Origin of the sequence: Nitrosomonas communis, from assembly GCF_001007935.1 — a bacterium.
In the GTDB taxonomy this organism is placed as follows: domain Bacteria; phylum Pseudomonadota; class Gammaproteobacteria; order Burkholderiales; family Nitrosomonadaceae; genus Nitrosomonas; species Nitrosomonas communis.
Genome location: NZ_CP011451.1, coordinates 634387 through 749729 on the forward strand (window position 1 = coordinate 634387; position 115343 = coordinate 749729).

General features: G+C 45.7%; 94 protein-coding genes, 1 tRNA gene and 1 pseudogene (1 of these 96 running past the window's edge). 36 read left to right on the plus strand and 60 right to left on the minus strand.

The window, feature by feature from the left end:
* Position 1 precedes the first annotated feature (1 nt).
* On the plus strand, positions 2–358 hold the full coding sequence (locus AAW31_RS02850) for a BON domain-containing protein (RefSeq protein ID WP_046849073.1): 357 nt from the start codon (positions 2–4) through the stop codon (positions 356–358).
* Positions 359–469: 111 nt separating this feature from the next.
* Here the strand turns inward: AAW31_RS02850 and dapD are convergent, their stop codons facing one another.
* Positions 470–1291: a 2,3,4,5-tetrahydropyridine-2,6-dicarboxylate N-succinyltransferase gene (dapD, locus tag AAW31_RS02855; protein WP_046849074.1), complete on the minus strand. Its 822-nt coding sequence runs from the start codon at positions 1289–1291 to the stop codon at positions 470–472.
* 24 nt (positions 1292–1315) lie between these two features.
* Positions 1316–2506, minus strand: coding sequence for a succinyldiaminopimelate transaminase (dapC, locus tag AAW31_RS02860; protein WP_046849075.1), 1191 nt, complete (start codon positions 2504–2506; stop codon positions 1316–1318).
* Positions 2507–2666: 160 nt separating this feature from the next.
* On the opposite strand from dapC, the gene AAW31_RS02865 reads away from it, so the two are divergent.
* Both AAW31_RS02865 and AAW31_RS21110 read left to right on the plus strand, forming a co-directional pair.
* Positions 2667–3566 (plus strand): DMT family transporter, encoded by a 900-nt coding sequence (locus AAW31_RS02865; protein ID WP_046849076.1) that lies wholly within the window; start codon positions 2667–2669, stop codon positions 3564–3566.
* Positions 3544–3753: a hypothetical protein gene (locus AAW31_RS21110; protein ID WP_158441359.1), complete on the plus strand. Its 210-nt coding sequence runs from the start codon at positions 3544–3546 to the stop codon at positions 3751–3753. Before AAW31_RS02865 ends, AAW31_RS21110 begins: the two co-directional genes overlap by 23 nt.
* A 342-nt stretch (positions 3754–4095) precedes the next feature.
* Here AAW31_RS21110 and corA read toward each other — a convergent pair whose 3' ends face one another.
* On the minus strand, positions 4096–5061 hold the full coding sequence (gene corA / locus AAW31_RS02870; protein ID WP_046849077.1) for a magnesium/cobalt transporter CorA: 966 nt from the start codon (positions 5059–5061) through the stop codon (positions 4096–4098).
* Between the two features lie 21 nt (positions 5062–5082).
* Positions 5083–7662: a magnesium-translocating P-type ATPase gene (mgtA, locus tag AAW31_RS02875; RefSeq protein WP_082110532.1), complete on the minus strand. Its 2580-nt coding sequence runs from the start codon at positions 7660–7662 to the stop codon at positions 5083–5085.
* Between the two features lie 263 nt (positions 7663–7925).
* Here mgtA and AAW31_RS02880 point away from each other — a divergent pair, with 263 nt between their 5' ends.
* On the plus strand, positions 7926–8441 hold the full coding sequence (locus AAW31_RS02880; protein ID WP_046849078.1) for a CNP1-like family protein: 516 nt from the start codon (positions 7926–7928) through the stop codon (positions 8439–8441).
* Positions 8442–8456: 15 nt separating this feature from the next.
* On the opposite strand, the gene AAW31_RS02885 is transcribed toward AAW31_RS02880, so the two are convergent.
* From AAW31_RS02885 to rplU, 7 genes are all read right to left on the minus strand, one after another.
* Complete coding sequence (locus tag AAW31_RS02885) at positions 8457–9239, minus strand: slipin family protein (RefSeq protein WP_046849079.1); 783 nt, start codon at positions 9237–9239, stop codon at positions 8457–8459.
* 1 nt (position 9240) lies between these two features.
* Complete coding sequence (locus tag AAW31_RS02890; protein WP_052752042.1) at positions 9241–10641, minus strand: NfeD family protein; 1401 nt, start codon at positions 10639–10641, stop codon at positions 9241–9243.
* Positions 10642–10648: 7 nt separating this feature from the next.
* Positions 10649–11254 carry an NUDIX domain-containing protein gene (locus tag AAW31_RS02895; protein WP_046849080.1) on the minus strand — a complete coding sequence of 202 codons (606 nt, stop codon included), beginning with the start codon at positions 11252–11254 and terminating at the stop codon, positions 10649–10651.
* Positions 11255–11312: 58 nt separating this feature from the next.
* Positions 11313–12434 (minus strand): glutamate 5-kinase, encoded by a 1122-nt coding sequence (proB, locus tag AAW31_RS02900; RefSeq protein WP_046849081.1) that lies wholly within the window; start codon positions 12432–12434, stop codon positions 11313–11315.
* Positions 12431–13462 (minus strand): Obg family GTPase CgtA, encoded by a 1032-nt coding sequence (gene cgtA / locus AAW31_RS02905; protein WP_046849082.1) that lies wholly within the window; start codon positions 13460–13462, stop codon positions 12431–12433. Before cgtA ends, proB begins: the two co-directional genes overlap by 4 nt.
* A gap of 124 nt (positions 13463–13586) precedes the next feature.
* Positions 13587–13844, minus strand: coding sequence for a 50S ribosomal protein L27 (gene rpmA, locus AAW31_RS02910; protein ID WP_046849083.1), 258 nt, complete (start codon positions 13842–13844; stop codon positions 13587–13589).
* Positions 13845–13864: 20 nt separating this feature from the next.
* On the minus strand, positions 13865–14176 hold the full coding sequence (gene rplU, locus AAW31_RS02915; protein ID WP_046849084.1) for a 50S ribosomal protein L21: 312 nt from the start codon (positions 14174–14176) through the stop codon (positions 13865–13867).
* Between the two features lie 147 nt (positions 14177–14323).
* Here rplU and ispB point away from each other — a divergent pair, with 147 nt between their 5' ends.
* From ispB to AAW31_RS02930, 3 genes are all read left to right on the plus strand, one after another.
* Positions 14324–15292, plus strand: coding sequence for an octaprenyl diphosphate synthase (gene ispB / locus AAW31_RS02920; protein ID WP_046849085.1), 969 nt, complete (start codon positions 14324–14326; stop codon positions 15290–15292).
* Positions 15293–15389: 97 nt separating this feature from the next.
* Positions 15390–15466: transfer RNA gene (locus tag AAW31_RS02925), tRNA-Pro, on the plus strand.
* 304 nt (positions 15467–15770) lie between these two features.
* Entirely contained in the window at positions 15771–16022 is a 252-nt protein-coding gene (locus AAW31_RS02930) for an acyl carrier protein (RefSeq protein ID WP_046849086.1), read from the plus strand.
* Between the two features lie 234 nt (positions 16023–16256).
* Here AAW31_RS02930 and AAW31_RS02935 read toward each other — a convergent pair whose 3' ends face one another.
* Complete coding sequence (locus tag AAW31_RS02935; protein ID WP_200899694.1) at positions 16257–17387, minus strand: PQQ-dependent sugar dehydrogenase; 1131 nt, start codon at positions 17385–17387, stop codon at positions 16257–16259.
* A gap of 40 nt (positions 17388–17427) precedes the next feature.
* On the minus strand, positions 17428–19515 hold the full coding sequence (locus AAW31_RS02940) for a TonB-dependent receptor family protein (RefSeq protein WP_046849088.1): 2088 nt from the start codon (positions 19513–19515) through the stop codon (positions 17428–17430).
* A 188-nt stretch (positions 19516–19703) separates the two neighbouring features.
* Here AAW31_RS02940 and AAW31_RS02945 point away from each other — a divergent pair, with 188 nt between their 5' ends.
* Positions 19704–20084 carry a diacylglycerol kinase family protein gene (locus AAW31_RS02945; RefSeq protein ID WP_046849089.1) on the plus strand — a complete coding sequence of 127 codons (381 nt, stop codon included), beginning with the start codon at positions 19704–19706 and terminating at the stop codon, positions 20082–20084.
* 230 nt (positions 20085–20314) lie between these two features.
* On the opposite strand, the gene AAW31_RS02950 is transcribed toward AAW31_RS02945, so the two are convergent.
* On the minus strand, positions 20315–20734 hold the full coding sequence (locus tag AAW31_RS02950; RefSeq protein ID WP_046849090.1) for a secondary thiamine-phosphate synthase enzyme YjbQ: 420 nt from the start codon (positions 20732–20734) through the stop codon (positions 20315–20317).
* 299 nt (positions 20735–21033) lie between these two features.
* On the opposite strand from AAW31_RS02950, the gene AAW31_RS02955 reads away from it, so the two are divergent.
* Entirely contained in the window at positions 21034–21627 is a 594-nt protein-coding gene (locus AAW31_RS02955; protein WP_046849091.1) for a histidine phosphatase family protein, read from the plus strand.
* A 76-nt stretch (positions 21628–21703) separates the two neighbouring features.
* Here the strand turns inward: AAW31_RS02955 and AAW31_RS02960 are convergent, their stop codons facing one another.
* A complete protein-coding gene (locus AAW31_RS02960) occupies positions 21704–22411 on the minus strand; it encodes a DUF4410 domain-containing protein (protein WP_158441361.1) in 708 nt (235 codons plus the stop codon).
* A 327-nt stretch (positions 22412–22738) separates the two neighbouring features.
* Between AAW31_RS02960 and AAW31_RS02965 the strand changes: the two genes are divergently transcribed.
* Positions 22739–23917 carry an NAD(P)/FAD-dependent oxidoreductase gene (locus AAW31_RS02965; RefSeq protein WP_046849093.1) on the plus strand — a complete coding sequence of 393 codons (1179 nt, stop codon included), beginning with the start codon at positions 22739–22741 and terminating at the stop codon, positions 23915–23917.
* Positions 23918–23978: 61 nt separating this feature from the next.
* Here AAW31_RS02965 and AAW31_RS02970 read toward each other — a convergent pair whose 3' ends face one another.
* The 5 genes from AAW31_RS02970 to AAW31_RS02990 all read right to left on the minus strand — a co-directional run bounded on the left by AAW31_RS02970 (position 23979) and on the right by AAW31_RS02990 (position 28429).
* Complete coding sequence (locus tag AAW31_RS02970) at positions 23979–24197, minus strand: hypothetical protein (RefSeq protein WP_144412822.1); 219 nt, start codon at positions 24195–24197, stop codon at positions 23979–23981.
* Positions 24198–24291: 94 nt separating this feature from the next.
* Positions 24292–25455 (minus strand): ABC transporter ATP-binding protein, encoded by a 1164-nt coding sequence (locus AAW31_RS02975; RefSeq protein WP_046849095.1) that lies wholly within the window; start codon positions 25453–25455, stop codon positions 24292–24294.
* Between the two features lie 18 nt (positions 25456–25473).
* On the minus strand, positions 25474–26310 hold the full coding sequence (locus AAW31_RS02980; protein ID WP_046849096.1) for a carbohydrate ABC transporter permease: 837 nt from the start codon (positions 26308–26310) through the stop codon (positions 25474–25476).
* Entirely contained in the window at positions 26307–27185 is an 879-nt protein-coding gene (locus tag AAW31_RS02985) for a carbohydrate ABC transporter permease (RefSeq protein WP_046849097.1), read from the minus strand. Before AAW31_RS02985 ends, AAW31_RS02980 begins: the two co-directional genes overlap by 4 nt.
* Positions 27182–28429 (minus strand): ABC transporter substrate-binding protein, encoded by a 1248-nt coding sequence (locus tag AAW31_RS02990; RefSeq protein ID WP_052752043.1) that lies wholly within the window; start codon positions 28427–28429, stop codon positions 27182–27184. The genes AAW31_RS02985 and AAW31_RS02990 overlap by 4 nt, the downstream gene beginning before the upstream one ends.
* 561 nt (positions 28430–28990) lie before the next feature.
* Here AAW31_RS02990 and AAW31_RS02995 point away from each other — a divergent pair.
* Positions 28991–29701 (plus strand): dienelactone hydrolase family protein, encoded by a 711-nt coding sequence (locus tag AAW31_RS02995; RefSeq protein ID WP_046849098.1) that lies wholly within the window; start codon positions 28991–28993, stop codon positions 29699–29701.
* Between the two features lie 57 nt (positions 29702–29758).
* On the opposite strand, the gene AAW31_RS03000 is transcribed toward AAW31_RS02995, so the two are convergent.
* From AAW31_RS03000 to AAW31_RS03025, 6 genes are all read right to left on the minus strand, one after another.
* The gene (locus AAW31_RS03000) at positions 29759–30133 is read right to left on the minus strand and encodes a thiol-disulfide oxidoreductase DCC family protein (RefSeq protein WP_235264478.1); all 375 of its coding nucleotides are present in this window, start codon (positions 30131–30133) and stop codon (positions 29759–29761) included.
* Between the two features lie 126 nt (positions 30134–30259).
* On the minus strand, positions 30260–31723 hold the full coding sequence (gene ubiD, locus AAW31_RS03005) for a 4-hydroxy-3-polyprenylbenzoate decarboxylase (protein WP_046849100.1): 1464 nt from the start codon (positions 31721–31723) through the stop codon (positions 30260–30262).
* A gap of 13 nt (positions 31724–31736) precedes the next feature.
* The gene (gene ubiA / locus AAW31_RS03010; RefSeq protein ID WP_046849101.1) at positions 31737–32609 is read right to left on the minus strand and encodes a 4-hydroxybenzoate octaprenyltransferase; all 873 of its coding nucleotides are present in this window, start codon (positions 32607–32609) and stop codon (positions 31737–31739) included.
* Positions 32606–33148: a chorismate--pyruvate lyase family protein gene (locus AAW31_RS03015; protein WP_046849102.1), complete on the minus strand. Its 543-nt coding sequence runs from the start codon at positions 33146–33148 to the stop codon at positions 32606–32608. The genes ubiA and AAW31_RS03015 overlap by 4 nt, the downstream gene beginning before the upstream one ends.
* A 265-nt stretch (positions 33149–33413) precedes the next feature.
* Positions 33414–34151 carry a metallophosphoesterase family protein gene (locus AAW31_RS03020; RefSeq protein WP_046849103.1) on the minus strand — a complete coding sequence of 246 codons (738 nt, stop codon included), beginning with the start codon at positions 34149–34151 and terminating at the stop codon, positions 33414–33416.
* A gap of 172 nt (positions 34152–34323) precedes the next feature.
* Positions 34324–35214, minus strand: a complete 891-nt coding sequence (locus tag AAW31_RS03025; protein WP_046851462.1) for a Tim44 domain-containing protein — start codon at positions 35212–35214, stop codon at positions 34324–34326.
* Positions 35215–35531: 317 nt separating this feature from the next.
* Here AAW31_RS03025 and AAW31_RS03030 point away from each other — a divergent pair, with 317 nt between their 5' ends.
* A complete protein-coding gene (locus tag AAW31_RS03030; RefSeq protein ID WP_046849104.1) occupies positions 35532–36230 on the plus strand; it encodes an SDR family oxidoreductase in 699 nt (232 codons plus the stop codon).
* Positions 36231–36461: 231 nt separating this feature from the next.
* On the opposite strand, the gene gatB is transcribed toward AAW31_RS03030, so the two are convergent.
* From gatB to gatC, 3 genes are all read right to left on the minus strand, one after another.
* Positions 36462–37901: an Asp-tRNA(Asn)/Glu-tRNA(Gln) amidotransferase subunit GatB gene (gene gatB, locus AAW31_RS03035; protein ID WP_046849105.1), complete on the minus strand. Its 1440-nt coding sequence runs from the start codon at positions 37899–37901 to the stop codon at positions 36462–36464.
* 63 nt (positions 37902–37964) lie between these two features.
* On the minus strand, positions 37965–39428 hold the full coding sequence (gene gatA, locus AAW31_RS03040; protein WP_046849106.1) for an Asp-tRNA(Asn)/Glu-tRNA(Gln) amidotransferase subunit GatA: 1464 nt from the start codon (positions 39426–39428) through the stop codon (positions 37965–37967).
* 70 nt (positions 39429–39498) lie between these two features.
* Entirely contained in the window at positions 39499–39786 is a 288-nt protein-coding gene (gatC, locus tag AAW31_RS03045) for an Asp-tRNA(Asn)/Glu-tRNA(Gln) amidotransferase subunit GatC (RefSeq protein ID WP_046849107.1), read from the minus strand.
* A gap of 137 nt (positions 39787–39923) precedes the next feature.
* Between gatC and AAW31_RS03050 the strand changes: the two genes are divergently transcribed.
* The 7 genes from AAW31_RS03050 to AAW31_RS03075 all read left to right on the plus strand — a co-directional run bounded on the left by AAW31_RS03050 (position 39924) and on the right by AAW31_RS03075 (position 46807).
* Entirely contained in the window at positions 39924–40982 is a 1059-nt protein-coding gene (locus AAW31_RS03050; protein WP_046849108.1) for a rod shape-determining protein, read from the plus strand.
* Between the two features lie 73 nt (positions 40983–41055).
* Positions 41056–41967 (plus strand): rod shape-determining protein MreC, encoded by a 912-nt coding sequence (gene mreC / locus AAW31_RS03055; protein WP_046849109.1) that lies wholly within the window; start codon positions 41056–41058, stop codon positions 41965–41967.
* A complete protein-coding gene (gene mreD, locus AAW31_RS03060; RefSeq protein WP_046849110.1) occupies positions 41957–42475 on the plus strand; it encodes a rod shape-determining protein MreD in 519 nt (172 codons plus the stop codon). Before mreC ends, mreD begins: the two co-directional genes overlap by 11 nt.
* Complete coding sequence (gene mrdA, locus AAW31_RS03065; protein ID WP_046849111.1) at positions 42472–44367, plus strand: penicillin-binding protein 2; 1896 nt, start codon at positions 42472–42474, stop codon at positions 44365–44367. The genes mreD and mrdA overlap by 4 nt, the downstream gene beginning before the upstream one ends.
* Positions 44368–44539: 172 nt before the next feature.
* On the plus strand, positions 44540–44770 hold the full coding sequence (locus tag AAW31_RS20370; protein WP_144412823.1) for a hypothetical protein: 231 nt from the start codon (positions 44540–44542) through the stop codon (positions 44768–44770).
* On the plus strand, positions 44767–45870 hold the full coding sequence (gene rodA / locus AAW31_RS03070; RefSeq protein ID WP_046849112.1) for a rod shape-determining protein RodA: 1104 nt from the start codon (positions 44767–44769) through the stop codon (positions 45868–45870). Before AAW31_RS20370 ends, rodA begins: the two co-directional genes overlap by 4 nt.
* Positions 45871–45883: 13 nt before the next feature.
* Positions 45884–46807 (plus strand): septal ring lytic transglycosylase RlpA family protein, encoded by a 924-nt coding sequence (locus AAW31_RS03075; RefSeq protein ID WP_046849113.1) that lies wholly within the window; start codon positions 45884–45886, stop codon positions 46805–46807.
* Positions 46808–46962: 155 nt separating this feature from the next.
* Here AAW31_RS03075 and AAW31_RS03080 read toward each other — a convergent pair whose 3' ends face one another.
* Positions 46963–49359 (minus strand): DNA internalization-related competence protein ComEC/Rec2, encoded by a 2397-nt coding sequence (locus AAW31_RS03080; protein ID WP_046849114.1) that lies wholly within the window; start codon positions 49357–49359, stop codon positions 46963–46965.
* 312 nt (positions 49360–49671) lie between these two features.
* Between AAW31_RS03080 and rpe the strand changes: the two genes are divergently transcribed.
* From rpe to AAW31_RS03120, 8 genes are all read left to right on the plus strand, one after another.
* Complete coding sequence (rpe, locus tag AAW31_RS03085; RefSeq protein WP_046849115.1) at positions 49672–50349, plus strand: ribulose-phosphate 3-epimerase; 678 nt, start codon at positions 49672–49674, stop codon at positions 50347–50349.
* 62 nt (positions 50350–50411) lie between these two features.
* Entirely contained in the window at positions 50412–51134 is a 723-nt protein-coding gene (locus AAW31_RS03090) for a phosphoglycolate phosphatase (protein WP_046849116.1), read from the plus strand.
* 360 nt (positions 51135–51494) lie between these two features.
* On the plus strand, positions 51495–52979 hold the full coding sequence (gene trpE, locus AAW31_RS03095; protein ID WP_046849117.1) for an anthranilate synthase component I: 1485 nt from the start codon (positions 51495–51497) through the stop codon (positions 52977–52979).
* Between the two features lie 764 nt (positions 52980–53743).
* Positions 53744–54796 carry a hypothetical protein gene (locus tag AAW31_RS03100; protein WP_046849118.1) on the plus strand — a complete coding sequence of 351 codons (1053 nt, stop codon included), beginning with the start codon at positions 53744–53746 and terminating at the stop codon, positions 54794–54796.
* A 50-nt stretch (positions 54797–54846) separates the two neighbouring features.
* The gene (locus AAW31_RS03105) at positions 54847–57489 is read left to right on the plus strand and encodes a glycosyltransferase family 2 protein (RefSeq protein ID WP_046849119.1); all 2643 of its coding nucleotides are present in this window, start codon (positions 54847–54849) and stop codon (positions 57487–57489) included.
* Positions 57464–58693, plus strand: coding sequence for a glycosyltransferase family 4 protein (locus AAW31_RS03110; protein WP_046849120.1), 1230 nt, complete (start codon positions 57464–57466; stop codon positions 58691–58693). The genes AAW31_RS03105 and AAW31_RS03110 overlap by 26 nt, the downstream gene beginning before the upstream one ends.
* 9 nt (positions 58694–58702) lie before the next feature.
* Positions 58703–59713 (plus strand): tetratricopeptide repeat protein, encoded by a 1011-nt coding sequence (locus AAW31_RS03115; protein WP_046849121.1) that lies wholly within the window; start codon positions 58703–58705, stop codon positions 59711–59713.
* 555 nt (positions 59714–60268) lie between these two features.
* Complete coding sequence (locus AAW31_RS03120; protein WP_046849122.1) at positions 60269–61861, plus strand: DUF5010 domain-containing protein; 1593 nt, start codon at positions 60269–60271, stop codon at positions 61859–61861.
* Positions 61862–62629: 768 nt separating this feature from the next.
* Here the strand turns inward: AAW31_RS03120 and AAW31_RS03125 are convergent.
* Both AAW31_RS03125 and cysC read right to left on the minus strand, forming a co-directional pair.
* Positions 62630–63304, minus strand: a complete 675-nt coding sequence (locus tag AAW31_RS03125; protein ID WP_046849123.1) for a hypothetical protein — start codon at positions 63302–63304, stop codon at positions 62630–62632.
* Between the two features lie 188 nt (positions 63305–63492).
* Positions 63493–64140: an adenylyl-sulfate kinase gene (gene cysC / locus AAW31_RS03130; RefSeq protein WP_046849124.1), complete on the minus strand. Its 648-nt coding sequence runs from the start codon at positions 64138–64140 to the stop codon at positions 63493–63495.
* A gap of 798 nt (positions 64141–64938) precedes the next feature.
* Here cysC and AAW31_RS03135 point away from each other — a divergent pair.
* Positions 64939–66879, plus strand: coding sequence for a glycosyltransferase (locus AAW31_RS03135; RefSeq protein WP_082110325.1), 1941 nt, complete (start codon positions 64939–64941; stop codon positions 66877–66879).
* 51 nt (positions 66880–66930) lie between these two features.
* On the opposite strand, the gene AAW31_RS03140 is transcribed toward AAW31_RS03135, so the two are convergent.
* The 16 genes from AAW31_RS03140 to AAW31_RS03210 form a co-directional block, all read right to left on the minus strand.
* On the minus strand, positions 66931–68001 hold the full coding sequence (locus AAW31_RS03140; protein ID WP_046849125.1) for a GSCFA domain-containing protein: 1071 nt from the start codon (positions 67999–68001) through the stop codon (positions 66931–66933).
* Positions 67998–69539: a WcbI family polysaccharide biosynthesis putative acetyltransferase gene (locus AAW31_RS03145; protein WP_046849126.1), complete on the minus strand. Its 1542-nt coding sequence runs from the start codon at positions 69537–69539 to the stop codon at positions 67998–68000. Before AAW31_RS03145 ends, AAW31_RS03140 begins: the two co-directional genes overlap by 4 nt.
* A 141-nt stretch (positions 69540–69680) precedes the next feature.
* Positions 69681–71123 carry a phosphomannomutase gene (locus AAW31_RS03150; protein WP_046849127.1) on the minus strand — a complete coding sequence of 481 codons (1443 nt, stop codon included), beginning with the start codon at positions 71121–71123 and terminating at the stop codon, positions 69681–69683.
* 85 nt (positions 71124–71208) lie between these two features.
* Complete coding sequence (fcl, locus tag AAW31_RS03155; RefSeq protein ID WP_046849128.1) at positions 71209–72171, minus strand: GDP-L-fucose synthase; 963 nt, start codon at positions 72169–72171, stop codon at positions 71209–71211.
* Positions 72172–72252: 81 nt separating this feature from the next.
* Positions 72253–73365, minus strand: coding sequence for a GDP-mannose 4,6-dehydratase (gene gmd, locus AAW31_RS03160; protein WP_046849129.1), 1113 nt, complete (start codon positions 73363–73365; stop codon positions 72253–72255).
* A 752-nt stretch (positions 73366–74117) separates the two neighbouring features.
* Complete coding sequence (locus tag AAW31_RS03165; protein WP_144412824.1) at positions 74118–75125, minus strand: hypothetical protein; 1008 nt, start codon at positions 75123–75125, stop codon at positions 74118–74120.
* A gap of 227 nt (positions 75126–75352) precedes the next feature.
* A complete protein-coding gene (locus AAW31_RS03170) occupies positions 75353–76078 on the minus strand; it encodes a sulfotransferase domain-containing protein (RefSeq protein ID WP_046849131.1) in 726 nt (241 codons plus the stop codon).
* A 944-nt stretch (positions 76079–77022) separates the two neighbouring features.
* Positions 77023–78180, minus strand: a complete 1158-nt coding sequence (locus AAW31_RS03175) for a glycosyltransferase family 4 protein (RefSeq protein ID WP_046851464.1) — start codon at positions 78178–78180, stop codon at positions 77023–77025.
* On the minus strand, positions 78161–79930 hold the full coding sequence (locus tag AAW31_RS03180) for a glycosyltransferase (protein WP_046849132.1): 1770 nt from the start codon (positions 79928–79930) through the stop codon (positions 78161–78163). The genes AAW31_RS03175 and AAW31_RS03180 overlap by 20 nt, the downstream gene beginning before the upstream one ends.
* Positions 79931–80368: 438 nt before the next feature.
* On the minus strand, positions 80369–81736 hold the full coding sequence (locus tag AAW31_RS03185) for an FkbM family methyltransferase (protein WP_144412825.1): 1368 nt from the start codon (positions 81734–81736) through the stop codon (positions 80369–80371).
* Between the two features lie 20 nt (positions 81737–81756).
* Positions 81757–84609, minus strand: a complete 2853-nt coding sequence (locus AAW31_RS03190; protein ID WP_158441363.1) for a glycosyltransferase family 4 protein — start codon at positions 84607–84609, stop codon at positions 81757–81759.
* Between the two features lie 27 nt (positions 84610–84636).
* A complete protein-coding gene (locus AAW31_RS21115; protein ID WP_158441365.1) occupies positions 84637–84789 on the minus strand; it encodes a hypothetical protein in 153 nt (50 codons plus the stop codon).
* Positions 84790–84791: 2 nt separating this feature from the next.
* Complete coding sequence (locus AAW31_RS03195; RefSeq protein ID WP_046849133.1) at positions 84792–87284, minus strand: coiled-coil domain-containing protein; 2493 nt, start codon at positions 87282–87284, stop codon at positions 84792–84794.
* Positions 87281–90334: a coiled-coil domain-containing protein gene (locus AAW31_RS03200; RefSeq protein WP_046849134.1), complete on the minus strand. Its 3054-nt coding sequence runs from the start codon at positions 90332–90334 to the stop codon at positions 87281–87283. The genes AAW31_RS03195 and AAW31_RS03200 overlap by 4 nt, the downstream gene beginning before the upstream one ends.
* Positions 90335–90472: 138 nt before the next feature.
* On the minus strand, positions 90473–91912 hold the full coding sequence (locus tag AAW31_RS03205; protein WP_046849135.1) for a mannose-1-phosphate guanylyltransferase/mannose-6-phosphate isomerase: 1440 nt from the start codon (positions 91910–91912) through the stop codon (positions 90473–90475).
* 931 nt (positions 91913–92843) lie between these two features.
* Complete coding sequence (locus tag AAW31_RS03210) at positions 92844–93863, minus strand: ribonuclease T2 family protein (RefSeq protein WP_046849136.1); 1020 nt, start codon at positions 93861–93863, stop codon at positions 92844–92846.
* Between the two features lie 569 nt (positions 93864–94432).
* On the opposite strand from AAW31_RS03210, the gene AAW31_RS03215 reads away from it, so the two are divergent.
* Positions 94433–96565, plus strand: coding sequence for an Agd3-related carbohydrate deacetylase (locus AAW31_RS03215; RefSeq protein WP_046849137.1), 2133 nt, complete (start codon positions 94433–94435; stop codon positions 96563–96565).
* A gap of 57 nt (positions 96566–96622) precedes the next feature.
* The gene (locus AAW31_RS03220; protein ID WP_046849138.1) at positions 96623–97018 is read left to right on the plus strand and encodes a hypothetical protein; all 396 of its coding nucleotides are present in this window, start codon (positions 96623–96625) and stop codon (positions 97016–97018) included.
* A gap of 313 nt (positions 97019–97331) precedes the next feature.
* On the opposite strand, the gene AAW31_RS21695 is transcribed toward AAW31_RS03220, so the two are convergent.
* Positions 97332–98117, minus strand: a complete 786-nt coding sequence (locus AAW31_RS21695) for a D-alanyl-D-alanine carboxypeptidase (RefSeq protein ID WP_200899697.1) — start codon at positions 98115–98117, stop codon at positions 97332–97334.
* A 466-nt stretch (positions 98118–98583) separates the two neighbouring features.
* Between AAW31_RS21695 and AAW31_RS03230 the strand changes: the two genes are divergently transcribed.
* The 4 genes and pseudogenes from AAW31_RS03230 to AAW31_RS03240 all read left to right on the plus strand — a co-directional run bounded on the left by AAW31_RS03230 (position 98584) and on the right by AAW31_RS03240 (position 100485).
* A complete protein-coding gene (locus tag AAW31_RS03230; RefSeq protein WP_046851467.1) occupies positions 98584–98778 on the plus strand; it encodes a type II toxin-antitoxin system VapB family antitoxin in 195 nt (64 codons plus the stop codon).
* On the plus strand, positions 98775–99176 hold the full coding sequence (vapC, locus tag AAW31_RS03235) for a type II toxin-antitoxin system VapC family toxin (RefSeq protein ID WP_046849139.1): 402 nt from the start codon (positions 98775–98777) through the stop codon (positions 99174–99176). The genes AAW31_RS03230 and vapC overlap by 4 nt, the downstream gene beginning before the upstream one ends.
* A 682-nt stretch (positions 99177–99858) precedes the next feature.
* Positions 99859–100137, plus strand: a pseudogene (locus tag AAW31_RS19495) (type II toxin-antitoxin system RelE/ParE family toxin).
* A gap of 12 nt (positions 100138–100149) precedes the next feature.
* Positions 100150–100485, plus strand: a complete 336-nt coding sequence (locus tag AAW31_RS03240) for a HigA family addiction module antitoxin (protein ID WP_046849140.1) — start codon at positions 100150–100152, stop codon at positions 100483–100485.
* A 39-nt stretch (positions 100486–100524) separates the two neighbouring features.
* Here AAW31_RS03240 and AAW31_RS03245 read toward each other — a convergent pair whose 3' ends face one another.
* A complete protein-coding gene (locus AAW31_RS03245; protein ID WP_046849141.1) occupies positions 100525–101244 on the minus strand; it encodes a transposase in 720 nt (239 codons plus the stop codon).
* A 71-nt stretch (positions 101245–101315) separates the two neighbouring features.
* Positions 101316–101546 (minus strand): CCDC90 family protein, encoded by a 231-nt coding sequence (locus AAW31_RS03250; RefSeq protein ID WP_046849142.1) that lies wholly within the window; start codon positions 101544–101546, stop codon positions 101316–101318.
* A 132-nt stretch (positions 101547–101678) separates the two neighbouring features.
* On the opposite strand from AAW31_RS03250, the gene AAW31_RS21120 reads away from it, so the two are divergent.
* A complete protein-coding gene (locus AAW31_RS21120) occupies positions 101679–101831 on the plus strand; it encodes a hypothetical protein (RefSeq protein WP_158441367.1) in 153 nt (50 codons plus the stop codon).
* A gap of 55 nt (positions 101832–101886) precedes the next feature.
* On the opposite strand, the gene dacB is transcribed toward AAW31_RS21120, so the two are convergent.
* From dacB to AAW31_RS03280, 6 genes are all read right to left on the minus strand, one after another.
* Positions 101887–103344 carry a D-alanyl-D-alanine carboxypeptidase/D-alanyl-D-alanine endopeptidase gene (gene dacB, locus AAW31_RS03255; protein ID WP_235264479.1) on the minus strand — a complete coding sequence of 486 codons (1458 nt, stop codon included), beginning with the start codon at positions 103342–103344 and terminating at the stop codon, positions 101887–101889.
* Positions 103345–103611: 267 nt separating this feature from the next.
* Entirely contained in the window at positions 103612–103962 is a 351-nt protein-coding gene (locus AAW31_RS03260; protein ID WP_046849144.1) for a hypothetical protein, read from the minus strand.
* A gap of 182 nt (positions 103963–104144) precedes the next feature.
* A complete protein-coding gene (sucD, locus tag AAW31_RS03265) occupies positions 104145–105020 on the minus strand; it encodes a succinate--CoA ligase subunit alpha (RefSeq protein ID WP_046849145.1) in 876 nt (291 codons plus the stop codon).
* Positions 105021–105040: 20 nt separating this feature from the next.
* Complete coding sequence (gene sucC / locus AAW31_RS03270) at positions 105041–106201, minus strand: ADP-forming succinate--CoA ligase subunit beta (RefSeq protein WP_046849146.1); 1161 nt, start codon at positions 106199–106201, stop codon at positions 105041–105043.
* Between the two features lie 11 nt (positions 106202–106212).
* Positions 106213–109908, minus strand: coding sequence for an ATP-binding protein (locus tag AAW31_RS03275; protein WP_046849147.1), 3696 nt, complete (start codon positions 109906–109908; stop codon positions 106213–106215).
* 2 nt (positions 109909–109910) lie between these two features.
* Positions 109911–110780, minus strand: coding sequence for an aldolase (locus tag AAW31_RS03280; protein ID WP_235264480.1), 870 nt, complete (start codon positions 110778–110780; stop codon positions 109911–109913).
* A gap of 360 nt (positions 110781–111140) precedes the next feature.
* On the opposite strand from AAW31_RS03280, the gene AAW31_RS19500 reads away from it, so the two are divergent.
* On the plus strand, positions 111141–111968 hold the full coding sequence (locus AAW31_RS19500) for an IS630 family transposase (protein ID WP_082110326.1): 828 nt from the start codon (positions 111141–111143) through the stop codon (positions 111966–111968).
* A gap of 223 nt (positions 111969–112191) precedes the next feature.
* Here AAW31_RS19500 and AAW31_RS18690 read toward each other — a convergent pair whose 3' ends face one another.
* The 3 genes from AAW31_RS18690 to AAW31_RS03300 all read right to left on the minus strand — a co-directional run.
* A complete protein-coding gene (locus AAW31_RS18690) occupies positions 112192–113790 on the minus strand; it encodes a hypothetical protein (protein WP_052752047.1) in 1599 nt (532 codons plus the stop codon).
* A 606-nt stretch (positions 113791–114396) separates the two neighbouring features.
* Entirely contained in the window at positions 114397–114942 is a 546-nt protein-coding gene (locus AAW31_RS03295) for a RipA family octameric membrane protein (RefSeq protein WP_046849148.1), read from the minus strand.
* A gap of 59 nt (positions 114943–115001) precedes the next feature.
* Positions 115002–115343: the end of a pirin family protein gene (locus tag AAW31_RS03300; RefSeq protein WP_046849149.1), read on the minus strand. It continues 381 nt past the right edge of the window; only the last 342 of its 723 coding nucleotides appear in the window; the start codon falls outside the window, past its right edge — the gene reads right to left on this strand; it ends in the stop codon at positions 115002–115004.

Consider the following 115343-nt stretch of genomic DNA (forward strand, 5'->3'; position numbering starts at 1 on the left):
TATGGAAATACGCCATAAGTTATGGATGCTAATTGCAATACTTGTTAGCATGGTCACGCTATCAGGTTGTGGTAACTCAGAAAGAGTGCATGAATCCTGGGTAGTGCCCCCTGAAGGACAGCAATACGATGATAATGCTATTCTTAACAATATTAAAGCAAGTCTATCCGATCATGCCGATATAAAAAATCTGCCTCTCAATATTGATGTCAAAAACGGCGAAGTCTCTTTAAATGGTCTGGTTGATAATCAGGCCCAAGCTGATAAGGTCGTTATGCAAACATGGTTAGTGGAAGGAGTTAAAAAGGTGAATAACCAATTGCGCACGAAGGACAGTCCATCAACGGCAAACCAATAAACTGCCCAATAAACGCTAGCTATTCTAGCTATATGAGAGATAACAAAAATGATATTGGTTACCCCGGGAAGGTCCGGGGTTTATTTCATACAGCATAGATTACGCTGGTTGTTAAATTCCGCGTAACAATTCGTTAATGCCTGTTTTGGAGCGGGTTTTAGCATCAACCTGTTTTACAATCACCGCGCAATAAAGGCTATATTGCTTGTTCTCTGCAGGCAGGCTTCCTGATACGACAACTGAACCCGGCGGTATGCGGCCATAGCTGATCTCCCCCGTTTCACGGTTGTATATCTTGGTACTCTGGCCAATATAAACCCCCATTGAAATGACCGAATTTTCCCCGACGGTCACCCCTTCGACAATTTCAGAGCGTGCACCGATAAAACAATTACCTTCTATGATCGTGGGATTGGCCTGCACCGGTTCCAGTACACCCCCAATTCCCACTCCCCCCGATAAATGCACATTCTTACCAATCTGAGCACAAGAACCCACCGTCGCCCAGGTATCCACCATGGTACCCTCATCCACATAAGCGCCAATATTCACATACGAAGGCATCAGCACCACATTATTGGCGATAAATGAACCTCGACGAACTGCCGCAGGTGGTACTACCCGAAAGCCACCATCACGAAAATCTCTAGAACTATAATCTGCAAATTTCGATGGAATTTTGTCAAAGTAATTGGAGAAACCTCCTTTTATGAAACTGTTATCTTCTATCCGGAAAGATAACAATACTGCTTTTTTGATCCACTGGTGCGTTACCCACTCAGCACCAATTTTTTCAGCCACACGCAACTTACCAGTGTCCAGCAGATTAATGACTTGTGCAATTGACTCTTTCAGGTTGGCTTCGACATTACGTGGGGTAATCTCGGCACGCCGCTCAAAAGCTTCTTCAATTATGGCTTGCAATTGTTCCATGCTATTCCTTAACGTTTAATCAATTCAGATACAACAATCTTTTATTCTTTCCATTGCTTCCATACAATCAGCGAGTGGTGCGACCAAGGCGATGCGTACGAAACTTTCGCCTGGATTCACACCATGAGCCTCACGTGCAAGGTAGCTGCCCGGCAAAACATTGACATTATAATCGCGATATAACTTTTGCGTGAATTCAACATCGCTGATGGGTGTTTTTAGCCATAAATAGAAAGCCGCATCGGGCATAACAACCGGCAGATGTTCTGCCAGGATAGTCATGGCCTGATTGAATTTTTCCCGATACATGCGGCGGTTTTCGATCACATGCTGCTCATCAGCCCATGCCACTTTACTGGCCGCCTGTACCGCTGGATTCATGGCGCTGCCATGATAAGTGCGATATAGCAAAAATTTTTTCAGAATAGCCGCATCGCCTGCCACAAAACCGGAGCGCATTCCAGGCACATTCGAGCGCTTGGATAAACTACTGAACACCACTAATCGGGGAAAGCCATCTCGACCCAACTGACGGGCAGCTTCCAACGCACCTAACGGGGGATCATCCTCATCAAAATAAATCTCCGAATAACATTCATCCGAGGCAATGATGAAGCCATAACGATCCGATAGCGCAAATAACTGTTGCCATTCCTCCATGGTCATGACCCTGCCGGTCGGATTGCTGGGCGAACAGACATAGACAAGCTGCGTACGTGACCAGATATCCGTCGTTAGTTGCGCAAAATCCAAGACAAAATTATTCTTAGCCAACGTATTGAGAAAATAAGGCGTTGCTCCCGCTAATAAGGCCGCTCCCTCGTAAATCTGATAAAAAGGATTGGAACACACTACTACCGGAGGTTGTGCGCTATGGACATCAATCACAGCCTGGGCAAATGAAAACAAAGCTTCACGACTGCCATTGACCGGAATCACTTCAGTATCCGGATCAAGCGCGGTCAATCGATAACGTCGCATCAGCCAGGTAGCAATGCTCGCGCGTAGCCACTTGGCACCCAGGGTCGTGGGATAATGCGCCAATCCGTCCAGATTATGAATGAGCTCCTGGCAAATGAAATCAGGGGTAGGATGTTTAGGCTCACCAATATGCAAATGAATGGGCTTAAGCAATGGATTAGGCGTGATTCCATCCAATAATTTGGAAAGTTTCTGGAAAGGATAAGGCTGCAGATTGTTCAGCGTTGGATTCATTTTGCTCTGTTAATGGTAAAGCTAAAAGTAGTCAGTATAAGCGAGCACAAGTTTCTCTCATACTCCCTACGCTTAAACTCTGGTAAATTTTTAGCAAACTCAGGCTTCTTACAAGCCTTAGTTGTTTGATGAAAATCGTTTATTATAAAAGGCAATCCTAATGTTGACCAAGCAAAAAAATATTGTACCCATCACGGCTTTACTCATTGGTGCGGCTTTCTGGGGCGTAGCGTGGTACCCCTTTCGTTTGCTGGAACTGTCTGGAATCAGGGGAGAAGCTTCTACTACTTTCACTTACTTTATTGCGTTATTAATTGGGCTTGTATTATTTCACAAACAAATTCGAACATTCAATTTCTGGGATAAAGCAGTTTATTTACTCGTCTGGATTGGTGTATGTTCGGGCTTGGCGAATATGGCCTACATTCTGGGAATCATTCATGGTGAGGTCATGCGAGTTTTACTTCTGTTTTATCTGGCGCCACTATGGACAATTTTATTTGCACGGGTTCTACTTAGTGAAAAATTGGGTCTACCTGGGTACTGGGTTGCTCTGCTGTCCTTAACCGGCGCAATGACCATGCTATGGCAACCGGAAAATGATTTTCCTTTTCCCACATCATTTGGTGACTGGATGGGATTGTCAGGTGGCATTATGTTTGCCCTGGCCAACGTACTGGTTCGTAAAAATCAAGCGCACAATATTCAATTAAAATCAATGGCGATTTGGCTGGGTGTCACGTTAATTGGATTTTTTGCATCCTGGAAAATGGAATCTCTCCCGTTCATCTCTGACATCTCTACAGATATCTGGTTACTTTTGCTGGCGCTCGGGTTAACGATCTTCTTGCTGAGTATAATATTGCAATATGGTTTAACCCATATTCCAGCAAATCAGGCTATTGTCATTATGTTATTCGAGCTGATTGTTGCTGCCATCGCATCATATTTTCTTGCAAATGAGACTATGACGCCTAAAGAGTGGATAGGTGGTTTAATGATTATCTCGGCAACTCTTTTTTCCGCACATATTAGTTATGAAGACCCTATATCTCAGTAGTCATGCTATCAGCCAGCATGCTGGTACACAGGAAAGCGCCCGCCAGCCTTCAAAGTACACAAACCCAGGATTAGGTTGCGAATCAAGAAAAATAAGCAGAAAAGAATTGGGGAAGAAAAAGGGTGCAATTATGGTTGCTTGCAAAACAAGCGCATACAATCAGCAAGAAATCGGAGAGTTTTATTAATTGCATCCAACGGTGATTGGGGCTATAGCCTAACCAGTTAAGAGTGATTCAAAAAGAATTCTCATCTAAACCAAGCATGACGCGAAGGCATGCTGTAGAGAGTATCAATAATACGGCAAGAAGAGCCGGCAAAGTCATGTTTGATTAGCTGGCAGGGTGCAATAAGTGTAACGCATTGCACCAGATGGTAAGGTAGCACATACGGCGCAATGCCCGATGGTTATTGTGCCTTACGCGGGTTACAGTCTATTACAGCAGAGTGATAACAATAAGAAGCGCAATATTTAAAATAATAGCTACTTATTTTGATTTTTCATCATGAAAATAGTAGATAACAACCATTTACAGCCATCCAGCTTTCTTGAACCGAATATAAAGGACGACACAGGCCGAGCAGATAGTTAGCAGCGCGACGAGATAGCCATATTCCCATTCCAATTCGGGCATGTGCTCGAAATTCATTCCCCAAATTCCGGCTAAGGCTGTAGCCGCGGCAAAAATTCCACCCCATGCCGCCAGCCGCTTGCTCACATCATTGTATTCAATAGCCACGATAGAAAGATTGACCTGGATAGCCGTGCTGATGGTATCTCGAATAGTGTCGATCGAAGCATCAATCCGAAGCAAGTGATCATAGACATCCCGGAAGTAATCCCGGCTATTGTGGCACACTGCCGGGCCACGGCTGCCAGACAACTTGCCAGCCACCTCCATGAGCGGAGCTACAGCGTGTTTCAGTACCATGACCTTGCGCTTGAGTCCATAGAGACGCTCAATATTCGCACGAGCAGCTCCTTTGGAAAAAATCCGCCCTTCGATTTCTTCCAGCTCTGATTCAAGATGGTCGATTATGGGGAAATAGCGATCCACCACTGCATCCATCAGGGCATACAGCACAAAGGCAGGCCCTTGCTTTAGCAGATGGGGTTCTTGTTCACAGCGTTTACGTACACCCAGAAAATGGCGCTGACTTCGATTCCTGACCGAAAGAACATAGTTATGTCCAACAAAGATGTGCATTTCCCCAAGGCAGCTTTCCCCGTTATCAAGCTCAAGCAGATGCATTACCACGAAAAGGGATTCGCCATATTCTTCCAGCTTGGGGCGCTGATGACCGTGACGCGCATCTTCTACCGCAAGTTCATGGAGATTGAATTCTTCCTTCATCCTGCTCAGTTCTTCAGGCGTTGCATCCTGCAGCGCAACCCAGACAAAACATTCCGGCCTTTTCAGGTAGTCACTGATTTCCTCTACATCGAGATCAGCCACCCGCTTACCGTTTTCATAAGCTACACAATTAATGAGCACAATTGAATCCTTAACATTCAGTCAGTTTTGATTTAGAAATGGGTACTTATTTGATCTAGCAAATGAATGATATCGCCGGTAAAAACTTCTCTTGGCCACTTCGACCACTATCAGATAGGTTATCACCATCACTGCCAGAATAAAATAGAACCGGGCAGGCGGGGGAACAAAGCCAAAGTATGTCCCCACAGGAGTAAATGGAATGGTCACAGCTAACACCACAACCGTAAGGGAAGTCGCAACCAGGATGGGGTGGGCACGGCTTTTGAGCGGATTGCCACGCGTGCGAATAATGAAAATTACCAGCACTTGAGTACAGAGGGATTCGATAAACCAGCCAGTTTGAAATAATGCTTCATCTGCCTCGAGTAATGTGAGCATGATATAAAAGGTCAGGAAATCAAACACTGAGCTGATAGGCCCGATCACCAGCATGTAATTTCGTATAAAGTTTATATCCAGCTCCCTCGGTTTTTGGAGTTCTTCAGCATCTACTTTATCCAGGGGAATCGGCACTTCAGACAAATCATACAAAATATTGTTGAGCAATATTTGAGTCGGAAGCATCGGTAGGAAAGGCAGGAATAGGGCTGCACCGGCCATGCTAAACATGTTACCGAAGTTGGAGCTGGTGCCCATCATGATGTACTTCATTATATTGCCAAAGGTACGTCGGCCTTCCAATACGCCAGCATGGATGACATTCAGGTCATGATTCAGCAGAATCATATCGGCTGCTTCCTTGGCGACATCGACCGCCGAATCAACCGATAGGCCTACGTCCGCTGAGTGAAGTGGTGGCGCATCATTAATGCCGTCTCCCAGATAACCTACTACATGACCACGGGCTTTAAGCGCCAGGATCACCCGCTCTTTTTGAGAGGGATTAACCCGACAAAACAAGTTGGTACTTTCTACTTTAACACGTAAAACTGAATCATCCATTTGTGCAATCTCCCTACCCGTCAATATTCCTGTGATTGGAATGTTTAACTGAGTACAGATATGCTGTGTCACAAGCTCACTATCACCCGTAACTATCTTCACCGTGACCTCACTTTTCTGCAGAGCAGATAGAGCGACACTCGCGCTTGCTTTAGGGGGATCAAGAAAGCAAGCAAAACCTGCAAATACAAGCCCCGTTTCATCGCTGAGCACAGCATGGGGATGATTCAACGGAACTTCGCGCCAGGCAATACCTAATACACGAAAACCCTCTTTCTCAAAAGAAGCAAGCTTTCCGTGTATCTGTTCGCGTGATGGCTGATCTAGGGGTGTCTGGGTTTTATTACCCTGTGTTTCATAACAAGTACAAAGACCCATGATTTCTTCAGGCGCACCTTTGACTACCAGCAACCGGCTTTCACCGTTGTCCACCAGGACTGAAACACGCCGTCTTTCAAAATCGAATGGGATTTCATCGATTTTCTTCCAGACGTCCACATCAATATTCTTGTGGTCAAGAATCGCCTCATCAAGCGGACTTTTTAAGCCTGTTTCAAAGAAACTATTGAGATAGGCGAGTTCCAGTACCCGTTCACTGCTATTACCTTGTGGGTCGACATGCTGCTGGAGTACGATTCTTGCTTCAGTCAGCGTGCCCGTCTTATCCGTACAAAGGGTATCCATTGATCCCAGATTCTGAATGGAAGCAAGCCGCTTGACGATGACTTGCTTCCTGGCCATGGAAACTGCCCCTCGTGCCAAAGTTACCGACACGACCATGGGCAAAAGTTCCGGGGTCAGCCCCACAGCAAGCGCCACTGCAAATAGAAAGGATTCCAGCAGTGGCTTATGCATGAGCGCATTCACCAGCAAGACAAATAGAACCAGCAAAATAGTCAGACGCAGAATAAGTAGGCCAAACCGGTGTGCACTAATCTCGAAAGAGGTGGCTGGCAGGTGGCGAGTAATACTATGAGCGATGGCCCCGATCTCGGTACTGGCGCCTGTTTTGACCGCCAGTATTTTGGCACTGCCACTGACTACAAACGTGCCCATAAACACAGCGTGAGTGGCACTTTGTAGATCAGTGCTATCGGACGCAAGCGGACCGGGTCTTTTTTCTATTGGATAGGATTCACCTGTCAGTAATGCTTGCTTGACGAAAAAATCGTTCGCCTCCAACACAAAACCATCCGCTGGAACGATATCTCCCGCTGAAAGCAAAACAATGTCGCCAGGAACAACGTTAACCAGTGGCACTTCCAATGTCTTGTTGTCACGCATAACTATGGCACGCACCGATATGGAACGGCGCAAGCTTTCTGCTGCTTTGCCAGCTCGATGCTCCTGAACGAAATCAAGGGTTACGCTTGATATCACCATCACCATGATAATGACAAAGTCGGTCATTTCCCCGGTAAATGCTGAGATTGCACTGGCGACAAGAAGGAGAATGACCAGTGGATTTTTAAAACGGGAAAGAAACTGTATGAATAAGGGCAGCTCATGGTGATCGCGGAAGACATTAGGACCATATTTGCTCAGTCGGGAGAGAGCCTCAGCATCAGATAATCCGTTAGAATCAGCGTTCAATTCTCTCTGACATTCTGAAAGAGGCTTGAGCCACCAGGCTTGATTGTCGGAAGCTGCTGCCATCATATCACCTCATTGTTAACTGGTAACTTAGGTAATATTCATAGTACTCCATTTACTGTATGTCATTCCATTTCCAATTCATATGACGTGGAGGTAAACCGCAGACAGTACAAAAATGTGGCAAGGTGAAGCCGACAAAGCCAGTTTTGATTTAGAATAGGAGATATGCAAGGAAACGTTTTTTGCCAGCAATAAAATACTTTGACGGAACAGAAATTTTTAGCGAGACTCTTTACTCAAGGATATGACCACAAAATAGCTCAATGAAAAATATTCTTCTTCCTATACTCTGCACCTTGTTCTTCACAGCCTGTATCACTAAAGAGAAATTTGTAGATACATTTGATCGCGGAAAAGACTGGGCGGAGCTGCAAACTCAATTACCCCCCTATCCCCAAGCTGACAATCTACTGGAATTCAACGTGGGTCCTACCAGTACTCATCGTTACTTCGTAGATGCCTCCTCTATCAAGGTTGAAAATGATGGGGTCATTCGATACAGCCTGGTCGTTAAATCAGCCCAAGGCGCAGAAAATGCTTCTTTTGAAGGAATACGCTGTGAGACAAGAGAAAAGAAGCGCTATGCTCTGGGCCGCAATGACAGAACCTGGGTGCAACCGCGTGTCTCTGAATGGGAATTACTCGAAAATGTATCGCAAGATTATGCTCAACGTGAACTTGCTAAATATTACTTCTGTCCACGCGGCCTGATTGTTGGATCGTCAGAGGAAGCTATTCGAGCGCTAAAAGCAGGCGCGCACCCAAATGCGCTTCGATAAAAGCCAGCATAGAATTTACTGACTTTTTTCCCTTTGCTTTTCCATCACTTTGTGAAGAGTTGCCATCATTTCCATGGGTAATGGAAAGACGATCGTGGAACTCTTCTCACCAGCAATTTCGGTAAGTGTTTGCAGATAACGCAGCAGTAGTGCCTCAGGTTGTTGCGCAAGGACCTGTGCAGCTTCCAATAGACGTTGTGATGCTTGTAATTCACCTTCAGCATGGATAATTTTTGCGCGCCGCTCACGTTCTGCTTCTGCTTGCCTGGCAATTGCCCGAATCATGCTTTCATCGAGATCAACGTGCTTTAATTCAACATTGGCTACCTTAATGCCCCAGGCCACGGTTTGTTCATCCAGAATTTTCTGGATATCATTGTTGAGTTTTTCTCGACTTGCCAGCATCTCATCCAATTCATGCTGACCCAGTACAGAACGCAAAGTAGTCTGGGCTAACTGACTGGTGGCAGCATTGTAATCCTCCACCTGAATGATTGTTCGTTGTGGATCAACCACTCGAAAATATAACACTGCGTTCACTTTTACCGAGACATTGTCGCGCGAGATAACGTCCTGGGTAGGCACATCCATGACAACGGTACGTAAATCCACGCGCACCATCGTCTGAATGACCGGAATAACAATGATCAGGCCTGGTCCTTTAACCCTCCAGAATCGCCCCAATAGAAACACGACACCTCGTTCATATTCACGCAGCACCTTGAAAACACTAGCAAGAAAGAAAACGACAAATGCCAGGATCAATATACCTGTTGATGCCACCATATCTATATCCATGCTAATCCTCCCTTGATTTATGCTGATGATAAGGTTCCACTTCCAGCGTCAAACCTTCCATTGCAATCACATTGACTTTCTGTCCATGACGTAATGGCATACTGGTCTTTGCTCGCCACAATTCCCCATGCACCCTGATCCACCCTTCATGCTCGAAATCATCGACCACTTCCCCGATATCCCCTATCAGCTCTTCCCTGCCACTCACGACAGGGCGCTTTCTGGCTTTTATCGCCATGCCTACCACCAAAAGAAAAAATCCTGCTGTCATTAAAGCCACCGTAGCAATCAGCGCAAGGGAAATACCATAACCAGGTATATCCGTCTCTAGCAGCATGATAGAGCCCATGATAAAAGCAATCATACCGCCAATTCCAAGCGCGCCGAAACTGGGTACCAGCATTTCCGTCAGCATAAACACGATCCCAAGAAGAATGAGCGCGAGCCCGGCATAATTGATCGGCAATACCTGAAATGCAAACAAGGCGAGTAATAAACAAACTGCACCCACCACGCCGGATATAATGGTACCCGGATGGGCAAACTCTAATATTAATCCATAAAGACCAATCAGCAGCAAAATATAAGCAATATTGGGATCGGTGATGATGGCCAGCAAGCGTGTGCGCCAATCCTGTTCAAGATGCTGGAGATGGATTCCTTGAGTTGATAACGTGATTTCTTGCCCTTGTATGGTGAGGGTATGTCCATCCATCTTACTCAGTAAATCAGGAATATCCACCGCGATCAAATCAATGACCCCTTCGGCCAGTGCTTCATTAGCGGTTAAGCTGGCAGCCTCACGTACCGCTTTTTCTGCCCATTCAGCATTCCGTCCGCGCATCTGAGCAAGTCCACGAATATAGGCCACGGCATCATTCATGATTTTTTTCGTCATGGCATCTTCTGCACCGGCCTGTTCATGCTGATTATTTTCCGGTTTTTTATCAGATCGGTCAGGATCGCTGGGAAAGCCCCCTATTTTCACAGGTGTGGCCGCTCCCAGGGTAGTAGCAGGGGCCATAGCGGCGATATGGCTTGCATAAAGAATATAGGTACCTGCACTGGCTGCACGCGCCCCACTTGGAGCTACATAACTGACAACAGGAACTGGAGAGGCAATGATTTCCTGGATGATCTCGCGCATGGAGGTATCGAGACCACCAGGCGTATTGAGTCGGATGATGACAAGGTGGGCATTCTGTGCTGCCGCCTTAGCAAGGCTGCGTTTGATATAGTCATGACCGGCTGGACCGATGGCACCCTCCATGTCCAACCATAAGGCTGTGTTAACAGCATGTGCTGGTAGCGGACACAACCCGAACGAGAAAAGCAGCAGGATAATACTGAGTTTGATTTTCAACCGGAAAAAGACCTGCTCAACTTTTCTCTCAGCGCACATGGGATGATTACCCACTTGACCAGAGGTTACGAAGAGACTCTCGATTGAGAGCCAGCCATTGCAATGCTATGATCGCGCTGGCTGCAATAATTTTTCCTGAAGCTAATAAGGCTAGGGCTTCATCTACCGTCATTACATGAACTTTGATATCTTCCCCCTCTTCCATTTTGCCATAAATCCCACCGATATGCGTTGAGTCGACCTTACCACAAAATAAGGCAATACGCTCAGTTGTTCCGCCCGGACTGACCAGATAATCATACAGTGGAATAAGTTCACAGACATCGCAAGCAGCTTCTTCTACTGCTTCCCTTATCACCACTTCTTCTGCAGGCTCATTCGCTTCGATAATGCCGGCTACAATTTCCATCAACCATGGTCCACTGGAGATTGACATGGCACCCACGCGGAATTGTTCAATCAACACAACTTGATCCCTTGCTGGGTCATAGGGAAGAACCGCGGCAGCATGGCCGCGCTCCAACAATTCACGCGTAATAGGTTCACTCCAGCCACCACTGAACAGACGATGGCGCAAGGTATATCGCTCCATACGGAAGAAACCTTGAAAGCACAGCTCTTTTCGTATTATTTCCACTCCCGCTTCTGTCATTTACCTTCTTCTTCGATAGAATTATTGGATTTAGAGGCGCCTTGAATTAAATCTTTATTCACAGCAGAACTAAATTATTTCGATGAATGAGCTCAGATTCATCCACATAACCAAGAATAGACTGAATTTCATGGCTCGGTCGTCGCATAATTTTTTGCGTTTCCCTGGCGCTGTAATTGATGAGGCCACGCGCAATCTCATTGCCTTCCTGATCCAGACAAGCCACCGCTTCTCCACGCTCGAAATCGCCTCTGACCTCTACCACACCGATCGGTAACAAGCTTTTTCCTTCCGTGGCAAGTGCTTTCATGGCGCCTGAATCAATGGTGATAGTGCCTCGAATCTGTAAGTGGTCAGCCAACCATTGCTTACGCGCGATGAGTACCGGCAGGGTAGCTAACAAAAGCGTACCAATTGCCTCACCTTGCGCCAGACGAACCAGTACGTTCGTCTCTCTCCCCGAAGCGATCAGGGTATGCGCACCGCTTCTCGCTGCACGCTTGGCTGCAAGCACTTTGCTTTGCATGCCACCCCGTCCAATTTCGCTGCCGGCTCCTCCCGCCATAGCGACTATGTCAGAATCCCCCGCATTTGCTTTCTGGATTAGTTTGGCATCGCTATTTTTACGCGGATCACTGGTAAATAAGCCGGGTTGATCCGTCAATATAACAAGCGCATCGGCTTCAGTAAGATTAGTTACCAGGGCAGCCAGAGTATCGTTGTCACCAAAACGTATCTCATCAATTGCAACCGTATCATTTTCATTGATGATGGGTATGATATTGAGTTTCAATAAAGTAGTCAGTGTCGAGCGGGCATTCAGGTAGCGTCTGCGGTTGGATAAATCATCATGTGTAAGCAATACCTGAGCTGTAAGCAATTGATAACGATCAAAACAAGCTGCATACGCTTGTGCCAGCCCCATCTGCCCAATCGCTGCGGCAGCTTGCAATTCATATAAGGCGGTGGGTCGTTTTTTCCAGCCCAACCGTTGCATGCCTTCCGCTATGGCGCCTGAAGAAACCAATATGATTTCTTTCCCCATCTCTTTGAGGTAAGAAATCTGAGCAGCCCAGCAGGCCAGCGCATCATGATCAAGCCCCTGACCCTGATTGGTGACCAGACTGCTCCCAACCTTGATAACGATGCGACGAGCTTGTTTCAATATTGATTGGCTCATTCTTCAACAGTCACCGCTAATTCTTGTTCCAGATAATCCATAATGGCATAGACCAAGGCACTACAACCTTCTCCTGTTAATGCTGAAATCCCAAACCACTTATCTTTCCACCCATAATCATGGATAAATTTATGACACAACGCATCACGCTCCGGATCAGGCAACATATCAATTTTATTAAGTACTAACCAACGCGGTTTCTGATAAAGTGTTTCATTATATTTTTTGAGCTCTTTGACCAGCGCTTCAGCTTCATGAACCGGGTTGATCTGCTCATCGAAAGGAGCAATGTCAATAACATGGAGTAACAAACGCGTTCTTGCCAAGTGTTTCAGAAAACGATGACCCAGACCCACCCCTTCTGCAGCGCCTTCTACCAAGCCAGGAATATCAGCCATAACAAAACTTCGGTCCTGATCTACCCGGACCACTCCTAGATTGGGATGGAGCGTAGTAAAGGGATAATCCGCTACTTTAGGACGCGCTGCTGATACCGCCCGAATCAGGGTGGATTTTCCTGCATTCGGCATGCCGAGCAGGCCAACATCTGCCAACACCTTGAGTTCTAACTTTAGCTCAAAATCCTCTCCAGGCTCACCATAGGTAAATTGCCGTGGGGCACGATTGGTACTGGACTTGAAATGAATATTGCCTAACCCCCCTGCTCCACCTTTGGCCAACAGCACTTTCTGGTCATGATGCTGCAAATCGGCCATGATTTCGCCAGTCACCATATTCGTAATCACCGTTCCTACCGGCATACGTAAAATAATATCGTCTGCACTTTTCCCATAACAGTCTGATCCACGCCCATTTTCGCCTTTTTTAGCACGAAATAGCGGGGTGAAGCGATATTCAACCAGAGTATTAATGTTATGATCGGCAATCGCATAAATACTGCCGCCACGACCGCCATCACCTCCATCTGGCCCACCCCTGGGAATGAATTTTTCGCGACGAAAACTGGCTACACCGTTGCCCCCATCCCCTGCAAATACTTGAATCTTTGCTTCATCAATAAATTTCATAAACTTGTCTCAACCTGAAATCAGTCCAAAGCACAAAATAAGCAAGCGTTATATTCAGAAAGTGGCATCCAAAATAAAAAAAAGCCCCATTATATTGAATGGGGCTTTTGAGAATTTGACGAGTTTAAACAGGTATAATCGATACTGTTTTACGATTAAAGGCACTTTTTATACCAAATATAACCTTTCCCTCAACTTTTGCATATAAGGTATGATCCTTACCCATGCCAACATTTTCTCCAGGATGAAACTGAGTGCCACGTTGACGAACAATAATGTTTCCAGCCTTAATGAGCTCTCCTCCAAAACGTTTTATCCCTAATCGTTTGGAGTGTGAATCGCGCCCATTGCGTGAACTACCACCCGCTTTTTTATGTGCCATTTAATTCCTCACTTCTTTATTTACGCTGAAATATCCGTTATCTGGATTTCGGTATAATTTTGTCGATGTCCTTGATGTCTCTGATAGTGTTTGCGGCGACGCATCTTGAAGATACGTACTTTATCATGCCGCCCGTGCCCTACCACAGTAGCGCTGACCTTTGCACTATCTAGAAATGGTTTACCTATGGATGTATTCTCACCTTCAGAAACCATCAAAACCTGGTCAATGACGAGATCACTGCCGGCTTCCGCTACAATCTGTTCTATTTTTAGTTTATTACCGACTTCAACACGATATTGTTTTCCGCCAGTTTTTATTACAGCATACATATCCTATTCATCCTCTTTCATATATTCTAAAATTATACAATTGTCCGAACATCTTGTGTGACAAATATTTAATATCTAATTATATCAATCCAGCTTGACACTTAAGCTGTGACATTTCTACTATAGTTATTTCTTCAAGGGGTTGTTGTGCCAATCGAACGTATTAGGAGCTTTATTGCTCAGGACATGAGCGCTGTTGATGCTGTGATACGACAAAAGCTTCATTCTCAGGTCGCACTTATTCATCAAATAGGTGAATACATCATTCATAATGGAGGCAAACGACTGCGCCCGGCACTGGTAATTTTATCTGCCGGTGTATTTAATTATTCCGGGCAGCATCATCACAGTCTCGCTGCCGTCGTTGAATTCATTCATACCGCTACACTATTACATGATGATGTCGTAGACGAATCACAGTTACGGCGTAATAAAGCAACTGCCAATGCTTTATTTGGTAATGCATCCAGTGTATTAGTGGGAGATTTTCTTTATTCGCGCTCCTTCCAAATGATGGTGGAGGTCGATAATATGCGTATTATGAAAGTTCTCTCTGATGCCACGAATATCATAGCCGAAGGTGAGGTATTACAATTACTAAATTGTAGAGATCCTGATGTAGAAGAAGAAAATTATCTACGTGTTATTCGCTTTAAGACCGCCAAACTTTTTGAGGCCGCTGCACGTATTGGGGCCATTCTTGGCAACGCCACTCAATTTGAAGAAGAAGCTTTAGCAATCTATGGAATGCACCTAGGCACGGCATTCCAATTGATCGATGATCTGCTGGATTATTCAGGCGATTACCAGGATACGGGCAAAAATCTTGGGGATGATCTTGCTGAGGGCAAACCCACCTTACCTTTAATTTATGCCATGCGCACAGGTTCAGACAAGCAGGCAAGTGTCATACGTGAAGCCATCAAATCAGGTGGAGCAAGCGGATTCCAAACGGTTCTAGAAATTATTCAGCAAACAGGCGCCCTTGACTATGCACAACAACGCGCGCAAAAGGAAGCTGAAATAGCGGCAGAAGCTATCGCGAAATTGTCTGATTCTAGCTATAAGGAATGTTTGTTACAATTAGCTCATTTCGCTGTAACAAGAAATCATTAATGCTATATCAATTCGCTCCCTTTATTGCCATCACAATCAGTTGGAATAAAACTCAGCGTACGGCTGCACGTATGAATACAAATTTATAAGATGTTCACGGGGTGTAGCTCAGCCTGGTAGAGTACTGCGTTCGGGACGCAGGCGTCGGAGGTTCAAATCCTCTCACCCCGACCAATCTTTATATACACAAGCGCTGGCAAAAGATTTGCATCCTCTTTCTACCAAGTAAAAAAGTTGATCTGCGTCCATTTTATTACCACTGCTTGTGTTTCTTATCGATAAAGACAGGAAAATAAATTAAACTTGCAGGTTGGGCAAGTCATACATTTTCATGTCGGCAAGTGACAAATAATCATTATTTCCCTGTTTTCTTTTATTCGCCTATTTTTATTTAATTTTTTTTCAAAATTCCATCTCGAAATACATTAACTAAATAGCCTTTTTTTATTTGCGAAAAAGCATCAACTTTGGAGTCATCATGCAACATCTAGAAGAAGTCAAAAATATCTTGGCTAATGTCCTCAATTTAGGCGAGCGTAAACACTCACTTAGAGAAGATACTATTTTACTTGGAAATCTCCCTGAGCTGGATTCAATGGCAGTCGTCAATGTCATCACAGCACTGGAAGAATATTATGATATTTCAATAGATGATGATGAAATAAGCGCTAATACCTTTGAAACACTTGGCAGCCTGACCCGCTTTGTTGAGCAGAAATTATCATATTGAAATCGCTAGAAAATCCTCCCTTTGCTTTTTATCTGCAAACCGAGCAGGAAAAGCGTGCTTATCTTCATTATTAATCCGCTCTATCATTTAACTATTGTGGTTAAGTAGCCAAGATAATTGATCAATTTTTGTAATGAAATAGATGTCTGCTCCTCTAATGGTGAGTAGACCGAGGGAATCTCGCTTCACTTTCTCAAGACTCCGATAAACCCTTTCTATGTGCCGGGTTCAAACTTATGGCGCCGTTGCTCGCGTCAACCTGAGCAATTTTCCATTCTCCTCATCAGTTAACAGATAAATCGCACCATCCGGCCCTGCTGCAACATCGCGAATCCGTGCGCTATCTTTCAATAATTTTTCATCACCCAGAACATTCTTCCCATTGACTATCAACCGGGCCAGATGCTTGCCGGCCAATGCCCCAACAAATAAATTACCCTTCCATTCCGGGAACATATTGCCTTGATAAAACATCATGCCAGAAGGAGCGATAGAAGGTGTCCAGTAATAAATCGGCTCTTCAAATCCTCGCTCGGCATGCTCCTTTTTGATGGGTACCATCCAGTAGTGAATGCCATAACTGGCTAGTGGCCAGCCATAATTCTTGCCGGGTTTGGGAATATTGATTTCATCTCCTCCACGGGGACCATGTTCATGAATCCATAATTCTCCGGTACCAGGATGAATGGCAGCTCCTTGAATATGCCGATGACCGTAGGACCAGATTTCAGGTTTGGCCCGGGGGTCCCTGACAAAGGGATTGTCAGAGGGCACAGAGCCATCACTACGTATTCTGACCAGTTTACCGAGATGATTATCGAGTTGCTGAGCTTGGTCCATATATTTGAAACGTTCACCAAGCGTCACAAAAAGATTGCCATCCGGCGCAAATACCAGCCGAGACCCAAAATGCTTATTACCGTCTGTTTTGGGCTGTTGACGGAAGATCACTTGTAGATTTTCCAGTGCCATATCGACCAGTTTTGCTCTGGCAACAACAGTGCCGGCCTTATCGGCTTGTGATTCCGCATAGGAAAAATAAATGAGATGGTTTTTGGAAAAATCGGGATCCAGCGCCAAACCCAGCAACCCGCCTTGATCCTCAGCAAACACGGCGGGCACACCCTTGATAGGCGCGGATAATTTGCCATCGGTCGATACGATACGAAGCTGTCCTATACGCTCAGTTAACAGTATTTGCCCATCAGGCAGAAATACCATACTCCAGGGATGATTTAATCCATTAACCAAGACATGCACATCGAATTTCACCTGGGAAGATTGAGCATATGCCGTGGAAAAGAAATAGGGACTGCTTGAAGCAAATAAAGCGAACAGCTTGATTATCAGCATAATACGAGTCATTTTCATTCCTTCCTTATTGATGGTAAGAGTGAATAAAGCATCAAAACGGCGTCATCCGGATGCGCAGCCCACCAAACACATTGAGGGGTGGACCTGGTTCAAAGAAACGACCAGCTGCAGCATTGATGCGCGTATTCGCATTGTAGCGCTCATCGAACAAATTATTAATGCCAACAAATACCGAACCCTCGAGCCAGCGATGTTTCTTTTCCCACCCCAACAATAATTGCCCCAGGTTATAGGCAGAGTTGGTGACAGTATTGATATCATTCACAAAAAATTCCCCTACCCGATGGACATGCAGTTGCCCAAATAGGCCAGAGGGATGGGTGTAACGTACTCTCCCCTCCCATCTATGTTTTGGTAATCCCGGAAATTCATTGCCTTTCAGATCGATATTATCGACGACATAATGCTCAAACTGGAAATCCGAATAAGTGTAGGCGACTTCACCTTGCAGCCCATGCCATACTGGCGTTGCCAGACGGGTTTCCACCCCTAGTCTACGCGATTTTCCTGCATTACGAAAAAAAGCGCGGCCTGGAGATTCGGCTAATTCAAAGGGAGTGATTTCATTACGGGTATGGATATGGAAAAAGGTGGCTTCATACGCAAAGCCAGCAGGATTGCCACGTAATCCAATTTCCTTGCTCAAGGAAGTCTGGGCTTCAAGGTTATTATTGAATCCTCCCATCCCTGCCGGGTTGTTGATCAATTCTGTAGTGGTAGGGGCTTCGAATACGGAGGCGATATTGCTATAAATCTGATGGGTATCCAGCAAGCGATACACAAGCCCCGCTGTACCACTCGCTTGAGAAAGTGTTCTAGTGCCTGATTGATCGCTATCCGAAAGAAATACATCTTTTACCCGATATTGCAGCCAATCCCAGCGTCCACCCGTCACGAAATCCAATTTATCGCTAATACTCCATTCATTCCGCAAAAACGGCCCGACATTCTGTACGCGTTCAATTTGATCCAGATTCAACGCGCCCCGAACGCCAAAAAGGTTATTAAAGCGTCGCCGATCATCATTCTGGATGGCATAGTCAACACCAGCCAGCAAGCGATTGGCGCGCTTCAGCAAAGTATGATTGCTCACAAACTGGGCTGTCAATCCTCCAGTCCAGCGATCGAATTCGACCTGACCACCGTTGTTAAAGGGTAATAAATTCTGGAAATCGCGGTGTAACACATGAGCAACAATGGTTAACATCTGATTAGCAGATGGGCTTTTCCGGTAGCGCACGGCGAATTGTTCCTGACGGATAGCTTCACTGGCGTTATATAACTGATTATTGATTGCCGCCTGTTTCGGATTGGCATTCACTTCAGCGAGCGTTAAGGCCCCTGGATCTTTCGAATCGGGGGAATAAAACTCATGCATTAAAATCATCCAGTCGGAATCAGGTGAAGGTTGGAAATTCAATTTGACTTGGGAAAATAAATTTTCCATGCTGCTGTGATCGCGCCAGCCCTTCTGCTGAAGATATGATCCAAACAATCCATAGTCAAAATTTGACATCCGTCCCCCTGCGTACAATTCCGATTTCAAATAACCGAACTGACCCAAAACCAGACGTGGCATCACTTCAAACTTTTCGCGGGGTGAGCGTGTGGTAATGCTGATCATACCACCGGAAGCATTGCCATATAGCGAAGCTGATGGGCCTCGTAAAATTTCCATACGTTCGATTAAGGCTGGATCGATGGCATCGAGCTGTGTCTGACCATCAGGTAAAGTCTGCGGAATATCATCGACACGCAACTGGATACCCCGCACGCCAAACGGTGAACGCGCACCAAAGCCACGGATGGCTATCCGTAAATCTTGTGTAAAATTATATTGATTCTGAAAAAAAACACCGGGCGTGCCATGCGCAAATTCATCCAACGTGGCGCCAGGTTGAAGATCAGTATATTTACTCCGCTCAATATGGGAAATTGCCTCGGGTAGTTGCTCAGGTTTTTTTTCTGTGCGCGTGGTAGTCACAGTAATAGGCGCAAAAGGGGTAAGTTCGGGTATTTTGGATTGTTGTGCCTGGGCTAGAACAGGCGTGATGAAGGAACCAATGAGGATGGAATGGATCACTAAGCTGCTGTTCGAGCGTATGCCACAAGCTAACATAGCTAATTTGCTTTTTCCTCACGTTATGAATCGGGTTATCTTATTAATCGACAGTAAGATTTTTTGTTCAGTTTTTGACGATTACTTCCATTTTACGCCGATGTCTCTATTCAACAATAAAATCGCAGGGTTCATTCTTTGGTGGATAAACCAACAATGTCACGCAACAGCTGGGTAGTACGAAAAATTTGAACAAGCTATCTACCTTCTCCTTTGCAGCCAGAATCAGAAGTTTTAGCTACGCATTATCAGGCATAGCTGTATTGATAAAGAGTCAGCATAATTTTTGGATTCACCTTCTTGCTACCACTCTGGTCATCAGCTGTGGGCTGTTTTTTCAGATTGATCCTATTGAGTGGTGTCTCGTCATTTTAGCTATCTTAGCGGTGTTTGTTGCAGAAGCTTTAAATACTGCCATCGAATTTTTATGCGATGCTGTTTCACCCGCTCCGCATCCCCTCATTCAAAAATCCAAAGATGTGGCTGCAGGTGCTGTGCTGATCAGCGCCATTGGTGCCATCATCATTGGTTTAATTATATTTCTGCCTTATTTTAAAGCTTACTTATGACTATTTTTTAATTAAGAGCGCGCCTCTAAAAATTCAAAATTCTAAACAAGACAAGGCAAGAACAAAAAATGTTGACGCAGCCTATACCGGATAGGTCATTCCATTTCCCAATCAAACATGACGCGAAAGTGAGCCGCAGACCGCATCAATAATATGGGCAAGATGGATTCGGCAAGGATCTTGTTAAAATTTAATGATTCTAGAGGTAGTTTTTAACATTATCGATGGCATTATTCACCATGAATGGTAATAATCAGGCTTCTGCTTCCTCCATGATTACGGTGCTCGCCCAGGTAAATTCCCTGCCATGTGCCTAAATTGAGTCGGCCATTGCTGACAGGAATCAACAAGCTGCAACCTAACAAACTGGATTTTAGATGGGCTGGAAGATCATCGCTTCCTTCATCCCTATGCCGGTAATAAGGTGCTTTCTCAGGTACGGTATGATTGAAGTAATCTTCAAAATCCTGGCGCACGGCCGGATCTGCATTTTCATTAAGGGTTAACGAAGCAGAAGTATGCTGAAGCAAAATATTCATGATCCCTATCCTGATCTGCCTTAATTCCGGTAGCTGTTGCAATATTTCATCAGTCACCAGGTGAAAGCCGCGTATGCGGGCTCTAAGATAAAGTTGTTTTTGTATCCACATAAAATAGTTATCCTATTTCTTGAAATTATGCAGTTTCTTTCAATCTCGGGCAGCAGTATTTTTGAGCTGACAATATTCCCTATGGTAGCGATACTCAATCCAGCTCTGTAAAAATTTTGCTCTTGTATCATTCCATATCTGAATCAAAACTAACTTTGTCGGCTAACCTTGCTTGCGGCCTTGCCGCATTATTAACACTGTCTGCGGCTCGCCATCGCGTTATGTTTGATTAAGAAATGGAATAGGACCAATTCAGGTAAACTACCCCATCAAAAAATACTACCATTAAAGTTTTTCTTATGACAGAAACTGTTATTGATTTGATTCGTCATGGCGAGCCTGTTGGCGGACAGCGTTATCGAGGTCACAACATTGATGATCCGCTCAGTGAAAAAGGCTGGTCTCAAATGTGGAATGCAGTGGGTGAATATAACGCATGGGAGCAGATTATCACCTCTCCGTTACAACGCTGCCAGGCGTTTGCACGCGCACTCGGAGAGCGTCACGGCATAGACGTTACTGTTGAGCATCGATTTAAAGAGGTGGGATTAGGTGCGTGGGAAGGGCTTAGCCACCAAGAAATTAAAACAAGCAAACCTGATGAGTTTCAGTCCTTCCTGAGAAATCCGGTAACACATCGACCTCAAGGTGCAGAAGCACTGGATGATTTCATCAATCGAGTCAGCTCAGCCTATGACGAAATTGTAGAGCACTCTCAAAGTAAGCATTATCTCATCGTTGCACATGCAGGGGTGATTCGTGCAGTCATTGCACGAACCATCCTTGCACCACCGGCTGGCTTCTATCGAATTAAAGTGAGTTACGGCGGAATTACCCGCATTCGGCGCACAGAAACAGGTGAAATGCTGGAGTTTCTGAATGGAGCTCTCTAACTGAAATAAACAATCCTGAAAGTCCAGCTGGACGAAATAGTACGAGTGGTGCTCCAGGTACAAGACCAGGCACTTTTTATTTTGCCAAGGAGGAATCGATCCAGCCGTGTCTGGCGAAGTATTTTTCTAGCTCTATCGCTATCTTATCAGCCATACTCCTGGCTTGCTGTGCCGAAGCCGACTTGTAAGCTTTACCAGCTCCCAGTGCTACATTGGTGGAAACTACTGCCGTTGTACCTGCTCCTGCCGCGACACCAGCCGGACCCAAGACAGCCGCCCCAGGCATGTTGCCGCTTTCCGAATGGGCGTCAAAAGCAATCAGCTCTTCAATACCAGACTCTTTCTGTGCTAAGACCCGTACATGGCTATCAAGCGAAGACTTACCCGCACCTAAACCAATCACGGTACGACGCAAGCGATTACCTTCGTTTATGTCAATAAATTCTCCGGTAATGATAATTGCATCTTTGCTGATCGGTGTATGGGCCGTAGCGCGTACAGGGTTCAAACCCATAGCCGCTATTTTTATCATCAGCTCTGCAGCCAAAGCATCGGCCACTTCCCGCCCTATCTGAACTTGTTCCGCTGTTTGATTACTGCCTGCCAGGCTCCTGCCAATCCTTGCAAACAGAGCAGAATTTTGTTTAATATCTTCGGGGTGCACTGCAAACTCATAAATTAATACTGTTTCTGGTTTGGATAGATTGAAAAAGGGAGGCTCGTTCGCAATCCGTGTGGTATGTTGAGCGCAGCCAGTGACTAGCAAAGCAATGATTATGGTCATGAGACCTTTACCAAACATTATCTTCATCAAAGCACCCCGCTTGTTTGATTGGAGAACAAAAAGATCCTTCACTCCCACTGCCTAGTTTTGAGTACTATGCCAACAGTAAGCCATATCGTCAAGCTATGTCCTTGCTTTTTTTGAGTAAATGGAAATCAGTGAGAACGCACTTACCTTCTATTGATACGGAACCATTACAGGAGATTGACCTATCCCAAGCTAATAAAGGCTAATAAAGATGAGATTTTCGAGGTAATATATTTCAAGTTGCTTGAATAAACACGGGTGATAAGTTTTTAGCGTGCATCTTTCTTATCAGGAGCTCCCATGAAACATCACAAATACCTTATTGTCGGTGGCGGAATGACTGCCGATTCAGCTCTTCACGGCATACGCCAGGTTGACCCAAACGGTACCATCGCCATGATCTGTGAAGAATTACATTCACCCTATGATCGCCCCCCACTCACCAAATCATTATGGAAAGGCGCGGCATTTGAATCCATCTGGCGTAGCCAACATGATATGAATGTGGCTGTCCACATAGGCAAAAAAATTGTCACGCTTGATCCAACCAAGAAGATCGCCATCGATAATGTTGGAAATATTTATACCTATGAAAAGCTGTTACTCGCCACTGGCGGATCAGTTCGACGATTACCCTATTTAGATGAGAATGTCATCTACTTTAGAACGGTAGATGATTACCAGAAGTTACGCGAACTATGCGAGCAGGGCTCCGATTTTGTGGTCATCGGTGGGGGGTTCATCGGTTCAGAAATTGCTGCTGCCCTTGCCATGAATAATAAACACGTCACCATGATTTTTCCTGCAAAGAGTATTGGCGCACGTATTTATCCTCAAGCCCTCTCAGAATATTTGAATAGCTATTATCGAGAAAAAGGCGTCACCCTCCATGCAGGCGACACGGTCAAAACCATTCGTAAAGAAGGCAGCAAAATAAGTGTGATGACAGAGAATGGTATGGAAATCACGGCGGATGGCATTATAGCTGGACTTGGAATTCAACCTAACATTGATCTTGCCAGGCAAGCTGGACTCGCCATCGATAATGGAATTGTCGTCGACGAATGCCTGCGCACGAGTCATCCTGATATTTATGCTGCAGGTGACGTAGCCAATTTCTATAGCCCTTTGCTGGAAAAACGAATACGGGTAGAGCATGAAGACAACGCAAATGTCATGGGAAAAATCGCTGGCGAAAACATGGCTGGTCAATCAAATCCTTACCATTACCAACCTTATTTCTACTCTGATCTATTTGATTTGGGATATGAAGCGATAGGCGAGCTTGATGCTAGCCTCGATATCGTTGCAGACTGGAAAGAACCCTTTCACAAAGGTGTAATCTACTATTTGCAAAATAAACAGGTACGCGGTGTACTGCTATGGAATACATGGGGTCAGATTGAGGCAGCCACTCAATTGATTGCCGAAAAAGCTGAACACACCCAGGAAACTCTGTCAGGACGAATAAGCGATTAGTTATTACGCTTTTGTCAGTATTGACCTGATTAATTCCATTTCTAAATCAAAACTGATTTTATCAGCCAAATTTTGCTTGTTGCCTTGCCGTATGATTGATGCTGTCTGCGGCTCGCCTTCGCGTCGTGTTTGATTGAAATGGAAGAGCATCTTGCGTAGATGCCTTGTACGCCAGAGAATAAAAATCCTGGAAGGAATTTCCAGGATGTTGCACGCTACCTTTAGTTGGCGATGCCGCTGCAAGTACCAATCTGGCGCTGCCATTGATGGCAGGGAACATCCTTGTGGCCTTATCGCACCCTGCGCATTTGACTTACCACATGCTCCACCGCATCTAGCTGCGGCTTCTGGGACCAATTACAGTGTCTCAACCTTTATTTTGCTGTCAAACGTTCGCCTGTTTGCGGGTCAAATAAATGTAATTTATCTATATCGAAAGTCAGTTTTATCCTGTCCCCTTCCTTGATGCGATGGCTGGCATCTAACTTAGCGGTAATCTGCCATTTATCACCTGACTTCTTGTCCAGGTTAAGATCCCGTGTTAATGCAGGCATGTCGGGCCACTGGTTATTTTTGATTTGAAAGTAAATGAGCACTTCAGCACCTAACCACTCCACCACATCTACTTGCGTATCAAAGGCGGCTTGTTTCGGATGCTGTCCACTTTCATCAGACAATACGTAAAAATCTTCAGGACGGATACCCGCAATGGCGTATTGATGCTGGCTTGGAAGAGTCATGCTCTCAGGAAAATTTATTTCTAAATCGAGTGAGAAAAAGAACAGTCGGCTATCTCTGAGTTGTACCGGAAAAAAATTCATGGCTGGGGAACCGACAAATCCCGCTACAAATAAATCGCCGGGTTGCCGATATAATTCATAAGGGGTTCCGATTTGCTGAACCACGCCTTTATTTAAAACCGCTACCCGGTCACCGAGCGTCATGGCTTCGGTCTGATCATGGGTCACATAAACAGTCGTGGTGCCTAGTCGCTTTTGCAGTCGGGCGAGCTCGGTACGCATTTGATTACGCAGCCTGGCATCAAGATTGGATAATGGCTCATCAAGTAAGAAAGCTTGTGGATTGCGCACAATCGCCCTGCCCATCGCCACACGCTGACGCTGACCGCCCGATAAATTTCGCGGCTTACTGTCGAGTAAATGGCTCAATTCTAGAATAGCCGCGGTTTCTTCCACACGCTTATTTATTTCTTTTTTGGGTACTTTCGCCATGACGAGCGGGAACGCGATATTTTGCCGCACATTCATATGCGGATAGAGGGCATAGCTCTGAAAGACCATCGCCATATTGCGATCCTTCGGATCCAGGTGGTTAATTACTTTGCCGTCAAGTCGAATCTCGCCGCTGCTGACTCCTTCCAGACCGACGATCATATGCAGCAAGGTTGATTTACCGCAGCCGGAGGGGCCGACGAGAATAAAAAATTCGCCATCATTAATGACAAAACTGGTCGCACTGACTGCTACCGTCCCATCAGGAAATTGTTTGGTCACATTGCTTAGTTCAATTTTTGCCATATAGTCAATTTGATCACATCAGCCTTTCACAGCACCTGATGTCAGACCCGCCACGATACGTTGCTGAAAAATTAACACTATAATCAAGACTGGTACAGTAATGACCACTGAAGCTGCCGCAATCAAGCCAGTGGGTAATTCAAAACGGGAGCTGCCTGTAAAAAAGGCAATCACCGCAGGTACCGTGCGGGCATTGTTGGTGGAAGTCAGCGAAATCGCAAATAAAAAATCATTCCAGGCAAAAATAAATACCAGAATCGCAGCCGTAAATATGGCGGGTGCGGCCAGGGGCACAATCACCCTAATAAAGGCTTGCCACGGGGTAGCGCCATCAACACGAGCGGCTTTGTCCAACTCCCAGGGAATTTCACGAAAAAAAGCAGATAAGATCCAAATGGCAAGCGGCAAAGCAAAAGTCATATAAGGAATGATGAGGCCCAACCAGGTATCAAATAGCCCTACTGTGCGCCACATATTGAAAATCGGCCCGATAATCACCACCGATGGAAACATGGCGGTGGCCAATGCGCCAGCAAGGATCAAGCGTCTGCCGGGGAATTCTAATCTGACTATGGCGTAGGCAGCAAACATTCCCAGCGTAACTGCCAGTACCGTCGATATCACAGCAATACCAAGGGAATTCCACAATGCCGCTGGAAACTGCATGTCAGAGAAAATAATTCGGTAATTCTCCAAGCTGATAGTTTGCGGAAAAAAACGCTGGTCATTCAAATGACGACTCTGCTTCAACGACAGGGATATAATCCATAAGACAGGTAATAAGGCGTAAGCCATCACCATGAGGTTACCCATCCCCCAGAAAACACGTCCCATCAGGTCATTCCTCATTCTCATTCGGCCTTTTCTCCTTGAGTCAGCGATGCCCCAAAGCCTTTAATAAACAAAACCGAGATTATAAGTACACCGATAAAAATCAATACTGAAACTGCCGAACCCAGACCTAAATTGAGGCTTACAATGAAGGTGTTATAGCCCAGCAGGGAGACAGTTTCGGTCCCCTGTGCGCCACGGGTTAGGATAAAAACCGTATCAAAAATACGAAACGCATCCAGTGTGCGAAACAATACGGCTACCAGAATGGCAGGTTTCATGAGCGGAACGATAATTTTTATGAAACGTTGCCAGGCATTAGCCCCGTCGACCCGCGCGGCTTGAATTAAATCATGCGGTACCAGGGTAAGCCCTGCCATTAGCAGCAATGCCATAAATGGCGTGGTTTTCCATATTTCGGTCAGGATAATTACTAAAAACGCTGACCAGCGCTGAGTCAACCATACCTGCTCCATACCGAGTAAGGCATTAACAAAACCGGTAGTCGGATCAAAAGCAAATTTCCAGGCCAATGCCGCAACAACAGTGACCATCGCATACGGAATTAACGTGGCGGCGCGCACTGCGCGGCGCCAGAACAAAGTATGGTGCATAATTAATGCGAGAGGAAACCCTAACAGCAATTCCAGGGAGACTGAGCTGATTGTCAGAATTAACGTATTACCCAGCGCATGCCACCATACCTCTGAGGTAAGAATACTGACATAATTATCGAGACCGATAAAAGCGCGCTGCTCGGGAAAACGCAAATCGTAGCGAAATAATGATAACCACAGTGCGTATAAAATAGGGTAAGCAGTTACCACAAGCAAGGCAGTTACTGCCGGCGCGCACAATAACCAGCCCAAACGCCGTTCGTTGCTTTTCTTCTGATTCAAAGCAAACCCTCTGAATTGAGTGCGCGCTCGATGGCGCGACGTAGCCGAATAAAATCTTTCTGAGGTTCAATATCGCGCATAGGGTGCAAAGTACGACTGATCGCCAGAGAAATATCATTATAGAGCGGCGTTTGTGGGCGTTGCACCGCATCGTTTAACGAACTGCGCAACACATCTGCAAAGGGATAAGTCGCGCGAATTTCCGGCTCATCATATAATGCAGCGACAGTCGGCAGCAGCCCTCCCAGTTCAGCAGCCATACGTTGATGCCTGGCTGCAGTAAGACAGGCAGCGGCATGGAACGCCAACTGAGGATAAGGCGTATAGGCGCTGACACCTAAATTAAGGCCACCAATCACAAAGCGGCTGGGTTTGCCTTCTATGGCCGCAGGCCAGCGAGCCCATCCCATGTGTTTAACAATTTCAGGCGCATTTCTCTGGGCGCTGGGCCAGACAAAGGGATAGTTAACCATGAAGCTGGAGTGGCCTGATTCAAAAGCAAGGCGCGCCTGATCTTCGCGTGTAGTCGCCAGAGCCCGAACAGCGGCCCTTGAATTGGCAAAGCGTGCCATGGTAGAAAGCGTCTGCAAAGTGGGCTGTTGCGCCAGAGAGATATGCTTGCCACTGACATCCAATACTGAGCCGCCATTCGAGGCCAGCAGTGAAATAAAGAATGCAGTTAATCCTTCATAACGTTCGCCTTGTGCCTGTATGGTCCCTGTTTTCCCCAATGATTCAGCCACAAGGATCATTTCATCCCAGGTGGCAGGCGCTGCAGTGACTCTGTCTGTGCGATACCATAATAACTGAATATTCGTAGTGAACGGCGCTGCCCATAATTGATTTTGATAGATTGCGCTCTGCAATGGAGCATCCAGTCGACCTGCCTTGGCTTGCTCAGCTGTTTCGCCAGTCCAGGGAAGAATCCAACCCGCCTGCGCAAATTCTGCAGTCCAGATGACATCCATCCCGATAATATCGATGGAATTATCGCCTGCGGCCAGCCGGCGCACTAATTGCTCACGTTGTTGATCGGCATCAGCAGGCAATGGCACCTGTTCTATTTTATACGCTTGTCCTGAATCTTCAGAGCAGCGCCTGGCTGCCATGGAAAATGCGCCCGAGGGTTCACCGGCAACATACCAGTTCAAGGTAGGAATAGCCTCCCTCCTCTGACTGCTGCAGCCATAGAGTATGATGCTGATGGTAATGCATAAGGCTAAAGTGAGACGGATACTGATCAATGCTCCTCTCTCCTCGTTGATAGCGACAAAAAGTTATCAGATAATTTTTTGTCATCATATAATTTTTTATCAGTAGTCTGCTTTCAATATTGAATTCCATTTCTAAATCAAAAATGACACGAAGGCGAGCCGCAGACAGTATAAATAATACGGCAAGGTGAAGCCGACAAAGTCAGTTTTGATTTAGAAATGGAAGAACGCAATGCCATATATTTTCTGTAACAAATACCATAGCAGAATATGGTATCTCTGTCTTGATTATGTAGTTCAAGCGTTTAAGATGCTTAAGTATTTTCTGAGGTGAGAATGCAGCTATTTTTTGATCATTGCTGGCAGGTAGTTATTCATGCATTATTGAGTAATTCAAACATTACTTTGGGGTTTGGCTGATCAGATTGTCGCAATTCCATTTCCAGATCAAACATGACGCGGAGGCGAGCCATCAACAGTATGACAGTATCAATGATGCAGCAAGGTGAAGTCGACTCAGTCAGGGTTGATTTAAAATTAGGATAAGATAGTAAAAGTTTCTTCCATATTAATTAATAAGGATAGAGTAATATGCTTACGAAATTTGTTGATTATCAGGATGGCGATACCGAACTGGAAGGTTATATGGTCTATCACGAAACAGATGCCCCCAAACCGGTCGTGCTGGTTGCGCATGATTGGAGTGGTCGGCGCGAATTTGCCTGTAAGGCAGCAGAAAGAGTCGCAGCAATGGGTTATGTCGGTTTTGCGCTGGATATGTATGGCAAAGGTATATTTGGCCGCGATGGGGACGTGGACGGTAACGCAGCACTCATGCATCCTTACGCAAGTGATAGAGCCTTATTGAGGCAAAGAATTAACGCAGCATTACTGGCAGTGCGAAAACTCCCACATGTTGATGCAACCAGGATCGCGGCAATGGGTTATTGTTTTGGTGGAATGTGTGTGCTGGAATTGGCTCGATCCGGTGCTGATGTGAAAGGTGTTATCAGCATTCATGGTATTTTGGCACGTGATTATATTACCAATGAAAAAATAAGCGCTAAAGTGCTCTGTCTACATGGTCATGATGATCCCATGGTACCGCCCGAGCAGGTGTTAGCTTTTGAGCAGGAGATGACCGAAGCGGGAGTAGACTGGCAGATGCATATTTATGGAGGAACCATGCATGCCTTTACCAATCCTGTGGCTAATAATCCCACTTTCGGCACAGTCTACAAAGAAATAGCGGCAAAACGGGCTTATCAGTCGATTGGCAATTTCTTGGCTGAAATTTTCTAGAGTAATGTAGATCAGTCCACATTAAAATTGCTCTTTGCTTTTGTGGCTCGTCACACACTACCAATACTTCTTTGCCTTATTCCATTTATACAATAGGGCAGCAAATTGATTGTAAGCAACCTGCCCTAACTGTTTGATAAGTGGCAAACCCAATAGTGTTGCCTTCCATTTCTCGCCAGGAGAATGCCGCCAAATGGTGAGAAATGCATCAAACCCGATATAAGTTTGACCATGTTCATCCACGACATGCAATCGCTCACGCACTTGCTCAAGTTCTGAATGGATTTCCGTGACTAATGCAGGATGCGAATGGATATCTTTCCATTCGACCGGACACCCTTTCATCTTGCCTTTCTGATTTTCTATGCCAGCCTTGCACACCGGACAGGCTGAGTTGTAATAAACTTTGATCGGATTCGTTTCTTTATCCACTGAAAAACTCATTCCATTTCCCAATCAAACATTACGCGAAGGCGAACCAAAGATAATATTAATCATACCGCAAAGTGAAGCTGACAAAGCCGGTATTATTTAAAAATGGAATAAGCTAGCGTTATTTCAAAAAGGCAACTTACTCCAGAGCTGATCAATACGCATTTTGACCGCAGCATCCATTTCGATCGGTCTGCCCCATTCGCGTGTCGTCTCTCCCGCCCATTTGTTGGTCGCATCCAATCCCATCTTACCACCCAGGCCAGAGACGGGGCTCGCAAAATCCAGATAATCGATCGGGGTATTTTCCACGATCAAGGTATCCCGCGCGGGATCCACGCGTGTTGTAATTGCCCAGATGACTTCTTTCCAGTCGCGGATATCGATATCGTCATCTGTCACAATGATGAACTTGGTATACATGAACTGACGCAAGAAGCTCCATACCCCGAACATCACCCGTTTGGCGTGCCCGGGATATTGTTTTTTCATGCTGACTACCGCCATGCGATAGGAACACCCCTCCGGTGGCAAATAAAAATCAACAATTTCAGTAAATTGCTTCTGCAGCAAAGGCACAAACACCTCGTTTAGCGCGACCCCCAGAATAGCTGGCTCATCAGGCGGTTTGCCGGTATAGGTGGAATGATAAATCGGATTGCGGCGCATGGTAATGCGTTCGATAGTGAAAACCGGAAAAGTCTCCTGCTCGTTATAATAACCGGTGTGATCACCATAGGGTCCTTCTATCGCGGTCTCATCAGGATAAATAAATCCTTCCAGCACAATTTCTGCGCTGGCGGGCACTTGCAGGTCATGGCTGATGCATTTGACGACTTCGGTCTTGGCACCACGCAGTAATCCAGCAAACTGATATTCACTGAGACTATCAGGCACGGGCGTAACGGCGCCCAGAATGGTGGCTGGATCCGCCCCCAAGGCGACGGCCACAGGATAAGGTTGGCCTGGACTGACCATGCAGAAATCACGATAATCCAGCGCTCCCCCTCGGTGAGCAAGCCAGCGCATAATGACTTTATTCGGCGCAATGACTTGTTGCCGGTAAATACCCAGATTTTGCCGCGCTTTATGCGGGCCGCGCGTCACGGTAAGCCCCCAGGTAATCAGTGGAGCGATATCGCCTGGCCAGCATGTCTGGATGGGCAATCTGGCTAAATCGATTGCCTGCCCTTCCCAGATGACCTCCTGGCATGCGGCACTGGAAACTACCTTGGGTGTCATGTTGAGCACCTGCTTCAGCACAGGCAGCTTTTCCCACGCATCCCTCAGACCCTTGGGGGGATCAGGCTCTTTAAGATAAGCCAACAATTTACCCACTTCGCGCAACGCCGTGACCGATTCCTGCCCCATTCCCAACGCGACACGCTCAGGCGTGCCAAACAGGTTGCCCAATACCGGTATACTCTGCCCTTTCGGTTGCTCGAACAGCACAGCAGGACCCGCTTTTTTGAGTAACCGGTCACAAATCTCGGTCATTTCCAGAAAAGGATCCACTTCGATCCTCACTCGTTTCAGTTCCCCTCGAGTTTCCAATTGTGTGAGAAAATCACGCAGATCTTTGTATTTCATCGATATTAAAAACCTAGAAGCTGCCTGTTAGCAAGAAATCCAGTGCAATCCCGGCAAATACCGTTGCACCCACCCAGTTATTATGCAGAAAAGCCTTGAAACAATTAGCAGGGTTGCGCTCACGAATCAGAGCGTACTGATACCCCACCAGGCCCAAGACTGCTGCCAATGAGAGATAATAAGGAACACCTCGCTGCAACAGCCAACCCACATAAACCATGATGCCCAGAAAAATGGTATGACACAGCATGATACCCGTTATATCAAAACGCCCGAGTGTAATGGCAGATGTTTTGATGTCAATTTTGAGATCATCCATTTTGTCAACCATGGCATATTCGGTATCATAGGCAATGACCCAGCATAAGTTAGCCACTAATAATAGCCAGATGATGGCAGGCAGTTCACCCGTTTGCGCAGCAAATGCCATGGGTATACCGAAACTGAAGGCAATCCCAAGATACGCTTGCGGCATGGCAAAGAAGCGTTTGGTAAAAGGATAAGTTCCGGCCAGAAACAATGCTCCTACCGAAAGCAGCCATGTCAATTGATTCAGTGGCAACACCAGTAAAAATGCGCAAAAACTCAATCCGGCAGCCAGCAACACGGCCTCTTTAGGGGTCACTATGCCGGCCGCCAAAGGGCGGTTTTTAGTACGCTCAACATGAGGATCAATACGACGATCAGCAAAGTCATTGATGGCACAACCGGCTGAACGCATCAAGACGGTGCCCATAACGAAAATCAGCAGAATCATCAGATCAGGCAGGCCTTCTGCTGCCAGCCATAACCCCCACAAGGTAGGCCATAATAACAACAAGATGCCGATCGGCTTATCCAATCTTATCAGTTTGGCATAAGCAATCAGCCGTTCTTTATTCATCATATTTTTAATCTCAGAATAGCTGGCAAAAAAACTTCAGTGACCAGTATGGGTTGCCCCTGTAACATAAATAGAGAACGTCGCGCCCATAAACTAAGCGGTGGAGCCTGCAAGCGCTGGCAGGCTCGTTTAAAAAGGGGATGATGGATATTCAGCTGTTTATAACCAAACTCAGCGCGTTTGATCAGCGGATTGGTAAATAACAGGGTGCCTAAAGATCGGTTGCCCAAGCGACTCAATCCACGCCATGCACCCTGCAGGTGTTTTCTCGCTACCACTGAATGGGCAAATACGACAGGCGTATCGTTACAGTAAAGATACACTTCACGCACCAAAGCCAATTCACTGTCACGCAAATTCATCATAACCAATTCATCGGTGCAGGCAGGTGCAAGTGATTGAAAGACCGGATCAACCCAAAACTTGCTACAACGTTGCTGTATCAACTGTGTCAGTGAATCTCGATGCAATAACCACCAACGAATGTTAACTGCCGCATTGACAGGAACAGGATGCCACGTCAGTGGCTGGTGAGCACTCATGAAGCAAAAGGACAAAAGCTGAGATTATAAAGCAGACATAGAAGAATGAGGTTAACTTTATTCAAAAAGCAATATTAACCTCTTTGCGATCAGGATTCTCAGGCCAGATTCTCAGGCCAATGTATCAGCCCACAGACTCATATCACAGGCTCGCTTATTTATTCCATTTCCCGATCAAACATGACACGAAGGCGAGCCACAGACAGTATCAATCATAAGAACGCCAGGTAAAGCCGATAAATTCAGGTTTGATTTAGAAATAGAATCAGGACATATAGCCTGTTGCAAGCGCCTGTGCCCAGTCATCATAGCGGCGTGAATGTGCCAATTTGACCATAGCGTCATAATCATAAGGCACTGTGATAAGGGACGCTACCCAGCGGCCTTTAATGCGCTCCAGAATGGCGTAATGCGCATCGGGTGAGCCCGTTTGAACCACATGAAAATAAGGTGTGGCATCATCAAAAGCTGGTAAACCAATACTACCCGGATTAACAACGAGTTGGCCCGAGGAGGCTCGCATCGCGCGTGGCTTGTGAGTATGCCCGCATAAAACCAGCTTTGCTCGCGTTTCTCCCAGACGCTCGTCTACTTCTTGACGCGTTGCCATACGTGCACCATGAGCCTCGACAGTTTCCAGAAAATAGGTCAAGTCACTAGCGGGTGTTCCGTGACAAAGCAACACATCCGTGTCGAAATCTGCTTTAGGCGGAAGTAATTTAAGCCAGGCAAGTTCTCTCGTTGTTAACTGGGAATAGGCTAATTCATCAACATCAGTACATTGCTCAGTTCCATATGCGAGAAGTTGGCGATCATGGTTACCGGAGATATGTATCCAATCCTGCGCCATTAAATATTGTGCGGTTTCCAATGGTAGCAGCGGGCCTGACAAATTATCACCGAGATTGATGACGGCATCGACTCCGCTCTGTTTGAAATGTGCCACCACCGCTTCCAATGCAGGTAAATTACCATGAATATCTGACACAACAGCGATTCTCATAGCAAGCCCCCGCTTAAAGGAGATAGCTAACGTAAATCTTAGTATGGACGTTAGCTACAATGAATAACTTCGCCTACTTTAAATTCAAATAGGCGAGGTATCAACGAACTGTCCAGGTCCCGTCCAATGCACACAGCTACGGGATATGGGCAGTCAATTTATTTGCGACCTGTTACGAAGGTTGTTGAATGCCCGTCAATAACCAGGCTGAATGTTGGCCCTTGAGATCTTTCTGCACATGCCAAATTTCATCAAATGCTTCGGGTAGTGCATCGGGTGATTCACGCAACTGTCCATTAAAGCGCACGCTGGCAATGGCCATATCATTGGTCACTGTGACATCCAGCAAGTTGGCATTAACGAACAACACTTCTGTTTTGTTAGGCTTGTCACCACTCTCTTTAATTTGCGCTTCAAGCTCAGCAAACATTTCGGGCGTAGCGTATTCACGAAGTTCATTCAGATTATGTGCCCCATAGGCCTCCTGCAAATGAATAAACGAAAGTTTCGCATTACGCAAAAACGGCTCTACTTCGAAATCTGCAGGAACACTATTGGTCACACCAGTGTCACTGGTAGTAGCTGCACCCGCTTGTCCCATAGCTGGAGGTGGCGCCGAAGTTGAAGGGGTTGGCGTGAACATACCGCCAGCGCGATCTGCTCCGGCCCCTGAAAACTGCATTGGACGAGGCGCCTGATTAGCTTTAGATTTACGCACCATACGGATAATAAAGAATATCACCGCAGCCAGTACCAGCAGCACCAGGATATCCGCCATATTGATATTCTCAAAAGCTCCTCCCATGAACAAAGCTGCTAATAAACCACCCGCAGCTAACCCGGCTAATGCTCCGCCCCATTTACTGGCGCCACCTGCTGCAGCAGCCGATGCCGGTGCTGCTGATTGAGATTGTGCTGGTTTTGGAGTAGCCTGTTGATTGATGGAATCGCGTTGTTTCCCGATACTTTTACCGCCACCAACCCGTTTTGCCTCAGCGTCGTCAAACGGAAGAAAGGTAAAAGTAAACATGGCTAAAGTTAGAAGTGTCAGTATTTTCTTCATAATTATTCCCAAAGTACTGTAAAAAAATAAGTATAACATTATCGTTTGATTGTAGTGTCTACTTGAAATTCACTTTAAATTATTTATTTTGTACTGCTTAATTTTGTAAAATGATTCCATATTCTGCTGCTATCGCATAATTCTGCATCAAGCAGAATATTTATTAATAATTCCATTTCTAAATCAAAAATGACACGAAGGCGAACCGCAGACAGTATCAATAATACGGCAAGGTGAAGCCGACAAAGTCAGTTTTGATTTAGAAATGGAATAAGATGAAAGTGTAATAACAAGGGAATAAAAGGAGTAATAAGAATATGGCCACTACCCTGATTACCGGCACCAATCGCGGAATTGGATTAGAGTATGTCCGTCAATATGCACAGGATGGCTGGCAGATAATCGCCTGTTGCCGCCAACCGGCAACAGCAGAAAATCTTAATCGACTCGCCATACAATACCCGGATCACATCAGAATTTATGCCCTTGATGTGGCAGATCATCAGCAAATTGATCAATTATCTACAACGTTGGCTAACGAAACCATTGATCTACTGATCAATAATGCCGGTGTTTATCCGCCTTCTGATGATGGCGGATTCGGCAGCATCGACTACCCTGCATGGCATAAAACCTTCCAGATCAATACTATGGCGCCCCTCAAAATGGCAGAAGCTTTTATCAGTCAGATCAGCAACAGTAAGCTAAAAACCATTGCTACCATTACCAGTAAAATGGGCAGCATTGCTGATAATCAACGTGGCGGGAGTTATATCTATCGCTCGAGCAAAGCAGCCATCAATATGGTTGCCAAGAGTCTTGCCATTGATTTAAAAGCTCGTGGCATCATTTCAGTATTATTACACCCAGGGTGGGTAAAAACCGATATGGGCGGAGCCGGTGCACTCATTTCAACGGAACAAAGCGTTACCGGCATGCGCCGGATACTAAAGGAAATTACCCTGGCAGATTCAGGAAAATTCTTTGCTTATGATGGACAACTGATCCCATGGTAGTCGCCCCTTAATGCGATAAGGATCACATCAAGGAAGTGTAATTGGCCGCATTGTCCTCTTCATCTTTCAACCGATGGGGCGAGTAGACAAATTAATGATGAAAAAACTCCCAACATGACGCGAAGGTGAATGGCAGACAGTAAACAATAATACGGCTAGGAAAATTTTAAATTACTACTGATGCCAGCAAAGCCAACGTTGATGAGCAATGGAATGACGTCATCGTGAAATTTATTCCAGCAACTTTTGCTTGAGTATCGTATTAACCTGAGCAGGATTCGCTTTCCCTTTGGTGGCTTTCATGACTTGCCCCACAAGTGAGTTAAAAGCTTTTTCTTTACCGCTACGATAATCTGCCACTTGTTGTGGATTAGCAGCCAGCACCTCATCCATCAGCTTTTCGATTTCGCTATCATCGGAAATCTGCTTAAGTCCTTTGGCAGCTATGATGGCATCAGCGTCTCCCCCATGCTCGCCCTGCCACATACTATCGAAGACATCCTTGGCGCTCTTGCCAGAGATGGTACCGTCACTGATGCGCGCAAGTAATGCTGCCAGCTGCGCTGGGCTAACCGGACACTGCGCTATCTCGATATTCTCTTTATTGAGTCTGCCACTGACTTCACCCATGATCCAGTTGGCACAAAGTTTAGCCTGGGCGGGCAGTTGCTTGACTGTATTTTCAAAATAATCAGCTATTTCTCTGGTTGCCGTCAGCACGCTCGCATCATAGCTGGAAAGCCCGAAATCCTCGATATAACGATTATGCCTTGCTTCCGGTAACTCTGGTAGCATGGCCTTGACCTGCTCAATCCATTCTTTGGAAATACTTAACGGCAGTAAGTCAGGATCAGGAAAATAACGATAATCATGCGCTTCTTCCTTGCTGCGCATGGTTCGGGTCTCATCGCGATTAGCATCATACAGTCGCGTTTCTTGTCTGATGCTGCCGCCATCCTCGAGGATTTCAATCTGCCGTCTGACTTCAAAATCAATGGCTTTTTCGAGGAAACGGAACGAATTGAGATTCTTAATCTCACAGCGCGTACCAAGCTTTTCTGCGCCACGCGGCCGGACAGAAACGTTAGCGTCACAGCGGAATGACCCCTCCTGCATGTTGCCATCACAAATTCCAATCCAGCGCACCAGCGTATGCAGTGCTTTCGCGTACGCAGCGGCTTCTGCACTACTACGCATATCCGGTTCAGAAACAATTTCCAGCAAGGGTGTGCCGGCCCGATTCAGATCAATCCCGCTCATGCCATGAAAATCTTCATGCAAGGATTTTCCGGCATCTTCTTCCAGATGTGCACGAGTCAACCGTACTGTTTTTTCCGCATTCTCCACCTGGATGCGGATGCTGCCACCCTGTACGACAGGCAGCTCAAATTGGCTGATTTGATAGCCTTTGGGTAAATCCGGATAAAAATAGTTTTTACGTGCAAACACAGAAGGTGAATTAATCGTTGCCCCAACCGCCAGGCCGAATTTAATCGCGCGCTCGACTGCACTATAATTCAATACGGGTAAGACACCCGGCAAGGCGATATCGATGCCACATGCCTGGGTATTAGGTTGTGCTCCATAGGCGGTGGAAGCGCCTGAGAATATTTTCGATCGTGTCGAAAGTTGAGCGTGTACCTCAAGACCAATAACGATTTCCCATTGCATGTTCTAAAAACCTTTCTTCTCGGTTACTTTTGCAAAAGCCGCTAAATCATGAATAATGATTAATTATGCTTCAGGCAGGCGGGCAGGTGCGCGCACATGCCAGTCTGTCACTTGCTGATATTGGTGCGCAATATTTAACATCTGAGCTTCTCTGAAATAATTACCTACAATATGCAATCCCACCGGCCGGTTCTTATCTCCAAACCCGGCAGGGATCGACATAGCGGGTAAGCCGGCCAGATTTGCAGCACTAGTGTAAATATCCGATAAATACATTTGCAGGGGGTCGCCGCTTTTTTCTCCTAGATTGAATGCCACCGCTGGTGAAGTCGGTCCCATGATGACATCACATTGCTTAAACGCTTCAGTAAAATCACTTGCAATCAAACGGCGCAGTTTCTGCGCCTGTAGATAATAGGCATCGTAATAGCCATGGGAAAGCACGTAAGTACCAATCAGGATACGGCGTTTGACTTCTGCGCCAAAACCCTGGGCCCGAGTTTTTTTATACATATCCTCAAGATCAGTATAGTCGGAAGCCCGATAGCCATAACGCACCCCATCAAAACGGGAAAGATTACTCGATGCCTCGGCCGGTGCCAAAACATAATAAACTGGGATGGAAAGCTGGGTGTTAGGCAAAGAAATCTCCACTGTCGTCGCCCCTAATTTACGCAACTCCGCAATAGCCGCTTCTACCGCGCTGGCCACACTCGCGCTCATTCCTTTGGCAAAGTACTCCTTGGGTAGTCCGATCCGTAGCTGCCCAAGGGGTTTGTCCAGATCACGCGCATAATCTTCAGGTTCACGCTGCAGGCTGGTCGAATCACGCGCATCGAACCCTGTCATGACATTCAACAACAGCGCCAGATCTTCAGCCGATTTAGCCATCGGACCACCCTGATCCAAACTGGAAGCAAATGCAATCATGCCATAGCGGGAAACTAATCCATAGGTTGGTTTGATACCCGAGATACCGCATAATGCGGCGGGTTGGCGTATGGAGCCACCTGTATCCGTCGCTGTTGCGGCAGGCGCCATACGTGCGGCTACGGCACATGCCGATCCGCCAGAGCTACCGCCAGGTACAGCCAGGGTATCCCATGGATTCTTGACCGGTCCATAATAGGAGGTTTCATTACTGGACCCCATTGCGAATTCATCCATATTGGTCTTGCCGATATTAACTGCCCCCACTTGATTGAAGCGCTCGATGATCGTCGCATCATAAGGAGAGATAAAATTGGAGAGCATTTTCGAGCCACAAGTCGTCAGCCACCCTTTGGCACAGAAAATATCTTTTTGTGCGACAGGAATGCCTGTGAGAGGATGAGTCTGACCTGATGCAATCATTTTGTCAGCAACTTGCGCTTGCGCAAGACTCATCTCTTCATTGATGGTAATAAAAGCATTTAATTCGGGATTAAGTGACCTGATGTGTTTCAGAAACACTTCAGTCAGCTCGACGCTAGAAATTTTTTTTTCCAGAAGCTGTGCGGCGAGCTGCTTGAGACTAGCATTCAACATGGGAATTCAGGAAGGAGAATAACAAAAATTAATTGAAGAGAGATAATCTGCTTAAGTGTTTATTCGATCACTATTCAATCACTTTAGGAACCAGATAAAGACCGGCTTCTACCTGTGGTGCAATCGATTGAAATAGAACATGTTGATCAGATTCTATAACGACATCTTCACGCAACCGTTGTATCATATCCTGCGCATGACTCATTGGTTCAATATGAGATGTATCGACAGCCTGCATCTGTTCGATCAAGCTGAAAATACCCGATAATTGTGTAAGCACTTGTTTTGATTCTTCTTCACTAATTTCAATACGAGCAAGATTGGCTACACATTTTACATCATCTACGGATAAGGTCATTTGCTGTCATAAGCTTTATATTCAAACGGGTAATAGAGTATCATGACATGCCTGATGAGCACATACTTTTTGTACACCCACATTGCTTAAATCACTTCTTTTTCTGAATCTGTCATCACTAATGGAATTTCGCCATCATGTTTAACCTCCTGAACAATAACTTTCTTGGAAACTATTTCTCTACGGATATGGCAGTGGATCTAGGCACAGCCAATACACTGATTCATGTTCGCGGTCATGGTATCGTATTGAATGAACCATCCGTTGTGGCAATCAGGCAAGAAGGCTCCGGCGGCAAGAAAGTGATCCAGCAAGTGGGACTTGCCGCCAAGCAAATGCTTGGGCGCACACCCGGCAACATTACGGCCATTCGTCCGATGAAGGACGGGGTCATTGCTGATTTCACCGTCACGGAACAGATGCTGAAACAGTTCATCAGAAAAGTAAACCCTCCTCGCCTGTTTTCTGCTAATCCACGTATTGTGATTTCTGTTCCCAGCGGCTCAACTCAAGTAGAGCGGCGCGCCATTCGTGAGGCTGCTTTTGGCGCAGGCGCACGTAAAGTGGAGCTCATAGAAGAACCGATGGCTGCGGCAATTGGAGCCGATCTGCCTGTTGAAACACCCACCGGTTCCATGGTGGTTGACATAGGTGGCGGCACCACTGAGGTGGCAGTCATTTCTCTCGGAGGAGTGGTTTATTCAAACTCAGTCCGTGTCGGAGGCGATAAATTTGATGAAGCCATCATCAATTATATTCGCCGTAATTACGGCATGATGATCGGTGAAGCCACTGCCGAGATCATCAAGACACAAATTGGCTCAGCTTACCCGGGATCAGAAGTTCGCGAAATCGAAGTCAAAGGGCGTAATCTGGCAGAAGGTATTCCACGCAGCTTCACGATTTCCAGTAATGAGGTTCTGGAAGCATTGGCTGAACCATTGAATAATATTGTCAGTGGAGTTAAAACTGCTCTGGAACATACACCACCGGAATTAGGCGCTGACATTGCTGAAATGGGGATGGTGATGACTGGAGGCGGGGCATTACTGCGTGATATTGATCGTTTATTGATGGAAGAAACGGGTTTATCCGTCATTATTGCAGATGATCCGCTCACCTGTGTCGTACGGGGTGCCGGCATTGCACTTGAAAATATCGATCGATCCATCGGAATTTTTTCGCGCGAAATTTAATCTTGTTTCAATTTCTTATCATGGGTTACTGAAATAAATAATCCAGTATTGAAATGCTACAATTTAAAATGTGATGGAGACGGTTCCTCGATTTTTCAGGGCTGGTCCGAGTCCGCAAGTACGCTTATTTTTTTTTGCATTGTTATCCATTCTCCTGATGGTAATGGATGCTCGTTTTAGTTCTTTTGCTGGCATGCGCCAGACTGTGGGTATGATCCTCTACCCTCTGCAACGACTTGCCTATATTCCCGCGACTTTATTTGACCAGGCAGAAGAGCTAATCAATGATTTTCACCTCACGAAAGAAATTGCCAATCTCAGACAGCAATATTTCTTAAATCAACAAAAACTGTTCCGCTTACAGATACTGGAAGAAGAAAACGCCCAATTGCGGAAATTGCTGGGCGCAGCTCAGCAAGCAGAAATCAAAGCGATTATGGCGGAAATTCTGTATGTCCCACGCGATCCCTTTAATCGTAAAGTCATCCTTAACAAGGGAAGCTCGAGTGAAATTAAAGCCGGTCAAGTCGTGGTCGATGATCAGGGAGTCATCGGACAAATCACGCAGGTTCACCCTTTTTTATCCGAAGTCACGCTGATCACGGATAAAGGTCATTCTGTTCCGGTACAAGTGGCCCGTAATGGCTTGCGCTCGATCATTTCAGGCGCTGGCAAAAATAATGAGTTAGAGCTACGCTATTTATCGGTCAACGCAGATATCGAACAAGGCGACCTGCTGGTCACCTCTGGCATCGGAGGCCTCTATCCACCCGGCTTGCCAGTAGCACGCGTAGAAAATATTGAGCATGATCCTTCACGAGATTTTGCAGTCATTATGTGCACACCTATCGCAGGCGTGAATAGAAACAGACAAGTATTGATTCTTTCCTTGTCAGCGCCTATACCAGAGCATCCCGAAGAAGAATCTCCCGAAGAAGCACCCAAGCATACCACTCAGCAAGGAAGGAGAAGCCGTGCCCCATGATTATTTTAATCAGGAGCTTCCCTTGGAGGCAAAGCGCAGCTTTATTTTTCTCAGCCTGTTGCTGGCACTCTTATTCAATCTGTTACCGCTACAAGGAATTATGCTGCTGCTTCGCCCCGATTTTGTTTCGATTACGTTACTCTATTGGAGCATTCATTACCCGCAGCGCATCGGAATGAGCCTTGCTTTTATGGCGGGTTTAGCAATGGATGTAAGCAATAGCAGCATGCTAGGTCAGCATGCGTTAGCTTATTGCGTGATTACATTCTTTGGCATGATATTGCATCGGCGTCTGCGATTATTCAATAGCTTTCAACAAGCCCCGCAAATTTTCTGGATATTGCTCATCGCTCAATTTGCCATATTTCTGACGGGCTTGCTGGGGGGAAGTTATTTCCCGACCTGGTATTACTTTTTTCCCAGCGTTACCGGTGCATTATTGTGGCCTGTCATTTCATTCCTGCTGGGCATTCCTCAAAAACCGAAGAGCGATCCTAACGAACTATGAATTATGTTGTTGAGCTTCGTAATCACTTGCGTGAGTTACGAGATTTCCATATCAGGCTTGCGATCGCTGCGGGTTTTGTCGTACTGCTATTTTGCCTGCTGCTTGCCCGTTTCTTCTATCTGCAGGTACTCCGAAGCGAGCATTACACTACCCTGGCAGAAGCTAATCGCATAGCCATCATGCCGATTGTTCCCAACCGGGGCCTTATTTTTGATCGGAATGGGGAAATCCTCGCACAGAATCATACGACCTATGCGCTGGAAATTGTGCCCAATCAAGTGCCCAATCTGGAAGCGACCATAGATGAATTGGCAACGGTCATTGAAATCTCACCGGAAGACCGCCGGCGATTTAACAAACTAAGGCGCGAAAGCACGCGCTTTAGCAGTTTACCCATTCGACTGCGTTTATCCGATATTGAAGTAGCGAGCTTTGCCGCCAATCGTTACCGATTTCCTGGAATGGAAATCAAAGCACGACTACTGCGTCATTATCCTCACGCTGAACTGTTATCCCATGTGATAGGCTACATTGGCCGTATCAGTGATAAAGATCTGGAGCAGCTCGAAAACAATAATGCGCTTGAAAACTATCGCGGCTCCCTGCATATTGGCAGAATCGGCCTTGAGCAAAGCTATGAGAAAGAATTACACGGCATAACCGGATTTGAGCAGGTCGAAACCGATGCAGCGGGCCGACACGTACGCACATTATCGCGCACTCCTCCCGTGGCCGGGAATGATTTAACCCTTTCTCTTGATCTTAAATTACAGCAAGCAGCAGAAAGCGCGTTTGGCGATTATCGGGGTGCCTTGGTAGCGATGGATCCGAAGACGGGTGAAATTCTCGCCTTTGTCAGCAAACCAGGCTTTGACCCCAATCTGTTCATTGATGGAATTGATCATGTGAACTGGCGCTTACTCAATGAATCCATAGACAAACCGCTCAATAATCGTGCACTCAGAGGCGTCTATCCCCCCGGCTCCACCTTTAAGCCTTTCATGGCCCTGGCTGGCTTAGAATTAGGCAAGCGTACCGCCGATTATGCGATTAATGATCCAGGTTATTTTAGCCTGCCCGGCAGTTCACACCGGTTCAGGGATTGGAGGCCAAACGGGCATGGCAGAGTTAATCTACACAAATCGCTTGTGATTTCCTGCGATACCTACTACTACACCCTCGCAAACGATCTGGGAATAAATAATATTTTCAGTTTTATCGGTCAGTTTGGGTTTGGCAAGAAAACCGAAATCGATATTCCAGGGGAAGTCACCGGCTTACTCCCCTCTTCCGACTGGAAAAAGAAACGGTTTAACCAGAACTGGTTTCCTGGGGATACGATTTCCGTTGGAATCGGCCAAGGCTATAATTTAGCCACCCCGGTGCAGCTGACTTTCGCTACCATGCTTCTTGCCAACAATGGCATAGCCTATCGTCCCCATTTTGTGAAACAGGTGCAAGATAATAAGCTGGGCCATTTGTATGAGAATAAGCCCAGTCAGATGTATACGCTTAATTTAAAAAAAGAGAATGTCGCGCGCGTCAGAAATGCGCTGGTCGATGTCACTCGCCCGGGTGGCACCGCAGCAAAAGCAGGCGCGAATGCAGCTTATACCTTTGCCGGCAAAACAGGCACTTCACAAGTGATCAATATTAAGCAAGGCGAACGTTACGTTGCCAGCAAGATACAGGAACGTCATCGTGATCATGCCCTCTTTATCGCTTACGCACCCGCAGAAGATCCCCAAATTGCGCTGACGGTATTAGTGGAAAATGGCGGCTCGGGTGGTTCCACTGCTGCCCCCATCGCACGACAGGTGCTAGATTATTTCCTTCTCGGGAAAACACCTGAACCGATGCCTGCTGAAAAAGCAAATACTCGATCGCATTGACAAGATAACAAACGATCCCTTCCATGCCCCAATCAAACCTGACGCGAAGGCGAGTGATCAACCATAACCACGGCTTGTTCAGTATCATCACGCTTGATCATTATCGTATTAATGATTAAGTTATTACCCTGAAAACCGTAGTAGGTCGTCAGTTGATTGGCAAACTAAATTCATGACATACAGAACCATTCTCAAACTTTTGTTATACGCCAGAATAGTTAGCTCGCTAAAAGATAAAGAAGCAGATGCATCGTATGGCGCTTGGGGCATGAATACAACGTTGCTCTGCGTGACAGGAGCCCACCCCGTGCCCATCGTGCCTCGTTGTGCCTCGTTGTGCCCTACCTCGCATCTGCATCACCCCACACTCCGCCCCGTCCCACTACGGTTGTTAGCATCATGATTGAATTCAGGCGTCTATGGCATTATTGCACACGCTACATCGATAATTTTCTGCTAGCCGGCCTCTTTCTATTGATGCTGGTGGGATTGGTCGTGCTCTATAGCGCGAGTGGTGGAAATTTAGGCCGGGTAAGCGGCCAGATATTAAATATGGTCGTGGCGCTGGCAATTATGTGGTTGGTAGCCAATATTCCACTTCAGCAGATTATGCGTCTTGCCTTACCATTATATATCCTAGGGATCGTTCTTTTGCTTGGGGTGACATTATTTGGTGAGATTCAAAATGGAGCGCGGCGCTGGCTAAACCTGGGAATCACTCGGATACAGCCTTCCGAGATGTTAAAGATTGCGGTGCCTCTCATGATGGCCTGGTATTTTGATAAAACGGAAATTACGCTACGCTTGCGTGATTATGCGGGTGCTACATTAATTTTATTATTACCCGTGTTTCTGATTGCACGTCAGCCTGATTTGGGAACAGCCTTACTGATTACAGCAAGCGGCTTTTATGTGCTCTATTTTGCCGGCTTATCCTGGCGGGTCATGGCGGGTTTGCTTGTTACCGCTGGCGGCATACTACCGCTCTTCTGGACATTTGCCATGCATGACTATCAGCGCAGGCGCGTGTTAACCATGCTCGATCCCTCTCAGGATCCGTTGGGTGCTGGCTATCATATTATACAGTCCAGCATTGCCATTGGCTCCGGCGGGGTTGCTGGCAAAGGGTGGCAAAACGGGACACAATCCCAGCTGGATTTTTTACCTGAGCAAAGTACCGATTTTATTTTCGCAGTGTTCTCAGAGGAATTTGGTCTAATCGGGAATGGTTTGTTATTATTGTTATACTTGGTAATCATCGGGCGTTGTTTGATCATCACCGCCAATGCACCGACACAGTTTACCCGCCTGGTGGCTGGTTCAATCACATTGACTTTTTTTACCTATGTATTCGTCAATATGGGAATGGTCAGTGGCGTCCTGCCAGTGGTAGGAATCCCCCTTCCCTTGATCAGCTATGGAGGCACCTCGCTCGTCACGATGTTACTGGGTTTTGGTATTTTGATGAGTATACAAACCCACCCTAAACTGGTAAAAACATAAAGAGGGTAACCCCATGCTGACAAATACACTGCATTCTTTCTCTCATCGCTGGATAGCCTGTTCTACTCCATTCATAGTTATCCTTGCCCTGATTATCCTGGCTGGTTGTAGTAACGTCTCGCAACATGCCGGGGTGCGAGATAAGAGCTCCGCTACTTCATCCACTTTCTTTGCCAGGATTAAGGGAGGAGGCTATTATCTGGATGACGGTCCCCCTGACAATGCACCCGCCAACCTGGATTCCATTCCAGATGCGATCCCCCGCCTCGAGCCCCTGAGGTCGGCCAACATGCGTCCTTATGATGCCTTGGGGCAGACATTTACCCCCATGACTTCTCTGACTCCCTATACCAGGCAAGGGGTTGCTTCGTGGTATGGCCGTCGCTACCATGGCAAACAAACGGCTTCCGGTGAAGTGTACGACATGTTTGCCATGACGGCCGCTCATCCGACTTTACCCATTCCCAGCTATGCGCGTGTGACCAACCTCAAAAATGGCAAGTCAGTCGTGGTACGTATTAATGATCGCGGGCCTTTTCTTGCTAATCGAGTGATTGATCTTTCCTATACTGCGGCGTATAAACTGGATGTACTCGCAAAAGGAAGTGCTCAAGTTAAAGTTGAAACCATCATTCCAGGCATGGCTTCCCCTTCTCAGAACAAGAAAGTCGCGTCTACCCAATCGCCTAATCCCCGGAACAGTAAAATCTATTTACAGCTGGGTGCATTTGGTTCTGCCAGCAATGCGCACAATTTTCTTTCACAGATACGGTCGGAGTTACCCTCAACCACTCATCAAACTGATATTACCAATGAAAATGGGTTATACAAGATCCGTATAGGTCCTTACTCCAATGAGCTCTCTGCTAAAAAAAGTGCGGATGAAATCGCACAGCGTATTGCTGTCAAACCGATATTGATGGTCGCTAAACGATAATGCTATCAGTCGCCAAGCATACGGTATCGATATATCATTCCATCTCCAAATCAAAAATGACGCGAAGGCGAGCCGCAGACAGTATCAATAATACGGCAAGGCAACAAGCAAAATTTGGCCGACAAAGTCAGTTTTGATTTAGAAATGGAATAACCTCAGTGATCGTGCCAGTAGCGCTCATTCATTTCCCGCCAGCTGGCGACGGTGATGCCGTTATCTTTAAACTGTAGCAAGACTGCGCCATCGCGATCGCTGCGCATCATTTGGCTACCCAGATTACGGTAGCGTTCAACGACTTGCTCATGTGGGTGGCCGAAGTGATTACGATAGCCCACACTGAATAATGTAAGCCATGGATTGACCTGGCGTATAAACGCTTCTGTCGAAGAGGTCTTGCTGCCATGATGAGGCGCAATCAAAACCGTTGCGGAAAGTTGCCGACTCGTGCGCGCAAGCAAGCTCCGCTCGGTATCTTTTTCGATATCGGCTGGTAATAACACGCTGCCATGACGGCTCGTAATTTTCAATACACAACTGGTTTCGTTAGTTTTTCGCTTCGCCAGATGATCGCTTTGCGCTAAAGAATGCGGATGCAGCACCTCAAAGTGAACATCATCCCATTGCCAAGAGTCACCCGCATGGCAAGGTTGACTATTGCGAGCGGCCTGCTGAATGGGGTGATCATTATTGAGCGAAGATAACAATGATGCCACGGGGATGGCTGCCAGCACAGACAAGGCACCGCCACTGTGATCCGAGTCAGCATGGGATACCAGCATGAGATCCAGTTGCGTGATTCCTTCCCCACGTAAAAAAGGCACAATAATGCGCGCACCACTATCGGTTTCTCCATAGTTGGGCCCTGTATCGTATAACAGCGTATGATGTTCGGTACGCACCACCACTGCGAGCCCCTGCCCGACATCCAGCATAGTCAACCATAATTCGCCCGTTGCTGGCTGAGGAGGAGAAACCATAAACATGGGCAGCAATGCCACCGTCCCAAGCCACCTGGCAGGAAAACCGGAAAAAATCCCCATACCGGAGCCGCCAGGCAAAAACAACCAGATGATGCCTGCCATACCCGCGATTAATGCCCATAAAGGAGGAGCAGGTTGCTGCCAGACAGCTTGAGGCGATTCACTTAGCCATTTCAGCAGTTGCATACCCACACTTAATATCTCATGGGCAGGCAAGAGTAGAAAATCAAAGAGCGGCACCACTGCCAATAATGTCAGCGGGACGATCACTAAACTCACGAGCGGGATCGCGATAGCATTCGCTATCGGTGCAATCACCGACACTTGCTGGAACAGGACTAGCAATAAAGGACTCAAGCCCAGTGTAATCACCCATTGCACACGGGCCCAACTGATGATTGCACCCGTCTTGCCGATTCGGCCAAATGTCACCAGCGTGATCAGCGCAATCGCACCAAACGATAGCCAGAAACCAGGTGAGATCACAGCCCATGGATCGAATACCACCACGATCCATAACGCTCCCACCAATACAGCTGGCATGGATACCCTTCGATCACTCCAGAGTGCCATCGCGATAATGGCCAACATCACGAAAGTACGCCTGGTCGGCACTGAAAAACCAGCCAATAGCGCATAACATAATGCTGCCAGGACACCTGCGGCCACAGCCATTTTACGTGCCGGCAGCCAATAAGATAAACGTAAACTTCGCCGCCACAGCCAATAAATCAACCCAAAAACCATCCCGGACACCATCGTGACATGGAGCCCTGAGATAGACATGAGATGATTCGTGCCCGTACGCGTGAAGATTTGCCACTGTTCCTGTGGAATCGCCTGCTGATCCCCTATAGCCAGCGCAATTTGAATACCCGCATAAGCATGGTCTGTCAAATTTTGACTAAAGCGTGTGCGAATCTGCTGACGAACCTGTTCAATCAGATATTGGGGATGATTAACCCATGCATCCAGGCGCACATTGTTTGCTGATTTACGGATATAACCTATGGCACGTATATTGCGCTCGATGGCTTTGGCTTCAAAATCATAACCATGCGGATTAGCATTGCCATGCGGACGTTTTAGCCGTACAGTTAATTGCCAGCGCTCACCCGCATGGATTTGCGGAAGCGTAGTAGGTTGGATTGCATCATCCTTCCCACCCATTTTGTACCAAGTCAGCAAAATATGGGCTGGCACGGTTGCTTCTGCTGTCAATACCTGCTCGACATCAAACCGAAAACGCACACTGCGATCCATTATTTGCGGTAATTCCGCGATAACGCCTATGAGTTCGATGTCACGGCCTTCCCATTCATGGGGTAAAACATCCGCCACTCGCCAGTGGGCAAACATAGCCGCCCAGAAAAAGCCCAACCCGAAAAATAAACCTATTGACAGAATTTTTCGGAATGCAGGGAATGTATTGGGGTAAAAATAAGCATAAAAAAATAGCCCTGCTGCAGCAGGAAATAAACCCACTCCCCATCGCATTGCAGGCAATTCAGCCTGTAACTGTAATAAGCACACCCCGAATACCCAGGCAAGGCAATAGATTTGTCTCAGCAATTTTTTGATTCCATAATAAAAGGTATGCGATGGGTTTCTGTCATCCTCGTAAAAGCCTTCTTCAGGAGAATGGCAAAGATAAGAAGAATCGTTTTTATATACGGCGGGAAATTGCAGAGACTGAGGAAATCAGCCTTCGTAATATCGTAATATCTGATAGGCGGATAAAACTAAAATAATCGATAATGACGCAACCAATAGCGCGAACAGCAAGTTTTTTTCAAAGATTTGGGTCGGCTAGATGATTAACGTTACCGCGAAATGATCATTTATGGTTAAAATGCAGGATTTAATTTTTGAGAGATTAATGATATGTATCGCATCGCTCCAAGCATTCTATCTGCCAATTTTGCCAAACTGGGAGAGGAGATTACAAACGTCCTTGATTCAGGCGCAGATATCATTCACTTTGATGTCATGGATAACCATTATGTCCCCAATTTGACGATCGGCCCACTGGTGTGTGAAGCGATACGTCCCTTAACCAAAGCAACGATTGACGTGCATTTGATGGTTGAGCCAGTCGATCGCATCGTGCCTGACTTTGCCAAAGCAGGCGCCGATATTATTTCCTTCCATCCGGAAGCTTCCAATCACATCGACCGCACGATCGGTCTCATCAAGGAACAAGGATGCAAAGCAGGATTGGTATTCAACCCGGCCACTCCTCTTAGTTACCTTGACCATGTTCTGGATAAGCTGGATTTAGTGTTAATCATGTCAGTCAACCCTGGTTTTGGCGGGCAGAAATTTATCCCGGAAGCACTCAATAAATTAACAGAAGTGCGAAAACGCATCGATGCCAGTGGCAAAGACATTCTGCTGGAAATTGATGGCGGGGTAAAAGCGGACAATATTGCTGAAATCGCGCGCGCAGGGGCGGATACTTTTGTTGCGGGATCCGCTATTTATGGTGCAGGTAAAGACAGTGACCCCCATCGCTATGATACGATTATTGCGGCAATGCGAGCCGAACTGGCAAAAGTTTAGTTCAATAATCATTTATCTTTGACACTTCCCTCACTACCTAAATAAAAACAAATTAAAAACAAATGAATCCAGATAATTTGCAACGTACTGACCGCCGTACCACAGAAATTCAGTTTCCACTCCAGATTAAGGCAGTTGTCATTGATCTGGATGGTACGCTGCTTGATACCGCCATGGATCTTGCTTCTGCTGCGAACAAGATGCTGACGGAACTCGGCAAACCGGAATTACCAGTCGCTACCATCCAATCCTTTATAGGAAAAGGGATTCAGAGACTGGTAAAACGCTCCTTGACAAATAGCCTGGATGAGGAACCCGATCCTGAATTATTCAATAAAGCCTTGCCTATTTATCAGCGAAATTATCACGAGAATTTGTATACCCACACCCGCCCCTTCCCGGAAGTGGTGGAAGGATTAGATACGCTCAAAAAAGATGGGTTCAGGTTAGCCTGCATCACCAACAAAGCTGAAGCATTTACTTTGCCACTGTTACGTGCCACGAACCTGTTGCATTATTTTGAGATGGTATTGTCAGGTGACACACTGCCTAAAAAGAAACCCGATCCCCTGCCTTTGCTGCATGCCTGTAACCACTTTCAAATTAAACCCTATGAATTACTGTTGATTGGCGATTCACTCAATGACGCAATGGCAGCGCGGGCAGCGGGGTGCCATATCTTCTGTGTTCCTTATGGTTATAATGAAGGACGGGGCGTCAATGAATTAAATTGTGATGCGGTTGTTTCTTCACTGCTTGAGGCGACTAAATTAATAAAAAAATGATTTATCATTAGGGTATCTCTAAAAATTCAGAGTTCTAAACAAGACAAGGCGAGAACAAAAAAATGTTGACGCAGCATATAATTGATATGTAAGGATACATTTTTTGTGAACAACGAAGTATTGTGACGAGACGGGGTAAGCAGGCAATCCGCGAAGCGGATGCTCGCAAATATGAATTTTTAGAGGTACCCTTTAGTTCAAGCTAAATACCTCATCCAATTACTCATGCCATTACTCATGCCGATATAAGATAATGAATATTGCAACCTTTCCTGTATTTTTCCCTCCTACCTTCCCAATATTAACGTATCAGTGAGAAACATATCGTTCAATTAAGTCCGTTTTTAAAAAGGTTAGTGTGTGATTCAGAGTGAATTCAACAAGCTGGCGGCACAAGGTTACAACCGCATTCCCCTGGTATTGGAAACCTTTGCTGATCTTGATACCCCGCTGTCAGTTTATCTCAAACTGGCCAATCAGCCCTATTCCTACTTGTTGGAATCGGTGCTGGGTGGTGAGCGTTTTGGACGTTATTCCGTCATTGGCTTACCTGCAAAAACACGGATAGAAGTGTACGGCAATGAAGTCGATATCATTGACGCCTTCACTAACACCAGCACTAGCAAGAAAGTCAATACCGGCAATGTTCTGGAGTTTATCGAATCTTATCTGGCTGATTTTAAGATTGCACCCTGCGCTGGCCTGCCCCGTTTCTGTGGGGGGCTAGTTGGCTATTTTGGTTATGACACCATACGTTATATTGAGCCAAGACTGACAGGCCATGCCCGACCCGATACCTTGCATACGCCGGACGTCTTACTATTACTGTCTGAAGAATTGGCGGTAGTCGACAATCTCTCTGGAAAACTCTATCTCATCATCTATGCCAATCCGCATTCAGATAATGCTTATCAAGCAGGGAAAAATCGTTTAAAAGAACTATTGACCCGGCTGCGACAACCTTTATCTATTCCCATCGAAGAGCCAAGTAAGCCAGGCACTGCTGTCAGTGAGTTTGAGGAAGCCGATTTTATCGCTGCAGTAGAAAAAGCCAAACACTATATCGTGGAAGGTGACATCATGCAGGTGGTCCTTTCACAACGAACCAGCAAACCTTATTCAGCCTCTCCCCTTGCGCTCTATCGCGCCCTACGCAGCCTCAACCCCTCCCCTTACATGTTCTATTATCATCTTGATCATTTCCATATTGTTGGCGCCTCTCCTGAAATTTTAGTGCGGCTTGAGAAGGATATGGTAACCGTTCGCCCGATCGCTGGTACGCGTCCTCGGGGCAAAAACCTGCAAGAAGATGCCACGTTAGCGGCTGATTTATTGGCCGACCCCAAGGAACGAGCCGAGCATGTCATGCTAATGGATTTAGGGCGCAATGATATTGGCCGTGTCGCTCAAACCGGTACAGTCAAAGTAACCGAAAATATGCAAATTGAGCACTACTCCCATGTCATGCATATTGTTTCCAACGTGGAAGGCAAACTCAAACCGGGCCTGAATGCGCTCGATGTCTTACGCGCCACTTTCCCGGCTGGAACCGTCAGCGGCGCACCCAAAGTGAGAGCGATGGAAATCATCGATGAACTGGAAATCTCTAAACGGGGTATTTATGCTGGTGCAGTCGGCTACCTGGGTTTCAATGGTGATATGGATCTGGCTATCTCGATCCGCACCGGCATCATTAAAGATGGTATATTACACGTGCAGGCAGGCGCCGGTATCGTTGCTGACTCAGTCCCTCAGAGCGAGTGGATCGAAACGCAAAATAAAGCAAAAGCGATCTTGCGTGCTGCAGAAATTGCTGAAAATGGACTCGATAGTAAAATCGATTAAAGTTTCTACAGCAACCGCCGATATCAACCTTACGAAGATTTGATTGATTTCATTCAAGCGGAAATTATTATCCGGTAATTTAAAAAAACACGAGACCATTCAAATCCTATTACCTTTATTTGCGGCAGATTCGCTGAACTATCAGACCAGACAATATGATTTTCGAAAGTCATGCTTCTAACATCATGCACTCTGTCATATTAAAAAATTTATTTAAAGTTTCTGCAGCAATTGCCGATATTAAAAGTACGAAATTGAATTAATCCCATTCAAGCAAAAATTATCACTCTTTATACACTTTTAAAATAACACGACTCCATTCAAGCCCAATTACCCTTACTTGCAGCTTTACTTGCGGCAAATTCACTGAATTGTTAGATCAAAACAATATGATTTTTGAAAATCATATTCCGAACATCATGCCGCATGCCATATGATAAAAATTTGATTAAAGTTTCTGCCGTAATCGCCGATAACTATTATTGCGGAGATTTGATTAATTCCATTCGAAAGTAAATTATCATTTTTAATGCACTTTTAATACATACTCATAGGCCGTTCCAGGTTAACTATCTTTGCATGCGACAAGTTTGCCTAACTGACAGATTATAAGATGATGGTTTATATGTTTCTTTTTGCAAGACACAACCCTATCGTCATATCAAATGTCATATATCACTTGCTTGGAATTAATTTATATCGTATATTCGCGACGCGGTAGATGAAGTATTTTTTTCAAGAATCAAAGAGGAGTAATTTGAGTTATGGCAGCAGAGTCATTATTAGGGGGAAGTAATGGGACACCACTAGACAGCAACGTGATAGCGTTGTTGGATCAGTTTTTAACTGATACTGTCGGTGGTAGTGCTCAAACGACGGATTTAGGTAATGGCAGTACCTTGGTTATCGGTACAGGCCAAAACGGTGAAACACAAGGCGCCATTGTTACGAAAGATGCCACCATCGCAGCGGAAATTAATGCGGGTGTAATGCATTTTGCAGTTCAGTTGCCAGCCGGCGTTAATATCGCCTTTGAAAGTTTAAGCGAAAAAGCAACACCGACAGAGATTGCAAACTTTCTCAATGCGCAAATTGAAGCCGCATTACCATCAAACAGTACCGATCCTGCCATCCAGGCGCTTAATGCAAGTTTAACGAATGCAGTTAACAATCTGATCAATGCCTTGAATGCCAATGGTGTAGGCGAAAGTGTTCTGAGCATTATCAGCTTCGCAGATATTTCCAATTCACTATCCGAAACTCTGGCAGAAACGCCAGCAGGAACCGCAATTACAGTTGATCCAAACGCGGGTAATACGATAAAATTCACGGCGCTCAATCCTGAAGATAACGAGGTGTTTGCTTTGCTCTTGAGCGAAATTCAGCAAGGGAAGACACTTGAACTCAGCGGTGTGGAAAACGCCGTGCTGGTGGGTTCTGGTACCGTCAAAGTGGGCGATAATACTAACGCAAATCTCCAAGGTGACAATAGAGATCAGCATATCACTGGCAGCAGTGGTAACGACACTCTGGTTGGCGGCGGCGGTAATGACACCCTGATCGGTGGCGGTGGTGATGACATCATCGGCTTCAATGCAATAGGTCATTACAATGTCCAGATCGACAGCGGTGATAAACTGGCCTTCCAGTTCGATGGTATTCAGACCGTCGCTGATCTGCTACCTTTTGTTACCAATGTTTCCGAAGCGAATGGTAACGTTACTTTCGAATTCGTGGATGGCCAGGCCTCCATTACGCTCGTAGGTATGTCTGCAAGTGATGTGACAGCCGATATGGTAATATTTAACTTATCGTAATTAACAAGCATATGCTCTAGAAAGCCCGCTAGAATAATGCGGGCTTTTTTATGACAAAAATCAAAAGAAATAATCTAATACCCTATCTATCGCCAATCATTATTGATAATGGATTGCTCAGGGGGTGTGCCTCCATTCCAGGCACAGAACCGGTTGAGGTTGCTGTCTATATCGATGGTAAAATTCTGACGAAAGTATGGTGCGACTCTCCCCTTGCCGATAGTTATCAGCCATTACTGGGTGAAGTTGGGTCAGTCGATCTGAGCAAAGGATTTCTGGTCCCCTTGCCAGCCCAGCTGTTTGACGGGGCTCCGCATGAACTGACTGTCAAGCTATGCAATTCCGCTCAAAACACCGCTGCCTCTAATACCAACAACTTGGCGCAGCATGGGCTACTGGAAAGTAAACTCGCCTTCCAGCACGGTGATCGTCATGGTCAAGTGAGTTTTGTGGAGGATCATTTTGAGGGATGGGTGGCTTTCAGTCATCGCCCTAGCCCGCTGCCGCAACTCATTTTAAGTGACCAGGAAGAGCATTTCTGCAAACAGGTTTTATTGATCCCTCTCCCCACGGAGAATGGGCAACCCGATAAATATCTGGCTACTTTTCGTATTCCACAGAAAGATTTACCGATCCCGTTACGGTTCTTCTGCGGTGACACAGAGCTAAGCGGCTCACCCTGTCAACCCAAGAAAAAACTGATTGGATACTTGGAGCAGTTTGATACGCAACTCATTCATGGCTGGGCTTTTGACGTGCACCAACCCGCCAATCCAGTGGAGCTGACGCTAAAAGTCGATGGCCAGATTGTGCTGCATTTTCGTCCCAATATTCGTCGTCCCGACATTGCACACTATTTAAAGCTGCCCGAAGAAAAACTCGGCATTGTTGGTTTTCAACTGGCACCACCCGAAATTCTGTTTGATGGCAACGAGCACCGTATCAGCGTCGAATTTGCCGGACAGAATCACCCATTACGCGGCAGTGGGCAACTGATCAAAATACCCAGCCACTATCTGACTTTTGATGAAATCGCTTCCCAACCGGAAAAAGTTCGGCAGGCAAAAAAACTTGCCCGGCCCAATCAACCCACTATTTCGGTCATTATTCTCAATCGTAATGGCGAAAAGCTGCTGGCTGCCCTGTTTGAAAGCTGGCTAATAAAGAATAGTCTGACCAGCGTCGAATTTATTGTCGTGGATCACGCCTCTGAAGATGGTAGTCTACGATTACTTACTCGCTGGCAATCACAACTGCCATTGCACATCATCCCCCTGCCCTTCAATGATTCTTTCTCCGCTTCATGTAATCGCGCAGCGGAGGAAGCACGCGGGAAATTCCTGCTGTTCCTCAATAATGATATCATCTGGCTGCAGGATGTCCTGCCAGCGATGGTCGATGCCCTTGAAACCGATCAAGCAATCGGCCTGCTTGGCCTGAAATTGATCAAATCTACCAGTAGTGAGCAATCATTCAATCAAACCATCGTGCAACACCTCGGCGTGCGCTTTAAACTTTACAATGCAGCTTATTGGCCCTATGAAGCCACAGCGGATGATAGCAATGAAGCAGAATATTCCGCCCAGTCTGTTCCAGTCGTTACCGGCGCTGTCATGTTTTGCCGCAAAGAAGATTTTTTTAATGCAGGCAAGTTTGACCCCAGTTATTTTTATGGTTTTGAAGACGTCGAGTTTTGTCTGCGCCTAAGCCACAGACTCGGCAAGAAAGTCATCTGTCGAAATGATCTGCTGGCGCTTCATCACCACGGCCATACCCGCCTTTCAGGACGGGCGACCGATATTTTCGACCGTTTGATCAGTAATGCAGATATCTTGCAGACCCATGCCGGTCTATGGTTAAAGCAACGTTACTGGACCAGTCTTTTCACTGGCGACCAGCATCTCACTGTTGATAAGCTGACCATTGGCTTTATCATTGATGAAAGCAGGGCCAATGGCGAAACCACCCGTCTACGAACGGACGCAATCAAATTGGCCAAACAGGTGCGTCAGCGCTATCCTGCAGCACGCACGGTTTTTCTGCCTCCCAGCCGTGGCTGGTACAATGTGCGTGATATTCACATCCTGATAGTCGGGCATCCAGAATATGATATTGGCAAAATGATCTGGCGGCGCGAAGATCTGCTGACCTTTGCCTGGATCAGAAACGAGGCTGCTCTATGGCAACGCATGCCATGGTGGCCTCATTTTGACGGTTACCTTGCCGCCAGCCCTGCTATAATAAACGCTTTGGCGTCCACCCTCAGCAGCCCCATCGTGCAAACCACTGCTACCTGTCCGCTTGGGCCGTTATGTACCCCCCAATCTCCGCCACTGCGTATTGCCCTACTCACCCCACACAATATCTCAGCCCAGCACCAAGCCCGTCTTAAAATCTTACAGCAATCCCTGCAAGCCGCTGGGGCTGTGGTTTGGCATGAACTGCTCGATACGCCTGAGGAGTCAGCGCGGCTGGCCGATATCCGCATCGCCCATTGTTTCAATAAATCAGCCTTGAAAATAGAACCCCAATCTTACCCTCATACCTTGAATATTCTTTGGGCGCCCTACCTCAAGCAAGCACCAGGCGGCGATCCTCTGACCGGATGGCAAATCACTAGTCAAATGCCCCAGGCAGCATGGCTACGCAATGAAATAGAGAAAAAACTTGGAAATACTTTTTGTTCATCCTAACTTCCCGGGGCAGTTCCGCCGTTTTGCGGCCGCTCTGGCACGCGAACCAGACATGCAGATACATGCAGTCGGTGATGCAAAATGGATGGAAGACACGGCCCCTTTACCCGAGCTTCCCGTCATGGCCTACCCCACCCCGGAGGTGGCGGGCACCAGTACCCATGCTTATGCCCGTAACTTTGAGTCCGCCGTCAGGCGCGGACAACAAATCGTGCAGACACTGCTCACCCATAAGCGCCAAGGGTTAGAGCCTGATTTGATCATTGCGCATCCAGGCTGGGGCGATGCTTTTTATCTGAAAGATATTTTTCCAGGGGCCCGAGTCATCGGCTTATTTGAATACTACTATCGGGCAAGAGGCGCCGATGTCGGGTTTGATCCCGAATACCCAATGAATTTCGATGATCTGTTTCGAGTGCACAGCCTCAACGCGACTCAGCTATTAGCTCTGGAATCCTGCGATGGTGGCTATTGCCCAACGGCCTGGCAGCGCAGTTGCTTTCCTGCTCATTATCAGGAACGGCTCAGCGTGATCCACGACGGCATTGACACCGATACGGTAGCCCCAGACGCCAATGCAACCATCACGCTGCCCGATGGCTCCACTCATCGCGCTGGAGAAGAAATCCTCACCTATGTCAGCCGCAGCCTGGAGCCCTATCGCGGCTTTCATATTTTCATGCGTGCCCTGCCCCGTATTCTTGAAACGCGCCCGAATTGTCAGGTGATCATCGTCGGCAGCGATGATGTCAGCTATGGCAAACAGCCCCCCATCGGCCAGACTTATCGCCAACGCTATCTCGGTGAAATCGCTAATAGAATTGATCCGTCACGCCTTCATTTCACTGGCCGTCTTCCCTATCAGGATTATCTGAAGGTATTACAAATCTCGCGCGCGCATGTTTACCTGACTTATCCCTTTATTCTTTCCTGGTCCATGCTCGAAGCCATGTCCAGCGGCTGCCTGATGATTGCGTCTGCCACTCCCCCGGTACAGGAAGTGATAAATAATGGGGAAAATGGCTTGTTATTCCAATTCAATGAACCCGTCACTCTGGCAAACTATGCAATCAAAGCATTAGCAAATCCGGAGCAGTACCAGGAATTACGCAACCAGGCGCGACAAACCGTGGTTGCTCGCTATGATTTTAATACGATCTGTTATCCAGCATTCAAGCAGCTCATCAAACAATTTGAATGGTAGTAGAAATCCATGACTAAAACACTTACTGATATCTTAAAAGAAGCCGGTGCTCTCCTTGAGAATCGCGATTACATCAACGCTTCCACGCTCTACCAGGAAGCCATGAAGCTGCAACCGGGCAATGCGGCTGCCGCCATGGGCATCGCCATGATCCATAACCGCACAGGGCAACCGGAAGAAGCCCTCAAAATTCTGCAGGGGGTATGGAAATCGATCTCCAGCAGTAAAATGAAAAAAGCGGTCGCACCCAAAGCAGCAGTGCTCGCACAGATTGGCCTGGCGCAGCAGCAATTGGGCCGAGTGCTGGAAGCTTTGCAGATCTTCCGACAAGCCAACGCTCTTCTTCCTTCTGCTGAGCTTAGCGAACGCATCCAGAAACTGGAAAATGTGATCGAAAACCCCAATACCATTGAGCAACTACTGATCCGCGCCAGTCAGCTACAGCGGTCCGGCAAACTGGAAGAAGCGGTTAAGGTTTACCATGCTGCTCTGCAAATCAATGCGGATCATCCGGAAGCACTCCATGGCCTTGGATTGACACTGAGCGCCCAGAAAGATCTGGAGGGAGCGCTTCCCTTGGTACAACAAGCGATTGTGCTCGCCCCTGATCGGCCTGACTACTATAATGACCTGGGGATACTCTTCCAGGAACGCGGCGAACTCGACAAAACCATCAGTTTTCACAAACGTGCCCTTAAAATTAAAGCAGACTTTTTCCCCGCTCACATTAATCTTGGGGTGGCTTACAAGCGTCTGGGCAAACTGGATAACGCCATTGCTGCTTACCGCCAAGCCATTACCATAGAGCCTAATTCAGCCGCTGCTCACAATAACCTGGGCAACCTGTTGCGCATTCAAGGAGACTTAGTTAATGCGCGTAAAGAACTGGAAGAAGCTATCAAGCTTCAACCTGGCTATCAGGGCGCCCTCGATAATCTGGCAGTACTCGAGCAACAGGCTCAGCAAGCCTCTGCCACAACCGAAACAACCTCAAAGCCAGCGACACGCAAAAAAGGTTAACTCAGATTTTCCTAATGAAAATCTGAGTTTGAATGACATCATTCCATTTCCAAATCAAACATGACGCGAAGGCGAGCCGCAGACAGTATCAATAACACGGCAAGGTGAAGCCGACAATGTCAGTTTTGATTTAGAAATGGAATTAGCCAATCTCTTGTATCAAAAAGCGAGTACACATAAAGACCAAGCTGTAAGTCGCCACAGAGGGTCACATGACACCGATCCCTAGCCAATCAAGCTACACCCATGCTCACTTTAAGACTCCCTCGTCAAATATTCCTTTAGAAGCTTTTTAAGAGCCCAGACAAGCAGGCATAAAAATTGTATATCTTTGCATTATTGTCTACTTGCCGGCTATTACTTAGCATCACCATAAAGCAGAGCCAGATCAATTTGATTAGTGACCTCTGCTTAAACTCCAGCTGTCAATCAGCTTTATTTGTTAAGAAAAATCATTTCCTAGACACATTCGCTGTCCCCTAGCATAGCTAGACGCACTAAAACTGAGCAACCAAGACGTATTGCCTAAATCATCCATTTCATGGAGGAACGCAAATGTATAAAGTCTTGCACCAACTCGCCTCAGCTCTCTTCTTCCTCTTAATCACGACAACCGTTGCCACGCTTTACTCAAAGCATGTATCAGCCCGCTCTGATCCGCCCGGGCCGTATGTGCAACAGGAGACGCTCGCCGCTCACCTACAAGGCACATTCGATCATGAGCAGCCGATCGTAGGCACCTATTATTTCTACTGGTACGACATCAATACTAAAATGCACATCCTGGATCCGGATGGAACCGATGCCCTCACCAATCACCCCATCGATTCCAATGGTATGTCGTATCGTTCATCTGCCTGGCATCTGCAGCAATTACGAGATATTCTTGCCGCTGGAATCGATTTCATGCTTCCAGTTTATTGGGGCTACCCAGGCTCCGCCGGGTCACATTGGAGTTTGGAAGGACTCCCAGCTTTAGTGGACGCTGCTCAAAAACTCGAGAAAGAAGGTATCCGCTCTCCCCGCATCGGGATGTTTTACGATACAACCACTCTGAAACACAACAGCAAAAAATATCATGTCGATCTTACCAAACCAGAAGGCAAAGAGTGGTTTTATCTTACGATACGCGACTTCTACTCCATGATACCTAGTAACTTGCGTGCTTCCGTCAATGGCAAACCGATTGTGTGGCTCTATGCTGCGGCATTCGCGAAGCACCAGGATGCTGCTGCTTTTGATTATCTCAGGACGGAATTCGAAAAGGACTTTGGTATCGAGCCTTTCCTCGTCAAAGAAACTTCATGGCAGGGCCGCGCCGATCTAGACTATAGTTGGGGCGCTGCGCTGGAGCCCCAGATAAAGGGTGTGGCTGCTGTTGGACCAGGATTCGACAATTCAACTGTTCCGAATGTAAAACACCACCTTCGCGAACGAGAAGGTGGAAATTTCTACCGAAGTGCTTGGAATATGGCGCTCTCTCTTGATCCTGCAACGAGACCAAAAATTGCTGTTGTTGAGACATGGAACGAGTTCCATGAAGGTACTGACATCGCGCCAACAAAAGAATATGGGCGCCTGTATGTCGATCTAACCCGAAAGTACGCCAATCTCTGGCACGCCGGTATACAAACTAAGCGCGAAGGTCCGTATGCAGATGCTCAGGAAGTCTCAATCCTTCTTGAACAACCTCCCGTCAGCAACGGTTTAACGCTTGGATCCAACCCCGACGGAAAAACAAGCATTGATTTAACAGCTGGCATAGCTGCCAGCCGGGCTGAGTGGTCGAATCACGATGTCAATTATTTCTATTTCGACGTTGACAATTCCTTCTTCTTTCGAGATAAAGTACCACTTGAACTGGAATTCGAATACCTGGACATAGGAAACGGCAATATCACTGTAGAATACGATAGCACCATTACAGTACTTCCAAATGATGATGCATTTAGATTAGTTATAAGCGCTCACCTGACCGATACCAGAGCATGGAGAACGGCTAAAATCCGGATTTCTGATGGTTATTTTGGAGGGCGGCTCAACGGTCAAGATTTTCGTATTTCGGCACCGAATGTTGGTCTAACCATCCGAAAAGTTATACTACGTAAACTTCAGGATACTAACCCGCCCCTTCTGGTAATACCTTAATGAGCTATGATGCCTTACTTGCATGAATCAATTGATTCACGCTATGTTGGTTAATACATTGATTAAAGCAATATCCGCAAACCGTAGCAGAATCATATTGGGCCCTCGTGAAAAGTAAGCATTTACTGGAGGACACATTTTCTAAGGATATTTATCCACGCTCGGTTTTGCGGCTAGTCTCAACATTTATTTACGTTGCTAAATATTGATCAGAAGCCTAACCGATTAAAAACAGGAAAAACTGCATTTCACCATATGTGTTCACCAGTAACGATAGCTGGAACAACTCTCAACCATATCAATTAGGAGTATTGTTTCACCGCATATAACTTTGACTTATAAACCGAAGTATACTACGTTAAGAGTTAATGTCATAAACTGGAATAATATGTTTATTTCCCGCTTTGCTCAATAAGATTAAAGCCAGCAAATATATACCTTGTTAGGTTTCGGTTTGTTCGGTTAATTTATGACATATGGCGAATGGCACAAGCTTATCCGCACTAACTCGTTGCTTGAAATTCATGAACAAATCAGCTAGCCGCTAGAGATTTGTTCCAGTAAAACAAAACATTTACTTACCCAACGTGAGCCTCTCGGACCACCTGCATTGAACCAGTCAAATCGCTTGCGGTGAGCGTAGCCGAGCTACTAAGCAATGATATCAGCCCTCGACACACTCAAACCGAGCGGTTTTTTGTCATTATTATGTTGAAAAAATCTACAAATTAACTAATGTGCAATCTGTTTATCAGCGAAACCTCATCTTTACTTTTTTTCAGAAATATTAATAGCAAAATAACAAAATTCAGTTCCTGGGTTACCCTCGCTATCAGGCAAAATTCCTACAAAATCTCCACGACCATCTTTCATAACTGGTACATCGTACTCCATGGTATGAATTGACCATTCTGGCCCTGCGGTAAATTTACGCCAACCGGAATTACCAACTTCGTTAGTTGAATAAGCCACAGCAAAGTGTGATCGATCGCTACCAGAAGCACGGGCAATAACATGCACAGTGACATGATGACCACTTGCCGCAGCTTCGACATGATCAGGAAGACGAACACTGTAACCACCCGTTGGTCCACCAGAATTAGCTTTAGGATTACCATTAGCAAGAGTGACACATCCAACATTACCGTTCTTGTCTACATGGCTTGAACAAACCATTCCTGCTGGGATAGTTGTTGTTTCACCTGCTTCAAAAACGTAAATATAAGCGGAATCCTGAGCAATCTTAGTATGCAACTGCTCTACCAGACTGATTGATTTCGTTGGTATTTCTACCACTGTAGAAGAAGTAGCCTTCGGAGGATAAGCAGCTATAGAAGAAGCTGGAGAATTAATTTTTGAAGAAGGAAGTTCCGAAGAAATCTTCTCTCCACCGAATACCTCCTGTATCTTCTCAAAAAATATTTGTAAAATTCCTTTTGTCATCGTTTGAGCCTCTTTTTATAAAATCAGAATGGAATTTTATACAAATTCCTATTTCATACCACCACGTTAATTTCTTTAGGATAATACATCTAAATGAAATTCGTTAATATATAATCTAAACTAAACATTTTCTTTCATGAACACGTCTGCTTTTTTGGATATAAACCGGTGCTTTAAATACAGCAATATTAAGAGACATGACGCTTGCTGTCACATTGACTCTCATTTTTACCCTGATTTATTATCCCCCTGAAGCGCAACAGTGTAAGAACTTGCGACACACATTCTTCCAAAGGCAGACAATCTGTTGCAACTACCAATTCCGGATTAAGAGGCGGCTCATAAGGCGAAGAAATACCTGTAAAATCCTTCACCTCGCCAGCACGTGCACGACGATAGAGTCCTTTCACATCGCGCTGTTCACAAAGCTCCAGCGGGGCTTGGCAATAGATCTCAATAAAGTCGCCCTGCGAAAACAAATTGCGCGCCCGTTCCCGGTCGCTGCGGAAAGGTGAAATGAAGGCTGTCATTGCAATCACCCCTGCTTCAGTGAGAAGTTTAGCCGTTTCAGCGATACGCCGAATATTTTCTGTACGATCTTCAGCTGAAAAGCCAAGGTCCGCACAGAGGCCATGACGAACGTTATCACCGTCCAGTACGAAAGTACGACACTCTTGACGATGCAGTTCCTCCTCTACAGCATGGGCTAAAGTGGATTTGCCTGCACCGGAAAGTCCCGTGAACCATAATACTACCGAACGGTGACCATTCTGCTGTTCACGGCGATTGCGAGTGACAGTAGCATGATGCCAAATTGTGTTAGTGCTTTTTTTCATACAAATAATTAAGTGAAGTAATTAGCACTTCTCAAGTAAAAAGCTAACTATAGAGATGAGCATATGAACTTTTCAAACAAAAAATAAGCAATCATCAACTCAAATCTCAGCGAGTAGTGGATTCAATGAAATTTGCAATTTCTCAAAATGTGGATATTACCAAAGTAAAATTTATTGATTGGTTCTCCTATTCGAATATTTCTTCGTAACTTTCAAATACCATTGTTGCGCCAAGTTGGCATATATTTTCTATACTTCTTCCATTGAAAACTTAATCTATAAGAGATTTTTATTATTTATGGCAGTTCTATTATTCCAAGTGTAGCTGCATTTAAAATAGAATTGGCCACAGTGTAATAAACGGCATCCTCCACCAAAACATTAGATCAAATTTACATTGCTACTTTCTTTAGCATAAGTCGGTAGATTTTGAGCATTTTGCTAATAGCGTATTGCACTTCAGAATGATACGAACTTTCTGTTACACTTAGTTAATTAAGAAAGCATAAGAAGTTAAATCATAAATCGAAACATTCTAATATACTAGAGGCATATGCTGAAATTAATATGGAGATTAGTTGAGTGAATCGCTCCAATAAACTCATTATAGCCCAGCCTGCGCTTAGCAGTCAGCCTACCGAACCGTTCGCGGTAAGCCTGTCGGAACCTGTTAAACCAGTAGGCAACTAACATCGGCTTTCGATACACTCAGGACGAACGATAATTTTATAATATTATGCTAATGCGATCATCTAGCAGAATGATCTTTACCAATTTAAACCCTACACAATATTTGTAATGACAAAGGCTTATAGCGCTCAAACTACAAAGAAAAGAACTAAGCCAAGTCAACTTGATGTAGAAAAAACTCCAGCTACTTCCCTGGCAGCTTTGTTCGCCACCTTACCACAACAAACTAGTGCAGAACATTTTTATGCACAGCCTATTCCTAGTTTGGATGTGCCTGGCATCAGTCCTTTTTATGCCCTACATCTGGCGATTTGGCAACTCCGTGACAAAGATCTGCAGCAAACTTACCCACTCACCACAATTGACAATCGTTATCATTTTCTCGCCTGGTGTGTTGTTCATGGCCGTAGAGAGTACCGCGCATTGAGAGAATTGACCCCATTCTGGCAAGTTTTATCCTTGCCTGCTGAGCTACCTGTTACCGAATGGTCAGGAGGTATTTCGCGCTTTATGCAATTAGTTATCGCTGCACGTCAAGATCTTGCTGTTAACTCAAGTCTGGCAAACAGTAAAGACCAATTAGCAGCACTCGGCTGGTTCTGGTGCGCTGGAGGGTGGCGTGAACTCGATCTAACAATAGCTGAAATTCCTGCATGGCAAAAGTGTTTTTTGATTGATCATGATGATATCGATCAGACCCGCTTTGCTCAGCTCATATACCGATACCGTACTGATCTGCAAGCTGCTTTTGATCTTACCACCACACAAGGCCGCAATGGATTTAGTCATTGGCTGAAGCATTATGCTCCGCAGGAATCTGCCCTGCCTTTGCTCATTCAACCAGAGCCTGGGACCTCGCCAAATATAAACAACACTGCTTCAGCCATCTACCACCATGAATTCGGGGTCAATCTGATAGGCTATGCATTTGGCGAGCTTGGGATCGGTGAAGATGTACGCATGGCTGCGCACGCTTTTCAAGCTGTCAACATTCCCTTTACTGTTCTCAACTTCCCGCCCGGCAATAATATTCACCAACAAGATCACAGTATCGAGCAATGGGTTTCTAATGATCCGCATTATTCCATTAATCTTGTTTGCCTGACTGCACTGGAACACCTACGCTCTTATATGGAACGTGGAGCCCAACTTTTTCGCGGTCGCTACATCATAGGTTATTGGCCATGGGAGTTGCAGGATTGGCCTGCGAATTGGGCACACTGCTTCAACCTTGTGGATGAGGTCTGGGTTTCCAGCCAGCATATTCAGCAAGCAGCACAACGCGCCAGTAGTGTGCCAGTGTTATATATGCCAACGGCAGTAAAGCTTCCGGATATCGATCTCACGGCACCCACTCAACGCCGCCGTTTCAGTCTGCCAGAAAATAAAACATTATTTGTATTCTCATTCGATGGCAATTCCTTCATTGAGCGGAAAAATCCTTTAGCCATCATTAAGGCATTTCATCAAGCATTCCCTTTGATCGAAGATTCGGTTGGTCTTGTCATCAAATGTATGCGCCCCGATGTTCATAACCCAGCTTGGCAAACTATCCTTGCTGCTGCAAAAATTGATAACCGGTTGATTATTCTTGATGCCAGGCTCAGCAAAACTGAAGTGCTTGAGCTATATCGAGCATGTGATTGCTTTATTTCGTTACATCGCGCCGAAGGGTTTGGCCGTGGTATTGCCGAAGCGTTGCTACTGGGTCTGGAAGTCATCGCCAGTGACTACGGCGGCAATACCGATTTCTGCCGTACTGCTGGGGCAAGACTAATTCCTTGTCACCTCAAAGCTACGAATTCAAATGATTATATTGAAGGACAAGATAATTTCTGGGCAGAACCGGATATATCTGCCGCAGCAGAAGCCATGCGTGAAGTATTCCGAGTGCAACAAAGCCATGCCAAGGGAAGCATCTCGATTGAGCGGCAACAACAGATGAATGAATTATTTTCCCCGGAAACTATCGGTGCTCGCTATCTCGAACGTCTCACTGTTCTGAAAAATCATATAAAAAAATTAACTTTAGGGCGCTCTAAAAATTAAAATTCTAAATATGACAAGATTTAATGTGTAAAACTATATTTATATGTGCACTTAAAAGCCTGCTCCTCGCAAGGCTCTCTCAATCACTTCCTCATCACACACAACGTCTGCCTCACTCTGCAGTGAAGCCAACAGTGGCACGGAAGTTTGTTCGGTTGCAAAATGATTACTTTGGTTGGGGAAGAAATGTTTACTAAACATCCTCATCACATGCTTAACTCCGATTTCAGTCACTTGCCTCAAATCATCAGCATAATACCTACCACCCGCCGCTGGTGAGGTTATAATTTCGTATGAAGGAAAGTAAATCACATTTTTATAGCTTCGTTCAGCTACATCAGCAGCAACCCTAAGCGCGGCCTTACTGTAGGTAGTGGATACCCACACATGCCGATTCTCGTACGTCGCGATCAGAGGTACGGGTGAAACTGTCAGTAGAATCTGTACATCAGGATTCACGCTCCGAATTTTTTCAATAAGCAGACAAAGATCCGCTTGAACTTCGTCACAAGTAAAATTAACAAACTCATACTTGGAAAAATCAAATTCTCCACCAGCCACACCAGGTGCTGTAGGATAAATTGCTCCATCCTGTCTGGAACGCCAGGCTTCTGTCAAACCCAGCGTAAAAATGAACCAATCAGCCTTTGTAAAAACATCCCGTACACAATTCAGATGACTGACAACATCCCGCTTTACTTCATCTGCTGAACCATAACCATCAGGCTCAATTTGAGGCCGGAAAGCATCGACAAATCGACCGTTTCTTTCCCATATCCCATCAATGGGCGAGAATCCTTCAAATGCTCGCTCAAATAATTGAACAGCCTGCCGTACCGTGTATACATTACCGTATCGGGCAGAAAATACACCATAATTTTTCTGAGTAGCTTCCTGCTCACTCATACCCAAAGGAGCTGACTCTGGCACATAATAATTCAAACCGGACGCCCTGATATGCTTAGCCAGGTGCTGCGCAAAACAACTGCCCATAGTAGCGACTTTGTGCGTCGCAATTATGCTGGCATTTTTTGTCATTGGATCTATTTGCCCGGGAGGAGGTGTTGTCATACTGCGTGACCAAAAGCAATAATCATCCAATCTTTTATATGGGTTAGTCATTTTCCTACTCCTGCAATTGGTCCCAAAATGCGATCATATACCGATTCATCTCGTCCATGGAACTTGATATCATGGCGTTCAAGGCCTTGCTCTTTATATACATTAAAACAGCTTTCTATGTATTCTTTCAATCCGCAGATTTTCTTCTGTATAGAAATTTTCCAATCATAAGAACCGCCGGGTAGAGCGTAAAAATCTGCAATCTCTGGATAAACCGGCCAAACATTGAAAGTTAATCCATCGGCAATATTAATATCCTTTTCAAGAATGGATTCATTAGCGCCAATTTTCATGGCAAGAATTTTTGCCATTCTTATCAGTACATACACTTTTGGATGATTGATGGAATACATAAACAATCCTTGACGAACAATGAATGGTAGAAATAAGCTCGCATCCAGATTACAGCTTCTAAATGATTGCGAAAAATTATCAACGCTTGATTTCCATATAGAGAAATAACCTAATTCATAAAATACTGCTAATGTGAAAAGAGCAGCGGTATCAGCAGCTTCTAGTCCATTTTTGAAAGCCCAAACACATATTGCTGAATGATAGTCGTCGCTTGGACCTTTGATTATTTCATTCGTCGATATTTTAACGGTATAAATTAAATCAGGATGAAAAGCGGTGAAATGCAACCGAGGAATTTTGTAGAGTACTAACTTTGGATGAGTCACTAAACACTTCTGAGCAATACCAAATCGATCCGACGAAATCCAGATATCCGCATTGTACAGATGTTCAAGTATCTGATCATCAGTGTGATTTGAGTAAGGCACAGCCAAAATCTTATCCTTACTAAATATCTCTTGCAAAGCAGCCGCTATTCCACCGGTCTGGCAATTACTACTCACAATTATTGTTTTCATGCTATTTTTTTGTTGAAGAATTCTTTTAATACCAACATTTTTTGTTATGGTAATAGCAAAATAGCAAAAGTCAGTTCCCAGATTCTCCTCACTGTCAGGCAGTATACCAATAAAATCGCCACAGCCTTCTTTCATAACGGGCACATCGTATTCTATGGTGTAAACTGACCATTCTGATCCCGCGTTGAACCAGTGCCAACCGGAATTGCCAACCTCATTGGTTGAATAGGCTACGGCAAAGCGCGATTGATCGTTACCGGAAGCACGGGCAATGACACGCACAGTGATACGATGACCGCTGGTGGCAGCTTCGACTTGATCAGGAAGGCGAATACTGTAACCACCCGTGGTTCCACCAGAAAGAGCTTTAGAATTACCTCTGGCAAGAGTAATATAGCCAACCTCACCATTCTCACCAGCATGATTTGAGCAAATCATACCTGTCGGGATAGTTAATGCCTTACCTGTTTCAAAAACGTAATGATAAGTGGCATCTCGGGCAATCTCTATATACAGCTGTTCTACCGCACTGATCGATTTTGCTGATAGTTCCGCTACAGCTGGAGAAAGAACCTTAAAAGAAGAAGCAATTCCTGAAGAGGTTTTCTCCTTACTGAATACCTCCGGTATCTTCTCTAAGATAAGTTTTAGAATATTTTTTTTCATTAATCATAAATCTCTATCTATAAAAATAGAGATTCCTTTTACAAGAGTTTCATTTCTCTATTTTCACATTATTCCATTAAAATAGCACAAGCGGTAGACTTAAGCTTGAAGTGTAGTCTTTATGAGAAATAAATTTAATAATCAAATTTCACCAGTGATGCGTACCCGCTCCAGCGTCATCCCCACCAGCTCCTTGGCTTGCTCTTCCGAATCTGTTTCAGCGTAACATCTCAGCTCCGGCGCATTACCCGATGGTCGCAGATGAATAATCTGCCCGGAAGCAAATGTCAACCGTAAACCATCCGTTTTATCCTGATTGACTACATTACCCCATGCCTCGCCCAGTACTGTTACTATAGCTTGATGAGAACTTGCCAAGTTGGCTATCAGCGCCTGGCTGCGCTCGGTAGGGAATTCCTTAATCCGGTCACTTGCGGTAAAACGCTGAGGCAGCGATGCTGACAAAGCAGAAAGCGGTACGTCTTGTTCTCGCGCCAGAGCAAGCAGCGCCAACATCGGCAAGACAGCGTCACGGGTCGGCAAAGGTCCCAGCATGCAACTATTTCGCTCAAATGTATTACCTACCAAAAAACCGCCATTGGCTTCGAATCCAACCACACCACCCTTCTCAGCAGCTAATGCTGTTTGCATGACACTGATCACATAAGGCGAACCTATTTTAGTGCGCATGACATGAGCAAATGCACCACAGCGTTCTATAGCCGTGGTGCTACTAACTGGCGTCACCACTGTGTGGGCATCGAGGTATTGAGCACAGAGCAAACCCACAACATCTCCACGCAACCATCGGCCAGTTTCGTTGCCAATCAAGGGGCGATCTGCATCACCATCAGTCGATAACAGTGCATCTAACCGATGTGTGTTTGCCCATTCTCGACCCAAAACCTGCTCCTCTTCGCTAACTGCTTCAGTATCTATCGGCACGAAGCTATTTGTACGCCCAAGAGAAACCACTTCAGCGCCAAACTGTTGGAGCAGCTTCGTTAAAAAATCCCGCGCCACGCTGGAATGTTCATAAACACCAATTCGCTGCCCACCGAGAAAATTTTCTGGGAAGAACCTTTGATAGCGCTCGCGATACACATCGAGTGGAGTAGAAACTGAAATTAGCTTCATGGCGCTGCGATAAACACCTATATCGGATACCACCGCTTGAGTGATGGCAGTCTCATGATTTTTGCTGATCTCACCTTCCTCAGTATAAAACTTAATGCCGTTGCGATCAAAAGGAATATGACTGCCAGTAACCATAATGGCAGGTATCTGCTCTTGCAATGCATAATAAGCTAACGCGGGAGTCGGCAACGCACCTGCATATATGACCTCCATACCTCGCACCTGAGCTGCCGCTGTACAGGCCTGGATAATCGCAGGACTACTCGGTCGTAGATCGTGTCCAACCGCAACGCGCTTCGCTCCAGGCACGACTTCCTGCAGAAACGCCATCGTATAAGCCCAGCACACACGATCAGTCATATCTGTGACTAATCCCCGTACGCCACTAGTACCAAAGCGTACTCCCGAATCTTTGGCAATGTCTTCCAAATAAATTCTTTTACTCAAAGCCTTCCCATCCCTTATTTGTACAAATCAAGTTTTTGATACCACAATACGAAGGAACCACTACTAAGGTCAGCTGTAATTTATTTCACGCCTGTCGGTAATGATCTTGATTTGCGACGAACCAGGCATAGGTTGCACGTAAGCCCTCTTCCAGTTCAATTTTTGCCTGCCAACCTAGTGCCTTTAGGCGAGTAACATCCATCAATTTGCGTGGCGTGCCGTCAGGTTTACTAGCATCAAATCCCAACTGCCCCTTAAAGCCAGTGACACGCGCCAGCGTTTCCGCCAGCTCGCGAATGGTGCAATCGACTCCTGTTCCCACATTAATATGGGATAGCATTGAGTGAGTGTTGGCGCGATAAATATCCTGATCCATGTTCATGACATATACACTGGCGGCTGCCATGTCATCCACATGTAGAAACTCTCGCTTAGGTGTACCGCTGCCCCAAATGATCACTTCTTCGACTCCAGACTGGACAGCTTCATGGAATCGCCGCATCAGCGCAGGAATGACATGGCTATTGTCTGGATGAAAATTATCATGTTGGCCATAAAGATTAGTTGGCATGACTGAACGGTAATCTCTGCCATATTGCCGATTATAACTCTCGCACAGCTTGATACCAGCAATCTTGGCAACCGCATAGGGCTCATTGGTTGCTTCAAGAATACCGGTAAGAAGCGCATCTTCCCGCATTGGCTGCGGCACATTTCGTGGATAGATGCATGACGAACCCAGGAAAAGCAACTGCTGCACCCCAGTGCGATGAGCGGCATCTATGATGTTACATTCCATCATCAGGTTTTCGTAGATGAAGTCGGCCGGATAGGTGTTGTTGGCATAAATGCCCCCAACCTTTGCTGCCGCCAGATACACCTGATCAAAACGCTCGTTCCGAAAAAATTTCTGCACATCTGCTTGACTCCGCAGATCCAGTTGCGCATGGGTACGTGTTATGACTTCACAATCCCCTCGCGCCTCCAACTGTCGCACAATTGCTGACCCCACCATACCCCGATGCCCAGCCACATAGATTCTTTGCATAAAAACCAAACTCCTAAAAAACTGAATTGATGGAAGACTCAACTGGTCAAATCCCATCAATGCTAAACTTTGATCGCTACCTCACTCGTGATAATCAAACACCGCAAAACCATGACGTTTGACTAGATCATCCCGCTCTGCGGCCTTCAGGTCTTCCCGCACCATCTCAGACACCAGCTGAGCAAAACTTGTGCGCGGCTGCCAACCCAGCTTCTCTTTTGCCTTGGTTGGATCACCTAATAAAGTTTCTACTTCAGTGGGGCGAAAATAACGAGAATCTACCGCAACGATCAGCTTTTCATCCCCTGCCCCCATGGAAGATGTCGAGGGAGAAACCCAATAACCCTTCTCCCCCACTCCTTGCCCTTCCCAGCGAATTTTTATCCCAAGTACATCCGCCGCCGCATTTACAAAATCGCGTACACTATACTGCACACCCGTGGCGATAACGAAATCCTCCGGTTGATTCTGCTGCAACATCAACCACTGCATCTCCACATAATCCCGCGCGTGACCCCAGTCGCGCTTGGCATCCAAATTACCTAGATACAAACAGTCCTGCAGACCAAGCTTGATTCGTGCTAAAGCACGGGTAATCTTGCGAGTGACAAATGTTTCGCCACGCACAGGCGACTCATGATTAAACAGAATACCGTTACAGGCATACATCCCATAAGCCTCGCGATAATTTACCGTAATCCAGTAGGCGTATAACTTAGCCACCGCATACGGACTGCGCGGATAAAACGGCGTAGTCTCCTTCTGGGGAATTTCCTGCACCAGGCCATAAAGTTCGGAGGTTGATGCCTGATAAAACCGCGTTTTCTTCTCCAGCCCCAGAATGCGAATCGCTTCCAGAATTCGCAGGGTACCCAGCCCATCAGAATTCGCAGTATATTCCGGTTCCTCAAATGACACCCCAACATGGCTTTGCGCCGCCAGATTGTAGATCTCATCCGGCTGCACCTGCTGGATAATACGGATCAGACTTGAAGAGTCCGTTAAATCTCCATGATGGAGAACAAACCGACGATTTTCGACATGAGGATCCTGATACAAATGATCAATTCGATCGGTATTAAAAAGCGAAGTACGCCGTTTGATACCATGAACTTCATAACCTTTTTCTAGCAGATATCCTGCCAAATAAGAGCCATCCTGACCAGTAACACCAGTAATTAAAGCTTTTTTCATTTTGTATTTCTTATAAAATTAATTTGAGTATGTGAATTAAATGGAAATTAAAACGACTATGTCGTAATTACCGGCTTGTTTATAATAGATTCTTTCTCCTTTCTCCCTCAACTGCCTACGATCAATCATAAAAGCACTCAAAGCCATGAACGATAAGAGTTTGGTCAATTTTAAAATTATATTTAACAGCTGATTATGGCAAAACCATTAAAATCATTGGGAAATTGTCCGTAACTATGGTTGCTGATCAAATTCAAGTGTAATAGAAATGGCACCTCTTCTGAAAATCTATACATATGAATAATCGACTGTTTATTTGTTGCCTTTAGCAATTTAAACATAGTTAAACCATAAAATTATTAATACTATCCACAATGCTTCACGCAAATAGCCTCTTCATTAAAGTTCTCAATAAAATCCCCTATCCGAGCAATTTTTTGTCCGCTCTTACTAAATGCAGTGTATATTGAATCAGGATGGTTTGCGTTAAAACTCAACGTAGAAAAACATCGAACTTTATGAAATTCCGCCGAAAACTACCCCTGATGAGAGTTACTATCTCGCCAACCTCCAGAAGTAAAATGATGCCGCTACCCAGGAACTGGAACTGTATGATGTTTTCACATTGTGTAGATCAGCCATTGCCTGCATCTAACTGGCGATTCCCTCCACCTTACAATTGCAAAAAAGAACAACCTGTAACGCAACGTTGGAAATATGAGGGTCAGTTTTAAGTTTTGCTATATATGATCTCAGTTCATACTACAGATCGAGAAAGACTCTGATGCAATTGGTAGTTCATATTTTCTTAAAGCCTTGATCTGCTCAATTTGTTCCGGGTCGATGTAACCAATGTATGGTGTCTTTATCCTTCTTACCTTCTTTGTTGTAACTTGACTTTCTTTTCTTACGCACTCATCTACATCTATACCTATAGTACCAACTTCAAACGTCAAAGCGCCACCCCGTGACGTAACCAACGAAACATAGTCGCCAAGTTCCTCTTTGGAATAGCGTGTCCCGCCAGAACCCCAACATCCACCAAGATATGTCCAAAGATGCCATTGCGCACCATCAATACAGCGAGCATCCGGTATGGGTTTCAGATCTACACTTTCGCCTGCTATATAGTCATTCTGTAGGCTATAACGAATAGTTTTTAATCCCGGATTAAAAGCCACTAGTGCATCTGGATTTCCAGCCCTAAGTGCATCTGCAATTTCTTTGAACCATTGTTCCCGATGCGGTGATTTACTCCACTCCGATGAATATTGCACCCCATCAATCCACCAGCCAGAAACTTTTGTTTCATAACGAAGCGAAAATTCCTTAAGAACGGCGGCAATATTTTGAACCAGCTTGTCATTTGGCGGCCATCCCCCCATTGCTTCCCTAACTTTGGGTGACACATGCGATTTCGGATCCAGCCGTAAATTGATGTATAACATCAACCGTATATTTTTCTTGCGCAGAGCGTTAGATAACTCAAGAGGCACATCCCTAGTCGAAGTAAAACCATTTATCCCGAGAATACGATCATAGGTTTCATTAGGCGCCATCATCAGCCAAGGTTGATGATATAGTGTAAAAAGAAACCAAGCTGCTCCCACGTTGGCAGCTTGGTTTGCAATTTCGTCGATCTTCAGTTGAATGGCTCTTTGTTCGAGTTCGTCTGGAGACTGGGCAAAATAGTGCGTCGATAGTCCGATTTTCCCAGAATACATCCAATCAGTGTTGCGTTGCACTCTACTTGACCCCAAGTCAGTATCTGCTTGAACTTGAAAGCAAAAAAGCAGGAAGCTAAAAAATACAACATAACTACATAGAGTTAAATGCTTTAGGAAACTATCCATAATTAAGTATCTCACTACACATTAATACCGAAAGATAGTATTTCAGCAATTATGGAATTATGTAGATAAGTCATAACCATACCACGCACATATTTTGGCAAAAATAGTATTCAACTTGCTGATCGTTTCGGGCATTAGTTTGTCCACATGATCGCCTGGCGATCCTTTCCGAATATGTTTTGCCACGTCTTCCACTTCCGGACGAACATCATTTTTTCAGCAACCTCATCTAGCAACCTTGATTCAACAGGTATGCCAAAATGGGCGAATATATTATCTAGGAATTTCCTTTTATCAAAATAAATTTCCTCATATTTGAATAACTTAACATTCTCAAAATTCAAATTTTCTTTATATTTGTTAAGCTTATCTAGGTAAATTTCAGCAGCCTGCAGGACATATTGATCAATATTCAAGTGAGATGTAGCCTGCGCTTCCTTCAAGAAAGTATCCTGATTTTTGCTGGGAAGTTTATGTGAAACATTTTTCCCACCAAAAGAAAAATATTGAGAAACAAGTGCATCTCTCGGATCGCGAATCAATAGTACGGATTTTTTTTCCCTTAGGCGCAATGATTCATTTAGGAGTATTTCCGGTAAATATCTAAAACCATAAAAAATCTTACCAGGTATGAAGAAATCAAGTAAGCGTTCATCATTTTGCCAATCTTTATCGAATATTCCTTCATTAAATAAAGTATCCGGAATACTAATACTTGGGATACCAGCGGAATGACACACCTCACCTATCATTTTATGCATCAATGAGCTGCCTGCTTTATGTATTGAAAACGCATAGCAGTCCTGAAAATTCCCACAAGGAGCCAATTTAGCATTAAATATTTTTTTGTAATCAATCATGCAAATAAACCTTTAAATTGAGTTAGCAAGTTTCTTGAGGCAGGTCATCAAAAATAAATACTACCGCTTCAACGAAATCCTTATAGCATATAGAATATCCGGATATGCCGAGCGCAATATTGAACCATAATTGAGTATGAAAAATACATCTTTTTGATATCCCTAACCACATTTTCAGCATTAAGCCATTATCATAAAAATAATCCAATACGTGATCGAGGATCTTTTGGATAATGGTATTTAACTTATACTCAGCTATTCTTCATATTCGTAATGCTGTTGCAGTCCCAAGAAATTCTTCGAAAAAAACCTCCTGTAACCTGCCCTGTTTGTTTGATTCTAATATTCCAGCTTGGTAAAGTTAAGGTATAGAAGTGAGACATATAATGGTTTCTTATTAATATATATAGGCGACATTGCCTAACTCCATTTCTGGAAAACAATGAAACCGGCCGCACCTTCTTGTAAGCCGAATGAATTTTCAATACAACACAGTTAAAATCTTCAAATCGATTATTTACGGCAAGGCTAATTATTGGGAACCAATCTTTCTTGATAATATTATTAGTATTAAAATCTATCTGTTAGAAATCATAATTTTTTCATGCTAATCATAATACAGAGCAAAACCGTGTAACCCTTAATTTTGGATATGAGGTAATCCAGATCACATTGTATTTGTTTTTCTGAATATAATAATAAAGTGACTGTACCCGTAACCAAATAAAACATGTTTAGTATAAACTTAATAGAGCCGTCAGATACCATGGAAATGAATTTCGCTTGCTCAGCTACGTCTAGTATTTTAACTTTTACAAAGATAATACATGTGCATACAGAAAAATTCTCTAACCACCGTTTCCTTTGTCTAGTAGGAGTCGAGTCAAATTACTGCCTTATAGACCAATGATACCGCAGATCAATGCATTATTACCCTGGCTTTCTCATTGAGCGTAATCAACATTAGCTTGGATTTGGCGTAACCGTTTCCATTCTAAAAAAAAGTTATCATATGCACCAGCACGCGATTCTTTAACCAAATTCTCAGCTATAGTAGCAAGCTTGTTCGCTATGACCTCCCAGCGGAATCTTTGGGCATGGACTAGCCCTTTCTGACGTAAAGTGTCACCTATACTTGGGTCCTGGATCTGTATCAATGCGGAGCGCATTTCATCAGCCGATATGCCGCTGATGAGCAGTGCAGCATCACCCGCAGTTTCTGCTAGAGAACCATGCGAAGTGGTGATTACTGGACAACCCGAAGCCATCGCTTCAATTACAGGCATACCAAAACCCTCATAAAGAGACGGATAAACCAATGCCAATGCGCCTCCGTAGGCAAGTGCGAGTTCTTCGTCGGTCAATTCGACACGCTTGCAGCGTACCCCAGATGGTAACTTATCTAATATTTCCTGTTCAACCTGACGCTCACCGCCAACGCAAAACACATCAAACTGAACCTCCTTCATACTGGCCAAAGCGTCGAAGAATAAACCACTGTTTTTGTAACCATTGTGTTGTACCCGTGAGCCAACGAACAAAAAGTAAGGTCGGTCAAGCTCATATTGATTCCTGAATGCTTCAATTGCACCTATTTCGTGTTGGTGAAAAACAGTATGGTCTAAGCCATTATATGCCGTAATAACCAAATCAGGCGGGATCTCGGGGTATATGGCTAACAGATCATTACGGGTGTTTTCTGAAACACACAAGTAACGCTGCGCATAGCAGATCGCGGTCATTTTTTCCATCCAATCTGTATGCGATAAATCAAAATTGAATAATTCCGGGATCATGTCATGCACCATCAATACCATTGGTGTAGATATTGGGGTCGTATAATAGGTGGAGCTGAATACATCAATCTGGTAGAAATCGCAGATATCCTGTATCAATTGCGAGTCTGCAGGACAGTTGGTTGCTAAGTATGAGGGAAATGGAATGTACTCTATGCCTGAAATTGAAGGAGCTTTTCCTCTATCCAGGAAATATATCTGAAAGCGTCCATCTGCAACTAAAAGCTCTAAAACTGAACGCCACACACGAGCGATGCCGCTATTACTCAGCTGAAAAAAAACGCCATCAACAAGCAACTTGATCATAATTTGACTCCTTCGTCATTTTGTACTTTTGATGTCGCGCTAAATTGCGCAGCGCTTGCTGCGCCAATACATAGCGATCTTTAGAATTATTTACATCCATCCAGATTGCTTCCTTTGAGTTTAGTCTTTGCAAGAATTGATCATGTGAAATCACCATCTCAGATGGAATGAGTTTGCGGCAATAGTTCTTGTTTATTTCCATGCTTTCCACAACACCTCGACTATCTGGTCGCGTAGATAGTCCTTTTGGATTTTGATAATAAATCACGTTTGGATCATTGATTTTATAAAACTTCTTACCTGCAGCAAGGCAACGCATCCAAAATTCATAGTCTCCGGCCGACTTATAATGCGTATCAAAATATCCAAGCTCATCGTGCAGACGCTTTCGCCACATTGGCGCATTATGCGGTGAATTGTACCGCATCATGTTATGGGATGTGATGACTGGCAATGAAGTCTGGTAGCCGAAGGCGCTGATCTCTTCAAATGAAAGACGGGGATCAAACGTGTAGTATAAATCCTGATAAACAACATCAACGAAAGGCAAATTATCCAGGACGCCAGCCTGTAGTTGCAACGAGTCATGACGGCGAAAATCATCCATATTCGTATTTGTAAGATATTCGCCGCGAGCAGCTTTTGCCGCAACATTCCAAGCGTCATAAATCCCTATCCGGTAATTGCAGCGGATATAATTGATATTTTTGTGATGTGCAAGATATTTTTTAATGACTTCATACTCATTCTCAGGTGATTCCGCATCTACGATTACGAGTTCTAAATAATCGTTGAAGCCATCTTGACTAGTGATATTGTCCATAAACTGTTCAATAAAGTCACCACCGCGATACATACTCGCCAGCGCTGACACCAATATGCGGGGCTCACCTTTGATATGAAAGCGATTCATATATCGTTTGTCTGCTTCTTGTGGGGGGGTCTCGCGTAACTCCTCTGACCGATGCTGCCAATCATTAACAGTAACATGTTTATCCGTTCCCATGATTAAACAGGATAACCCATCGTGAGGCGCTGAATTGGCTCGCGCTAAAGAAGAATTGTATGAAATCTCGAACAAGTTTGCGAGCAATCCTGCACGATCCATGCTGCCATCTTCCAACTTGAGTATCCAAGGCTCGATTTCCCATGCTGCAGCACCGCGATTCAATACTAATTCGTAGGCCATCTGGATAAACTCACCATCGCTAATATCTGGTAGAATTGATCGGCGCTGGGAATGTTGTTGCGCTTCCTGGCTCGCGCCCATCAGCAGCATAAACTCATGAAATGGTAATCCGTTATTAAAATTATTTTTCCATATCTCAATCTCTTCAGATACGGGTGTACGGCCAACAGAAGTCTGATAAGCTTTGACGATCGCGTCCTCAAGCGTGAGTTTTTTCTCGCTCTCCTGCTCTTCAGCTGGAGCCAGAGTCTTATATATCGGCATAGCGCTAAGCTTGGCAGCCAATTTTTCACGCAGGTACAGTAAAGAGCGTACTAAGGGAGCTCGGGTAGCTGCCGATCTACAGTGGGAAAGTTCGCGTGAGCAACGATTAATGTACAAGGCCAGCGACTTAAAAGCTATCGTAGGCTTGTCGGCTTTGATCAGTTGTAGGATATTGTCTCTTATATGATTGCTTTCGTTATGTTTGAGTACCCGATCCACTAATTCGATAATTAGGCTAATCTCTTGCCTTGTTACCGTCGCACTCGCAAGCTCGATTAGTTTTTTTGTATATTCCATACCTTTTTCTTATTTCTCCGAGAATCACGTATTATCTTGCATATCACTTCATGCTTCTTTTAATAGCCACACTAATTCAAAATCTTGATCACCCAGGAATTTAGAAAGATCAGGTTATTAATATCCCAGGACAAACTTCAATTTACCATGGCCTGCTGTAAAACTCTTTCCGCCCGATCAAAGCCTGAGGAATTACTCAATATGAAAACTTCTTGTCAATATTAAAAATATCTTTTACATCTACTGATCTCTGGCTTCCTTAAAAGGCTGGAAGATAGTTATCGGTTCTACTGCTCAATTTAGTAGGCTATCAGCACATCGCTCAACTATTTCAATACTTACGGCAATAGATAATGAATATTTAGTATTTTGTGCTTCTTTATTGATTTCAGGTGCGTGTCCTTATCCGTTTAATGGAGAATAACTTTGTGACCTTCTTCATTTTTCTACCTTTTCATACCAATCATCCCATTGCTGCTCAGTACATCGATAACCTTGCTGTTCCAGCAGAGCACGAATATCGGCACGCCTTTGTGTAAAGTTATGCTCGACTGTTAGCAAACGGATATGCCATCGATCAAATGGAAAATTTTCAAGGATTTCAAATTCGCTGCCCTCCGTATCGATACTCAGATAATCAATTTCACGCGGGGCATTATGTTGCTCTAGAAAATCATTGAGTGAGATGGCGGTTAAAGTGAGCATCCTGCCAATGTTACGATACGCTGCGCGCTTATCGGCGTGTTGATCATCATCGGCATATTCCTGGCTACCACCATAGGCATCAGCAAGAATAAATTCGACCTGTTTCCCTGTTATGCCTCCAATGTACGCATCGGATATTGTGCATTGACGGTTTTGTTTGAGTTGAAGAAAAAACTTGGGATTGGGTTCTGCACAAATTCCTTGCCAGCCGAATTCTTTTTCCAGCAGCCAACTATTGCTGAGCATTACACCATCAGTAGCACCAAATTCTACGAAGTAACCGTTGCGTTTATATTTAGTTTTTTCCAGCACCCAGAGATCCTGCCCAAGTTGGGAGATAGATTTTTTCTTGAGGGTGTCAAGACATAAGGAAGCGCCTTCCACGAATGCTGGTGTGATCTCAGACGATAAAGAATGAATCATTTTTTGTTGCGCAAGCGAAAGCTCATTGTGTAGTAGTTCGAGTTCAGTTTCAAATATCTTCAGATGGGATGTTTCAAGGAAAGAAGCGCGCTTCATGGCTTGTAATTCTTCATCCATCAAACGTGCAGCTTGGGGCAGTAGACCAAATTTCGCCGTTTCGCGGATGATACGGGTCTGACCCAACAACCGTACGTCAGACTGGGGCATTACGACGGCAATGGATGTCTCGAAATGCTGGATGGCGCGTTGCTCCTGCTTGCCAGCGACAGCGGCACGGCCTAGCGTGTTATACACGCTGGCAATCAGGACCTGGCTAACTATCTTTTTGCTGCATCCCCATTCCTGCGCCAGACTGGTGAATTGACGAGCGGACTGAGTATCACCCTGCTGCATGTGACCCGCGGCGGCCAGTAACGCAAGCTTGGCTCGGTCCGGATGGTGTTGCAAAGTGTCGTGATCGAGTTTGGCGAGATTAGCCCAGTCGCCAAACTGCCATTGAGTGCGTGCACGTTCTAGCAGGTTTTCATCATAAGGAATGACAGGACGAATGCCGGATTGCTCATCCATATGGATAGTTTCGGTGTCTGTCTGGGTATTTTCCACTGGCGTAGCGGTGCTATCGGTCTGGGTGGGACTACTAAGCCAACGAATAATAAATGTGCGAAGATTGGAAAGCATAGTGTTAGGATATGCCAGGATTACAGCCCAGGCTCTCGGAGTAAAACATCCTTAAGCTGCTCCAGCTCGGCCTTATGTTGAGTGATCATTTTGCTTTGCTCAGCTTGTGTCTGGGTCAAGATGTCGATCTGCGTCCAGCCTTGATGGGTTAACCTATTTTGTTCTTCACATGCTTTACTTAGCACCGTCATTTCCTGTTTCAGCACTTCGTGTTGTGCCGTTAAGGCTAATTTTTCCTGAATCAGCGCTTCTGTACCCGCCTTCAGTGCAATATATTTCTGAGTAAGGGTATCAACCTCCATTTTGTGTTGATCTGCTAACACGCGTTGTTTGTTACGCCCTTCGTTAAGAATTGCCACCTCCTTTTTAAGCGCCCTATTCTTTGTCATCAATACTGATTTTTCTTGAATCAATTCTTTTATATCCGCTCTTAGGGCTAGATTGATCTGAGTCAGGGTGTCAATCTGCGTCTTACGTTGATCCGCTAACATTCTTAGCCCATCATGGGCTTTAATAAGTGTTGTTACTTCTTGTTTGGACGCTTCATGCTGCGCCATCAGCTCTGATTTTTCCTGACCAGACTTTGTAGCTGAGTAGACAAGTGCTAAGATTTCTTGATCAAGCGTATCCAGCTGCGTAGCCTGCTCCGTTTTTACCTCAATCAGGCAAGCACTCTTGGCGTAGACCTTTTCTAAATACTTATCGCTAATACCTGCAAGCCAGAATAGATGTTTGCCAAGCTCAGGGTAAATGCGGAGTTTTTCTATGGACGCTTCTACTATTGCCTCCTGTTTCCCGATAATCACTAAATTGGCATGGTTACCTTCACCCCGAAGTAATTCAAAAGCCGCGGGCGTTTGAGTTCGTCCTCTATGCGATTCAGTAGTACCAACTAACAGGAGCGAAAGCCATGTTTTCAATGCTGCGGCCACCTGATCCGCATCGGTGGACATGCCTAAAGAAAGTACAGAATCTTCGATACCTGATCCTTGATGAAGCCAGCTCAAAACAAAAGGTTGCTCGCGCTTCGAGCCGAAGACCTGTAACCATTCATATAATTGGTCAGCCACAGCACGTGAAATACATATTGCGCCATCAAAACAAAGGATAGTCTTGAGTCCCCATTGATGTATCGCCTCGGCATCGTCCGAAAAAATTTGCGGTAACAAAATAGGCGATAAGTCATAGACGACAAAGTAAATCTTGATCCCCCTTTGATTCAAACTTAACAAATAGTCTTTTTGCGCTGACACAACAACAGATTGCAAATCCAATCCCAGGAATATATCTCCCTCCCGGGCATTAACCGGCATATCTTCAGCCCAACTATCACTAACCCCCAGAAATTGGCTTGTAAATCGGTGAGCATAACAGTAGCCATTGGTATCTCTCGTTGCATAAACAGGTTCAACCATCCATCCTTCGAGCGGGTTAAGCAGGAATTCCATAAGAAGCGCATGGATAAAGTGCTGAATACCGCTTTTTGCATCATTCTGAATGAGTTCACTGATATCCAGCAGTAATTGCTTACGACGAGGTCGAGGGGGAGAATTGTTCGCTGATAGGGATGAATGGCACGGCCATTTATCCGAAGATAAACTTGGATCGGTATCAACATCAACTAATGCTGGCAACTCTGCTGATGTCTTATTGTAGAAGGATGCTTTATCGTAAAAACCCTCAATAGCCTCAGCATACAGTTCGGCACAGTGCCTTGGCTGATGAAAACTGCGGATCACCTCCCTGGCACGTTCCCCCAGAGTATTGCGGCAACTAGTATCATGCCACAGCGTTATTAGTGCCTCAATAAGTTGATCATCGGCAAACTTATCAGGCAACATCCACACGGTATTTACCGGCAGATCCGTCATCGAACCATGAGCATTGACGATGGTAGCCAACCCGTAATTCATACAATCTAACACTGTGCCCGAAGTTTCACCACGCGATAAATCACGTAATTGAACGCCTATGTCGGCAGCAGCCAGCCAAGTTCGATAAAGCTCCTTCTCTGCCCAGCCTGTAATCTCAATACGATCCGCTGACAGACTATTGTGCCAGGTACGCACCAATTCATTGCCATACTCTCCGCCATAATTCTCACCGACGAAAACCAGGCGGCAGTGGAAATCACTTGCCAATGGTGAGGCCAGCCAGGCTGATAGTAATTTATGATTAAGCTTATGGGGCCCTAGAAATCCGAAACTACAGATGACGAAGTCATCTTCTGCTAGCCCAAGCTTTAGCCGTGCGGCATAACGAATAGCTTTCCGGTCAATATTTAATAAAGGTACACGCAGGTGTGGAATTTTTACCCAATTATCCTCAAATCCTTCACCATACCATTCTTTCGCCAGCCGCCGAGAGTATTCCGAATGGATGATCACTCCCAAGGCTTGTTCTAAAATTTCTAAATTGCAGGGATAGGCCCAAACAACATCAGCTGGATCTTTTGCCAGGTAGCGTTCCTGAAGGGCTCGCCAACCATGCGCATGAGCGAGCGCTCTGGCCCAACTATACGGCTTGAACCCGTGGACATCCAAATGCGCAACAACTCCCGAAAGAAAAAAGTCATGCAATACTACTACACCTGGAAATTCAGGAAGCAGGTCAAACATATGAATGTGAAACAGAGAATTGCCAAAGTGATACAACACTCGATCGAAGCGAGAAGCATGCTGCCGAAACCATGCAACATCACGTATTGGACAATGGGATCGAACCCAATCATCCGACACTTCTGATTGCATAACAATAACCTCGATCTCGTAGTACTGAGCCAATTCCGGGAGCAGTTCTACGCTGTAATCACTAATACCGCTCTGTTCCGGTGGCAGAGGAGAAATATAGGCTAAACGTGGGCGCTTTTGCATTGCCTTTAAATCTGGCATCACTGAAGATTAATTATGTTCAGAATGGTGCACTTCCTCGGCACCTTCTGCCTCAGGCGTAATTTTCCCTACGGCTCCGTCAATCATAACTATCGCCGTAGGCTTACCAAACCATTGTTTTAAGTAAGTATTAAAGGTGGATTTAGCGGTACTTTTTAACATAACTACAATCCAGGCTCTCTAAGCAGCACATCTTTAATGAGCTCGATTTGTGCCTCGGCTTTAATCATTTCTTCGTTAATTAGATGCTGCCGAGTATTGTTTTCGGCAAGCTCCGACTCCAATTGAGTAATGCGTACACTCGATTGCCGTAATTTTGATTGAAGTTGCTCAAGCTCAGTTTTGTATTGAGCAACCAGCTTGGTTTGCTCAGCTTGGTCTCGGACCAAGGTATCTATTTGCGCCACACGCTGATGAGCTAATGCACTTTGTTCATCACAAACCCTGTTAAGCTTTGCTACTTCCTGCTTTAGCGCATCATACTGAGACGATAATTTCAGTCTTTCCTGAATCAGTGCTTCTTTATCCGCTTTTAGCGCAACGTTATTCCGGGTCAGCGTCTCAATTTGTTTCTTATGTTGATCTGCTAGCGCGCGTTGTTCGTTACGTGCCTTATTGAGAGCTGTCACCTCCTGTTTAAGCGTCTTTTTCTGTGTCGTCAGTGTGTATTTTTCATTAATCAAGGCTTCTTTATCAGCTTCCAAAGCGATATTAGCTTGCGTCAGAGTATTGATTTGAGCCTGCAGCTGCGTTGCCTGGTTGGCATGACTATTGCGCTCTTGTGCCAGTACTTCGAGCTGCTCTTGACGTTGGTTTACTAATGCACTTTGTTCATCGCGTGCCTTCCTAAGCGCTACTATCTCCTGTTTCAGCGCATCCTGCTGTCTCGCTAATATTGTTTTCTCCTGGATAATAGCTTCTTTGTCAGCATTCAGAATGTTATTGTCTTGCGTCAAAGTATTGATCTGTGTTTGCAACTGTGTAGCTTGGCTGGCATGACTATCTCGCTCTTGTATCAGCGCCTCGCACTGCGCTGCCAGCAATGTTTTCTCCTGGACTATTGTCTTTTTATCAGCATCCAAGGCAGAATTAGTTTGTGTCAAGGCATCGATTTGTGTCTGTCGTTGATCCGCTAACGCACTTTGCTCATAGTGGGCCATGCTAAGCAAGCTCATCTCCTGCTTCAACGCATCGTGCTGAGTCGCCAGTGCTGATTTTTCCTGAGTTATTGTCTCCTTATCAGCTTTCAAAGCAATATTAATTTGCGTCAAGGTATCGATCTGAGCTTGCAAATTCATCGCTTGGCTCGCATGATTATCACACTCTTGCATTAATGCTTCGATTTGTGCTAGATATTGATCTATTAATTCGTTTCGCTCATCACGTGCTTGGCTTAATGCTGCCATTTCCTGCTTCAACGCATTGTACTGTGCGGCCAGTGCTGATTTTTCCTGAGCTAATACTTCTGTATCGGCCTTCAACCTAATATTAGCCTGACTCAAAGTGTCAATCTGTGCTTGTTGCTCCACTACTTTGCTGGCATGATTGGCGCACTCCTGCGTTAATGCTTCAATCTGCACAACATACTGACTGATTAATTCGTTTTGTTCATCGCGTGCTTGGCTTAGCGCTACCACCTCCTGTTTCAGCGCCTCGTACTGTGCGGCCTGTACTGATTTTTCCTGGGCTAATGCTTCCGCATCAGCATTTAGCGCAATATTTTCCTGACCCAAAGTGTCGATCTGTGCTTGTCGCTCCGCTGCTTGGCTGGCATAACTGTTGCGCTCCTGTGTCAACGATTCAATCTGCACCAGGTGGAGATCGGCTAACGCTTCTTGCTCTTCATATGCCTTGCTAAGCGCTGCTACATCCTGATTCAATGCCTCCTGCTGTCTCACAAGTGCCAATACTTCATCAGATAGAATAGCATTTGCCTTACCAAGCGTTTCAGTTCGAGAATGCAATATCGTTTTCCAGCTCCGGGCGAAAAGTGCGTAACCGATCGCAGGGTGGTTGCTTTCCGTGATTTCGACACACTGGAAACCTAGCGGCTGAAGATAGGTTTCGATACTTTGCAGTGCTGCTTCTTCTTCGATCTCGGCAGCGGGATGAAGCAGTACGCGAAGTTTGAGCACACTCCACTGCTCGATGTGTGCACCGGCGCCTCTGAGGATGGGCAAAGCAGGAAGGCAATCGACCAATACCCAGATCGAGTCCGCTTGCCCAAAGGCACCACCAATATCTTCAGCCAGGATATGATCAAGACGCCGAGAAGAACGAACACTTTGATTTGTTGTACGTAGATTAGGCCAGAGAGTGCTCAAGCGCTGCGGAGAAATGAGACCATCTTCTTCGGGGTTGCTTGCCTGGTAGTAGTCAATCTCACCTTCAATTTCAGAAAGAATTGCACTCATAGCGTGCCAACCAGAATTCTCGGCAATTAATGGTCGTGCCCACTCGAGGCGATCTTCGTTCGCGTCAATGAGGAGAGCATGGGATACACCCCATTGTCTCCATTGATGCATTTCCCCATAGCCATCCCCTGCGCCGATATGGATGATCGCTTGCGGTGGCGCAAGCTTTTGCAACACACTCAATGAGCTCAGTGACTCTTTAACGATCGTTGGTCGTTGTTTAATATTGGGTGGATATATCATTTTTGGACTCTGCGTCTTTTTGTACCCGAAGCAGATTTATTAGTGCCCGTCTTTGATGCAGTTTGAGTGGATGATTTCTCGGTGGTCTTGACCACAGAAAGCGATTCCTGGGCTTGTTTGGGTTCTTCCGGAAATGAAGCACTCGTAGACGGTATCGCAGCTTTGATAGTAGCGACAGGCGTCGGTGCGGTTGGTACTGGCGTTGGTACCAGAGATACAGTAGTACGCATTGCAAAGATACGCTGTATCTCGGTGGCCATTTTATTCCATTCTGCCCACGGCCTTTGGAGCTTTCCACCCGAAATTTGCACCGTTTCAAGGATGAATGGCAAACGTTTGATCAGCGCAGCAAGAAAGATGCGGTCGTGTTCCGTCAGGCGCCACCAGATAGCCATATCCATGGCATCAGGTTGTGCAAAACGCAACTCCAGCTTGGTCCCAAAATCATCATATGATTCTACGAACCAGGCATTGAACGGAGCCTGACCACCTTCTTCTGGAAATTCCAACCTGGGATGAGCACCAAACTGATTTGGCTCAACATTCGCGCAGGCAATACGGAATTCAAATTCAGGCCAGCGTTTGCCGTGGAATGAAAAATTATCAAAATGTAACCACAAATGTTCATAGCCAAGTGTAGTATGCTCACTCTTGAGTTGAACTTGATCATAGCGCACTGTTGCCGGAAACCTCTTAAGAATCTGCATAAACTTTTCCAGTCCGCTGCGGAATGCTTCAGCCTGAATATCAGTATATTCCTTAATAAAATCAGGGGAAGCAAGCTTTTCAATTAATAATGCAATAAGGGCTTGGATTAAATCCCAGTCACTAGTAGTCAGTTCAAATGAAGTTTCGATGAACTTTTCAGTGGACATTCTTTCCCCGACAGGCATAAGAATGAGTTCATTATGCTGTCTGGCTGAAGCAGGCCAGCGAGTAAAGAGAGAAATACTTTCTGACGAACGGGTGAATATTATTCCTGCAATACCTTGTTCAAGCGGTGTTCTGAATTCAAGGTTGGGGAGCAAATGCTCTGCAACAAAGAAATTGGTTAGCCGCCATGTTATTGCACTATCTTCACTAGCGGAAGCGGGTAGAATTTCGATGGCTTCATAGTCCAGATAAGCAGGATTACGCTGTAACAAGCGTTGCCATCGAGCTTCAGCTATTTGGAGACGGCCAAGTGTTTCCTCTTGTTGCTGTCGAAAGGATTGCTCGCTTTCCAGTTGAGCTTGATGGAGTTGAAGCAACAAAAGTTCATTATTTTCTGTCTGATTTTTATCAAGTTGCTCAAGCTGAGATACAAGTGCTGAATTCTGCTGGGCTAGTGCTTCATTGTCGGTTTTCAGAACCGCATTTGCTTGAGTTAAGGAATCAATATGAGCTTGTTTTTCGGCTACATGGCTAGTGTGCTCTTGAGTGAGCGCTTCAATCTGAGACTGAAGTTGATTCGCAAGCGCATTTTGTTCATCGTGAAGTCTATTGAGCGTCACGACCTCCTGCTTCAGCGCCCAAAACTGTGCCATCACTGTTGATGTTTCCTTAATCTGCGCTTCTTTGTCATTTTTCAGAGCAGCATTCACCTGATTCAAAGATTCGATCCGTGCTTGCTGCTCTACTACTTGGTTAGCATAGCTGTCACGCTCTTGTTTTAATACTTCAATCTGTTCCTGGCGATGAGTCGCAAGCGCATTCTGTTCATCACGCGCCTTACTTAGCGCTGCTACTCCTAGTTTCAGCTCTTCCTGCTGTGCGAGCATCGTTGATTTCTCTTTCAGCAGAGTTTCTTGATCAATTTTCAGAGCAACATTCGCTTGAGCCAAAGAGTCGATCCGAGCTTGTCGCTCCGCTGCTTGGTTGACGTGCGTATCACGCTCTTGAGTCAGTGTCTCAATCTCTTTCCAGTATTGCTTAACAAGTGATCTTTGTTCTTCACACATATTGCTAAGCATCGTCACTTCCTGCTTCAGTGCTTCCTGCTGTGCTGCCATCACCGTTTTTTCCTGCAGCAACGCTTCCTGTTCAGCTCCCAGCGCAGCATTAGTCTGTGTCAAGGAGTTGATCTGTGCTTGCTGGGATTCATGTTTTACGAAAGCTGCCTCAAGTTCCTCCTGCGTCTGGCGTAACTGCTGAAGCAGGAATTCAATTTCCCGAGTAGCTTCGTTAAATACATCCTCGTTATCCTTCTGCTTTTGTGTATAGCTCGCTAAAGCTTGTTCGAAGCTGATCCTGAGATTTGCAAGCTCTTCTTCAACAGCTTGAATTTGTCTCAATTCGGCAGATCGATCGCATAGGGCACGGTAACCAGCAATAATTTGCGTGGGTCCGAGCGTACTCGTTTTGTTAGTTTGATCTCCATCACTGAGGTGAGTGAGCGTAGCTGCAAGTTCATGCTGCAAACTAGTGACTTGAGGGTAGTCCTGGCACAACTGATGAGCCAGATAAATAGCTAAGGAATCAGTTGTTATCTCGAACTGGATTGAATCAAATGAGGTAGTGAGCGGAAGCTTCCATTGTTCAGCACAGCGTTCGATTAAACTTTCCGGATAACTGACGCATTCATTAAAATCAACCAGTAGACTGCGTTGTGGATTGCGGAGATGAAAACGTAATAATTCCTGATGATATGCCTGCCAGGTATTCATCACCATTTCAACGGAAAGGGCATCTGTTTCAGACGCCATTGCGCCGGCAAGCATTTGCTGTGGCGAGATACAAACGAGGATAAAATTAAGGTGAGGCTCGAAATTAAGCCAATAGTCGAGAAGCCAGGTGCTATCGGTATTTGACCAACCCCATATTCTTGAGTTGATATTGGCAACAAAGATATCGCTCGCGAGTTGTTCCCAGAGTCTGCCAGGATTGGCGATCGATCGCGCATTGCCGAAATCTTCCATTGCCAGGGCCATGACTTGCTCATGCCAGAATCTTATGTCAACAGAATTGTCATTCTTAATCGGTTTTGGCTGTTTCATGCCGGCTTGATGCAGGATATCAGCAACGATTTGTAAATTGGATTGAACTGCCCCGGTAATACAGATGCTTTTCATTTGCTCTCTAGACGCTTTTTTCTAAATACTTATATTATTTCAATTCTAACTCAAGGCTTACTTTGCCAGCCTTCCCTTGCCGTATTGTTTGTCCTGTCTTCTGCTCGCCTTCTCGTCATTTTTAATATGGAAATAAAATTAGCTGGTACGGCCGTAATTGTCTTCAAACCTCACAATATCATCTTCTCCAAGGTATGAACCGGATTGAACCTCAATTAAATGCAAGGGTATTTTTCCCGGGTTTTCCAGCCGATGAACGTGGCCAAGCGAGATATAGGTTGATTGGTTCTCGGTGAGCAGAATTTCCTTGCCATCGACTGTGACCTTGGCGGTGCCACTGACCACAATCCAGTGTTCTGCACGATGATGATGCATCTGTAGGGAGAGTTTTTCTCCTGGTTTAACCATGATGCGCTTGACCTGAAAGCGCTCTCCTTGATCAATACCTTCGTACCAGCCCCAAGGCCGATGCACGCGAGGGTGTTCCAGGTGTTCCTTCCGGTCGTTTGTTTTACAGTGCTGCACAGCATTTTTAATGAGCTGAGCTTTGCTCTTATGCATCACCAGCACAGCATCAGCCGTTTCGATCACGACCACGTCTTCAAGGCCTATCACGGAAACCAGGCGATTTTCGGTGCGGATGTAGCTATTTTTGGTATCAGCAAGGTAGACATCTCCACTGGTAACGTTGCCGTTTTTGTCCTTAGGCGCAATCCCCCAGAGTGAATCCCAGGAACCGACATCGCTCCAGCCGAATTGTGCAGGCACGACTGCGGCTTGCTCAGTGTTTTGCATTACAGCATAATCAATGGAATCCGAAGGGCAAGCAAAAAATGCGCTCTCACAGGGGCGGATAAAACCAATATCTGCTGTTCTTTCCTGCCAGGCTTTTTGCACTGCAGCGAATATATCCGGCCGGTGCCGCCGCAATTCTTGCAGATAACGTTTAGCGGTAAACACGAACATGCCGCTATTCCAGCTATAGCCGCCTTCCTTCAGATAAGCCTCTGCGGTGTCACGATCGGGTTTTTCATAAAATGATTGAACCCGACAGGGGATAAGTGAAGTGGGTGTCGCAAGCGGGATCGCTTCTCCCGCCTTGATGTAGCCATAACCTGTCTCAGGTGCGTGCGGCACCACGCCAAAGGTGACAAGGTAATCTTGCTGGGCGGCATGTGCTGCTGTCTTCACCGCCTCTGCAAAGGCAGCCTGATCATCGATGACGTGATCAGCTGGCAGAACGAGCATCATGGCGTTTTCATCCGTCTGAGCAAGATGAAATGCGGCGAGTGCAATGGCTGGGGCAGTATTGCGTCCGACCGATTCAAGATAAATAGCCGCTGGGGTGATGTCGATTGCTTCACATTGCTCTCTGATCAAAAAGCGATGCTCTGAATTACATACTAGTATTGGGGCTTGTGTTCGGGGCAAGCTGGTTGCTCGAGCAAGCGTGGCTTGCAGCATGGTTTCTTTATCCACCAGCGACAGCAGTTGTTTGGGGTAAGCAGCACGCGAAAGTGGCCATAGCCGAGTACCACTGCCACCGGAAAGAATAACGGGGTGAATGTATGTTTGCATAATTTTATCAGTAGGTATTAGTCAGTACTAAAGATTAATCATATCTTTCGCTGAGGAGTTTTGAAAACGAAGTTTCGATAAAACGAAGTTTCGCTAACTAGTCTACTCTGCGCTCCAATCATTATATTGACCTAGCACTCGCTTCTTTCCTCTCTATGTGATATGTCGCTTCATCAAAACATGTAAAATTCATTTTCTATAGCTGCGTTCTGTCTGTCTTATGCTTATAGTACTCGTTAAGTTTTCTTCCCAACTTCTGGAGTATTGACTAATTGTCAACAGTACTCTTATGAAAACTTTATGGCTTGTTTGTGAAGGATTAAAATACTTGCCTGAGCAGGCAAGATAAATGAATAAATATACCATTTAATGTTTACAAATTTAAGTGCCAAGCATGACATTATGAATCTTATTATGACAATTTTGTTGTATATGTGCTGAATAAATTTGTTTACTCTGTCATATTTTTTTAAGTGCTCACTAATATTAATATCTCAATCAAAATTTTATAGTTATACTCACAAAAAAACCTAATTATTACTATAAGTCAAGTGAAGTCTGCTGCTGTATCTGTTCGAGCAACCCAATCAGCTAGCGATTTAGCAAAGTTGATCGGGTATAGTTACAGCTGTTCATCTAACATATTTTCCTGAACATTATATATAACGGCCAGAAATTCCAATAATTGAGCCCAATATCAGAAATCTTTCTGCAGCTTTCATTTTGTGTACCGCTAAACTGTCCTTTTCCCAATATGAGTCGTACAGTGGAAAAATTACCTGCATAAATACATAGGCCCTAGACTAACAGATCGTTTCTGTTAGTCTAGGGCCATAAATAATGTCCAACTTCTATTATTCATTAGCAAACGCTTCAACCACCTACATTAGCTCACGTCACGGATCATTCACCCATCCCCTACCACAAGTTGCTATTCATTATTGAAACCTATAGTATCCACGAAAAATGTTTCTTGACAGGATGAAGAAGTTTGTTTGGGCGCTTGTGCAATCAGTTGTTCCAAATCTTTGCCTGGCGTCAGGTCAGCAACCAGGCTGATCTGCACTTCCACTAACATTCCACGTTCACAGTTCAGTTTCACTCGCTCGCGTGCTGCTGGACCCAGGACTGCGGCGAGACGATTAAGGAAATCCTCGGTACGTACTTGCTGGCCGATTTTGCGATTCATGAAATAAGCCATGCCTGCTTCGTTAAACTGGCGTGTTAAATCCACAGACAGATCAAAGTATTCCTCCAAAGACCAAATGGTCTGGCATGTGCCATGCTTATGCCACTCGTGCCGTTCCAAACAAGAACCCACCCTTACACTGGGCATGACTTCTGCCAGTGCAGTTTGGGAATCCGAGTCTAATTTGATAGCCGGGTAATCGCAAAACCTCTCTTTCTTAGCACGAACCTCACCACAAAATTCATAATGCTCTCCACACGGCTGCTGATTGGGCCATAAGCCATGCAAAGTAAAATGGCGTGCCTGATAAGAAGAAGAGTCAGTAATCCGGCATTCTGGTTTTTGTGGTTTAATTTCGCAAAATGCAGGTTGCCATGAGAGCGCTAGGATATAACTATCCGCTCTACCAGCAGTGTTACAAGCTTTACTTCCTGCTTCTGCCTCTGTTCCTGCCCCTTCCTCTGCCTGGAACTGACCACAGTCAGCGCTGACCCAACGTTCTTTGGGATAAGCATTCGGGACGACAATCCGATACCAGCTTGGATGATCAGGTCGATTTACCTCAATTGTCTGGTAATGCTCCCCTACCTTAAGCTCGGCATGGCCCGGGTTAGTCAGTTTATTTTTAGATACATAAGCTGGGCATGATTGCTGTGCTGAAAATATTCCATTTGTTTTATCCGCCCAGCTTGGAAACACACAAGTGATGCCTACAATCAGCAGCAATAATTGGAATGCACCGTGCATTCGAATAAATCTCATGTTTCTCCTTTTTATAACAATTCAGTTGTAATTAAACTTCCAGCTGCTGAAAGTAAGTAGGTTAGCCCAGCTTGGGTGTAGACGATTAAAATCGTCTACACCCAAGTTAAATAAGTATAAGTCAGTATATTCAAATTCAAAGCCTTCGTCTAAAAACTGTATTATGAAAATCAAATTATGTCGAATAATTTTACATTTTGAATAAGTAGTATCCTTCGCTGCGCAGCCAATGCATTTATGCACGCGTCCTTACTCTTCTTTACCTCCGCGATCCGGACTAACTTAGTATCTAAAGAATCGATTTTATATGACGTATAAATAATGTGATTACTTTCTAATCAAGGCAAAATTCTGTCGAAAGATTTTACACTTCAATTTGGCTATATGCTTTTTTTATTCGCAATATATTGATTATTTAACAATTATGAAGATTGGCATGGATTATGCTAATTATTTAATATATTTTATGCTTATGTTATTTTTCATAGGGAATGAAGGTGAGAATAAATTGCATAAACTAAAATAGTTTAATTTTATGAGATTTTTATACGAGTTGAGAGGAGATGTTTATGAAAATGAATTGGAGATTAACAGGTGGTCTGCTTGTCACAGTGGCCATGTGGCTGGCATTCATGATAGCGCCACCTGCATTTGCCGATAATGCGGTTAAATTGAAAGTATTGGTGATTTCCACAGGAGATGAAACGCAAGATCTGGGATTCAACTACATCAAGCCTGTTCTGGATGAAATAGGCGTACCCTATGATGTATTAAATGCTAACACCCAGGATTTAACTGCAGATATGCTCGCCTCTTTGAATGGCGTAGCTTGCAACTCCCTGGATGCAGGTTGTGTAGGTAGCTACAATGGCATTATCCTGACCCTCTCTGATTTGACTCCCAACTTCACACCGGCAGAGTGGGACATTCTGCACAATTACGAAAAGGACTTTAAGGTCCGTGAAGCAGTCTTATCGGGTTGGCCTGCTACTTATTTTGACCCCAATGCACCATTCGGAATCTACCTGGATTATGGTCTGGTTTTTTCATCGAGTGCAGCTAGCTACAATACGCAATGGTCAATACCCGCTACCTATCAAAAAGAGGTACTTGAATCTGTAAACCTGGCAAATCCGCTGCCGATTACCGACTTTGCCTTTGCAGCCACTCCACGCAATAATGGTGCTGGGCCCCGCGACGGTACTATTCCGAGTGTTATTCCGTTGCTGCAAACTACCAATGGAGAGTCGCTGTTATCGATCGTTCAATACAAACTGCCTAATCAGACCACGCCATTACGCGAGGTGATGATCTCGACCATTACCCATGCTTCGTTCCTCATTCACTCAAAGGTACTAGCCTACGAGTTTATCAGCTGGGCGACGCAAGGAGTGTTTGTGGGAGCACGTCGTGTTTATATGGCAGCCCATTTGGATGATTTATTCTTAGCGAATACGCTATGGGATCCCAGCCTTAAGGCGGATAATCCGTTGCAAACCTATCGCTTGAACAGCGGCGATATCAGCAATCTCGTGGGCAAGCAAACTGCTTTTCGGGCTGCACATCCCACGGCGGGCAGCGCTTTCCAACTCGATTTTCCATTCAATGGATCCGGGGCTGTGGTTGATCCGGAAGCAACGACACTGGTTGCAAATCTGACGGAAGATTTGGTAGCGGCAGTAATTGCCAACAAAGATGCGTTCCGTTACATCAATCACACTTTTACGCATGCAGACATGGATAAAGCGCCAACTCCGGCAAATGCCCCGTGTGATTATGAAACTTTTACTACCGTGGCACCTATCCAGGCAGAAATTACCAAGAACCGCACGGTATGGGGGCTTCTAGGACTGCCTGATCAAGCGAACAATGACCGGGTCCTGCTAACGGGTAATCACGCTGGCCTGAAAGATCGCAAATGCACCGATGATCCTTTGCTGCACACAGATATGGCCAATGTTCAGGATGACGATGTAGCGTTTGATCAGGGTGGTGCCAATCCGCTATTCCTACGAGCCGCTGCCATTACCAATGTGAGATATCTGGCTTCCGACTCATCACAGCGAGCGCAAAACATTGAGCAATTTATCACTCAGTACGATGATGGCAGTGCGTCTTCTAATCGCATTATGCTGCCGCGCTGGCCAACCAATGTGTTTGTTAATGTCATTAATCCGGATCAACTAGTTGATGAGTACAACTATATGTTTCACGATCGATTTGTCAATGCCGGCCAGGATCCCTGCACAACACCCGGAGCGATCTGCACTCCCCGCAATTATGCAGAAATTCTCGCAGCTGAAGCCGACAACGCGGTACGCCATATGTTGACCTTTAATAAATGGCCTCATTTTTTCCATCAATCGAATGCAACCAATTATGCAAACGGCAATACGCTGATATTTGATTGGCTAAACGCTGTCTTTGCAGCCTACGAGCGATTGTTTAAATTACCGGTCTTGAATTTGCCGTATTGGCATATTGGCGATAAGACAAGACAGAGACTCGACGCGAAGACTACGGCTATTCAATCGAAGTGGGATCGGACCACCAATCAAGTCACCTTATCAGCAGACAAAGGTGTAACTCTAGAGGTCACGGGGATTATGGGTGGAGGAACCTATGGCGGCCAGCATGTCCGCGTAGTTAGCTTAACCACGACACCAACAGTGTTCACGGTCAACCGGGGCCTGACGCAATAAGCAACTGCTACTTCGGTAATTTTATAGAAAAAAATTTACAATCAAGAGGATAATCAAATGAAACACTACATTCACTCGTTGAGAACTGTCTTTACTATGCTGATTGTCGCCATAGCTATGACGATAGGCACAGTGATACCAATATCAACATATGCTGCCCAAGGGCAAAAACCTGATAACCCGGGCAAATCTGATACCGCACCGGGACATAATAAGGATGAGGGCGAGGAGCAAATAAATAAAATACGGAAAGAGGAGGAGCATAAGTTAAAAAAAGGAAAGGGAATAAGAGAAGGGCGGGAACAGGGAGAGGAGAATTCAAATTACCCTCAGCAGGCGAAGTCAATGGCAGAGCGGCTTAGAGAATCGGCAGCCATTGTCGCTCAACAAGGTGGCAACGCCCAACCGCTTCTTGATGCGGCTGCTTATTACGACAAGGAGGCTGCTGAATAATCGCTATTTTGTTCGATGAGCAATAAATAGTTGCCTCTGAATAATTACATAAGCTCTAGACTAGCAGACATGATCTGTTAGTCTAGAGCTTTTCTTATTGAAAATTAGAATTACCCGTTCCGCGCGAAAAAGAAACCTTCCTTATTATTAAGCGCACTCAATCTCTTCCACCGTGATTTGTTGCGACCCTTATGTCGAACTCACGTTATTCCATTTCTAAATCAAAACTGACATTGTCGGCTTCACCTTGCCGTATTATTTATACTGTCTTCGGCTCGCCTTCGCGTCATTTTTGATTTGGAAATGGAATTAATTATGCTCTCTCATACACCCATCTAATCAGCGTATCCAACGCTGTACGTGCGTTAGCTGCTTGCGCATGATTAATAAAGAAAACGACCACATTACGGCGAGTTTTATGATCCAGTAAATAACCTGCAATCGTCGCTACTTCGTTGAGCGTGCCGGTTTTCATATGCGCCCTTCCTGCGACCAGTGTTTCTTTGAAACGGCTTTTCATGGTTCCATCCACCCCCGCTATCGGTAAAGATGAGATGAATTCCGGCATCACCGGGCTGTGGAATGCAGCTATTAGCAGTTCGCCCATTTGACTGGCACTGATCCGCTCTGTGCGCGATAGCCCCCAGCCATCCAAGCGCTCATTACCTAGCGCGAAATTGCCATTCGTCGCCCGCCGGATGTCATCCACCAGACTCGACTCCAATTCATCGCGGAACAGTTCGCGGTAAGCCATCTGTCTGCCAGCGTTATCTAATCCCAGCGCCACGTAAAGCGAGTGCGGTTTCACCAGTGCATTGGCCTCCCCCTGCGCGTTTACCCCATAACTAGACCAACGGTATTCAGCCGGGTGCGCCACCATACCTGCTCGCACCGGATTCAATTCGATATAGCGCTGACACGCTAATAAATAGTCTTCTTCCTGAATGAGACAGGAACGAAACCGTCCCTCCCACAAGGTTCCGCTGCGCTGATAAGTGCGATTCACATACTGCACATAACGCTGACCGAGCGCTTTCATCAGCTCCCCGGCAGACTCGGTTCGATCAGCGGAGAGCAGCAAATGGACATGGTTGGTCATAAGCACCTAAGTATGCATATTGCAGCCAGTCTTGCTAGCGTATTCGGTTAACCAATCTAGATAAAGGCGATAGTCCTCTTCGGCGAAAAAGCAGGCTTGGCGATTGTTACCGCGTTGGATAAGGTGAAGAGGAACATTTGGTAAGGTAAGGCGAGCACGTCGGGGCATAAAAGGGCTCCTATCAGTTATTGCGAATGACTAACTCTAATTGAAAACCGTGGTCTGCTCCCTATTAGGAAACCGTGACCTATTCCCCTATTTTCCTCAATGCTTGTCTAATTCCATTTCTAAATCAAAACTGACATTGTCGGCTTCACCTTGTCGTATTATTTATACTGTCTGCGGCTCGCCTTCGCGTCATTTTTGATTTAGAAATGGAATAAGAATGTGCCTCTTGTCTGTACTCTGGATTCGCACTACAATGTGTATAGACAGATTTTATTATACACACCGGAGCTTCCTCCTAATGAGAACGAACATAGTTATTGATGACAAACTTATGGAAGATGCCCTCAAAATTACAGGACTCAAAACCAAGCGAGAAGTTGTTGAACTCGCGCTTAAGATTCTGATTAATCTAAAAAAACAAGAAAGCATTAAAGCATACAAGGGCAAGCTAAAGTGGGAAGGCAACCTTGAAGAGATGCGAACCACAAGATGATTCTTATAGATTCCAGTGTCTGGATCGACTACTTCAATGGCCTGGATACGCCGCAAACAAGCAAGCTCGATATGCTACTTGGTGTTGAGCCGTTGGGTATAGGCGATCTTATTTTGATTGAAGTACTTCAAGGCTTCCGCATCGACAAAGATTACGAGACCGCGAAACAGTTGCTTACATCATTAAGTATTTTTAATATGCTTAACATGGAAATCGCGATTAAATCGGTCGACAATTTCCGGCATTTGCGGAAACGAGGCATTACAATAAGGAAAACTGTTGATACAATCATCGCAACATTTTGCATCGAAGAAAAATATCCACTCTTATTTTCTGATAGAGATTTCCTTCCTTTTGCAGAATATCTCGGCTTACACGCTGTCACAACCAACACATGACGCTAAAGCCACCCGCTTACGCCCCTCATAAAATTCAAGAATATCCATAGAGCTTACAGGAGCGGGCCGGATAGAGCGCAATATTAGGCAAGAAACAGTGGGATCAGGTTTACTATTCGCCATCTAGCTTTTCTCTATTTTTTTAACTACCAGACTAAAAGTAGAATAATATAACCCAAATTTATCCGCGATCTGTTTTTGTTGCCGTCTCATCATTGCTTTTTCCGTAATTCCAACGAGCCAAAGAATAGCTCAGAATTCTGGTTTGTCATAATGAAAGACTTCGTATATTGACACTGTGTGTGATTGGTACACTAGTAAATCGGTCCAGAATAACATTTACAATAGTACCGTTCGGCCTAATTCCATTTCTAAATCAAAACTGACTTTGTCGGCTTCACCTTGCCGTATTATTGATACTGTCTGCGGCTCGCCTTCGCGTCATTTTTGATTTAGCGGTTCGACAAGCTCACCGCGAGCGGTAAAGGGTTTACTGGAACGATCTACTTGATCGTTTCCGCTTTTATGGTTTATGGCTTGAGCATAATCCGTTGTTGCCATGAAGTAATTCGTGGAGGTTCCTCAGAGTCTGCCCCCTATTTCACTAATGATAAAGCTAATTTAGGTTTGCGTGCTATCAAGTAATCTTTGTAACACGTAGCACCACGGTATACAATTTAGCATGATAAAAACTTTTCGCCATAAAGGACTTGTAGCTTTCTTTACTACCGGCAACCTATCTGGCATTCAACCGTATCATGCAGCGCGGTTAAGGCGGCAATTGATAAGGCTTGATCTTGCCAAAAATGCAAGTGATATGAATATTCCTGGTTAGAAATTACATTCTTTAAGCGGTGACCTCGTTGGACATTACTCGGTGACAGTAAATGGCAATTGGCGAATCACTTTTACCTTTGAAGGTGAAGACGCTGTGCTAGTTAATTATCAAGATTACCATTAGGAAAAATTAAACATGAGCAAAATACACAACCCGCCACACCCAGGTGAAACCTTGCGAGAAGATGTACTGCCTGCTTTGGGGTTATCGGTAACTGAAGCAGCTGAACAACTCAACGTGAGTCGGGCTACTTTATCGCGTGTAATAAATGGCCGTGCTGCTATCTCTCCTGAAATGGCCTTACGACTCGAATGTTGGTTAGGGGTAGAAAATGGAGGAAGTGCTGATTTATGGATAGCACAACAAGCAGCTTATGACCTATGGAATGCGCGTAAAGCCGGTTTACCAAAAGTGAAGCGTGTAGATATAAAGCATACAACAGACCTGAGATTGACGATAAGTCAACACTAATAAAGGGCACCCTAATAGGGGACAGACCACGGTTTTAAGTTATGTGAGGAACAGATTGCTGGATTTTGGTTCTTCAATCTTACGTGGCCGTCCAGGCTTGCCGGGTGTTGCTCGTCGTCCTACAGCTGCCGATATCTGTGCTGCAAAGCGTTCATTGCCTAGCACGAAATTGCCATTAGTCGCCCGCCGGATCTCACCCATCAGACCCGGCTCCAATTCATCACGGAACAGTTCGCGGTAAGCCATCTGCCTGCCAGCGTTATCTAATCCCAGCGCCACGTAAAGCGAGTGCGGTTTCACCAGAGCATCGGCCTCCCCCTGCGCGTTTACCCCATAACTAGACCAACGGTATTCAGCCGGGTGCGCCACCATACCTGCTCGCACCGGATTCAATTCGATATAGCGCTGACATGCTAGCAAATAGTCTTCTTCCTGAATGAGACAGGAACGAAACCGTCCCTCCCACAAGGTTCCACTGCGCTGATAAGTGCGATTCACATACTGCACATAACGCTGACCAAGCGCTTTCATCAGCTCCCCGGCAGACTCGGTTCGATCAGCGGAGAGCAGCAAATGCACATGGTTGGTCATGAGCACATAAGCATGCACTTGGCAGCCAGCCTTGCCAGCATATTCGGTTAACCATTCCAGATAAGAGCGATAGTCCTCTTCGGCGAAAAAGCAGGCTTGGCGATTGTTACCGCGTTGGATAAGGTGAAGAGGAACATTTGCTAAGGTAAGGCGAGCACGTCGGGGCATAAAATAGTTTTTATCAGTTATTTACAATGACAAATTTTAACAGAAAACTGTGGTCTGTCCCTATTTTCGTTCTATAACAACTTAACCAACGTTGCCACAACGCCTATTGCTACAACGATCATCGTTCCAAGCTTGATAATGAGTCGATATTCAAGCTCACGAAGATCTGTCTTTGTCGCAATTTCAGCCTCGAGATTAGCTTCACGAAAAGCCTCTGCAATCGCTTCGGCATGTTTTTCTGAAATACCAGCCTCTCGTAGGCGGCGAATAAATTTATGAGTATCAAACGGTATTGAAGGCATTATTTAAGTATATACCTAAGCAAATAATCACACTCATTGCTGATTGAAGTACTGCAGTTATTATGCAACAAATCACTATTTTTCTCAAAGATCTAATAGCACTCGCTAGTACACCCGCCATCATTGATGAGTATGCGGATCGCCACTTACGCGATGGGTTTCCACGACTTCCATGTGGCTTATGTTCAGCGCCTGAATCGAGTAGCCGATGTGTTTGTACCCTTATTAGCGCTGATTCAGCAAGAACAAGCAGCCAGGAATACCGAGGGAGATTTGATTGACTGATTCATTTCCGGTCATTCTTGCAGGCAAGGATGGGGGGTGAATGTCTAAAGTAGAGTTATGCTCTTTCATACACCCATCTAATCAGTGCATCCATCGCTGAACGTGCGTTAGCTGCTTGCGCATGATTAACAAAGAAAACGATTACATTACGGCGATTTTTATGATCCAGTAAATAACCCGCAATCGTCGCTACTTCGTTGAGCGTGCCGGTTTTCATATGCGCCCTTCCTGCCACCAGTGTTCCTTGAAAACGGCTTTTCATGGTGCCATCCACCCCGGCTATCGGCAAGGATGAGATAAATTCCGGCATCACCGGACTGTGGAATGCTGCTACCAGCAATTCTCCCATTTGACTGGCACTGATCCGCTCTGTGCGTGATAACCCTGAACCGTTCTCCAGAATTAATTCAGGTAAGTTTAATCGTTTGGTTAATAGCCAGTGTCTGATGGTTTGATCGGATTGCGCTAAAGAAACAGAAGTATGCCCATTTGGCGGAATGGTCGTGTCCCCCAGCGCTAAATAGAGCTGTCGTGCCGCCACGTTGTTACTGAATTTGTTAATGCCACGAATAATTTGCGCAAGCGGTGGCGAATGATACACTTTTAGTGGTGCGGTCCCTTTTGGAACGACGCCATTGCGCACGACACCATTAAATGAGCCACCCTGCTGTCGCCATAATTTTTTGAATAAATCATGAATATAGTCTTGGTTTTCATGCAGACTCAAATAATAAGTATTGTGACCACATTGCATGGCGTAGTTACCATTGAGAATAACGGTAGTTCGACCATTACCACTTTGCCGTTCACGTACTTCGACGCGCAGTTGATTACTCCAGTCACCACAATTACCGCGAGTCAGTTTCAGATTATTCTGCAAATCGAGCAATTCTGAAGCAGGATCCGCCACGACGCGTACTATATTATTTTCTTCCTGAGGTATCAGATGCAATGCTGAGGTGCGATAATTGACCAGTAGTGCTTCAGGGAAAATGTTATAGGTTTTATAGCGGTCCCCATCAAAAGCACCAGGGTCACCCATGGTCACATTGTAATAGCTGTTGTCCAGCAGTAGATCGCCTGTAATTTCTTTGATACCAGCCTGCCGGATTTGGCGAACCAATAGCCAGAAATTTTCCAGATTGAGATGGGGATCACCATAGCCTTTAAGCGCGAGGTCGCCTCGTAACACCCCATCCTCTACCTTACCCAATGCATAGATTTCAGTTCGCCAGCTGTAGGCCGGCCCCAGCAACTCCAATCCCGCATAGGTGGTCACGAGCTTCATCACAGAAGCCGGGTTCAAGGCGGTCTCTGAATTAACTGCAATCACTGGCTGCTGGCTACTGACTTCTTTTACATAAATGCCGACCGCCGCCTCGGGAATGCCTGCTCGCTTGAGTGCCTGACGGACAGCCTGTGGCATATCGGCCGACCATGCAGGTAAAGCGCATAAGATGGTGATCGCCAGTAAAAAAGAAAGAATCACGCTTGATTTAGGCTTCAGGCTCAAGGATGGCTTCATCCCAATTAAAAAAGGTTGGAGGGCACCTCTAAAAATTCATATTTGCGAGCATCCGCTTCGCGGATTGCCTGCTTACCCCGTCTCGTCACAATACTTCGTTGTTCACAAAAAAATGTTTCCTTACATATCAGTTATATGCTGCGTCAACATTTTTTTGTTCTCGCCTTGTCTTGTTTAGAACTCTGAATTTTTAGAGGCACCCTTAATAAATTTGCGTGTTATCGTTTTTTTACTTAAAGCAGTTTTGAGGTTGAATTAACGTTTACCCTTGCAAATCGCAAACCCATCATCCCATCCCATGCGGTATTGCCCATCATTACGATAGCGTTGCTCATCCTTGAACCCATAACGGGTTTTTTTCGCGGTTTCACAACCGTCAATATAGCCTTCCTTGGTAGCAGGGGGATAACCGCTTAGATTGTAAGTGGGTCGTGTACTCGGTGGTAACGGGCCAGCCGGACGCTTCATTGGTGCCGGGGTGGGCTCTACCTCAGGCACAGGTTTTGCAGGCGTGCCAGGTGATGGTAAAGGTTGAGTCGGAGCACAGCTCGCCAGTAACCCGACTAAAAACAGAGCCATTAAAGATATAGCTGAAATTCGATACATCGTTGTTCCTTTTTATTTTCTCCAAACGATTTCTTCGGCAAACCTTATGCCATTTCTAACTCAAAACTGACTTTGTCGGCCTGATTTGGTCTTTTTTATCTTGCCGTAATATTGATACTGTCGGCAGTTCGCCTTCGCGTCATGTTTGATTTTGAAATGGAATTAAAGCCGTGTCTTTGCGGTTACAATACCGATTTGAGTAATTTACCCATTTCCGCCGGGTTGCGGGTGACGCGAATCCCGCATTCCTCCATGACGTCAATTTTTCCCTGCGCCGTTCCTTGACCGCCTGCAATAATGGCACCGGCATGCCCCATGCGTTTGCCGGGCGGTGCGGCCAGGCCTGCGATAAAGCCAACCACCGGCTTTTTCATGTTGTCCTTGATCCAGCGCGCGCAGTCTTCTTCATCCGTTCCACCGATCTCGCCCACCATCAATACCGCATCGGTTTCAGCATCATTATTGAACAGTTCCATTACATCGCGATGTTTCAAGCCATTGATCGGATCTCCGCCGATGCCCACGCAGGTGGATTGCCCTAATCCGAGTGACATCAGCTGCGCAACAGCCTCATAAGTCAGCGTGCCTGATCGTGACACCACCCCAATGCGTCCTTTCTGATGGATATAACCGGGCATGATGCCAATTTTGATCTCATCGGGGGTAATGATGCCGGGGCAATTGGGTCCAATCAGGCGTGTTTTGCGCTCTTCCATTTTATAACGGGTACGCAGCATATCGCGCACAGGGATGCCTTCCGTGATACAAATCACCAGGTCGAGCTCTGCTTCGACTGCCTCATCGATCGCTGCCGCAGCAAAGGCAGGCGGCACATAAATGACTGAAACGGTCGCCCCCGTGGCCTGCTTGGCTTCCTGCACAGTCGCAAAAATGGGGATTCCGTCAAACTGTTCACCCGGCTTTTTGGGATTGACGCCTGCGACGAAACATTGTTGTCCGTTGGCATATTCACGGCACAGTCGGGTATGGAATTGTCCTGTTTTACCCGTAATGCCTTGGGTCATTATTCGGCTATTTTTATTAATCAAGATAGACATGCTCTAGATTCCCCTTGTTCCTATGCAGCGGCACTGACTGCTTTCTCGGCAGCATCGGCCATGGTCGTGGCAGAAATAATCGGTAATCCCGATTCTGCCAGAATTTTTTTACCTAATTCGACATTGGTCCCTTCCAGGCGCACAATCAATGGCACCGCTAATTTTACTTCTCGTGCTGCCGTGGTCACTCCTTGCGCAATGACATCGCATTTCATGATGCCGCCAAAGATGTTGACCAGGATAGCGCGCAAGTTTGGATTACGCAGCATGATTTTAAATGCCTCGGTTACTTTTTCGACACTCGCGCCACCGCCCACATCCAGGAAGTTAGCAGGATTACCGCCATACAGCTTGATGATATCCATCGTGGCCATCGCAAGCCCTGCGCCATTCACCAGACAGCCAATGTTACCATCGAGCGGAATATACGAGAGATCATGCTCGGCCGCTTGAATTTCTGCCGGATCTTCTTCATCCAGATCGCGCAAAGCGACAATATCGGGATGGCGAAAGAGCGCATTATCATCGAAATTCATTTTTGCATCCAACGCCAGTACCTGGCCGTCACGCGTGACAATGAGCGGATTAATTTCCAGCAGCGAGGCGTCATTCTCGTCAAAAGCTTGATATAACCCTTTCAATAATGTTTGGGCTGCCAGTTGACTGGAGGCAGGGATGCCGATTTTACGCACCACGTCATTGGCTTCCTCATCACTGAGTCCTGTCATGGGGTTGATCAGAATTTTATGAATTTTTTCTGGCGTGCTTGCAGCCACTTGTTCGATATCCATACCTCCTTCCGAGCTTGCGATCAGACAGGCACGCTGGCGGCCGCGATCGATCACAATTCCCATATAATATTCGTGCTGAATGTCGACCCCTTGCTCGAGATAGAGGCGATGGACCACTTGTCCGGCTGGGCCCGTTTGCGGCGTGATGAGCGGTTTATTCAACATCCCTTCCGCCAGTAACCGTACTTCTGCCAATGACCGCGCTAGTTTGACCCCCCCGCCTTTACCCCGTCCGCCTGCATAGATTTGGGCCTTGACGACCCATTTATTCCCTCCTAGTTGTTCAGCCGCGGCAGCCGCGTCCTCCACGCTGAAGCATGCAATGCCTGCCGGTGTCTTTACCTCATAACGGCGTAAAATCTCCTTAGCCTGGTATTCATGAATTTTCATGGTTAATATCCTTATTTCTTTAGGGTAGCTTTATTGTTGTTATCCAGTGTCGCCAGATACGTATCGACTGCTTTCAATTCTTGTTCGAAATGAGGCAGCAAACTGGCTAATTCTTTTTCATTGCGATCTTTGGCAGCTTGCTCTATTTTCGCACACCATTCGCCCAGCTGTATTGCTCCGACTGATCGCGCTGAGGATTTGAGTTTATGTGCGGCAGCTTTAATTAAATCCAATTGGTTCTTGTCAGCGGCACTGCGCAATTGCTCGCCAATTTCGCGCGCATTGATACGAAAATCCTGCAAAAATTCTCGAATGGTAGCGGGATCATTCCCCACCAATGCTTCGAGCACACTCACATCGACCGAACTAGCTGCTTGACCGCCCGCAACCTGCTCAGCAGGTGCAGCAGGCTTTTGTTCGGGTTCGGGTTCGGGTTCGGGTTCGGGTGTAGGCATCCATTTCTCCAGCGTGGCTTTGAGTTGCTGCAGCTGAACTGGCTTGCTCAGATAATCATTCATGCCGATCGCACGGCATTTATCGGCTTCACCTTTGAGTGCATTAGCGGTTAGCGCAATAATGGGAATACTCGTCTTGCCTTGCTGGGCTCTGCGGATAGCTTGGGTAAGCTGATAGCCATCCATCTTCGGCATATGCAGGTCAGTGAGGAGCAAAGCATAGTTTCCGCTTTGCCAGCGCTCTAAGGCCTCCTGTCCATCCGGTACCACATCCGCGGTATACCCCAGCAAAGCCAGTTGCTGTCGAATCACTTTCTGGTTGATCTCATTATCTTCCGCTACCAGGAGCAGTTTACCTTGTTGCAAGGCTTCCTCACGGGAGGGGGGTGTAACCTTTTTAATCCCTTCCGGCGTAGCGACTTCTTCTTCCAGTTTTGCTCTGCCTGCGGCAGCAGCAACAGCTTGAAGAAAGGCTTGCCGATAGAGAATATTTCCATCTAGCGTAACCGATCCGTCTGGCTCGATACGTCCGCGATGACGCCGCCCGCGTTTAACGATGACAAAATGAGGTTTTTCTTGTGTCTCCAGCATCATGCGAGTGCGGAAAGCCAGCCGCAAATCATCGACCGGAGGCTCCTCATGACCTGCATCAATTACCAGTAGCCATTGCCCATGGGGCAGCGTCTTGATGCGCTCACGCGCGGTCGCAAGATCAATCACGCGCTCGACTTTCGCGCCGGCAAACTTCAGATAGGCAACTAGGTCGTTACTGATTCCCTCGTCGCTACCGACCACCAGACATGAAAGCCCTTTTAGATTAAACACTTTTTCGTGCCTGTCAGCTGATTTAACCGGTACAGGCTTAAAGGGTAAATGCACGATAAAAGTGGAACCTTCACCGAGAACACTTTGTACCGTGATTTCTCCTCCCATCAATTCCACCAAATGATGAGTAATCGTTAGTCCCAGGCCAGTGCCGCCAAAACGCCGCGTAGTCGATACATCTCCCTGGCTAAAGGGGGTAAACAGACGATCCAGTGTCTCTTGATTCATACCGATACCATTATCGGTTACCTGAAATGCGATAAGAACACGGTCGGGACTTGACTCGGTCATGCTTACGTTAACGGACACTCGTCCCGGCCGCTGCTGGCCACTGGAAAATTTGATTGAATTATTGATCAGATTGATCAGCACTTGGCGTAGTCGCAACGCATCGCCGAGTACCTCCTCAGGGATAGTCGGATCGGCAAATAAAGTCAGCTCTACTCCGCGGTTCGCTGCCAAATGCTCGAGCATGCTGCAGGCCTTTTCCACCACGGCTGCCAAGGGAATAGGGGTAAGTTCGATTTCTATCTTGCCAGCTTCCACTTTTGAGAAATCCAGAATATCTTCGATGATTTCGAGTAAGGTAAACGCTGATTCTTTGATCAGATTGGTCATTTCCATCTGATAGCTGGTCAAGCTTGATTGCTGCAAGACTTCAATCATCCCAATGACACCATTCATAGGCGTTCGAATCTCGTGACTCATCACTGCCAGGAAAGCTGATTTAGCCTTATTCGCTTCCTCTGCTTCCAGTCGAGCATTCTCTAAATCCTTCATGATTTTTACATGCTCGCGGATATCACGCATCACCCCGGTAAAATGGCGTTCATTTCCGACGAAATATTCACTGACCGCGAGATAGATAGGAATCCGTTCACCATTTTTGTGTATGGCTTCTACTTCACGCCCAAGACCAATGCTATGCGATCCGGGAGAATGATGACCGATATATTCTCGACCTTGCCCAGTCCTACAATATCGCTCCATATAAAATGAATGTTTGCTTCGATCCGGTTCAGGCACCAGAATAGACACATTCTGCCCAACTGCTTCCTCAGAGGTATAACCAAATAACTTTTCCATCACGGGATTGACCGATAGCATAACGCCTGTTTCATCCGTCGTGACGACACAATCCACCATGTGCTCAACGACTGAACGCATCTCCTCTTCTTTAATGGCTAATTCAGCGTTAGCACTTTCCAGTTCGGCTGTCCGTTCTGCCACCCGATCTTCCAGCTCACGATAGCTGTTACTCAACCGTTCAGTCATGATATTGAAGGCGTCGGCAAATTTCCCTATCTCATCCCACCCTTCGCTTGGAACCCGCTGTTGTAAATCCCCTGATGCAATGGCCTGTGCTCCCTGGTTGAGTTTTTTCAGGGGAATGACGACGCGCCGGTTGAATAACAAGGCCCCTAACGTGGTAAGGATAAAGGCCAGGCACAGAATTACAAGATCAATGATGCGTACCCGAAAAACAGCTGCAAAAGCTTCTTTCACATCAACCTGAACCACTATTCCCCACTTCATACGTGGAATATAACGCCAGGCCGCCACCACCTTATTACCACTATAATCGATAGCCAGCCCCGCTCCCGCCCGACCGGCCAGGCTATGTTTAATGGTTGTCGACAGAATGGGATTATCCAACGGAATGGTTCGCTTTAAGGCAGCATCCGGCTCGTCACTCAAAGGCGCCATGACCAGCGCAGTATGTCCATTTTCAAGACGCGTGACAACCGTTTCACCACTCTTTCCCAGCCCGATATTATTCGTTAACACTTTAAATACATGTTCACTATATATCTGCAGTGCAAATATCCCCTTTAACTCGCCTTCAATTATGATAGGAACTGCAACGAAAGCCGCAATTTCTCCTTTGGAAGGTCCGTAATATTCGAAATCCGAGATACTGCTTGTCTGCGTATTGAGTGCCTGACGAAATACTTGAGCCAACCCTGTATGCCGGTAGGGGCCCGTAAATAAATTGGTAGCAAAATCTGATTCATGTGCATAGCTGAATACTATCCAGCCATCCGTCGAAATCAGGAAAACATCATAATAGTTTGCTCTCTGGATAAACCGTTTATAGTGACCGCGGTGAATAGCATCTATCTCACGATACTCTTTAGAATCCACACCATACTGACTAAAGACCTTGGTAAACTCATTCACTGCCCGGTAGGTCGTTTCAGCTGCCTGGATTACGTTGGCATCCAGCATGCGCTCATTTAAGTAGTCGTTAATTTGTTCAACTTTTTTATCAGCGATGGCTGAGACTTGTTGGATAGCTGCCTTGTGAATTTCGCTCTCAAACGTCCGTAACAGGCTATAGCCAATCAGAGCTATGGGTAGTAGCGCGACCAATGCAAACCAGATTGCGAAGCGCTGTGTGAGGGAAGTAAATTGAATTCGAATCATTCTCACAAGCAATCTGCATTGTGTGGCTGTTTCAGGCTGCGGCGCGCATAGTAGGCGAATGCAGCGGCACTGCGTTGTGCACGCAAAATCCAATCGTGTGCTTCACGCCCGAGTTCCGGATCAATTGGCTCAATCTTACCAGCAGAAGCTGCCAGCAGATGCATACGCGCTGCCCGCTCAAATGCGAGCGCCAGCAGGCAAGCTTCTTCAATACTGCCACAAGCCACCAATAAGCCATGATGCGCCAGCAATAAAGCCCGTTTATTGCCCAATGCGGAGGCAATCAGCTCGCCTTCCTCGTTGCCTACTGGCACGCCTGGCCATTTAGGGAGGAAAGCCACATCCTCATAGAGTACGCAATTATCCATATGAGAAATTTGCAACGGTACTTCCAACATGCTCAAAGCGGCTGTATGCACCGCATGGGTATGAATGATACAGCGCACATCAGGGCGCGCGCGGTAGACCCAGGCATGGAAGCGGTTGGCAGGATTAGCCATGCCGTCCCCTTCCAGTACCTGCAAATTCTCATCAACCAGCAATAAATTACCTGCACTGATCTCGTCAAATCCCAGGCCAAGCCGCTGCGTCAGAAAAGTACCCGGCTGCTCCATACGTGCCGTGATCTGGCCAGCAAGGCCGGAATCATGACCATTATCGAACAGAATGCGGCACGTCAAGGCCAGTTTCTGGCGTAAGGAATAGCCGGCATCCTGGATATGCTGCTCCATCTGATTGAAAGCGTGTTGGATCAATTGATTCTTATCGAGGTTAAAGGTGTCATGGCTCATGGTAGCTTTCTCTGATTGTGGCTCATACTGACTCATACCGGTATAAAATGGTGAATAATAATCAGCATACCAAATAATCATACTGATTGCGTTAACTATTCCTGCTCCCTCTTCAAGCGATTAAAAACAGCTAGTGGAATAATTCTAAATCCCAATAGAAAAGTAAATAATATTAGACATATTTCATTTATTTTCATGACGTTATGTCAAATTATAATTTCAGTTTTTATTAAGAATTAGAATAATATGATAAATCACCCTGATGTGCGTTGGCAGCAACGCTTTAGCAGCTATAAAAAAGCCCTAACCCAGCTTACCCCGCGTAAGGCGCAATAACCAGCGGGCATTGCGCCGTATGTGCCTTACCTCCCCATCTGGTGCAATGCGTTACACTTATTGCACCCTATAGCATGTCCCCTATAAATTGATTATAATTTACAGATGACCTATCCGATATTATTTCGCCGTAAAGTATTATCCGTTCGTGAGAAGGAGAACCTCTCAATCGCGCAAGTGGCCAAGCGTTTTGGTGTAGGGGTCGCCAGCGTGATGCGTTGGATCAAAACTCCCGATCCCAAGACCACCCGCAACAAACCTGCCACCAGGATCAACATGGAAATGTTGGCGCAGGACATCAAGAATTATCCGGACGCGCATCAGTACGAGCGCGCCAAACGGTTGGGTGTCAGCAAGCAAGGCATTAACCATGCTTTAAAGCGTCTGGGCGTGACTTATAAAAAAAAAAGCCTGTGTCACCCCAAAGCCAGCGAAAAAGAGCGGCGTATCTTCCAGCAAAAAATTGAAGACTATGAGCGAGCAGGCCGCGTTATCGTCTACCTTGATGAAAGCGGCTTTGCGCACGACATGCCACGCACGCATGGCTATGCGCCAGTGGGTGAGCGCGTCCATGGCGTAAAAAACTGGCATGCACGAGGTCGAACCAATGTGATTGGCGCTCTCATCGGAAAGACGCTGCTGACCATAAGTCTGTTCATCGCCAATATCACCGCTGACATTTTCTATGCGTGGATAACGCAGGACCTGTTGCCTAAACTTTTGCCCGCTTGCGTGATTGTCATGGACAACGCAACCTTTCATAAACGGCAGGATATCCAAACCGCCATTGCCAATGCCGGGCATACACTTGAATACCTACCGCCTTATTCCCCTGACTTAAATGACATTGAACCCAAATGGGCTCAGGCCAAAGCCATCAGAAAAAAGGAAGGTTGTTCCATCGAGCAGCTCTTTGCCGCTTATGAAATTTAAATCATTTTATATGGGATCTGCTATACCAGCTATACACCCTGCCATCTAAACTGCCCGGGAAAACCTGGTGGTTTTTTAGAATCCACCTCGTGCAACCTGCGTCGAGGCAATAACCAGCGAGCATTCGCCGGTGCGCCTCACTTTACTATCCGGTGCAATGCGCTGCGCTTATTGCACCCTACAAGTTGCACTGCAGACGATACAGAGGATGATCAGTTTTGAGTTAGAAATGAGATAAAGAATAAGCCTGGATGATTTCCTCGAGTGCCAGGGTTACTTTAGCTTCCAGATCTTCATGCCAGCGCGCGCCATTCTGACCATAAAGGATCACGCGGCGCGTGCTCAGGTCGATGGGGATATCATCCGCATTTTTTGAAATGATCAGCACGGGTTTGGCGAGGGTGTGGGCGATACCGAGCTCATAAAGCACATTAGGGTTTCTTCCCGAAATATCGGCGATCACGAAATCGGCGACGTTAATACTTTGCCAGATATCCACCAGGATGTCGCTAGGCTTAAACACATCATCTCCGCGCATCGGCTGAACAGCTAGCGTTTTGCAGACACTGGATAAGATACGGTGTACCTCATCAGACCATTCCAGGCTAAAGGGCATGACAATAAAACAGCTTATCTGGCGTGGCTCGGCACTCCTTACCACTTCGGGATAAAGCCGCTCCGGTCCAAGAAAAATGACATCCTGTTTAAGCAGACGTGCTGACTGGCTGAGTGAATCAAGATAGTTACCCAGTCCAGTAGACTGCAATGTCGCGTAGATTCGTCCACTTTCAGTCCGCCAGTCTTCATACTCCAGCCGGTTCTGATGCAGGCGCGTTGTGTATTTTTTAAGATACTGTACGCTATCGTCAAAATGATCGGTTAACCAGACCACGCTGACCACCAGGGCAACAATAAACAAAACCGCAAAAAAAGCTTTCCATACTACGTGAATCTGAATCAAACCCAGCACCACCATCATCAACAATCCTCCTAAGGAAAGCAGAATAAGAATTCCTGATAGATCGGACCTTGAGCGCCTGATCTTATCATCGTGAAAATGCAGATCATTAGTTTTTCCCAGACGTTCTTTCCTGATTTCGGATAGCAGTAAATAGGAAGATAATAATAAAAACTGACCGAACATCCAGACAGCCTCAATCCCTACCGGTACCTCTTGTTCACTGTAGACCATATCACTTGCTATCAATAACGTTGTCGCCAGCAGCATCCAGTTAATGACAAACGGTGCCTTCAGCAAAATACATCCCAGACCGATCAACAACACCAGAAATTCAAGTCCCGCAGTCACTGCATCGAGCCGCCCTGCCATAGTATTGAGACTCGAGTTATATTGAGGATAATAAAAGCTCGCCAGAAGCAATGCCAAGCCAAAAAATAGTAGAGAAAAAACTGTCTTGGTCAACACTGTCGGTGGATAGCGATGCCACAGCTCTATCGCCAGATAACCCCAGGCACATACCCAACTAAAAATAAATCCACTATAACTGATCTCTGAATAATCAGGAAAACCGGGTTGCGCAAAACGCAGAAAGTCATGCCTTCCACCCGGATCACAAGTCAGCCAAGTGATCGTCAGCAGGATCAAGCCAATACCTTGGATAGCCATAAATCCAGCATAAGGTCGGACCACCTTCCATGCAGCCACAAAGGCGGCAAGCGCCGTTATTGCAGTTACTAACCCCTGATCCCAGTTGTAAAAGTTCAACCCGAAAGCCTGGTCTCTTAAAACCAGCCAACAACACAGCCACAACATATAAACTGCCGCAATTCCTCCCAGGTACAAGTTGGTTGATACTTTCATCAATGATCCTTTAGTTCATGTTTTGTTTTTGTTATAGCTAATTCCATTTCTAAATTAAAACTGGCTTTGTCGGCTTCACCTTGCCGTATGATTTATCCTGCCTGCTGCTCGCCTTCGCGTCATGTTTTATTTAGAAATGGAATAACGGCTATTGCAGGAAAAAGTGAAGAGTGGAGTAATCTAAAGACTAATTTTCAATAGTTATTTGCTTGGCAGCACCCGCAAGAAAGAAGGCTCACTTCATTTCCCAATCAAGCCTGTCTTGATCAGTCTTTCTTTGCCGTATTTATACTGTTTGCAGCCAGGTAAAAATCCGTTGCCATAACAGAAAGATGAACAATAATAATCAATATAAAAAAGAAGTGATGATACCTGCTTGCGATGTCATTTGCATAGCAGATCATACTGATGATGAATGTCGTGACTGATTGTGACAGCAAATTATTTGATTTCTAATCCAGAACGGACGTTGCCAGTTTCATCTTGCCGTATGATTGATACTGTCTGCGGCTCGCCTTCGCGTCATTTCTGGTTAGGAAATGGAATTAAATCCTGGTTTAACTCCGATATTTCATGCGCTGTGCCAAGGCAAACGAAACATCGGGGCTAGCTGATAAAATGTTGCACCAGTTGTGTTATAGCCCACAACAGGAATAAGCCATAAACACAGCCGAAGAACCATGGAAAGCTGATAGCCCGACGCGCCCACCATTGACGACGTTGCCGAAAAGCCCAGTTGGGTGCAAATATAGGAGGATTATTGCGCGCATCTTCTATCGGTAGCCGCATTTCATCCAGCCGATAAAGGTCGCTCATCAGTTGTCGGCTTTTCCACTCAGGGGCTTGTTCCACTCCCCTTAACTGCCATTCCCAGAGCGCATTTTGTCTAGAAAATCGACCTAGCACAATAGCCATTTGCCAGCACAATAATATGCCAAATACTGAAAGGAGGATAATCAATAAGGTAAATGTCAATGCCAACGACTCACGCGATACCATCAAACCAATGACCGCAACAAAGATTGAATTGGCTGTTAAATAGGCTGACAACATCGTGTGATAATCGCGTACACCAGAAGTCCAGAGTGTAAGCAAATGCTCATAGGTAATTTTCTGTGGGTTCTGTCGAGGAAAGGATTTGTCGCTCTCCATAAATATCATTCACTCAAAATGATTTAAGCTGAGAAATTCAGCTTAAATCATGGTTACCATTATCTCTCATAAGGCAGCTCTTTTGGCCTTAAATCGAAGACCAATACCTCAGCAGCCTGACCGTGATCAAACCGAAGTTCTCGTTCATCTCGCACCCGCATCCCATCACCTGCCCCCATAGGGTAGTTGTTCAGTTCAATTAGACCACGGGCAACATGCACATAGGCATAGCGGTTTTCTGGCAGCGGCAAGGTAAATTGTTCATCCCCGTCAAATAACCCTGCAAATACACGCACATCCTGATGGATCGAAAGCGATCGATGTTCACCATGCGGTGAAATGATCAAATGCAGACATCCTCGTTTTTTAGCTGGATCAAAATGGTGTTGTTGATAGCGCGG

Bases quoted from the DNA above. Each gene is read 5' to 3' on its own strand.
- AAW31_RS02850 (WP_046849073.1), top strand. From the start codon at position 2: ATGGAAATACGCCATAAGTTATGGATGCTAATTGCAATACTTGTTAGC.
- dapD (WP_046849074.1), bottom strand. From the start codon at position 1,291: ATGGAACAATTGCAAGCCATAATTGAAGAAGCTTTTGAGCGGCGTGCC.
- dapC (WP_046849075.1), bottom strand. From the start codon at position 2,506: ATGAATCCAACGCTGAACAATCTGCAGCCTTATCCTTTCCAGAAACTT.
- AAW31_RS02865 (WP_046849076.1), top strand. From the start codon at position 2,667: ATGTTGACCAAGCAAAAAAATATTGTACCCATCACGGCTTTACTCATT.
- AAW31_RS21110 (WP_158441359.1), top strand. From the start codon at position 3,544: ATGAAGACCCTATATCTCAGTAGTCATGCTATCAGCCAGCATGCTGGT.
- mgtA (WP_082110532.1), bottom strand. From the start codon at position 7,662: ATGGCAGCAGCTTCCGACAATCAAGCCTGGTGGCTCAAGCCTCTTTCA.
- AAW31_RS02880 (WP_046849078.1), top strand. From the start codon at position 7,926: ATGAAAAATATTCTTCTTCCTATACTCTGCACCTTGTTCTTCACAGCC.
- AAW31_RS02885 (WP_046849079.1), bottom strand. From the start codon at position 9,239: ATGGATATAGATATGGTGGCATCAACAGGTATATTGATCCTGGCATTT.
- AAW31_RS02890 (WP_052752042.1), bottom strand. From the start codon at position 10,641: ATGTGCGCTGAGAGAAAAGTTGAGCAGGTCTTTTTCCGGTTGAAAATC.
- AAW31_RS02895 (WP_046849080.1), bottom strand. From the start codon at position 11,254: ATGACAGAAGCGGGAGTGGAAATAATACGAAAAGAGCTGTGCTTTCAA.
- proB (WP_046849081.1), bottom strand. From the start codon at position 12,434: ATGAGCCAATCAATATTGAAACAAGCTCGTCGCATCGTTATCAAGGTT.
- cgtA (WP_046849082.1), bottom strand. From the start codon at position 13,462: ATGAAATTTATTGATGAAGCAAAGATTCAAGTATTTGCAGGGGATGGG.
- rpmA (WP_046849083.1), bottom strand. From the start codon at position 13,844: ATGGCACATAAAAAAGCGGGTGGTAGTTCACGCAATGGGCGCGATTCA.
- rplU (WP_046849084.1), bottom strand. From the start codon at position 14,176: ATGTATGCTGTAATAAAAACTGGCGGAAAACAATATCGTGTTGAAGTC.
- AAW31_RS02930 (WP_046849086.1), top strand. From the start codon at position 15,771: ATGCAACATCTAGAAGAAGTCAAAAATATCTTGGCTAATGTCCTCAAT.
- AAW31_RS02935 (WP_200899694.1), bottom strand. From the start codon at position 17,387: ATGACTCGTATTATGCTGATAATCAAGCTGTTCGCTTTATTTGCTTCA.
- AAW31_RS02940 (WP_046849088.1), bottom strand. From the start codon at position 19,515: ATGTTAGCTTGTGGCATACGCTCGAACAGCAGCTTAGTGATCCATTCC.
- AAW31_RS02950 (WP_046849090.1), bottom strand. From the start codon at position 20,734: ATGTGGATACAAAAACAACTTTATCTTAGAGCCCGCATACGCGGCTTT.
- AAW31_RS02955 (WP_046849091.1), top strand. From the start codon at position 21,034: ATGACAGAAACTGTTATTGATTTGATTCGTCATGGCGAGCCTGTTGGC.
- AAW31_RS02960 (WP_158441361.1), bottom strand. From the start codon at position 22,411: ATGACCATAATCATTGCTTTGCTAGTCACTGGCTGCGCTCAACATACC.
- AAW31_RS02965 (WP_046849093.1), top strand. From the start codon at position 22,739: ATGAAACATCACAAATACCTTATTGTCGGTGGCGGAATGACTGCCGAT.
- AAW31_RS02970 (WP_144412822.1), bottom strand. From the start codon at position 24,197: ATGTTCCCTGCCATCAATGGCAGCGCCAGATTGGTACTTGCAGCGGCA.
- AAW31_RS02975 (WP_046849095.1), bottom strand. From the start codon at position 25,455: ATGGCAAAAATTGAACTAAGCAATGTGACCAAACAATTTCCTGATGGG.
- AAW31_RS02980 (WP_046849096.1), bottom strand. From the start codon at position 26,310: ATGAGAATGAGGAATGACCTGATGGGACGTGTTTTCTGGGGGATGGGT.
- AAW31_RS02995 (WP_046849098.1), top strand. From the start codon at position 28,991: ATGCTTACGAAATTTGTTGATTATCAGGATGGCGATACCGAACTGGAA.
- ubiD (WP_046849100.1), bottom strand. From the start codon at position 31,723: ATGAAATACAAAGATCTGCGTGATTTTCTCACACAATTGGAAACTCGA.
- ubiA (WP_046849101.1), bottom strand. From the start codon at position 32,609: ATGATGAATAAAGAACGGCTGATTGCTTATGCCAAACTGATAAGATTG.
- AAW31_RS03015 (WP_046849102.1), bottom strand. From the start codon at position 33,148: ATGAGTGCTCACCAGCCACTGACGTGGCATCCTGTTCCTGTCAATGCG.
- AAW31_RS03020 (WP_046849103.1), bottom strand. From the start codon at position 34,151: ATGAGAATCGCTGTTGTGTCAGATATTCATGGTAATTTACCTGCATTG.
- AAW31_RS03025 (WP_046851462.1), bottom strand. From the start codon at position 35,214: ATGAAGAAAATACTGACACTTCTAACTTTAGCCATGTTTACTTTTACC.
- AAW31_RS03030 (WP_046849104.1), top strand. From the start codon at position 35,532: ATGGCCACTACCCTGATTACCGGCACCAATCGCGGAATTGGATTAGAG.
- gatB (WP_046849105.1), bottom strand. From the start codon at position 37,901: ATGCAATGGGAAATCGTTATTGGTCTTGAGGTACACGCTCAACTTTCG.
- gatA (WP_046849106.1), bottom strand. From the start codon at position 39,428: ATGTTGAATGCTAGTCTCAAGCAGCTCGCCGCACAGCTTCTGGAAAAA.
- gatC (WP_046849107.1), bottom strand. From the start codon at position 39,786: ATGACCTTATCCGTAGATGATGTAAAATGTGTAGCCAATCTTGCTCGT.
- AAW31_RS03050 (WP_046849108.1), top strand. From the start codon at position 39,924: ATGTTTAACCTCCTGAACAATAACTTTCTTGGAAACTATTTCTCTACG.
- mreC (WP_046849109.1), top strand. From the start codon at position 41,056: ATGGAGACGGTTCCTCGATTTTTCAGGGCTGGTCCGAGTCCGCAAGTA.
- mrdA (WP_046849111.1), top strand. From the start codon at position 42,472: ATGAATTATGTTGTTGAGCTTCGTAATCACTTGCGTGAGTTACGAGAT.
- AAW31_RS20370 (WP_144412823.1), top strand. From the start codon at position 44,540: ATGACATACAGAACCATTCTCAAACTTTTGTTATACGCCAGAATAGTT.
- rodA (WP_046849112.1), top strand. From the start codon at position 44,767: ATGATTGAATTCAGGCGTCTATGGCATTATTGCACACGCTACATCGAT.
- AAW31_RS03075 (WP_046849113.1), top strand. From the start codon at position 45,884: ATGCTGACAAATACACTGCATTCTTTCTCTCATCGCTGGATAGCCTGT.
- rpe (WP_046849115.1), top strand. From the start codon at position 49,672: ATGTATCGCATCGCTCCAAGCATTCTATCTGCCAATTTTGCCAAACTG.
- AAW31_RS03090 (WP_046849116.1), top strand. From the start codon at position 50,412: ATGAATCCAGATAATTTGCAACGTACTGACCGCCGTACCACAGAAATT.
- AAW31_RS03100 (WP_046849118.1), top strand. From the start codon at position 53,744: ATGGCAGCAGAGTCATTATTAGGGGGAAGTAATGGGACACCACTAGAC.
- AAW31_RS03105 (WP_046849119.1), top strand. From the start codon at position 54,847: ATGACAAAAATCAAAAGAAATAATCTAATACCCTATCTATCGCCAATC.
- AAW31_RS03115 (WP_046849121.1), top strand. From the start codon at position 58,703: ATGACTAAAACACTTACTGATATCTTAAAAGAAGCCGGTGCTCTCCTT.
- AAW31_RS03120 (WP_046849122.1), top strand. From the start codon at position 60,269: ATGTATAAAGTCTTGCACCAACTCGCCTCAGCTCTCTTCTTCCTCTTA.
- AAW31_RS03125 (WP_046849123.1), bottom strand. From the start codon at position 63,304: ATGACAAAAGGAATTTTACAAATATTTTTTGAGAAGATACAGGAGGTA.
- cysC (WP_046849124.1), bottom strand. From the start codon at position 64,140: ATGAAAAAAAGCACTAACACAATTTGGCATCATGCTACTGTCACTCGC.
- AAW31_RS03135 (WP_082110325.1), top strand. From the start codon at position 64,939: ATGACAAAGGCTTATAGCGCTCAAACTACAAAGAAAAGAACTAAGCCA.
- AAW31_RS03140 (WP_046849125.1), bottom strand. From the start codon at position 68,001: ATGACTAACCCATATAAAAGATTGGATGATTATTGCTTTTGGTCACGC.
- AAW31_RS03145 (WP_046849126.1), bottom strand. From the start codon at position 69,539: ATGAAAAAAAATATTCTAAAACTTATCTTAGAGAAGATACCGGAGGTA.
- fcl (WP_046849128.1), bottom strand. From the start codon at position 72,171: ATGCAAAGAATCTATGTGGCTGGGCATCGGGGTATGGTGGGGTCAGCA.
- gmd (WP_046849129.1), bottom strand. From the start codon at position 73,365: ATGAAAAAAGCTTTAATTACTGGTGTTACTGGTCAGGATGGCTCTTAT.
- AAW31_RS03170 (WP_046849131.1), bottom strand. From the start codon at position 76,078: ATGATTGATTACAAAAAAATATTTAATGCTAAATTGGCTCCTTGTGGG.
- AAW31_RS03175 (WP_046851464.1), bottom strand. From the start codon at position 78,180: ATGATCAAGTTGCTTGTTGATGGCGTTTTTTTTCAGCTGAGTAATAGC.
- AAW31_RS03180 (WP_046849132.1), bottom strand. From the start codon at position 79,930: ATGGAATATACAAAAAAACTAATCGAGCTTGCGAGTGCGACGGTAACA.
- AAW31_RS03185 (WP_144412825.1), bottom strand. From the start codon at position 81,736: ATGCTTTCCAATCTTCGCACATTTATTATTCGTTGGCTTAGTAGTCCC.
- AAW31_RS03190 (WP_158441363.1), bottom strand. From the start codon at position 84,609: ATGCAAAAGCGCCCACGTTTAGCCTATATTTCTCCTCTGCCACCGGAA.
- AAW31_RS21115 (WP_158441365.1), bottom strand. From the start codon at position 84,789: ATGTTAAAAAGTACCGCTAAATCCACCTTTAATACTTACTTAAAACAA.
- AAW31_RS03195 (WP_046849133.1), bottom strand. From the start codon at position 87,284: ATGATATATCCACCCAATATTAAACAACGACCAACGATCGTTAAAGAG.
- AAW31_RS03200 (WP_046849134.1), bottom strand. From the start codon at position 90,334: ATGAAAAGCATCTGTATTACCGGGGCAGTTCAATCCAATTTACAAATC.
- AAW31_RS03205 (WP_046849135.1), bottom strand. From the start codon at position 91,912: ATGCAAACATACATTCACCCCGTTATTCTTTCCGGTGGCAGTGGTACT.
- AAW31_RS03210 (WP_046849136.1), bottom strand. From the start codon at position 93,863: ATGAGATTTATTCGAATGCACGGTGCATTCCAATTATTGCTGCTGATT.
- AAW31_RS03215 (WP_046849137.1), top strand. From the start codon at position 94,433: ATGAAAATGAATTGGAGATTAACAGGTGGTCTGCTTGTCACAGTGGCC.
- AAW31_RS03220 (WP_046849138.1), top strand. From the start codon at position 96,623: ATGAAACACTACATTCACTCGTTGAGAACTGTCTTTACTATGCTGATT.
- AAW31_RS21695 (WP_200899697.1), bottom strand. From the start codon at position 98,117: ATGACCAACCATGTCCATTTGCTGCTCTCCGCTGATCGAACCGAGTCT.
- AAW31_RS03230 (WP_046851467.1), top strand. From the start codon at position 98,584: ATGAGAACGAACATAGTTATTGATGACAAACTTATGGAAGATGCCCTC.
- vapC (WP_046849139.1), top strand. From the start codon at position 98,775: ATGATTCTTATAGATTCCAGTGTCTGGATCGACTACTTCAATGGCCTG.
- AAW31_RS03240 (WP_046849140.1), top strand. From the start codon at position 100,150: ATGAGCAAAATACACAACCCGCCACACCCAGGTGAAACCTTGCGAGAA.
- AAW31_RS03245 (WP_046849141.1), bottom strand. From the start codon at position 101,244: ATGCCCCGACGTGCTCGCCTTACCTTAGCAAATGTTCCTCTTCACCTT.
- AAW31_RS03250 (WP_046849142.1), bottom strand. From the start codon at position 101,546: ATGCCTTCAATACCGTTTGATACTCATAAATTTATTCGCCGCCTACGA.
- AAW31_RS21120 (WP_158441367.1), top strand. From the start codon at position 101,679: ATGCGGATCGCCACTTACGCGATGGGTTTCCACGACTTCCATGTGGCT.
- AAW31_RS03260 (WP_046849144.1), bottom strand. From the start codon at position 103,962: ATGTATCGAATTTCAGCTATATCTTTAATGGCTCTGTTTTTAGTCGGG.
- sucD (WP_046849145.1), bottom strand. From the start codon at position 105,020: ATGTCTATCTTGATTAATAAAAATAGCCGAATAATGACCCAAGGCATT.
- sucC (WP_046849146.1), bottom strand. From the start codon at position 106,201: ATGAAAATTCATGAATACCAGGCTAAGGAGATTTTACGCCGTTATGAG.
- AAW31_RS03275 (WP_046849147.1), bottom strand. From the start codon at position 109,908: ATGATTCGAATTCAATTTACTTCCCTCACACAGCGCTTCGCAATCTGG.
- AAW31_RS03280 (WP_235264480.1), bottom strand. From the start codon at position 110,780: ATGATTATTTGGTATGCTGATTATTATTCACCATTTTATACCGGTATG.
- AAW31_RS19500 (WP_082110326.1), top strand. From the start codon at position 111,141: ATGACCTATCCGATATTATTTCGCCGTAAAGTATTATCCGTTCGTGAG.
- AAW31_RS18690 (WP_052752047.1), bottom strand. From the start codon at position 113,790: ATGAAAGTATCAACCAACTTGTACCTGGGAGGAATTGCGGCAGTTTAT.
- AAW31_RS03295 (WP_046849148.1), bottom strand. From the start codon at position 114,942: ATGGAGAGCGACAAATCCTTTCCTCGACAGAACCCACAGAAAATTACC.